The following is a 114,738-nucleotide window of genomic DNA, read 5'->3' as shown; positions in this document are numbered from 1 at the left end:
GCGCGGGTCGAACAGGTGCACGCGAACCCCGGCGGCGGTGAGCCTGGCCAGGTAGTCCGGGCTGAGCGAGGCGGTGCCGTAGCCGTCCACCGTGACCTGTACCTCGACACCGCGCTCGGCGGCGGCGCTGAGGGCTTCCTGCAACTGCCGGCCGACCTCGTCCTCGAAGATGATGAAGGTTTCCAGGAGGATCTCCCGGCGCGCCTCGGCGATGCACTGGAACAGGCGCGGAAAGTACTCTTCGCCGTTGATCAGCAGTTCTACGCGGTTGCCGTCGCGCCAGGGGAAGTTCATGGCTCCACCTCCACCGCCAGCGGCAGGTGGTCGGACAGGTGCGACCAGGGCCGCCGCGAGAGGATGCGCGGCTGGCGCCCGCGGGCATTGCGCAGGTAGATGCGGTCCAGCGGCAGCACCGGCCAGCGCGCCGGGAAGCTGCGCGCCGGCCGGCCCTGGGCGCCGACGAAGACTTCGCGCAGGCCGCAACCGGCGAGCAGGCGGTCGGCGCGCTGGCGCCAGTCGTTGAAGTCGCCGGCGACCACCACCGGCTCGCGCTCCGGCAGGCCCGCCACCAGCTCGCAGAGCAGTTGCAACTGGCGCTGGCGCTGCGCCTCGCGCAATCCCAGGTGCACGCAGACCGCGTGCAGCGGACGGCCGATGTCGATCACCGCATGCAACAGGCCGCGTTCCTCGTTGCCCGCCACCGAGACGTCGAGGTTGCGGTGGGCGAGGATCGGATGCTTGGAAAGCACGGCATTGCCATGGTGGCCTTCGGGATACACCGCGTTGCGCCCGTAGGCGAACTGCGGCCACATGCTGTCGGCCAGATACTCGTATTGCGGCGCCGGCGGCCAGGACGGCAGGCGCGCGGCGTGCAGGCTATGGGAGCCGAGGACCTCCTGGAGGAACACCAGGTCGGCACCGACGCTGCGCACCGCTTCGCGCAACTCCGGCAGGATGAAGCGCCGATTGAACGGGTTGAAACCCTTGTGGGTGTTCACCGTCAGCACGTGCAGGCGCGGCAGGATCATGCGGCAGTCTCCCGCAGGTCCTCGGGCAACTGTCCGGGCACCGTGCGCAGGCCGCCGTCGAGTTCCAGCAGGTGCAGGAGGCGCCGGGCGTCGTAGGGTGCGCGCACCTTGACGTCGTTGTCGAAGTAGCAGTACAGGTCGCGCGCCGTCGCCTTCGCCGGGGCGTCCTGGCTGGCCCGGCGCAGGTCGTCGGCCTGGCCGCCGCCGGCCCAGGCGCGGATCCGTGCCTGCCACTGGCCCAGGGCCGCTTCCGAATAGCCGCTGCGGTACAGCTCCTTGTCGCCGTGCAGGCGCAGGTAGAGGAAGTCGGCGCAGACGTCGCCGAGCAGCGGCCACTTGCCGGCGGTATCGGCCACCACCAGGGCCACCCGGTGTTCGCGCAGCAGCTCGATGAACGTCGGGTCGACGAAGCTCTCATGGCGGATTTCCACGGCATGCCGCAGGCGCTGCGCCGGATCGCCGTCGAGGTAACCCTCGCGGTGCAGGCGCGCGGCGCTGTGCCGGGCGAGCTTCTGCGCGGCGGCGCCGTCGTGCGGCAGGCGGGCGAGGAAATCGGCGAACAGCTCGCGGTCGAAGCGCATGCTCGGCGGGAACTGCCAGAGGAACGGGCCGAGGCGCTGGCGCAGGGCCAGGGGGCCGGAGGCGAAGAAGTTCGCCAGCGGCTCGTCGATCTCGCGCAGGCACCGCACGTGGGTGATGTAACGCGGGGCCTTGACGCTGAAAACGAAGTCCTCGGGGGTGTCCTCGGCCCAGCCGCGGAAGCGCTCGGGCGTCTGCAGGGCGTAGAAGGTGCCGTTGATCTCGATGCTGTTCACCGCCCGCGAGGCGAAGCGCAGTTCGTCCTTCTGGCGCAGCCCCTCGGGATAGAAGTCACCTCTCCAGGGGGCGTAGCGCCAGCCGGAAATGCCGATGCGCAGGCGTGCCGGTGCGTTCATGCGTCACCCCTGGGCGCCGCTGTCGATCCTCGCCATGCTGGCGGCCGCCTCGCGGATGCTCTGCCGCGGGTCGGTGACCTGGACGTTGCGGGTCATGCTGTCGCTGATCTTCATGCTGTCCTCCTGTGCAGGGTGGATGTGCAGGCGCCGCGTGCGGCACCTAAAGGTTCCGACTGGAGGTGCCGGGGGCGGTTCAGCTTTTTTCCCCGCCGTTCATCCTTCCGCTCCGGCGCCCGGCGGTTGTAGCTCGAACAGCAGGAAACTGCGGCCGCCGACCAGGAACTCGCTGGCGAACGGGTAGCGTTCGCCGAGCGGGTCCTCCGGCCGCTGGGTATCCAGCAGGCAGGACCAGCCGCTGCCTTCGGCCACCTCGGGAAGACGGAAGGACACCGCGTCGTGGTAGGCATTGAGGATCAGCAGCAGGGTGGCATCCTCACCGCTGCGCAGGATCCCGGTGGGTTGCGCGCGGCCATCGAGGAGCACGCCGAGACAGCGGGCGTGCTCGTCGTGCCAGTGTTCCTCGGTCATCTCCTCGCCGCCGGGCGCCAGCCAGGTGACGTCCTTGACCCCCAGCGCCTCGTTGTACTCGCCGACCAGGAAGCGCCCCCTGCGCAGGATCGGATAGCGTTGGCGCAGGGCCAGCAGGCGCTGGGTGAAGGCCAGCAGCGAACGGCCCTCGTCGTCCAGCCGCCAGTCGATCCAGCCCAGTTCGTTGTCCTGGCAATAGACATTGTTGTTGCCCTGCTGGGTGCGGCTGAACTCGTCGCCGGCGACCAGCATCGGGGTGCCCTGGGACAGCAGCAGGGTGGACAGCAGGTTGCGCATCTGGCGCAGGCGCAGGGCGCGGATCTGCGGGTCGTCGGTGGGGCCCTCGCAGCCGTGGTTCCAGGACAGGTTGTGGTCGCTGCCGTCGGCGTTGTTCTCGCCGTTGGCCTCGTTGTGCTTGTGATCGTAGGAAACCACGTCGCGCAGGGTGAAACCGTCGTGGGCGGTGACGAAGTTCACCGACGCGTAGGGCCGCCGTCCACGCTGGTCGTAGAGATCGCCGGAGGCGGTTAGGCGTCGCGCCAGTTCCGGCAGCATGCCGTCGTCGCCGCGCCAGTAGGCGCGCACGCAATCGCGGAAACGGTCGTTCCATTCCGCCCAGCCGGGCGGGAAGCCGCCTACCTGGTAGCCGCCGGGGCCGCAATCCCAGGGTTCGGCGATCAGCTTGCACTTGCTCAGCACCGGGTCCTGGCGGCAGGCAACGAGGAAGCCGTGGCGCTCGTCGAAACCGTCCGGATGGCGGCCGAGGATGGTCGCCAGGTCGAAGCGGAAGCCGTCCACGCGCATCTCCGTGGCCCAGTAGCGCAGCGAGTCGGTGACCATCTGCAACACGCAGGGGTGGCTGAGGTCGAGGGTGTTGCCGGTGCCGGAATCGTTGATGTAGTAGCGGCGCTGGTCGGGCATCAGGCGGTAGTACGAGGCGTTGTCGATGCCACGCATGCACAGGGTCGGACCCAGCTCGTTGCCTTCCGCGGTGTGGTTGTAGACCACGTCGAGGATCAGCTCCAGCCCGGCGTCGTGGAGGTGCGCGACCATCTCCTTGAACTCGTTGACCTGGCCGCTGGCGAGGTAGGCCGGGTGCGGGGCGAAGAAGGCGATGCTGTTGTAGCCCCAGTAGTTGCTCATGCCGTTTTCCAGCAGGTGCTTGTCGTCGACGAAGCCGTGGATCGGCAGCAGCTCGACGCTGGTCACCCCGAGCCGGCGGATGTGCGCCAGCAGGTCGGCGTTCATCAGTCCGGCGAAGGTCCCGCGAACCGCCTCCGGAACCTGCGGATGGCGCATGCTGAAGCCGCGCAGGTGGGCTTCGTAGATCACCGTGCGGTCCCAGGGGACGCGTACCGGCGGGCGCTCGGCCCAGGTGAAGGCCGGATCGATGACCTTCGACTTGGGCACGAAGGGCGCGCTGTCGCGCTCGTCGAAGCTGAGGTCGGCGTCGGCCGAGCCGATGGTGTAGCCGAACAGCGCCTCAGACCAGCGCAGGCGGCCGACCAACTGCTTGGCGTAGGGATCGAGGAGCAATTTGTTGGGATTGAAGCGGTGGCCGGCATCCGGCTCGTAGGGACCGTGCACCCGGTAGCCGTAGATCTGCCCCGGGTGGGCGTCGGGCAGGTAGCCGTGCCAGATCTCGTCGGTATACTCGGGCAATTCGATGCGTTCGATCTCCTTTTCCCCGCGCGCGTCGAACAGGCACAGCTCGACCTTGGTCGCGTGGGCCGAGAACAGCGCGAAATTGACGCCGAGGCCGTCCCAGGTGGCGCCAAGGGGGAAGGGGTGCCCTTCGCTGATCCGCGAAGGGGCGGGGCTACGCTTTCTGCTCATGCACTGGACTCCTCATTCGCCCGCTTCGGGCTTGCGGCGGCTGCGCGGCTTGGCCGCCGCCGGTTTTTCGCTGGCGGGCCGCGCCGGGGACGTGGCCCTCGGCTTGCGCGGCTTGGCGGCCGGCGCTTGCAGCAGGGCCGGGGTTTCCTTGGCGGCCTTGGCCCGACCGCGGGTCTTCTTCGGTGCCGCCGCGGCGGCTTCCGCTTCGGCCAGTTGCCGGGCCATGACCCAGTGGCGTTCGGCCTGGCCGTCGGGGCAGCCCTCGGATTCCCAGATCTGGTAGGCGAACTCTCGTATGCGTTTTTCGTCGGCGCTCATGGGGTGTCCTCCTGGGCGAGGCGGTAAAGCAGGTTGACGGGAAAGTCGGCGAGCACTTCGGACAGGCTCAGGTGCCCGTCGCTGGGCAGCGGCATGGTGGAAAACAGGCCGCTGTAGGTGCATTCGGAGAGACTCGGCGGCAGCAGCAGGCAGGTGTCGCCCCAGGCCTCGGCCGGCACCTGCGGCTGCGTGGCGTGGCCGAGCAGGGCGCAGGCCAGGCGCGGGACCACCACCAGCAGGCAACCGTGACGACTGCGCCGGGCGAAGGCCAGGACCCGCTCGGCATGCTCGCCGCTGACCTCCAGGGGCAGGTAGTCGCCGTCGCGGAACAGGCCCGGCTGCATCCGCCGCAGCCCCAGCACGCGGGCGATCAGGGTCTGCTTGATGCGACCGTCGCGCCAGTGCTCCAGCAGTTCCGGGAAGGGCGTCGGCGCGGCCAGGGCGGCGGCGTGCCGGGCGAAGTCCACCGGCCTCCGGTTGTCCGGGTCGACCAGGCTGAAGTCCCAGTCCTCGCGCCCCTGGTAGAGATCGGGGATACCCGGGCAGGTCAGGCGCAGCAGGCATTGGGCAAGGCCGTTCAGGGCCCCGGCCGGCATCAGCCGCGCCGCCGCGTTGCCCAGCGACTGGCGCAGGGCCTGGGCCAGTGGCGCGCGCAGGAGTTGTTCCAGATAGTCGGCGCAGGCGCGCTCGTAGTCTTCGTCGGGCGCGGTCCAGCGCGTGCGCAGCTTGGCTTCGCGCAAGGCCTTGCATTGCCATTCGCGCATCCGCACGAGGAACGCTTGGTCCAGGGCGGCGCCGTCGCAAGGCGCGTCGAGCGGCCAACTGCCGAGCAGGGCCTGGAACAGGATCAGCTCGTCGCCGGGACTCGGCGCCGGCCCCTCGGCGAGGTCGCGGCGTAACGGCGTGGCCAGGCTTTGCCAGTGCTCGACGTTACGCGCGAACCAGGGCGCCAGTTCACTGAGCGCCGCAAGACGGGCGCGGGCGTCCTCGCCGCGCTTGTGGTCATGGCTGGCGGTGGCCAGCAGGGCGCGCGGGCTGGCCAGGCGCCTGGCTTCGCAGGCGGCATGGAATTCCTCGGCGGAAGCGGCGAAGCGCTGCGGGTCGAAGCCGACGTCGTTGCGCGAGAGCAGGGCCGCCGAGCGATAGCAGGCGGTATCCTCCACGGCCTTGGCGGCGGTCGGCGAACTCAACTGCTGGAAGCGCGCCAGCAACTCGCCGCGCAGGCGCCGCAGCGGACCGGGCGGCAGCTCGCGCAGCGGCTGCCCGCCGAGCCAGCGTTCGAGATGGTCGAGGACCGCGCGGTCGGCTTCGTCGAGATCCTCGCGGGCCGCCTCTGCGGCACAGCGGAACACCTCGCGATCCTGGACCGAGCGACCGCAGGCCCCGGCGTAGGTACGGTAGACCGGAAAGCGCGCGAGCAACTGGAACAGCGCGCGGCGGATACCGCCCAGGGTCAGGTCGCGGCTGGCCAGGTCGGCCCGCGCCACCCGCAACAGCCCCTGGGCGAGGTTCTCCAGGTCGCCGGCGAGGCTTCCCGCCAGGACCAGTTGGCGAGCCTGGTAGACCTCGTCGAGAAACGCCTCCGGGCGTCCGCTGACCCGCTGCCAGAGTTCGCGCAACGGTCGTTCGCCGCGCGGATCGTGCTGCAACAGGCTGACCTGGTTCATGAAGTCGTAGCCGGTGGTGCCGTCGCACAGCCAATCCTCGGGCAGGCGCTCCTCGCCACCGAGGATCTTCTCCACGTACAGCAGCATCGGCGCGCCGCCGCGACGGGCGCGGATCCACTCGCTGCGACGGCGCAGGCGCCGGCAGTAGCCGCGCGGGTCGGCCAGGCCGTCGACGTGATCGATGCGCAGGCCATCGAGCAGACCGTCCTCGAGCAACTGGAAGACCTTGCCGTGCACGGCCTCGAACACCTCGCCGCGCTCGACCCGCAGGCCGACCAGTTCGCTGATGTCGAAGAAACGGCGCCAGTTGATGTCGTCCGCCGCGGTGCGCCAGCTGGCCAGGCGGTAGTGCTGGGCCTCGAGCAGGCGGTGCAGGCGTTGGCGAGCCTCCTCGTGGCGTTCCTGGAGTTCGCCCAGCGTGCGCTGGAGGGCTGCGCGCGGAGCGCTCTCGGCGAGCGCAGCCGCCAGTTGACGCTGCATCTCGCGCAAGGCCTCGCGGTCCTGCCGGCACTCGCGGAAACCGCCGGCCAGGGCTGACAGGCGCGGCTCGCCGCTGTCTTCCAGCAGCTCCGGGTAGCTGCCCGGCCAGAGCGGGAAGCGCTGCTCGCCGTGGCTCGCCAGCAGGCGGCCGGCCTCGCGGTCCAGGCTCAGGCCGATCTCCCCGGCAGCCAGGACCTCGCCGTAGTCGCTGCGCAGGAACGGCAGCAGCACCTGGCCGCGCAACGCGGCGTCGTGGGATTCCCACTGGATGTCGAAGAAACTCGCGTAGGGACTCTCGCGCCCCCATTCGAGCACGTCCTGCCACCAGGGATTGGCGCCGCCGCCGATGCCCATGTGGTTCGGCACTATGTCCATGAGCAGGCCCATGCCGCGTTGCCGTAGCCCCTGGACCAGGCGCAGCAGTGCCGGCTCGCCGCCCAGTTGCGGATTGATCCGGGTCGGATCGACCACGTCGTAGCCGTGGCTGGAGCCGGGCCGCGCGCGGAACAGCGGCGAGGCGTAGAGATGGCTGATGCCCAGGTCGGCGAAATAATCCAGCCAGGGCAGGGCATCGTCGAGGGTGAAGCCGGCGTGGAATTGCAGGCGCAGGGTAGCGCGGGGCTCAGTCATGGGCGTCCTCCCCGGCGTCCCGGCGGCTGCGTTCGAGCAGGCGCAGGCGCCGGTCGACCTGCGGCGTTTCGAGCATCTGCGCGGCGTTTTCCGGCCAGCGCCGCCGCCAGTTCGGGTGGGCGTCGCCGGGGCCGGGCAGGTTCGGCTGCTCCAGGCTGCCCAGGGCGTCCTCCAGGGGCAGTAGCACCAACGGCGCGGGGGTCGCTCCGACATAGCCGATGCAGGCGTCCAGCGGCACTTCGGCGGCGGGGTCGGGATCGACCGGCGGTTCGAGGCTGGCGGCCAGCGCCCGGCGCTCCTCGGCGCGCAGTTCCAGGTCGGCCGCGCATTCCTCGGCGCTACGGTGGCCGGCGCGGACGCGCCAGTGGATGTCCTGGCCCCGCCACCAGCCGGACAGGCTCGGCAGGTCGTGGGTGCTGGTGGTGGCCATGGCGTCCGCCGGCCATTGCGCCGGGGGCACGAAGCGTTCGCCGCGCCGCTCGAAGAGCAGCACGCGGGTACCCAGCACCTGGCGGCGTGCCAGTTCCTCGCGCAGGCCTTCGGGCACGGTGCCGAGGTCCTCGCCGATGACCAGCGCCGAGGCGCGACTGGCCTCCAGCGCCAGCAGGCGCAGCAGCTCGCGTTGCGGGTAGCGCAGGTAGGCGCCGGCGTGGGGCGGCTGGCCGCGCGGGATCAGCCAGAGACGTTGCAGGCCCATCACATGGTCGATGCGTAGCCCTCCGGGCCAGGCCAGGTTGGCCCGCAGCATCTCGCGGAATGCCCGGTAGCCGTGGCGGCGCAGGCCTTCGGGATTGAACGCGGAAACGCCCCAGTCCTGTCCGGACTGGTTGAGGATGTCCGGCGGCGCGCCGACATTCACTTCGGCGAGCAGCTCTTCCTGCCGCGACCAGGCCTGGCTGCCGCCGCCGTCGGCGCCCACCGCCAGGTCGGCGACCAGACCGATGGCCATACCGGCCTCGCGCGCCTGGCGCTGGGCATGTTGCAGGCAACGTTGGGTCAGCCACTGGCCGAAGGCACGGAAGTCCACTTCCTCGGCGTGATCGGCGCAGAACGCGGCCACCGCCGGCTCGCCGGGGCGGCGCAGCGGCTCCGGCCAGCGTCTCCAGTCGGGGCCGGCGCCCAGGTGCGCCTGCAGGGTCTCGAAGCGGCAGTGGTGCAGCAGGGCCTCGCCGGCTTCGCGGCGGAATTCGGCGAGGTCGTGGCGCAAGGGACTGGCGCGCTCGATGAAGTCGCGGTGGAGTTGGCGCAGCAGACGCATGCGCAGGTCCGCCGCGGCTGTCCAGTCGATCAGCTCCAGGCTCTCCAGGCGGGCCATCTCCGCGGTCAGGCCGGCGCGACGGATCGCCTGTTCCACCGCCGCCGCGCCGAGAATGGTCGCTGGCGCGGCGTGCAGGACATTGAAGAACAGCCGGCTGGACGGCGAGTAGGGGCTGTAGGCATGTCCGTTGGCCTCGGCGAGGGCGTGCAGCGGGCTGATCGCCAGCGCGTCGGCGCCATGCCGCGCGGCGCTGCGCAGCAGGTCCTCGAGGGCGGCGCTGTCGCCCAGGCCGCCGTCGCCGGGGCGGCGCAGGGCATAGACCTGGGCGGCCAGTCCCCAGCGACGCGAACGGCCCGGGGCGAGACTGGCCAGGGACGGACAGCTCGGCGGCGCCATCGCCACCGCCCATTCCCGCTGCTCCAGCGACAGCTGCGCATAGCCGCTGCGGGCCTGCGCCGGCAGGCGGCCTTCAGCGTCCAGGCGCAGGGCGATCCGCGTGCCGTCCTCGTAGACCAGCTCGCCCGGGGTGCCGGCGGGGCCGAGCGCCTGCTCCAGCGGCTGGCCGCATTCGCCGACCAGCAGTCCGAGGTTGGCGCTGTCCTCACGCAGCCGGGCCAGGGCGGCCAGGCTCTGTTCGATCTGTTGCGGACTCTGCGCCGGATAGCCGAGTGCTTCCAGCAGGCCGCGCTGGACCTCCGGGTCGACCCGCTGCGGCCGTCCGTTGGCGTCCTGCCAGTCGAGTTGCAGGCCCACGGCGGCGGCCAGTTCGGCCAGGCGTGCGTCACTCATGGGCGGGCTCCAGGCTGACCGCGATGCTGCGGGAACCCAGGCGGCCGCGGCGATATTCGGCACAGGCGAGGTTGTCGAGGAACAGCACCCGGGTGGCGGCCGCCGGCGGCTCGACTTCCGCTTCGAGCGGCGAAGGGTTGAAGTCGATTCGCCAGCCACTGCCGTCAGCGAGTCGCCAGCGCGCCGACAGCGCGGCGCCGGCGATGGTGGTCACGCCCAGCGAACGGGCGCCGTGCAGGCGCGGGATCAGGTGTTCGTGACGGATCTCCAGCAGTTGCCGGTAGAAGCCGCGCCAGGCCGGGTCGCAATCGGCCAGGCCGGGACGCGAGCGCTCGAAGGTCTCCACCGCGTTGGGGTCGGGGAGCGAGGCGAGGGCGGCGCCGTCGCCGAAGCGGCCGAACTCGCCGAACTCCTTGCGTCGTCCCTCGCGGACCGCGTCCGCCAGTTCGCCCTGGTGATCGGTGAAATACAGGAACGGTTCGCGCGCGGCGCATTCCTCGCCCATGAACAGCAGCGGGATCATCGGCGCGAGCAGTTGCAGCGCTATCGCCAGGCGCAACGCCTGGGGTTCGGCGAGAACGCTGAGACGCTCGCCGAAGGCGCGGTTGCCGACCTGGTCGTGGTTTTGCAGAAACAGCACGAAGGCGTCCGGCGCCAGGTCGGCACTCGGTTCGCCGCGCGGCCGGCCGTGGCGGTTGGCTTCGCCCTGGTAGACGAAGCCTTCGGCCAGGCAGCGCGCCAGGCAACCCAGCGGCTCGGGGTAGTCCTGGTAGTAGCCGTCGTTCTCGCCGGTGAGCAGGACGTGCAGCGCATGGTGGCCATCGTCGTTCCACTGTGCGTCGTAGCCCTGGCGCAGCAGGCTGGCGCGGTTGTCGTCGTTCTCCAGGACCAGGTGCAGATGGCGCTCGGGGCCAGCGGCGCCGCGCAGGCGGCGGGCCATCTCGACGAGGAAGGCGCTATCGGGAATCGCGTGCACGGCATCGAAGCGCAGGCCGTCGATGCGATAGTCGAGCAGCCACATCAGGGCGTTTTCATAGAAGAACTCGCGGACTTCGCCGCGACGGAAATCGATGGCCTGGCCCCAGGGCGTCTGCCGGTCGTCGCGAAAGAACGCGGCGGCGTACTGCGCGAGGTAGTTGCCGTCCGGGCCGAAGTGGTTGTAGATCACGTCGACGAAGACCATCAGGCCCATGCCGTGTGCGCTGTCGATCAGATGCTTGAGCTGCTCGGGCGTGCCGTAGGCCGACGCCGGGGCGAACGGCAGCACGCCGTCGTAGCCCCAGTTGCGGCGACCGGGAAACTCGCCCAGCGGCATCAGTTCCACGGCGGTCACGCCCAGCTCCACCAGGCGCGGAAGGAAGCGCTCGACCTCGGCGTAGGAGCCGAACAGGCCGACGTGCAGCTCGTAGATCACCGCTTCGTGCCAGGGCCGCCCGCGCCACTCGTCGACGCGCCAGGCGTAGGCGTCATGATCCAGCACCTGGCTGTCGCCATGTACGCCGTCGGGCTGGAACTGCGAGGCCGGGTCCGGCACGCCGGGGCGGCCATCGATGCGGTAGCGGTAGCGGGTGCCGGGCGGACAGGGCAGGGTCGCCTCGAACCAGCCGCTGTCGCTGCCTTCCAGCGGCCAGTCGCGGCCGTCGGCGGTCTCGACCCGGACCTCGCGGGCGTCCGGCGCCCAGAGGCCGAAGCAGGTTCGGCCGTTGCCTTGGAACTGGGCGCCGAAGCGGCGCCGGATCGCCATCATTGGCGTACCCCGCGCAGGGCCGGAGCGGTATTCCTCAACAGGCGCCGGTACAGGCGGTTGTAAGGCTCCACCGAGTCGTTCCAGAACATCGGCGCGGCCATCGCCTTGCAGCGCATGGCGTTGAGCAGCGACGGACAGTGGTAGACGTTGATCGCACGCATCACCGCGTCGAGGTAGCTCTGCGCGGTTTCCTCACGGAACAGGAAGCCGGTGACGCCATCGACGATGGTATCGGCGAGGCCGCCGGTGCAGCGTGCGATCGGCAGCGAGCCGTAGCATTGCGCATAGAGCTGGCTGAGCCCGCAGGGCTCGTAGCGCGAGGGCATGAGCAGGAAGTCGCTGCCGGCATAGATGCGCCGCGCCTCGGTCTCGTCGAAGCCGATATGCACGCCGACCTGGCCCGGATGGCGCCGGGCGAGATCGAGCATGGCCTTCTCCAGGCTCGGCTCGCCGCGGCCGATGCTGACCAGGCGGCCGCCGGCCTGGAGCAGGGCGTCGCTGATCTCCAGGGTCAGGTCGATGCCTTTCTGCTGCACCAGGCGCGAAACCACCGCGAACAACGGCCCCTTGCCCGGTTCCAGGCCGAAGCGCTCTTCCACATGCTGCGTGTTGGTGCGCTTGCCGGCCCATTGGCGAGCGGTGAAACCGGCCACCAGGTGCGGGTCGCAGTGCGGCTGCCAGCTATCGTCGATGCCGTTGACGATGCCGCTGAGCTGACGCTTCTCGACCTTGCACTTGAGGATGCCGTGCAGGCCGCAGCCGAATTCGGGGGTGGTGATTTCCTGGGCGTAGGTCTCGCTCACCGTGGTGATGTGGTGGGCATGGGCGATGCCGGCCTTGAGGAACGACAGGCGCCCGTGGAACTCCATGCTTTCGTGGCTCAGCGCTTCGTCGGGAAGACCCAGCTCGGCGCTGCATTGCAGGTCGCAGAGGCCCTGGTAGGCGAGGTTGTGGATGGTGAACAGGCTCGGCGTGCGCACGCCGTTCCAGGCCATGTAGGCGGGGGTCAGCGCCGACGGCCAATCGTTGGCGTGCACCAGGCCCGGCTGCCAGCCCTGGGCGCCGCGGCCGCCGGCGATCTCGGCGGCGGCCAGGCACAGGCGGGCGAAGCGCAGGTGGTTGTCCGGCCAGTCGTTGCCCTGGTCGTCCATGTACGGCGTACCCTCGCGCTCGTAGAGCAGCGGGCAGAGCACCAGCATGACTTCCAGGCCGTCGTCCAGGGTCACCAGGCCGATCTCGCAGGGCGGGATCGCCGCCCGGCCGGGCAGGCTGCCGATGATCCGCAGGTCGCGGCAGCGCTCCAGCACCTGGCGATAGCCGGGCAGCAGGACTCGCACCGAATGCTCGCGCTTGAGCACCCGCGGCAGCGCGGCGGAAAAGTCGCCGAGTCCGCCGACCTTGACGAAGTCGCTTAGCTCGGCGGTGACGAAGAGTATCCGATCCCTCTGTTGCGGCGGGTCCTGCGGGTGCAGCAGCGACGGAAAAGCGGTCAGTACCGCGGGTTCTTCCAGGCAAGCGCCTGCAACAGAATGTCCCATGTCATCCTCCGGTCGTACGTTGTCCTTGGCGTTGGTCGGTCGGACTCCGTCGCGCCGTGGCATGGGCGAAGTCCTTGCTAGGGGTGACCGGAGGGGAGCGGCGGAAGTTTAGTTTTTTTTACCGGCGGCTCGGCTTGCGAGAGGCCTCGCCAGGGGGTTGCAGGCGAGACGACGGGCGCGGCGGGTTGCCGAATGCAAGGTTTGCCGGGGGTTTTCTTGCAAAATGCAAATATCAATTCGCCGGCTTGTTTTACAAGCCATTGATTTATAAGAGTTTTATTTTCAAGAGGAATTGGTACGTCTTCTGCTCGGCAGAGATACGCCTGATTACCGGCGTCAAAGAATCTGATGAGACAGGAGGCCAGCAATGCTAGAGACCGATGAAAACCTGGTTGAGTACCTGGAAGAGCATTTCAAGGATGTGCGCGTCAGTTGCCAACCTCGGCCTGACGGCGCGTTGCTGGTGACCTTGCGTAACGACCAGGGCAAGCGCCTGGTGAGCCGGGCGATCTCCGGCCAGGAGCAAAGCAACCCGCTGTTGCTGAACCAGGTGCTGGAGCGCATCCGCCGGGACCTGATCATCGACCAGGGGCCGCTGCAGATCCGCGACAGCGACTATTTCCGCAAGCGTATCGACCTGCTCACGTTCCGCGACAGCGACAACCAGCATCTCACCCACCGCAAGGTCCTGGTCGCCGGCGGCAAGCTGCGTACCATGAGCCTGGCTCGCTGAGCCGGCTGTTTCAGCTTCAGCGCCGGGGCGGTCAGGCGCCGACCCGGCCTTCCGACGCATGGTCCGAACCAAATCCGCTCTCGTACCCTCCATCTAGAACTCATACCAACGATGGAGGCGGACATGCGTCTTTCCATTTCTGCATCATCGGCTGCGCCAGCGACGAGTCCACACAACCCATCCAGGGACCCGGACGAATACCCGGTTCCTGACCACGAAAGCCACGTCCCCCAGGAGTTCCCGGAAGAAATTCCGATGGAACGGCCCGACGAAGAGTCCCTCTCGCCCATACCGGAGCCCTGAATGCCCGGTTTCCATCCAGGAGGAGCGGAACATGAGCGCAGACCCTCGGCAGAGACTGGTGGTGGCCCATAGTGTCGATCCCGCGGCCGCCGAACACGAAGTGCAGGGCAACCTGGCCCTGGCGCGCTGGCTGGCGGAAGTCCAGAAGCTGGAGTTCGGCGGCCGCTACGAACCCGAATTGCACCAGCGAGGCCCCCTCTACCTGGTCCCGACCCGCACCCTGGTCGGCAGGGAGACCGCCGTGCGCCTGGGCGTGAACAGTGAGGAAGATCTGCTCGGCGGTTTCGTCGAGCACGCGTTCATCGCCGGCAAGGCCATCGTCCATCCGCTGCCGCGCGGCGGCGTGGCGCCGGAAGGCTGGAACCCGCTGTTCGCGGAGAAGGTCCGCGACGTCGTGCTCAACGGCGTCAGCGTCTTCAGCCTGGCCGACGCACACCGCGCCGGCGCCCGCCTGCTCGCCGAAGGACCGGTGCGGGCCAAGCTGGCGGAGGCCTGTGGCGGCCTCGGCCAGTACGTGGCGCACGACCTCGACGAACTGGACGGCTGGCTCGGCGGGCTGGAGGAACGCCAGTTGGCGCAGGGCCTGGTGCTGGAAGCCAACCTGGACGGGGTCGTTACCCATAGCGTCGGCCAGCTCCGGGTCAACGGCTTCCTGCTGAGCTACCACGGTCACCAGCACCAGACCCGCAACGCGCGCGGCGAACTGGTCTACGCCGGCTCCGACTTGCTGGTGGCGCGCGGCGGCTATGCCGAGCTGCTGACCCTGGACCTGGCCCGCGAGGTGCGCCAGGCCATCGAGTACGCGCGGATCTTCGACACCGCCGCGGCGATCTTCTTCCCCGGCTGCTTCGCCTCGCGGCGCAACTACGACATTGCCCAGGGCACGGACGGCAATGGCCGTGAACGCTTCGGCGTGCTCGAACAGTCCTGGCGGATCGGCGGCGCGAGCAGCGCCGAGATCGCCGCGCTGGAGGCCTTCCGCGCCGACCCGGGACTGCCCGCGGTGCGCGCCGCGTCGTTCGAGATCCACGAAGACAAGCGCCTGCCGGACAACAGCCGGGTGATCTACCGCGGTCCCGACGAACACGGCGACTTCCTGCTCAAGTACGCGATGACGGGGGAGGCATGACGGCGAACAGCGAACGCATCCGCATCGGGGTCGGCGATGACCGGATCGAAGGCACCTTCCTCAGCCCCCGGGCGAAGGTTCCCGGCGTGCTCTTCGTGCACGGCTGGGGCGGCAGCCAGCAGCGCGACCTGAAGCGCGCCCAGGGCATCGCCGGGCTCGGCTGCGTGTGCCTGACCTTCGACCTGCGCGGCCACGGCGCGGAAAGCGGGCGCCAGGCGCTGGTGACGCGCGAGGACAACCTGCAGGACCTGCTCGCCGCCTACGACCGGCTGGTGGCCCACCCGGCCATCGATAGCGAGGCGATCGCGGTGGTCGGCACCAGCTACGGCGGCTACCTGGCGGCGATCCTCAGCCAGTTGCGCGCGGTGCGCTGGCTGGCCTTGCGGGTGCCGGCGATCTACCGCGACGAGGATTGGCTGACGCCCAAGCTGCTGCTCGACCGCGAGGATCTCATCGAGTACCGCGGCAGCCTGATCCCGGCCGCCAGCAACCGAGCCCTGCAGGCCTGCGCGGGATTCCGCGGCGACGTGCTGCTGGTGGAGTCGGAGTTCGACAGCTACGTGCCGCACTCGACCATCATGAGCTTTCGCGCCGCCTTCCAGCAGACCCATTCGCTGACCCACCGGATCATCGACCACGCCGACCATGCCCTCAGCAGCGAGGCGGCGCAGGACGCCTACACCTCGATCCTGGTGGACTGGATCACCGAGATGGTGGTCGGCGAACGTCTCAGCATCACCCCGACCTACGCCACCATCCATCCGGCTTTCTGAACGCTCCGCGACGGCAGGCCTCCCACCTTCCGTGGGCGCTGGTTGCTGCCCACGTCCGTGCCGGCAGGCGCCGGCGTCGACAGACGCGAGAAATCCCGGACAGCTCCGGGCCAAGGAGAGCGAAATGAACCAGACCAACCTCGACGACACCCTCGACGTACTCAACGACCTGCTGCAAACCAGCAAGGATGGCGAGGCCGGCTTCCAGGCCTGCGCCGAAGACCTGCGCGACCCGCAGTTGAAGGCGACGATGCTGGAGCAGAGCCGCGATTGCGCCGCGGCCGCCGACGAGCTGGAGCGGATCGTCCTGGAACTGGGCGGCAAACCCAAGGACAGCACCAGTTTCGCCGGCGACCTGCACCGACGCTGGGTCGACCTGAAGTCACTGGTCACCGGCAAGGACGAAGCGGCGGTGCTCAACGAATGCGAGCGCGGCGAGGATGTCGCCAAGCAGCGTTACCAGGCGGCGCTGGAAAAACCGCTGCCGGCGGAGATCCACCAGGTGATCGAGCGCCAGTACCAGGGCGTGCTCCGTCACCACGACCGGGTCCGCGCCCTGCGCGACGCCCGCGCCTGAGGCCCGGTGCCGCGAGGGGAAGGCCATGAGGCGGTCCCGGGCCTCGCTGCGCGACGGCCAGGAACCGCGCTCATTGCGGATCGCCGCGTTTCCGCTGATCGAGGCGACCGCCGGTCCTCGTGACTGAACTCGGCGGAGGAGCGCGCGCTCAGCTAGAGAGAGTGCCGGAGCACTCGGATAACAAACCGATGAGGAGCGACCATGAACGCCATCGAATTGCTGGTCCATGACCACGAGACCGTGAAGAAACTGCTCAACGAACTCAGCGAGACCACCGAACGGGCGCTGAAGAAGCGCAGCGAGCTGCTGGGCAGGCTGGAACTGGAACTGGTGCTGCACACCGCCATCGAGGAAGACATCCTCTATCCGGCGATCAGGGACAGCGGCGGCAAGGAAGAGCTGAAGATGTACTACGAGGCCAAGGAGGAACACCGCACGGTGGACTCCCTGGTCCTTCCCGACCTCAAGCGCACCCGCCCGGACACCGTGCAGTTCGCCGGCCGGGTCAAGGTGCTCAAGGAACTCCTCGAGCACCACATCGAGGAGGAGGAGGGCGAGCTGTTCCCGCGCGCCCGGCAATTGCTCGACGCCGCCGCCCTCAAGCAACTCGGCCAGGCCATGCAGCAGCACAAGAAAGAGCTGAAGGCACGCCTGGAAAAACGGGCGGCCTGAGGCGAGCGCGCCGTGCTGCCGGCGCGTGACCCGGGCGGCAGGAAGACGAGCGGCGCCGATTAGGGCACCCGACCGCCCGCCGCGTGCCGCCGAAGTCCGCCAGTACCAGCCGCAGGCGGCACTGCTGGTGGACTTCGCCTCGGCCGCACAGGTCGGGCTGCATCGGCAGTCCGACCGAGAACACCGAGGGTTTCGAGATCGTCCTGGAAGAGCGCATCGAGGCCTGCCGGCGAACGCTGGCGGAATGGCTCGTGCAGCCGCCGGGGGGGCGAAGCCCGACCGTTAACCGACGCAAGGAGAATGCCATGAACGAATACCTGCCGACTCATACGGCCAATGGCCTGCCGCACAACCTGCAACGTGGCGAGCGACTCGCTTCCATCGGCGCCGGACTGGTCCTGGCCGGCTTCGGCCTGGCCCGCGGCGGCTTGCCCGGCGCCTGCAAGGCGGTCGCCAGCGGTCTGCTGGTCAGCCGCGGGCTGAGCGGGCATTGCCACGTCAAGGGCCTGCTCAATGAACCGCGGGAAGAGTTGCAGTTGCTGCGCGAAGAGGTGCAGCACCTGACCCGCCGCCTGCAACGCCTGCAGGAGCGCCAGCGCGACGATTCGCGGCCGGCCGCAGCGCTGGACGCCGATCTGCCATGACAGCCAGAGGCCCTGCGCCCCGGCGCAGGGCTGAACAATCAGAGGAGGGCGAGACGATGGCCAGCCAGCTGTTCCTGATCAGCTACATCCTCGACGATCAACCGATGACCTGCGAATTGCACAGCGAGGCGGATACCCTCAGCCGCGAGGAGGCGCGCCGCCACTTGCAGGCACTGCATCGACCGCACGACGCCGAGGCGATCAGCGATATCCAGGTCAGCAAGGTTAACCGGGCAGCACGCCGGGACACTACCAGCAGCCCTGACGGCGGGAGGGAAAAAGAAGGGGGGAGGGGCTCAGCCGGTGCCGGTCTGGAGTTCCGCCTCGAACTCGCCGAAGCGCCTGATTTCCTCGCGCAGGTTGAGGATGAAGGCGCTGAGGTCGCTGAAGCTGCTGCTCTTCAGGAAGTCGCTGTTGGGCACCATGTAGAGCGCGCCGTGGGGACCACCCACGCGGCAACTGATGGTCACCGTGAAGTCGGGGTTCAGTTGGCACTGGCAGTCGTGGTCGCGCAGTTCCTCCTCGAGGATCTTCTTCAGGTACAGGTAGGAAAGGTTCATCTGGCCAGCTCTCCCCGGTTTGCGCAGCGCAAGAAAAAGATCCACTCCGTCCCTGGAGCGGGATTAGCCTGAATCAGAGAGAAACCGTCGATACATGCCAACGGTACGGATAACTATAGGTGCCGCGAGGCCGAAATGCCGGCAACATCCAGAATCTGCGGGATAAGCTGCATCCCGCATGGCGCGCGGGATGCAGAATGCAAGAGAGCGTGCAGAACGCTGATGCCGGAATGCAATCAGCGCGGGTGAAAAGCCCGTTCGGCACTCCTTATAAGCATCTGGAAAATTCGCAACGCCATCGGGTTATATGTGTTTTCTCGATATCTCCGCTACGAACCTCGCCGATTCACCGGCGAAGAAGCCGATCTTTTTTCCCGGGTTTCCCGCAGCGCCCGCCGCAATCCCCAGGCCACCCCGTAGCCGAGCAGGCCGCCGAACAGGGTGGCGCCGACCTGCAAGGCCAGCCCCAGGGCATTGGCCAGGCTCGGCGAGCGTGCGAGTACGCCGGCTTCGGGCCAGAACGCCAGCCATACCGCGACGAAGGCGAGCACCAGGTCGTACCAGGTGCCGCTGACCCCGCCCGGGCGGTAGCCGCGAACGAAAACGATGAAGGCGCTGAAGGCCAGGGCCAGCAGCAGGGTGCCGAAAGCCTGGCTGAGGGTATCGGGGCCGGACATGGCGGGTTCTCCTCAGGGCGCCAGGCGCAGGCACTGGCGCTTGTGCAGGCCGAGGCGGACTTCGTCGAGCAGCGCCTCGGCGCAGGCGAACACCCTGGCGGCATCCGCTTCCGCGAGGTCGCCGGCGCGGCTGAAATCGTCGATGCGCAGGCCGGCGGGCAGGCTCGGAACCTCCACCAGCGTCCAGTCCAGGCCGCTGACCGTGAGGCTGCGCTCGAGCCCGGCACCCAGTTGCTCCTCGCCGGCGTCGCGCGGCGCCACCAGCCATTGCCAGTGGCCGAGCAGGAACAGGCGCGGTACCTCGGCGCGCAGGGCGCCATCGATCAGCGCGGCGCAGATCGGCGGCAGGGCCTCGGCGGCGTAGTCGGACAACGGCGCGAACAGCAGGTCAAGACCGGCCGCCGCCTGGCTGACCTCGATCGACGACGCCAGGCTGGCGGGCTTGCAGCGCAGCCCGGGGCGCGCCTGCAGGCTGTTGAGATCGGCTTGCAAGGCGCTGACTTCGATCTGTCGCTGCAAGGCGGCGGCGATCAGCGCCTGGCTCAGGCTGTCGTGGGGATGGAATATCCCCAGCTTCAGGGTTGCGGTTTCCAGATTGCGCATGGGAACTCCCGGGTCGCTGCGGTGGAACGGAGATGTCCCTACCTGCATATCGAAAGCCATACTCCGCACAAGGTTCCGGCGAATGGAATTCGCCGGCCGCGCCGGGGTCTTCCGAAAGGTCGGCCAAGTTCCTGGGGCGAGCCAGCGAGCGGCCGGAAGACGTTCTTCGTACTACCTTGCTGGGTGTGCCTTGCAGCCCGGGTCGAGCAGCCGACGAGTGAACACGTCCATGAAAACCACAAGAAAACCGAAAGTCCCCCTGAACCTGGCTACGCGCAACCGCCTGCTCGACGAAGCGGTCGACGACTACGCGATCCACACCCTGGACAGCGCCGGCCGGGTCGCCAGTTGGAACGGCGGCGCGGCACGCCTGTTCGGCCACGACGCGAGCGCGATACTTGGCCGCGACTACGCCTGCTTTCATACCCGCAAGGACCGCGACGCCGGCGTTCCGCAGCAGGCGCTACGCCAGGCGGATGCCGAGGGTCGCTTCGAGACCGAGGGCTGGCGGGTGCGCAGCAACGGCAAGCGCTTCTGGGCGCAGGTGGTGATCGACGCCATCCGCGACAGCCAGGACCAACTGCTCGGCTTCGCCCAACTGGTCCGCGATCTCAGCGAAGGGCGCGCGGCCAAGGAAGCCCTGCGCCACAACCAGGAGCAGTTCCGCCTGCTGGTGCAGAGCGTCACCGACTACGCCATCTACATGCTCGACCACCGCGGGCGGATCACCAACTGGAACCTCGGCGCCCAGCGGATCAAGGGCTACCTGCCGGAAGAGGTGATCGGCCGGCACTTCTCCTGCTTCTACACCCCCGAAGACCGCGAGGCCGGCGAGCCGGCCCGTGGCCTGGCCGCCGCCGAACGCGAGGGGCGTTTCGAGAAGGAAGGCTGGCGGGTGCGCAAGGACGGCAGTCGCTTCTGGGCCAACGTGGTGATCGACCCGATCCGCGACAGCGATGGCCGGCTGATCGGCTTCGCCAAGGTAACCCGTGACATCACCCACCGGATCGAAGCCGAACGCGAACTGGAACGGGCCCGCCAGGAGCTGTTCCAGGCCCAGAAGATGGAGTCCCTGGGGCACCTCACCGGCGGCGTGGCCCACGACTTCAACAACCTGCTGACGGTGATCATCGGCAGCCTCGGGCTGCTGAAGAAACGCCTGCCCGGCGACCAGCGCACCGCCGACCTCTTGCAAAACGCCCTGGAGGCCGCCCAGCGCGGCGCCAACCTGACCCAGCGGATGCTTTCCTTCGCCCGCAAGCAACGTCTCGATCCGCAACCCTGCGCGATCCCCGATCTGCTGCGCGGGATGACCGACCTGCTGATCCATTCCCTGGGACCGAGCGTATCGATCGAGACGCGCTTTCCCCTGGATCTCGACCTCGGCCTGACCGACGCCAACCAGCTCGAACTGTCCATCATCAACCTTGCCACCAACGCCCGCGACGCCATGCCCAACGGCGGGCGCATCGTCTTTTCCGCGAGCAACCAGCGGGTGCCGGCGGACAATCCCCATCGCCTCGCGCCGGGCAACTATATCTGCCTGAGCATCAGCGACACCGGCAGCGGCATGGACGAGGAAACCCTGCGCCGCGCGGTGGAGCCGTTCTACACCACCAAGGGAATTGGGCGTGGCACCGGGCTGGGCCTGTCGATCGTCGACGGCCTCGCCGAGCAGCTCGGCGGCCGGCTCACCCTGGAGAGCCAGCCGGGCGTCGGCGCCACCGCGAACGTCTGGATTCCCGCCGTTCCCCGTACCCCCGAAGGTGCCAGGGCGGGCAATGGCGCGCCGCAGCCGCCCAGCGAAAGCGAGCGGGTGCGCTTGTCCTGTCGAGTACTGGTGGTGGACGACGACCCGCTGGTGTTGAACAACACCGCGGCAATGCTGGAGGACCTCGGTTGCTCGGTACTCAAGGCCGACTCCGGCAGCCTGGCCCTGGAGATTCTCACGGCGACGCCGGAGCTGGACATCCTCCTGACCGACCAGGCGATGCCACGGATGAACGGCAGCCAGTTGGTGGAGCGGGTCATGGCCCAGGGCCGGCCGCTGAAGATGGCCCTGGCCACCGGCTTCGCGGAAAAGATCGAAGGTGCGGCGGCGCAGTTGCCCAAGCTGGCCAAGCCGTTCGGCCAGGAAGAGTTGTACCTGTTCCTGACCGCCACGCTGAAGGCCGGCTGAGCCTCAGCGCAGGTACTCGCCGCTGCCGGCCAGGCTCTGGCCCCAGAACTCGATGAAGAGGAAGGCGGTGGTCAGCAGGGTCAGGAAGCCGACGCCGAGGATGCAGAAGGCGTAGAACAGCGTCTGCCGCTCCTGCATGCGCATGAACAGCGGCAGGCCGGTGAACAGCAGGCGTACCGAGTAGGCGCAGGCCGCCGCCGCGGCCAGCAGCAGGAGGACCCGCCAGGGCACCAGGGCGACGATCCCGGCGAGCATCAAGGGCACGGCGATCGCCGTGGTGAAGGTCAGGCTGCCCGGTACGCTGGGGCGCGATGGCGTACGGAACAGCACCCAGCGTACGAAGAAGCCCATGATCACCACGCCGGCGACGAAGCCCAGGTAACACATCGTCGCCAGCAGCAGGGCGCTGCCGCTGGAGAGGTGTTGCACGCTGTCGTTGCCCGGCAGCGACCAGCCGACCTGGGTGGTGCCGATGAACAGGCAGGCCGCCGGCAGCAGCGGTAACAGCAACAGCGGAGCGAGGAAGGCGAAAGGATGATGGTCGTAGTCCTGGCGCAGACGAGGCCAGGCATTGGCGGGACTGATCAGTAGCCGAGCCATTTCGCGGGTCATGACGGGCACCTCTTTTCTGTGGCGTTCAGGAGTCTGGACCGGCCCGGCGCGAGGGGGTTCAGGTGGCGTGCCGGGCGGTCCGCGAGCGCCGGCAGCGCCTGAACGAGGATCGGGTGGAGAGCCTGGAAGGCCTGGAGCGCCTCAGGCGCGACGAGTGACCCGCAGGCCGATCACGGCGATCCGCTCGGCTTCTCGGTAGGCGGGGCTGTCCAGCTCTTCGGCGAACACGTCCGGGTCCAGTTCCTGGTAGTCCCAGTCCCACTCGCGAGACGCCAGGCGTTCGCGGATGCGGGCGAGGAACGGATCGCCGCCTTCGACCATCGCCACCCCGGTATACAGCAGCAGGCTGCCGCCGGCTTCCAGGCGCTCGAGGGCGGCATCGACGATTGCCAGCGAGAGCCCGGCGCCGAGCAACCCGCCACCATGCCGGTAGGCGCGCTCCGAGGCATCCAGGAGGTAGGGCGGGTTGGCCACGATCAGGTCGAAGCGACCGGGCGCCTGGCTCAGCAGGTCGCTGCGCGCCAGGGTCAGGTTGCCGACCCCGGCCAGCGCCGCGTTGACCCGCGCCAGGTCGAGCGCCGCCGGATTGATATCCAGCCCGTGTACTTCGGCGTCGGGGCAGGCCAGGGCGATGCGGATCGCGCCGGGCCCGGCGCCGCAGCCGATATCCGCCGCACGGCGGATGCGCGCCGGATCGGACGATGCCAGGTGGCTGCGGATCAGCCGGTCGAAGCGGTAAGTGTCGGGGCCGAAGAACACCGCGTCGGCGGCCAGGGTAGGGAAGGCCGAATGGACGAACAGTTGCTCGCCGAGGCTGGAGACGCGCACCTGGCTGCGCCAGCCGTCCGCCTCGCGGCGGATCAGGTCGGCGCCGGCGAGAAGGGTCAGCCAGTCGGCCGGCAGGCTTTCCCCGGCGAATGCCCGGCTCCAGCCGAAGATGCCGGCCAGGTCCCGGGTCATGCGGTTTTCCGGGCGGGCGTTGACGCGCTCATGGGTCGCCGGGGTGACGGTGACGAAACGGTAGTCCTGGCCTCGCAACCAGTTGCCGAGGCTGACCAGGACGTCCAGGCGCGGATCATTCAGGCTGGGCATGGGCGGCCCTCCAGCGCTGGCTGAACATCCGCGTGGCAAGGAGACCGGCGGGGCCGTGGTGGCGGTGCGGGGCCATCAGTTCGAGAAGGCGTGCGACGCCCTGCTCGGGGGATAGCCGCAGCAGCTCGCGCCGCAGCGCGACCTGCTCGGCGTCCACGTCGCTGCCCGCCGTCGCCGGCTCCGCCAGCGGCGCAAGCGGGTCCCTGTCCGCCGGAGCGGGGGCTTGCCAGTCGCCAGCGATCCAGTCGTACAGCAACTGCTGCTCGTAGGGAGTGAAGACTCCGAACATCGCCGCCCGGTCGCCCTCGATCAGGTTCCAGAAGCGGCTGCCGCGCGGATCGGCATGGCGCCGGATCCAGCCCTCTTCCTCGAGGCAGGCGAGGAACGCCGGGAACCGCCCGGGCACCGCCAGCCACTGGTTCACCGTGCGCCCGCCGATCCGGCAACGATCCGAATGCATGCCGGCGGCGTAGGGGCGCTTGCGCTCGAACATGGCCAGCAATTCTTCCTTGAGATCGAAGCCGTCGATCACCTGCTCGGTGCTCAGGCCGACCTCGTTCAGGCGGTAGCCGTTCCTCACCCGTTCGAGGAAGGCCGCGCGCCCGCCCAGCTGCGGCAGGTTGTCGTAGAGCGCGCGCAGGGCCTTGCGCGCATGCCCGCTGGCGGCGTTGTCGATGGTCACGTGCAACTGGAAGTAGTAGGGGTCGAAGCCCAGCTCGCGCAGTTCCTGAGTGGTGATCAACAGGTGCAGCGGCGGTTGCTCGTAGCCGAGGTTGTAGCCGATCACTTCAGGCAGGTAGTCCGCGACGAGGTGGCCGAGGGCGAGTTGCTGGGTGCCCTGCAGGTAGTGGAGGTCGCTGAGGCCTTCGACTTCCTCGCTGCCGATGCTGGCCAGCAGGCGCCGGTAGAGCAGGACATGGTTGCGTGCCGGGACGCCGTCGCCGAGTTCTTCGAGGAAGGTCTCCAGCAGCGGCCGCAGGCGTTCCTCGCCATGATGCGGCAACAGCCCGTAGAGCCAGGCGCCGTCGACCAGCTTGGTCGGGGCCACGCTGCGAATGAAGTGCATCGCCTGGGAGGGAACCTGGAAGTAGCGTCGCCCTTCGCCGCGCCGACGAGCCCGGAGGTATTCGGCATGCGCCTCGGCGGTGCGCCGGGCCCCGGCATCGAGCCAGGCCGGCCAATCGGCGGGGTCCTCCGGCAGGTCGTCGTCATGGGTGGCGGCCAGGCTCAATTGCTGGTCGAGGAACTCGCCGGCGGCTTCGAGGTGCTCGCGGGGCTCGTCGAGCAGGGCGTGGTACAGGTCGCGGACCCTGGGCGAAGGGCTTGCACTGGAGGCAGGGAGGGGCGAAGACAGGCTCATGTCGCGTTCCTTGTCGTGGGTTTGCGGAGGCGGCCGGGGCGACCGCACATAACGCTGCGAGTGGGGCGCGGGAAAAAAGGTTTCACTGGCGGGATCGGCGGCGCGCCGGGGAACCTCACGGCGGAAAAAACGAACCTCGACGGCACTCCGGCGTCTTCCCGAGACAATCCCCGGGAGCTGCACCGATGACCCACGACCTGGCCGCCAGCGGCCTTCGCTTCGGCATCGAGGAAGAATTCTTCCTGCTCGATGCCTCCGACCTGGACATCGTCCGCTCCGCGCCCGCCGGATTCGTCGCGGCCTGCCGCGACACGCTCGGCGAGCATTTCGCCGAGGAGATGTTCGAATGCCAGGTCGAGGTGGCCAGCCCGGTGTTCTCCACGCTGGCCGAGGCCGCGCGCTTCCACGGGCAGGCCCGGCAACGCCTGGCGCATCTGGCCATGGACTTCGGCCTGCGCTCGCTCTGTGTCGGCACCCACCCCTTCGCCGACTGGCGGCGGGCGCGAAGCAACCCGGCGGCGCACTTCGCCCGCCTGTTCGAGGACCAGGGGCGGGTGGCCCGGCGCAGCCTGGTCTGCGGCCTGCACGTGCATGTGGAGATACCGCCGAGCCACGACCGCATGGCCGTGCTCCAGCGCGTGCTGCCCTGGCTGCCGCTGCTGCTGGCATTGAGCGCGTCCTCGCCGTTCCGCGGCGGCCGGCGCAGCGGCCTGGCGAGCTATCGGCGGGCGCTGTGCGGCGAGTGGCCGAGGATGAACATTCCTCCCGCCTTGCCCGACGAGGACGCCTATCGCCGGCACCTGGCGCTGCTGCGCGAGGCCGGCTGCCTCCGCGAGGATGGCCAGGTCTGGTGGATGATCCGGCCGTCATCCCATGTGCCGACCCTGGAGCTGCGTATCTGCGACGCCTGCCCGCGCCTGGCCGACGCGCTGAGCCTGGCCGGGCTGTTCAGGGCGCTGGTGGGCGAAGCGCTGGGCGCGGACCCGCGTGCGTTGCCGGTCGCGCGCGACGCCTGCCTGGAGGAAAACTACTGGCAGGCGCTGCGTTACGGCTGCGCCGGCCGCTATCTCGTCGGCGGCCGCTGCGTAGGTGCCGGGGTCTGGCTGGAGATGGCCTGGCGGCAGTGCCGGCCGCAGGCCCGCCAGGGCAACGAGTGGGCCTACGAGCATGCCCGTGGATTGCTCGGAGAGACCTCCGCCAGTCGCCAGTTGCGGCGCTACCAGACATTGCGCGCAGCGGGCCAGGAACGGCATGTGGCGCTGCGCCGGCTGGTGGAAGAACTGCTGGAGGAGAATCTCCAGCCGGCCTTGGCCGGTCCGGCCGGCAAGCGCGCCCACAACGCGCTGCTCGGACTCGACGACCTGCGCGAACTGCGTGAGCGCTACCGGCCGATGGGTGAGCGGGATGGCGATACGCCGCCGGGCGTAGCCAGCGAAGAAGCCCGCGAATGCGCCTGCGAGGAACGACAGCGCGACGCCTGAAGCCTGCCTGCGCAAGACAGCCGCGCGCTCATCGCGTCTGCTTCCTGGCCGGCACTGCCATTCGTCGCGCCGATGGCTCGCGGCGCAGGCGCGGCAATCCTCTGTAGGGAAACCCATGCAGACCGTCGAGGAACCTATACGGAAAAGAGAGGCGAGCATGTCCAAGCAGCACATCATCCATTTCACCGGAGCGATCAATTCGTCCACCTGCGGCAACCTGATCAGCACCTGCGCCAAGGCCCTGCAACAGGAGGCCGAGGAATTGCGGATCAACATCGCCACCATGGGCGGGGAATGCGGCTACGGCTTTACCCTGTACAACTTCCTGCGCGCGCTGCCGGTGCCGGTACACACCCACAACCTGGGCACCGTCGAGTCGATGGGCAACATCCTGTTCCTCGCCGGCGAGCGACGCAGCGCCTGCACCCACAGCAAGTTCCTGTTCCATCCCTTCCACTGGACCCTGCATGGCGCGGTGGACCACGCACGGATGGCGGAATACGCGACGAGCCTCGACTACGACCTGGAGCTGTACGCGCGGATCGTCGCCGAGAACACCCGTGGGGCGCCGGAACGCCTGGACATCCCGCGCTACCTGATGGCCTACCCACGCTTCCTCGGCCCGGAGGACGCCCTGGCCTGCGGCCTGATCCACACGCTGGACGACTCGCCGATGCCCGCCGCCGCGTGCCAGTGGAGCGTCCACTCCTGATCCCGGGAGCCTTTCGAGTCGGCGCGCGAGGTGCTGGAAGAGGGTAGGCGAGGCGGGCGACCGCCCCCAGCGCGAACGCCTGCACCTCACCTACCAGAATTGGCAGGGGAAGGTACCCGCCTGTCATGGATCAATGTCCGCGCCCGGCCCGACTCCTAGTGTCGCCGGCTCCCGACTCTCTCTCTCACGGATGAAAGGGCAATGCACCTTCTTGAACGCCAACACGATATCCAGCCCCTCTCGCGGGCAGACATGACCATCCATCTCAATGGCCAGCCCGTCGCGGCGGCGGCCGGCGAGACCGTGCTCAACGTGCTCAATGCCGTGGGCCTGCGCCGGCTCGCGCGCAACGACCATGGCCAGGCCAGCGGCGCCTTCTGCGGCATGGGCGTATGCCACTGCTGCCTGGTCGCCATCGACGGCCGGCCCAAGCGCCGCGCCTGCCAGACCGTCGTCCGGCCGGGCATGCGGGTGGAAACCGAAAGCAACCGCTTCGACCAGGAGGAACGGCCATGAACCTGCGCCCGGTGATCGTCGGCGGCGGCTCGGCCGGCATGGCCGCAGCCATCGAACTGGCCAGGCGCGGGGTCCCCTGCGTCCTCTTCGACGAGGCCTCGCGTCCCGGCGGGGTGGTCTATCGCGGCCCCTTGCGGGCCGGCGTCGATCCGGCCTACCTCGGCGCGCGCTACACCCGGATGCTGGAAAAACTGCGGCGCGATTTCTCCGCCTGCGCCGGGCACATCGACCTGCGCCTGAACAGCCGCGTGGTCGGTGGCGACGGCCAGCGCCTGATGGTCCTCGACGAGGCGGAACGGCTGCACGAGGTGGAGTATTCGCACCTGCTCCTGGCCACCGGCTGCCATGAGCGCAGCGTGCCGTTCCCCGGCTGGACCCTGCCCGGGGTGATGCTCCTCGGCGGCCTGCAATTGCAGATCAAGAGCGGCGTGGTGAAGCCCCTGGGCGATACCCTGATCGCCGGCAGCGGCCCGCTGCTGCCACTGGTAGCCTGCCAACTGCACGCGGCCGGGGTTCGCGTCGCCGGGGTCTACGAGGCCTGCGCGTTCGGCCGCATGGCCAGGGAAAGCCTGGCGCTGCTGAACAAGCCGCAACTGTTCCTCGACGGCCTGAGCATGCTCGGCTATCTCAAGCTCAACGGCATTCCGCTGCACTATGGCTGGGGCGTGGTGGAGGCCAGCGGCGAGGGGGAACTGACGGAAGTGACGGTAGCGCCCTACGACGAAGAGTGGCGGCCCGACCTGGAAAACGCGCGACCGGTGAAGGCCAGCACCCTGGCGGTCGGCTATGGCTTCATCCCGCGCACCCAGCTCAGCCAGCAGTTGGGCCTGGAGCACGGCTTCAGCGACGACGGATACCTGCGCGCGGAGTGCAACGTCTGGCAGCAGAGCAGCCAACCGCACATCCACCTGGCCGGCGACATGGCGGGTATCCGCGGCGGCGAGGCGGCGATGATCGGCGGGCGCATCGCGGCCTTGTCGATCCTCCTGCAACGCGAGGCCATCGCGCCCGCTGAGGCCATCGAACGCCGAGAATCCCATCTCGCCCGGCTGGAGGCGATCAAGCGCTTCCGCGCCGGAGTCGAGCGCTACACCCAGCGCGGCGCCCGCCAGGTCGAACTGGCGCGGGCCGATACGGTGATCTGCCGCTGCGAACAGGTCACCCGTGGCGACATCGAGCGCGCGCTCGAACAGGGCGTGCAGGACATCGCCGGGCTGAAGATGCGCACCCGCGCCGGCATGGGTGACTGCCAGGGGCGAATGTGCATCGGCTACTGCAGCGATCGCCTGCGCCGCGCCACCGGACGCCACGACGTCGGCTGGCTGCGGCCGCGTTTCCCGATCGATCCGATCCCGTTTTCCGCATTCCAGAACCTCGGTACGGAAGCCTGAACATGAACAGAACCTATGACATCGTGATTGCCGGCGGCGGCGTGATCGGCGCGTCCTGCGCCTACCAACTGTCCAGGCGCGGCAACCTGCGCATCGCCGTGGTCGACGACAAGCGACCGGGCAACGCCACCCGCGCCTCGGCCGGCGGCCTCTGGGCCATCGGCGAATCGGTGGGGCTGGGCTGCGGGGTGATCTTCTTCCGCATGATGTCCTCCCGCAACCGGCGCGAGGCCCAGGGCGCGGCGGTGGCGGTGGACGCGAGCACGCCGCACATCCTGCCGCCGGCGTTCTTCGACCTCGCCCTGCAATCCAACGCGCTGTACCCGGAACTGCACCGAGAACTGATCGAACGCCACGGGATGGACTTCAAGTTCGAGCGCACCGGCCTGAAATACGTGATCCAGGACGACGAGGATCGCCAGTACGCCGAGCATATCGTGGCGCAGATCCCGCATCTGGCCGAGCAGGTACGCTGGCTGGACCGCGAGGAACTGCGTCGTGCCGAGCCGGCGGTCAGCCACGCGGCCCACGGCGCGCTGGAATTCCTCTGCGACCACCAGGTCAGCCCGTTCCGCCTGGCCGACGCCTACCTGGAGGCGGCGCGCCAGAACGGCGTCGAGCTGTTGCTGGGAAGCAACGTCACCGGCGTGCTGCGCCAGGGCCGGCGGATCAGCGGGGTGCGCACGGACAATGCCGGGGTGCTGCATTGCCGGACCCTGATCAACGCCGCCGGCGCCTGGGCCGCCGAACTCAGCGAGCTGGCCACCGGCCGGCGCATCCCGGTGAAGCCGGTGAAGGGCCAGATCGTCCTCACCGAGCGCATGCCACGACTGCTGAACGGTTGCCTGACCACCAGCGACTGCTACATGGCGCAGAAGGACAATGGCGAGATCCTGATCGGCAGCACCACCGAGGACAAGGGCTTCGACGTCAGCAACACCTTCCCGGAAATCGCCGGCCTGGTGCAGGGCGCGGTGCGTTGCGTGCCGGAGCTGCAACAGGTCAACCTCAAGCGCACCTGGGCCGGCCTGCGCCCGGGCTCGCCGGACGAACTGCCGATTCTCGGTCCGGTGGCGGAGGTGGAGGGCTACCTGAACGCCTGCGGGCATTTCCGCACCGGCATCCTCACCTCGGCGATCACCGGGGTGCTGCTCGACCGGCTGGTCCACGAAGAGACGCTGCCGCTGGACATCGCGCCGTTCCTCGCCGCGCGCTTCCAGCCGGAACGCGCCGCGGTAGCGGTCGCGGCCTGCTAGCTCAGGTTGGCGGAAACCCGCGGAGCGGGGCGGGCGCCGGACCGGCGTCCGTTCCGCCCGCTTGCCGAGGGCGGCGAGCCTGCCGTCGGCGCTATGCTCATGGCTCCGAGCCGCCTCTAGACGACTGGTCTAATTCAGGCTACCGTGCGCCCCATGAAAACCAGCTACGACGACACCCGCCAGCATCTGCTCGACACCGGATACCGGATCATGGCGGTCAAAGGCTTCTCCGGAGTCGGCCTCAACGAAATCCTGCAGACCGCGGGCGTTCCCAAGGGCTCGTTCTACCATTACTTCAAATCCAAGGAACAGTTCGGCCAGGCCCTGCTGGAGGACTACTTCCGCGTCTACCTGGCGGACATGGACCAACGCTTCTCCGCGCCAGGGCTGAATGCCCGCGAACGACTGATGAGCTACTGGCAGAAGTGGCTGGACAACGCCTGCCCGCCCTGCGACGAGCAGCGCTGCCTGGTGGTCAAGCTCAGCGCCGAGGTCGCGGACCTTTCGGAAAGCATGCGCATCACCCTGCGCGACGGCTCCGACGGGATCATCGAACGCCTGGTCGGCTGCCTCGGGCAGGGCCGCGACGACGGCTCCCTCGCGCCCTGCGATGCCCGGCACATGGCCAGCGCGCTGTACCAGTTGTGGCTCGGCGCGAGCCTGCTGAGCAAGCTGCACCGCAGCCCGGGACCGCTGGAGACAGCCATGCAGACCACCCGCAGCCTGTTGGAAATCTGAGGTACCGCCAGGAAATACCCGCCCCGCGAGAGGCGGGTATTTTTTCGGCCCGTCAGTAGTCGACTGGTCTAATTTATCCCGCGCACGGTATGAACCGTTCGTCACATGCGTCAGACAGAGGAGTCTGGAAATGTCCCAATCCACGCAGGTCAACCGCCGCATCGTCCTCGCCTCGCGCCCCCACGGCGCGCCGACCCGGGATAACTTCCGCATCGAGCAGGTCCCGCTCCCGCAGCCCGGCGCAGGGCAACTGCTGCTGCGCACCGTCTACCTGTCGCTCGATCCCTACATGCGCGGACGGATGAGCGACGCGCCGTCCTACGCGCCGCCGGTGGAACTCGGCGCGGTCATGGTCGGCGGCACGGTCAGCCGGGTGGAAGCCTCGAACCATCCCGGGTTCAAGGTCGGCGACTGGGTACTCTCGGCCAACGGCTGGCAGGACTACGCGCTTTCCGACGGCAGCGGCCTGGCGCGCCTGGGCGAGTCGCCGGAGCATCCGTCCTACGCCCTGGGCCTGCTCGGCATGCCCGGCTTCACCGCCTACATGGGCCTGCTCGACATCGGCAAGCCCCAGGCCGGCGAGACCCTGGTGGTGGGCGCCGCCACCGGGCCGGTCGGCGCCACCGTCGGACAGATCGGCAAGCTCAAGGGCTGCCGGGTGGTCGGCGTCGCCGGCGGTGCGGAAAAATGCCGCCACGCCGTGCAGGTGCTCGGCTTCGATGCCTGCCTCGACCACCATGCCGCGGACTTCGCCGAACGACTGGCCGAGGCCTGCCCGGACGGCATCGACATCTATTACGAGAACGTCGGCGGCAAGGTCTTCGACGCCGTCTTCCCGCTGCTCAACGCCAAGGCCCGGATCCCGGTCTGCGGCATCGTCGCCCACTACAACGACACCGAGCTGCCCCCCGGGCCGGACCGCTTGCCGGCGCTGATGGGCACGATCCTGCGCAAGCGCATCAAGGTGCAGGGCTTCATCATCTTCGACGACTACGGCCATCGCTACGATGAATTCCAGCGCGACATGTCGAAGTGGTTCGCCGACGGCCTCATCCAGTACCGCGAAGAGCGGGTCGACGGCCTGGAGAATGCCCCCGAGGCTTTCTTCGGCCTGCTCCAGGGACGCAATTTCGGCAAGCTGGTGGTGCGCGTCGGAGCCGACGCATGAACCAGGCGATCCGCGTGGTAGCGCTGTTGCAGGCGCGCGAGGGCAGGGCGGCGGAGGTCGAGCGGCTGCTGCTGGCCTGCGTGCAGCCGTCGCGGGCCGAGGACGGCTGCCTGTCCTACGTCCTGCACCGGAGCCTCGACGAGGCCGGGCGCTTCGTCTTCGTCGAACGCTGGGCCGACCGCGACGCCATCGAGCGGCACCGACGGATGCCGCACTACAGGGCGATGACCGAGGCCGTCGCCGATCTCCTGGCGGACCGCCAGGTGTTCCTTCTCGAGGAACTGCCAGCGGCCAGCCTGTCTCCGGTAGATCCGGAACCTACAAGACCCCACGAGGAGTGAAACGGATGAAAGTCGGATTTCTGGGCCTGGGCGGCATGGGCGCCGCCATGGCCACCCGCCTGGTGCAGGCGGGACTCGAAGTGACGGTGTGGAACCGTTCCGCGGCGGCCTGCGAGCCCCTGGTGGCGCTGGGCGCTGCCAGGGCGGAGGAGGTCGGCGAGCTGTTCGGCCTCGACGTGGTCATCAGCATGCTGGCGGACGACCAGGCGATTCGCGCCGTGCTGCTCGACAGCGGCGCGCTCGAACGGGCGAGGCCGGGTCTCATCCACCTGAGCATGTCGACCCTGTCGCTCGATTGCGTCGAGGCGCTCGACCAGGCGCACCAGCGCCAGGGCCTCGCGTTCGTCGCCGCGCCGGTGTTCGGCCGCACCGACGTGGCCGAGGCCGGCAAGCTGAACATCGTCGTCGGCGGTCCGGAGGAAGCCATCGAGCAAGTCAAGGCGCTGCTGGAAATTATGGGACAGAAGACATGGTTTTTCGGAAAAGACCCGCGCGGGGCAATGGCGGTGAAGATCTCTGGTAACTTCATGATCGCCAGCGCCATCGAAAGCATGGGCGAAAGCGTCGCCCTGGTGAAGCGCCTGGGCGTCGAGCCCGGCCGGTTCATGGAGCTCATGTCCTCGACGCTTTTCGATGCGCCTGTCTATCGCAACTACGGCCCGCAGATCGTCGAGCAGCGTTTCACCCCGGCCAGGTTCCGCCTGGTCCTCGGGTTGAAGGACGTCGACCTGGCGCTGTCCGCCGGCAAGCGCCACAACGTGCCGCTGCCGCTGGCCAGCCTGTTGCACGACGTGTTGCTCGAAGCCATCGCCCATGGCGACGGGGAATCGGACTGGACGGCGCTGGCGAAGGTAGCGTTGTCACGATCGGGACAAATCTGAAAAGGTTCTGCGCACGGCCCGGCAGGGCCCGTGAAGCTGTTCGGCAATCTGGCGTGCTTTCCATGAACTCTTTTGACGGGAAGAAGGTATGTCCGAGCGTGAAACGGCTGCCGCGGGCCGGATCAACTGGCGGCGGATCCTGCCGATACTGCTCACCACGTCGTTGGTGGGCGGTGTCTGCGGGATCTTCGTGATCAACGAACTGGATCGCCAGCACGACGGGGCGCACCTGGCGTCCTACACCGAAATGGCCCTGGAGCGGGCGCTGGAGATTTCCTCCGCGGCCGAGCAGATGCTCCACGAGATGAACGCCGGCGGCCCCGCGGCCTGCAGCGACCAGGACCTGGAGGCGCTGCGCTCCATCGTGCTCGAATCGCGCTTCATGAGCGACGTCGGCCGGGTCAGCGGCAATCGCATCGTCTGTACCGGCGTCCGCGGCCGGCTACGATCGCCGTGGGGGCTGGCTGCGCCCGACCGGATCGACGCCAGAGGCACCCGCTTCTGGTCGGAGGGCATGCCCTTGCCCCTGCAGATGCTGCCTTCCGGCCTGGTCGGGCGCGGCAACGCCATCCTCTTCATCGCCCCGCATGCCTACTTCGATGTCGACCACCCGGACCCGGGCATCTCGGCGGCGGCCGTCAGCCGCGGCGGCGACTACATCTACCACCGTTTCGCCTGGGACGACGACCAGCCCCTCGAGGCGCTCGGCCGGCCCGGCTGGCCGCGCTTCATCGGCGCCCGGCAGATAAGCCTGTGCGACCCGACGCAGGACATCTGCGTGGTCTCCCTTCTCCGTGAACGCGGCCTGCTTGGCACCGAGCCCGGACGCGCGGCCATGGCCGCGGCGATCGGCGGCGGGCTGTTGTTCGGCGTCATGCTGCTGCTCAGCTACCTGTTCGGCTTCCTCAACGACGAAAAACTGCCGGCCAGGCTGCTGCGCGCGTTGAAGCGCGAGGCCCTGGAGGTGCACTACCAGCCCATCGTGCGCCTGGCCAGCGGCCGCTGCGCCGGGGTCGAGGCCCTGGCGCGCTGGACCGATAGCAGCCTGGGGCGGGTTTCCCCGGATGTCTTCATCGGCGCCCTGGAGGAGAGCGGCGACATCGAACTGCTGACCCGTTTCGTCTTCCGCCGCGCCCTGAAGCAGCTCGGGCCGTTGCTGAGGGAGCAGCGGAGCTTCTACGTCAGTGTCAACGTCACCGGCAAGGACATCGCCGACCCCGGTTTCATCGATTTCGCCATGCGCCAGATGGCCAGGGAAAGCGTGCGCCCGGAACAGGTCGCGCTGGAACTGACCGAGCGCACCACCGAGGCCCAGGGCTGCCTGCTGGCCGGGATGAACCGCCTGCGCGAACTCGGCCTGCAGATCTACGTGGACGACTTCGGCACCGGCCATTCGAACCTGGTCTACCTGGCCAACCTGCCGGTCGACGCGATCAAGATCGACAAGGTCTTCACCCAGTCCATCGGCGACAGCAGCGCCGTCGAACTGATCTTCGACAAGCTCTGCTCGATGGCCGAGCACCTGGAGATCGGCGTGGTCGTCGAAGGGATCGAGACACAGGCCCAGGCCGACCACGTGCTGCGCCGCTCGCCCGAGGCCCTCGGCCAGGGCTGGCATTTCGGCAAGGCACTGCCGCTGGAGGCCTTCCTCGGCTACTACCGGAACCAGCCGACGGGCCGCTAGGGCGGGCCTTTCGCAGGGGCGTCGCGCTGCGCTAGCATCGGCCGTCCATACCGGACGCGGCCTGGACGGCCGCACTCCGGATCGCACGGATCGGCCGGAAACGGCCGCGATCACCACAGGCCGCCATGCACGCATTCCCCTTCACCCTGGACAACCGACTCGCCGAAGCCCTGCCGCTATGGCGCAACCTGGCCCGCACCGACCGGGCGCCGCGAAGGAACATCGACCTCGCCGACTGGAAAGCCGACTGGCGCGAACTGATCGCCGCGCTCGACAGGTTTTCCCGGAGCCACGGCTATCGCCAGCCATTCGCCGCGCAAGGGCACGCAGCCCTGGAAAACGCCTGGGCCTGGGGCCAGGCCGCGGAAAACGCCAGTACGCTGCTGCTCAAGGCCATCGACCGGGGCCTGGCCGGCGCCGAACTGCGTTCCATCTACCTGGAGACCGCCGCGCTGTGGCTGGACTACAGCCGGCTGCTCGGCGCCGCCCGCGACAGCCTGCGCGAGCAGGGCGAGGTCGACTTCGAGACGGCGCCGGCCCTGGCGCCGCGCACCGGCCAGTACCCGTTCGCGCTGCAACTGCTCGCCATGGGCGTGCTGCTCGACGCCCAGGAGCTAATCCCGGCGCTGGTCGAGGAGGTCCTGCAATTCGATACCGACCGCCTGCTCGACTATCTCGGCGCGGCCGCCCTCGGCCTGACTTCCGCCAGCGAGGAAACCTTCCATCCACGGCCGTTCGGGCAGTTGCAGGCGTTCTTCGAAGAGGCGGACGGCAGCGACGCCCAGGCGCTGGCGCCTTACCTGCAAAGCCAGTACCGGGAGTTCTTCCAGCTTTCCCCCAAGGCGCAGAAGAAGACCCGCCGCCTGACCGGCCCCTACGCCTGGGGCTGGTGGGCCATGGAGGTGTCGGCGCTGGGCGTGCTCTACGGCTGGGACGATGGCGTCCTGCGCGCCTCGCCGCATTACCTCGGCGACCTGGTCGACTACGCGCGGGCGCGCGGCGACGCCTGAGCCGCCCGCCGCCGCTCAAGCCCGCCGGCGGCGGGCGAGGAACGCGGCGGCCAGGTCGAGGCTGGTGCAGAGCAGGAAGTAGAGCAGGGCGACGAACAGGAAGATCTCCGTCGGGTGGACCATCACCCGGTTGCTCACCTGGGTGGCGACGAAGGACAGTTCGCCGACGCCGATCACGTAGGCCAGGGAAGTGTCCTTGATCAGCGACACCCACTGGTTGAGGAAGGACGGTAGCATCACCGGCAGCGCCTGCGGCAGGATCACCAGGCGCAACACCTGCCACGGCCGCAGTCCGAGCGCGCGGGCGGCCGCCCACTGTCCGGCGGGGAGGCTGTGGATGCCGGCGTACACCGAGTGGGCGAGGTAGGCGCCGCCGATCAGCGACAGCGCGCAGACCACGGTGGCCAGCGCCGGTACGTCGACATGGAAGACGATCGGCAGCAGGAAGTAGGTCCAGAAGATCAGCATCAGCACCGGGATCGCGCGGAAGAAGCCGAGCAACGTCACCAGCAGCAGGCGCGGCTTGCCGGGCAGCACCGCGAGGGCCACGCCGAGGACCAGGCCGAGCACCGCCGAAGCCAGTCCGGAGAGCGACGCCAGCAGCAGGGTCAGCGCCGCTCCGCCAAGCGGGCCGTCCGGGTAGGCGCCGAGCAGCAGGTAGGACAGGTTGTCCGAGATGACCGAGAAATCCATCTCAGGCACCTCCCTGGCGATAGCGGCGGGTCTGCTGCAACGCCTGGCCGAAGGCTTCGATCAGGGCGATGGCGCCGATGTAGAGGAGGGTGGCGATGCCGAAGGCCTGGAAGGTCTTGAAGGTCTCGGTTTCCACCTGGCGCGAAGCGTAGGACAGCTCGGCCAGGCCGATGGCCATCGCCAGCGAGGAGTTCTTCAGCGCATTCATGTACTGCCCGAGCAGCGGCGGCAGGGCCGTGCGCAGGGCCTGCGGCAGCACCACCACGCGCCATACCTGGCGCTGGGTCAGCCCCAGGGCGAGGCCGGCGGCGCGCTGCTCGGGGCGTACCGAGGCGATGCCGGCGCGGAACTCCTCGGCGACGAAAGCCGAGGTATAGAGGGTCAGTCCCCAGGCAGCGGCGAGGAACTCGAAGGACGGCCAGTCGAGCAAGGGCGTCTCGTGCGGCGTGTTCAGCCAGCTCACCAGCGCCTCCGGCAGCAGCGCGGGAACGCCGAAGTACCAGAAGAACAGCTGCACCAGCAGCGGGGTATTGCGGAACAGCGCCAGGTAGGCGCGCGCCGGCCAGGACAGCAGGCGCCGGCGCGACAGCCGGGCGATGGCCAGGGGGGCGCCGATCAGGGTGGCGAGCAGGCAACTGAGCAGGGCAAGGCCGAGGGTCAGCAGGAAGCCGTCGAGCAACCAGCGCAGGTACTGCGGGGCGAGAAGTTCGCCGAACATGTGCGGGATTCCGTCGGGTAGAACGAAAAACGCGCCTCAGCGAAGTGAGGCGCGCGGGTCGTGCGGGCGAAGCGGGCCGCTCAGCTCTTGTCGCCGATCTTGTACAGGCGCGCCAGCGGGGTCTTGGTCTGCGGACCGAACCAGGTGTCGTAGATCTTCTGCGCCTGGCCGTCCTGCTCCAGCTCGCGCAGGCTCTTGTCGACGAACTCGGTCAGGGCCTTCTCGCCCTTGGGAATACCGACGCCGATCAGGTCGTTGGAAATGGTGAAGGGCGGCACTTCGTACTTGTCGCGGTCGGGCACGTTGGCCAGCAGGCCGATCAGCTTCGGACCGTCCTGGGTGATGGCCTGGACCTGGCCGTTGCGCAGGGCGGTGAAGGCGAAGGGCGTGTCGTCGTAGGCGATGACCTTGGCCCCGGGGAACTTCTCGCGCAGCACGCCTTCGTTGACCGTGCCCTTGTCCACGCCGACCCGCCACTTGTTGAGGACTTCCGGCGAGGTCAGGGTGCCTTTCTTGACGATGAACTGCTGGCCGGAGGAGAAGTAGGGGATGCTGAAGTCCACCTGCTGCGCACGCTCCGGGGTGATGGTGAAGTTGGCCAGGACCAGGTCGACCTTGTTCGCCGTCAGCAGCGGGATGCGGTTGGCCGGGTTGGTCGGCAGCACTTGCAGCCGGACGCCCAGCTTGTCGGCCAGGGCCTTGGCATAGTCGACGTCGAGGCCTTCGATCTGCTTGCTCTTGGCGTCGACGAAACCGAACGGCGGGTTGCTGTCGAAGGACGCGACGCGCAATACGCCGGCCTTGCGGATGTCCTCCAGGCGGTCGGCCTGGGCCAGGCCGGAGATCAGGGCGAGAGCGAGGGCGGTGATGGCGGGGAGTTTCTTCATGAAAGTTCCAGCTCCTTGTCGGCCGCGATCGACGATCAGGGCCTTGCAATGTGGGGCGGACATTCCGGATGGGAATGCCGCCATGTCGGCGCGGGGGTATCCCGTGGCGAAGGGAGTTTGGCAGGGGCCAAGGGTCGGGAGAAAAGAATGAATCGATCTATCTTATTTCCATACGAAATAAGAGGCATGAAAACAAGGATTCAAGGAAATAAAAAACGATAGCGTAACGCCATGATCCGCAGGGCTTCCGCGTCGGGGTTTCGTCGTCGAGAAGCAAGGCCGGGGCCCGGCGGCCCCGTCAGCGGCTGTCCCGGCAGTCGATCACGCTGGCGTTGGTGATGATGTCCCGGCTGTCGGTGTACAGGGTGATGCTGCAGAAATAGTCGAGGATGGTCTCGTTCTCGTAGTAGCCGGTCTTGCGATAGACCGCCTCGCTACTCACCGGCGCCATCCCGGCGACCCCCTGGCCACCGACGCCGACCCAGGTCTCGCGCTGGCCGACGTACTCGGTGCCGGTCTGTATGAAGACCTTGTCCGGCCCCATGTGGGTCCGCACGCGGTTCCAGGCGTAGAAGCCGCCGCTACCGTAGGACGAAGGGCCGAGGCCCTGGTCGGGCTTGCCGAACAGTTCGAAGGCCTTGCCGGCGGGCTGGCCGATGAGCTTCTGCGCGGCGACCTTGACCTCGTTGTCGCGATTCCCCGACTGACCGAGGGAGGCGCAGGCGCTGAGGCCGAGGACGAGCAGGGCGAGACCGAAGGGCTTGATCGAGGGCATGGCATTCACTCCGTTGAAATGCCGCAGGATGTTAGAGGTCCAGCCGGCTCGCGGCTATTAGCCCATTTGTGCTAGTGCCGCTCACTTCGCCAGGTGCCGCGCCTGTTCGGCATGTACGCTGGCCACGAAGGTCTGCATGGCCGAGGAGTGGACCCGGTTGCGTCGGGTGATCAGGCCGTAGGGCGGCAGGCGCGGCTCCAGCTGGATCGGCAGGATCGCCAGCAGGTGCTTGCCCGGGTAGTCCTCGATCACCGAGCGTGGAGTGATGCCGATCATGTCGGTCTGTTGCAGCAGGGAGAGCAGGGTCATGATCGATGTGGTCTCGACGATACTGCTCGGCAGGTCGATGCGCGCATTGTGGAAGGCCTGGTTGACGATCCCGCGCATCGGGCTGGGGTGCTGCTGCAACACCCAGGTCAGCTCCTGCAACTCGCCCCAGTCCAGCTTGCGTGCCTGCGACAACGGGTTCTGCGCGCCGACCACCACGCAGAGTTCTTCCTCGCCGAGGCTGTCGAACACCAGGTCGTCGGTGCGCGCGCCGCTGGGGATGCGTCCGAGCACCACGTCCAGCTGGTCCTGTTGCAGGGCCTGGACCAGCACGTCGCTGGTGTCCACCTGGATGCTCATCGACAGCCGTGGATGACTCTGCTTCAGGGTGGCGATGGTGCGCGTCAGCAGGCTCGAGGCCAGCGCCGGGATCGCTCCGACGGTGACCCGGCCGAGGTTGCCGGATTCCAGGGCAACCAGTTCCTCGCGCATCCCGGACAGCTCGGCGAAGATCATCCGCGAGTAATAGATCAGCGTCTCGCCGAAAGGCGTCGCGCGCATGCCGCGCGGCAAGCGCTCGAACAACTCGACGCCGAGCAGGTCTTCGGCCTCGTGGAGCATCTTGGTCGCCGCCGGCTGGGTCATGCCGATCTCGTCGGCGGCGCGGCGCAGCGAGCCGAGTTCCTCCAGGGCCAGCATCAGGCGCAACTGGCGCAGGCGCAGGCGGCTGTGGATGATGCTGGCGTCGGGAATCCGGGACATGGCGTATCTCGCTGGCGGCGGGGAGACCCAGGGTGACAAGAAATCCACCCCGCCGCCAGACGCAGGCTCAGGCGGCATGCCGGAGACTCCGCCGGCCCCGCCGGAACAGCGCCCCGGCGCACCGCGCCAGCAACGGCCAGAGCAGCATCGCCAGCGCCGCGCCGGTCAGGCTGGCCACCAGCGGGTTGGACCAGAACACCGAGAGTTGCCCGTCGGAGAACAGCATCGACTGGCGGAACGCGTCCTCGGCCTTGTCGCCGAGCACCGCAGCGAGCACCAGCGGGGCGATGGGGTAGCCGAGTTTCTTGAACAGGTAGCCGAGCGCGCCGAACAGCAGCATCAGGACCACGTCGAGCATGGCATTGTGCACCGAGTAGGCGCCGATGGCGCAGACCATGACGATGATCGGCGCGACGATGGCGAACGGAATCCGCAGGATCGAGGCGAACAGCGGTACGGTCGCCAGTACCACGATCAGGCTGACCACGTTGCCCAGGTACATGCTGGCGATCAGGCCCCAGACGAAGTCGTGCTGTTCGACGAACAGCGTCGGCCCGGGATGCAGCCCCCAGATCATCAGGCCACCGAGCATCACCGCGGCGGTCGCCGAGCCGGGGATGCCGAGCGTCAGCATAGGCAGCAGGGCGCTGGTGCCGGCGCTGTGGTCGGCAGTCTCCGGAGCGATCACGCCTTCCACCTCGCCCTTGCCGAAGTTCTCGCGGTTCTTCGAGAAGCGCCGCGCCAGGCTGTAGCTCATGAACGAGGCGGCGGTGGGGCCGCCCGGAGTGACGCCCATCCAGCAGCCGACCAGCGCGCTGCGCAGCCAGGTCAGCCAGTAGCGCGGCAGCCTGGCCCAGGTACGCAGGATCACCATCGGCGTGATGCGTGCGCGCTCGCCGCGAAACACCAGGCCTTCCTCCACCGTGCAGAGGATCTCGCCGATGCCGAACAGGCCGATCACCGCCACCTCGAAACTCAGCCCGGAAAGCAGCCAGGGCTGGTCGAAGGTCAGGCGCAGGTCGCCGGACACGGTATCCATGCCCACGGCGGCCATGGCGAAGCCGATGGTCATCGCCACCAGGGTCTTCAATGGCGGGTTGCGGCTCATGCCGATGAAGGTGCAGAACGCCAGCAGGTAGACGGCGAAGAACTCGGGCGAGCTGAACGCCAGGGCGAAGCGAGCGATATGGGTGGACAGGAAGGTCAGCAGCAGCACGCCGACCAGCGCCCCGAGGAGCGCCGAGGTGAAGGCGGCGGTCAGCGCTTCGCCGGCCTGGCCGTTGCGCGCCATCGGGTAGCCGTCGAAGGTAGTGGCCACCGACGACGGCTCGCCGGGGATGTTGAACAGGATCGAGGTGATCGAGCCGCCGAACAACGCGCCCCAGTACATGCAGGAAAGCAGGATGATCGCCGACACCGGCGACATGCTGAAGGTCAGCGGCAGCAGCAGCGCCACCCCGTTCGGCGCACCGAGGCCCGGCAGCACGCCGACCAGGATGCCGAGCAGCACGCCGATCACCATCAGGCCGAGGTGATGGGCGCTGAGGACCAGGCTCATGCCCTGCATCAGGGAATCGAATTCGCTCATGGCCTGGCGCTCCCGACGAAGGCCGCGAGGTCGGCCAGTATTCCGGCATCCAGCGGCACCTTGAACCAGACGGCGAAGACCAGGTAGCTGGCCAGCGCCGCGCCGCAGGACAGCGTGACGATCAGCGGCACGCCGTAGGGTTTGTCGCGGCTACGGTCGCGCCACATGAACCAGGCGATGAACAACGCGGAGGCGAGGTAGATCCCGGCGAACGGCATGGCCGCCACGTAGGCGGCGATCGGCAGGAACACCGCAAGCACCCGGCGAAAGGCCGTGCGGGCGACGAACGAGGTACCCAGCGCCCGCCAGCGGCACAGGGCCAAGAGCAGGTTGCCGAGGCTGGCGGCGCTCAGCAGCAGGCCGATGTAGAAGGGGAAATAGCCGGCCTCGGGGCCGCTGTCGCCCCAGCCGATGCCGATATCCTGGCTGCCGTACATGACGATCGCGCCGAGCGCGGCGGTGAACAGCGCCAGGCCGATCTCCACCCAGCGGGTGGCGACCAGCGGCGCATCGGATGAGCTGGACATGTTCGTCTCCTGGTCGCGCTACGTGGGTTACTGGCGAAGCCAGCCGGCTTCCTGGAACAGCGGGATGACGCGCTGGCGGTCCTTCTCGATGTAGCTCACCAGGTCTTCGCCAGCGAGGAAGGTCGGCGCCAGCGCCGAGCGTTCGACATAGTCCCTGAACTCGGCGGTCTGGCTGACCTTGCGCATCAACTCGACGTAGAAGGCGCGCTGCTCGTCGCTGACTCCGCCGGGCAGGAACACGGTGCGCGGGAAGCGGTACTGGTCGATGCCCAGGCCCTGTTCGTGGCAGGTGGGGATGTCCGCCCAGGACTGCTCGGCAGCGACCTTGGCGGTGTAGATCATGCGCTCGTGGCTGAACACGCAGAGCGGCCGGACCTGGCCGCCGCGCCACTGGCTGAGGCTTTCCGCCGGGTTGTTGAGGTTGGCGGCGATGTGCCTGCCGGCCAACTGGATGGACGCCTCGCTGCCGCTCTTGAAGGGGATGTAGGTCAGCTTGCCGCCGACCTGCTTGCCGAGCAGCAGGCTTAGAGTCTGGTCGACGTCCTTCGACTGGCTGCCGCCGAAGCGCATGCCTGCCGCGTCCTTCTTCAGATCGGCGAGGAACGCCGCGGCGTCCGCCCACGGCGCCGCCTGGTAGGTCCAGAGGATGAAGTCGTCCTCGGCCACCGCCGCCACCGGCGTCAGGTCGGTCCATTGGTAGCCCAGCCGGGCCACCAGCGGCAGCAGGTAGACATTGTTGGTGCCGATCACCAGCTTGTGCGCGTTGCCCTTGGCCAGCTTCAGGTCGAGGAAGGCTTCGGCGCCGTTGCCGCCGCCCTTGTTCAGCACCACGGTGTTGACGTCGAGCAGGTTGTTCTGGCTGATCGCCGACTGGACCAGGCGGGCGAGCTGGTCGGTGCCGCCACCGGGACCGCCGGCGACGACGATCTCCAGGTTCTCTTCGGGTTTCCAGGCAGCCGCCAGGGCGGGCAGGGCGGTGCAGCAGAGCAGGGCGCAAGCGGCCAGGAAGGAGGGGACGGAGCGCGCATATGCGGTACGCATGGAGGACCTCTGGTTGTCATTGTTGTTATGGGTAGAGCGGAGTGTGCGAAGCGCACCGATAAGCGTCCACTCAAAATAAGGCATACACCGATAGCCTGGGGTTATGAGTGGAAGCGGATGTCGGATACCTGAAGCGATAACCGTAGGAAATGGCCGTATGAGCAGCTTTGATTAGACGGTTATCGATGGAAAGCCGGATAGTGGGCCTGCCGGACCTGCCAACCCAGTTCCGCAGCACAAGAACAACAATAAAAGAGGTACGACCCATGGCTCAGGCACAGACCGCCGTGCTCCAGGCTGATCCTGCCCAGGACAAGGCCACTGCCGCAAAACCCAGCAACGTCCGCTGGCGCATCTTCGCCATCGTCTTCGCCCTGACGGTGATCAACCTGGTCGACCGGGTCTCGCTGTCCATCGCCATGCCCACCATCGCCGGTGAATTCCAGCTCACGCCGAGCATGCAGGGGCTGATCCTCAGCAGCTTCTTCTGGGCCTACGCGCTGTTGCAGATTCCCGGCGGCTGGCTGATCGACCGCTACGGCCCGCGCCGGGTGATCGGCTGGTCCACCGGCCTCTGGGGAGCCTTCCAGACCCTCGCGGCCTTCGCCAGCGGCGGCCTGTCGCTGATGTTCGCCCGGGTCGCCCTGGGCGCGGCGGAAGCGCCGCTGTTTCCCTCCGGCGGCAAGCTCAACTCGCTGTGGCTGGGCTCCAGCGAACGCAGCCGCGGCGCCGTGCTGATGGACTGCGGAGGGCCGCTGGGCGTCGCTCTCGGCGGACTGGTCATCGCCTACCTGATCGCCGTGCTCGGCTCCTGGCGCAGCGCCTTCTTCATCGCCGGCATCGCCACCCTGGCCATGGCCTGGCTGGCCTGGCACTACCTGCGCGACGACCCGGCCGAGCATCCCGGGGTCAACGCCGCCGAGCTGGACCGGATCAACGCCGACCGCAACACCCCGCTCGCCGAAGCGGACTGCCAGGCCGGCGGAAGACTGGGCATCGTCGGCCGCTCCCTGGTCGGGATCGTCCTCGGCCGCGCCAGTTGGGCCATGGTGTTCTTCGGCCTGCTGACCTGGGGTCCTAGCTACCTGGCGCAGGCGCGCGGCTTCGATATCAAGGGTATCGGCGCCGCGACCTTCGTCATCTTCCTCTGCGGCGCCGTCGGTTCCCTGGTCGGCGGCTTCCTCTGCGACCTGCTGATCCGCAAGGGCGTGCGCCGCGGGCTGGCGGCCAAGGGCCTGCTGACGGTCTCGGGCCTGGCGGCGCTGGTAGCCTTCCTGCTGTTGCCGAGCCTGGAAGATGCCTATGCCGCCGTGACCCTGCTGGCGCTGACCGCCTTCTTCCTGATGTGGGGCAGCCTGTACTGGAGCTTTCCGGCCTTGCTCGCCGCTCCGGCCCGGGTCGGCCTGGTCGGCGGGGTGATGAACATGGCCGGCAGCCTCGGCGGCATCGCCGTGCCGATCCTGGTCGGGCTGCTGCTGCAACACCTGGGCGGATATGCCGCGGTGCTGGGCTTCTTCGCCCTCTGCTCGGCAGCCTTCATCGCCGGCACCCTGCTGATTTCCCTGGACAAGACCGAGGCAAAGCATGGCTGAGCTGTACGACGGGCCGATCGTCGACGCCCATCATCATTTCTGGGACCCGCAGGCGAACTACCACCCCTGGCTCGCGGAGGACGCCAAGATTCCGTTCCGCTACGGCGACTACAGCGCGATCAAGCGCCGCTACCTGCCGGCGGACTACTTCGGCGACGTCGGCGCACACCGGGTGGTCGAGACGGTCTACGTGGAAACCGAGTGGGACCCGCGCGATCCGCTCGGCGAAACCCGCTTCGTGCATCACCTCGCCGAACGCCATGGCGCGCCCCACGCGGTGGTGGCGCAGGCCTGGCTGGACGCGCCGGACGCCGCCGAGGTGCTGGCGGCGCAGGCGGGCTTCGCACGGGTCCGCAGCGTCCGCCACAAGCCCGGCGGTCCGCAACGCCCGCAACAGGTCGGCGAGCTGCGCAGCCTGATGAGCGACGAGCGCTGGCGTCGCGGCTATGCCGAACTGGCCCGGCACGGCCTGCACTTCGACCTGCAGACACCCTGGTGGAACCTCGCCGAGGCCGCATGCCTGGCGCGCGACTTCCCCGATACGCTGATCGTGCTCAACCACGCCGGCCTGCCGTCCGATCGCAGCGAGGAGGGGCTGGCCGCCTGGCAACGGGCCATGGCGCGCTTCGCCGAATGCCCCAACGTGGCGTTGAAGATCTCCGGCATCGGCCAGGCCGGCCGGCGCTGGAGCGTCGAGGACAACGCCTGGATCGTCCGCGAAAGCATCGCCCTGTTCGGCGTCGAGCGGGCGATGTTCGCCAGCAACTTCCCGGTGGACAGCCTGTGCGGCTCGTTCGACGACATCTATGGCGGTTTCAAACGCATCGTCGCCGACCTGCCGTACGCCGACCAGGAACGGCTTTTCCATAGCAACGCGCGGCGCATCTACCGCACCGTACCCGACACCGTGCGCCTGCAGCAGGCGTCGCCCGACCCGAGGACTTCCCCATGAACGCTCCATCCCTACCGCGACTGGCCATGGTCCTGGGCGATCCGGCCGGCATCGGCCCGGAACTGATCGCCCGCCTGCTGGCCGACACCGAGGTGCGCGAGAAGGCGCACATCGTGCTGATCGCCGACGAAGCGGAAATGCGCCGCGGCATGCGCATCGCCGGCTGCGAATTCCCCTACCGACGCATCGACGCGCTGGAGACCCTGGATTTCGCCGACGCCACGCCACTGCTGCATCCCTGGCTCGGCCAGGGCGGGGACGAGTTCCCACGCAGCGAAGCGAGCGCCGTCGGTGGCCGCTACAGCCTGGAAACCCTCGCGCTGGCCCTCGAACTGACCCGCAGCGGCAGGACCGACGCGATCCTCTTCGGCCCGCTGAACAAGACCTCGCTGCACATGGCCGGCATGGACCACAGCGACGAGTTGCACTGGTTCGCCGAGCGCCTGGGGTTCGGCGGCCCGTTCTGCGAGTTCAACGTCCTCGACGACCTCTGGACCTCGCGGGTGACCTCCCACGTAGCCCTGGCCGAGGTGCCGGGCCTGCTCAGCCAGGAGCGGGTAGGGGAGGCGATCCGCCTGATCGACGACGCGCTGCGCCGCAGCGGCCTGACGCGGCCGCGCATCGGCGTCTGCGGACTGAACCCGCACAACGGCGACAACGGCAGCTTCGGCCGCGAGGAGCTGGACATCATCGCTCCGGCGGTGCAGAAGGCGCGCGAACAGGGGATCGCCGCCGACGGCCCGTATCCCGCCGACACCATTTTCCTCAAAGTGCAGGGCGACGCCCGTGCCTTCGACGCGGTGGTGACCATGTACCACGACCAGGGGCAGATCGCGATCAAGCTGATGGGCTTCTCCCGCGGCGTGACCGTCCAGGGCGGCCTGCCGATCCCCATCGCTACGCCGGCCCACGGTACCGCCTTCGATATCGCCGGGCAGGGAAGGGCCGACGTCGGCGCCACCCGCCAGGCGTTCGAGATCGCCTGCCGGATGGGCAGGCGCAAAGCCTGATCGCCTGCATGCGACGCGACAACCAGAGCGCCGCACCTTCGTAACGCGCTCCCTGGCGCCTCCCTGTACCGTCGCGGCGGGGCAGGAGGCGTCGCACCTTCGACGAGAGACACATCGCCTGGAGCCGCAGCGCTCCACGGCTCGCTTCGGCCTGGGAAAAGGAAAAACAACAATGACCCGTTCCGCTCCGAACCTGCTGAAATCCGCCTCGCTCGCCCCGGTCCTGCTGGCCGGCCTGCCGTCGCTCGCCGGCGCCGAGGGCTTTATCGAAGACGCCAGCGTCAGCCTCGGCCTGCGCAATCTCTATTTCAATCGCGACTTCCGCCAGCCCGGCGCGGCGCAGTCGAAACAGGAGGAGTGGGCCCAAGGCTTTCTCCTACAGGCAAAATCCGGCTATACCCAGGGCACCCTGGGCCTGGGCGTCGAGCTGCTCGGCCAGCTCGGCCTGAAGCTCGACAGCAGCCCTGATCGTGCCGGCTCCGGGCTGCTGCCACGCCACGCCGACGGACGCGCAGCGGACGACTACGCGCGACTGGGCGTGGCGCCGAAGCTGAAGCTGTCGAATACCGAGCTGAAACTCGGCGAACTGCTGCCGGAACTGCCAATCCTCCTGCGCAACGACGGCCGCCTGCTGCCACAGACCTTCCAGGGCGGCATGCTGACCTCCAGGGAAATCGCCGGCCTGACCCTGCACGGCGGGCAGATGCGTTCGCTCAGCCAGCGCAACTCCAGCGACCACCAGGACCTCTCGGTGGATGGGCGCGGCGGGGTGTTCTCCGACCGTTTCGACTACCTGGGCGCGGAGTACCGCTTCAATGCCGAGCGCAGCCAGGTCGGGCTGTGGCAGGCGCGACTGCAAGACATCTACCGGCAGGACTACTACAGCTTGAGCCACAAGCAGAGCTTCGGCGGCTGGCGCCTGGGCGCCAGCGTCGGGCTCTTCGACACGCGTGACGAAGGTGCCACGAAGCTCGGTGATCTGGAGAATCGCGCGCTGACCGGTTTCTTCAGCGCGACCCGCGGCCGCCACAGCCTCGGCGCCGGCTACCAGCGCATGTACGGCGACGACGGGATGCTCTACATCGCCGGCACCAGCACGCCGTTGGTCAACGACATCCAGGTGCGCAACTTCACCAGCGCCGGCGAGCGCTCCTGGCAACTGCGCTACGACTACGACTTCGTCGCCCTGGGCATTCCCGGGCTGACCGCCATGGCCCGCTACGCCAGCGGCGCCCATGCCCGGACGAAGGCGATGGACGACGGCCGCGCCTGGGAACGCGACGTGGACGTCGCCTACGTGATCCAGAGCGGCCCGCTGAAGAACCTCGGCCTGCGTTGGCGCAACGCCATGCTGCGGTCCAACCATGCCGCCGATGTCGACGAGAACCGCCTGATCCTCTCGTATTCCCTGCCGCTGCTCTGAGCGCAGGGCCGTTCTCGCTGCTGCCCGATAACCGGCGATTGGCTGATTGGTGAAAAGGTATTGCCTGGGGTTATCGATGAATGCGCAGAAGTGATTATCCGCGCGGGAGCGGCCTGGCTACAGTCGGCCCAACGTAAGCGGCCATGCCGCCTCCGCGTCGAACAACAACAAGAAGGAAGCCCTCCATGAGCGCCATGAACGACCACGCCAGGCTGCTGTCCTCGGCGATCGCCACCAGCCGCCTGCGGCTCCTGCCTTTCCTGGTCCTGATGTATGTACTGGCTTTCATCGACCGGGCCAACGTCGGTTACGCGCGGGCCTTCCTGCAAGCCGACACCGGCCTTGGCGATGCCGCCTTCGCGTTCGGCGCGAGCATCTTCTTCATCGGCTATGCCTGCTTCGAGGTACCCAGCAACCTGATGCTGCACCGCCTCGGCGCCAGGGTCTGGCTGTGCAGGATCATGGTCACCTGGGGCCTGGTCTCGGCGGCGATGATGTTCGCCGACGACGCCATGACTTTCTATGTCCTGCGCTTCCTGCTGGGCGTCGCCGAGGCGGGTTTCTTCCCCGGCATCATCCTCTACCTCACCTACTGGTTCCCGCAGCGCAGCCGTGCCCAGGCGCTTGGCCTGTTCTATTTCGGCCTGCCGCTGGCGCTGGTACTGGGCGGTCCGCTGTCCGGTTGGCTGCTGGAGTTCCACGGCATCTTCGGCCTGGCCAACTGGCAGTGGCTGTTCGTCACCGAGGGCCTGCTGGCCTCGCTGGTCGGCATTGCCGCCTACTTCTACCTGGTCGACCGCCCGCGCGATGCCGGCTGGCTGAGCGACGAGCAGAAGCGGGCGCTGGAAGGCGAGTTGGCCGAAGAAGACACCCGCAAACAGGCACGCGGCCCGCACGGCTTCCTCAGCGCTCTGCGCAGCGGCCAGGTGCTGAAGTTCTGCCTGGTCTACTTCACCATCCAGATGAGCGTGTACGGCGTGGTGTTCTACCTGCCGACCCGCATCGCCAGCTTCCTCGACGGCCAGGTCGGCCTGAACGTCGGCCTGATCACCGCGATTCCCTGGGTCTGCGCCCTGGTGGTAACGCGCCTGGTGACCCGCCAGGCCGACCGCAGCGGCCAGCATCGCCAGCTCGCGGTGGCCATGCTGGGCATGGCCGCAGCCGGCATCGCCGCCTCGGCGCTGGCCGGCAACCTGGGCCTGGCGGTGATCGCCTTCTGCTTCGCCGCGTCCGGCTTCGTCTCGGTGCAGCCGCTGTTCTGGACCCTTCCCACCGGCTACCTGAGCGGTGCGGCCGCGGCCAGCGGCATCGCCCTGATCAACTCCCTGGGCAACCTCGGCGGCTTCGTCGCGCCGAACCTCAAGACCCTCATGGAAAGCCAGTTCGCCGACCCGCGCGCCGGCATGTTCGCCCTGGCCGCCGTCGGCCTGCTCGGCGCCTGCCTGCTGGCCCGGCTGAAGACCTCCGGATCGTCGTCCGTCCCGCTGCGAGCGCGGCAGGCCGGCTGACCCACACTACGCACCGATAGGAGCTGCGACATGAAAATCAAATCCGTCCGTACCCGCGTCTTCGAATGGAAGGGCAAGGTCGTCCCGCCGCAGGCGCACTTCTGCACCAATGCCAGCGACATCCTGTTCGAGAAGGGAGACGCCATGGGTTCGTTCCGCTTCCACGGCTGGCTGGTGGTGGAGATCGAGACCGACGACGGCCTCGTCGGCATCGGCAACTGCGCCCTGGCGCCGCGCGTGGCGAAGGAAATCGTCGACCTCTACCTGGCGCCGATCTGCATCGGCGAAGACCCGTTCGACAACGAGTACATCTGGCAGAAGATGTATCGCCGCACCCACGCCTGGGGCCGCAAGGGCATCGGCATGGCAGCCATCTCGGCGGTGGACCTGGCGATCTGGGACATCATGGGCAAGGCGGTGAACAAGCCGGTGTTCAAGCTGCTCGGCGGCCGCACCAAGGAGAAGATCTGGACCTACGCCTCGAAGCTCTACGCCAACGACAACCTCGACGCCTTCCTCGAAGAGGCCCAGGGCTACCTGAACCAGGGCTTCACCGCGCTGAAGATGCGCTTCGGCTATGGCCCCAAGGACGGCCCGGCGGGCATGCGCAGGAACATCGAGCAGGTCCGCGCGCTACGCGAACTGGCCGGGCCGGACATCGACATCATGCTCGAATGCTACATGGGCTGGACCCTGGAATACGCCCGACGGATGCTGCCGAGGCTCGCCGAGTTCGAACCGCGCTGGCTGGAGGAGCCGGTGATCGCCGATGACATCGAGGGCTACGTCGAGCTGAAGAAGATGGGGATCATGCCGATCTCCGGCGGCGAGCACGAATTCACCGGCCACGGCTTCAAGGACCTGCTGGAGCGCCGCGCGGTGGACGTCATCCAGTACGACACCAACCGCGTCGGCGGGATCACCGCCGCGCGCAAGATCAACGCCATGGCCGAGGCCTGGTCGGTGCCGGTGATCCCGCACGCCGGACAGTTGCACAACTATCACCTGACCATGGCCAGCACCGCCTCGCCGATGGCCGAGTTCTTCCCGGTGTTCGACGTCGAGGTCGGCAACGAGCTGTTCTACTACGTGTTCAAGGGCGAGCCGCAGCCGGTCGACGGCTATATCCAGCTGGACGACCACAAGCCCGGCCTGGGCCTGGAGATATCCGAAGAGCACCTCAAGGATTTCATCATCATCGAGTGATAGTCGGAGCCCACAGGAGGAGCCGAGATGCGGCTGATTCAATTCGAGGACCGGGCAGGGCAGCGCCGGGTCGGCGTCGTCGAAGGCGCCGGGATACAGGTGCTGCGCGGCGTGCGCAGCACGCGCGAACTGGGGCTGGCGGCGATTCGCGCGGGCAGCGGCCTGCACGACGAGGTGCTGCGCCGAGGCAGCGAGCCAGGCCCGGACTATGCCGGGTTGCTGGAGGAGGGAAGGGTGCTACCGCCGCTGGATCATGAAGACCCGGCCCATTGCCTGGTCAGTGGCACCGGCCTGACCCACCTGGGCAGCGCCGCGACGCGCGACCGCATGCACCAGCAGAACCAGGGCGACGAGGCCGCGCTGACCGACACCATGCGCATCTTCAGGTGGGGCCTGGAGGGCGGCAAGCCGCCGGCGGGCCAGGTCGGCGCGCAGCCCGAATGGTTCTACAAGGGCGACGGCGGCATCGTCGTGCGCCCCGGCGCGGACTTCCCGCTGCCGGCCTTCGCCGAGGATGCCGGCGAGGAGCCGGAGCTGGTCGGGCTCTACCTGATCGGCGATGACCGCCGGCCTTATCGGCTCGGCTACGCCCTGGGCAATGAGTTCTCCGACCACCTGATGGAGCGCCGCAACTACCTGTACCTGGCGCATTCCAAGCTGCGCGCCTGCTGCTACGGGCCGGAGCTGCGGGTTGGCGAACTGCCGCGCCACCTGCAGGGCGAGAGCCGGATCCTGCGCGACGGCGAAGTGCTCTGGCAGCAGGCGTTCCTTTCCGGCGAGGACAACATGTGCCACAGCCTGGAGAACCTCGAGTACCACCATTTCAAGTACGCGCAGTTCCTCCGTCCGGGCGACGTCCACGTGCATTACTTCGGTACCGCCACGCTGTCCTTCGCCGACGGGATCAAGGCCGCTCCGGGGGATGTCTTCGAGATCGCCATGACCGAGTTCGGCGCGCCGCTGCGCAATGGCATCGCCGCCGTCGAGACCGCACTGACGCCGGGGCGGGTGGTAGCGCTCTGAAGCCCCACCGCCGTGCATAGGCCGGAGCTCCACGAGAGACCCGCGGCACGGTTTCCTTCATTCCTGCGGAGCCTTGGCTCCAACCCCGCCGGCCATCCCCGGCGGGGCTTCCCCTGTATGAGGTCGACATGACAGCCATCCTCGGACACAACTTCATCGGCGGCGCCCGCAGCGCGGCCGGCACGCTCTTCCTGCAAAGCCTCGACGCCGCCAGCGGTGAGGCGCTGCCGTACCGCTTCGTGCAAGCCACCCCGGAAGAAGTGGACGCCGCCGCCGAAGCCGCCGCCAGCGCCTACCCGCACTACCGGCAACTGCCGGCCAGCCGCCGCGCGGAATTCCTCGATACCATCGCCGCCGAACTCGACGCGCTGGACGATGATTTCGTCGCCATCGTCTGCCGTGAAACCGCGCTACCGGCCACGCGCATCCAGGGCGAACGCAGCCGCACCAGCGGCCAGCTGCGCCTGTTCGCCGAAGTCCTGCGGCGCGGCGACTTCCATGGCGCGCGCATCGACCGCGCCCGGCCCGAACGCAAGCCGTTGCCACGCGTCGACCTGCGCCAGTGCCGGATCGGCCTCGGCCCGGTGGCGGTGTTCGGCGCAAGCAACTTCCCCCTGGCGTTCTCCACCGCCGGCGGCGATACCGCCGCGGCCCTGGCCGCCGGCTGCCCGGTGGTGTTCAAGGCGCACAGCGGACACATGGCCACCGCCGAACGGGTCGCCGCGGCGATCCTCCGCGCGGCCGAGCGCACCGGCATGCCGGCGGGCGTGTTCAACATGATCTACGGCGGCGGAGTAGGGGAGCGGCTGGTCCGCCACCCCGCGATCCAGGCGGTCGGCTTCACCGGTTCGCTGAAGGGCGGCCGCGCCCTCTGCGACATGGCGGCCGCCCGGGCGCAGCCGATCCCGGTGTTCGCCGAGATGAGCAGCATCAACCCGGTGGTGCTGCTGCCGGCGGCGCTGAAGAAGCGCGGCGAGGCCGTGGCCGACGAACTGAGCGCCTCGGTGGTGCTCGGCTGCGGCCAGTTCTGTACCAATCCCGGGCTGGTCATCGGCATCCGCTCTGCGCAATTCTCGGCGTTCCTCGAACGCTTCGCCGCCCGCATGGACGACCAGCCGGCGCAGACCATGCTCAACGCCGGCACGCTGGCCAGCTATGAAAAAGGCCTGGCGGCGCTGCACGCCCACCCGCGCGTCCGCCACCTCGCCGGGCAACCGCAGGAGGGCCGCCAGGCCCGGCCGCAACTGTTCCAGGCGGACGTCAGCCTGCTGCTGGAGGGCGACGAGTTGCTGCAGGAAGAAGTCTTCGGCCCGGCCAGCGTGGTCGTCGAGGTCGCCGACCACGCCGAACTGAAGCGCGCGCTGCATGGGCTACACGGGCAGCTCACCGCGACCCTGATTGCCGAAGCGGAAGACCTGGCGTCCTTCGCCGACCTGGTACCGCTACTGGAACAGAAGGCAGGGCGCCTGCTGCTCAACGGCTACCCGACCGGCGTGGAAGTCTGCGACGCGATGGTCCACGGCGGCCCGTACCCGGCCACTTCGGACGCCCGCGGCACCTCGGTGGGCACCCTGGCCATCGACCGTTTCCTGCGCCCGGTGTGCTACCAGAACTACCCGGACGCGTGGCTGCCGGAAGCGCTGAAGGATGGCAACCCATTGGGGATTGCGCGGTTGGTGGACGGGATCGTGACGCGGGCGGCGGTTGCTTGAAAGGGGTGCCAGGGAGGGGCGAGGTCCCGAGCGGAGCGGGACCTCGCTGGCGCGGAAAAAGCCGGAGAGGTGTGCGGCAGGACGCGGGGGAGCGGGCCGAATCAATCTCCCGGCGCTGTTGCCCTGGCGTGCACGACGCTACAGATGCTCGTCGAAGAACCCGGCAATCCGATCGAAAGGAATCCTGTCCAGCCGGTCGTACAGGTCGACATGACTGGCGCCCGGAACGATCAGCAGCTCCTTTGGCTCTGCGGCAGCGGCGTAGGCGGTCTCGCTGAAGTAGCGTGAATGGGCCTTTTCGCCGTGGATGAACAGGATCGGGCGTGGCGAGATCTCCTTGATGTAGGTGAGGATCGGCATGTTCATGAACGACAGCGGCGTGGTCATCGTCCAGGCGTTACCGGAGTTGACTGCCCGCGGGTGGTAGCCGCGGGGTGTCATATAGTAGTCGTGGTAGTCGACGAGGAACTGTGCCTCGCCACCCTTCAGTTCGTTGTAGGGCGGCTGATAGGCGGGGGTACCGCTTTCCGCGTCCTTCCAGCGCTGCTGGCCCAGTTGCTCCAGCGTTCGCGTGCGCTGTTCGAGGGTCACGCTGTCGTTGTAGCCCTTGGACATGACCCGCGTCATGTCGTACATGGTGCTGGTCACCACCGCCTTGACACGCTTGTCCACGGCCACCGCGTTCAGCGCCATGCCACCCCAGCCGCAGATGCCGATGACGCCGATGCGCTCGCGATTCACCTCCGGCAACAGGCCGATGAAATCCACTGCCGCGCTGAAGTCTTCGGTATTGATATCCGGCGAAGCGACGTTGCGTGGCTGACCGCCACTCTCACCGGTATACGATGGGTCGAACGCCAGCGTGACGAATCCGCGTTCGGCCATGGTTTGCGCATACAGGCCGGAGGACTGCTCCTTGACCGCGCCGAACGGACCGCCGATCACGATTGCCGGCAGCCGATCGCCGCCACGCTTCTTCGGCAGGTACAGGTCAGCTGCCAGGGTGATGCCGTAGCGATTGGCGAAGGTGACCTTGCGATGTTCGACCTTTGCGCTCTGGGGAAAGGTCTTGTCCCACTCCTGGGTCAATTGCAGCTGCATGTTGGTTCCTCCGGTGTTTGACGAAGTCGTTGCCGCCGGACTGGTCTGGCAGCCGACGAGAGCCATCAGCGCACCGGCAAGGACTGCGCCCCTCAGGGCACCCTTGCGAGAGCGGGCTCGATTGCTGTGCTTGGTTTCCATGGCGTTCTCCATCGATCAGATCGACGTGGTGGAATTCGGCTCGACGACCTGGCTTGCGGCGCGAGGCAAGTCGCGTCCGGGCGTTCCCGGGGTCTAGCCGGCCGGGGCTTTCGAGCGTGCGGTGAGGATGGTCAGGAAGGCTGCGATCAGCAGCATCGCGGCGCTGGCGAAGAAGGTCGCCTGATAGCCAGTGCGATCGAACAGCAGACCACCCAATGTGGAGCCCAGGGCAATGGAGAGTTGCACCACGGCGACGAACAGGCCGCCACCGGCTTCGGCGTCCTCTGGGAACACCCTGGCGATCCAGGCCCACCAACCGACGGGGGCCGAGGTACCGGTCAGTCCCCACAATCCGAGCAGGACGACAACGATGGCGGGCCAGCCGCCAAGGACCGTCAGTACCAGGGCGATCAGGGCCATCAGCAACGGGATGGCGACCAGTGTCTGGAAGAAGCGCCGTTGCAGAACCCGGTCGATCAGCAGGGTGCCGATAAAGCCCGCTGCACCGATCACCAGCAGTACCAGCGAAATATGCGCGCCATGTACGCCGGTGACCGTCTCCAGGAATGGTCGCACATAGGTGAACAGGGAAAACTGGCCCATGAAGAACAGGCTGCTGGCGAGCATGCCGAGCATCACACCGGGACGCTTGAGCAGAGCGAATACCGTGAACACATTGCCCGGGCCGGGAGCACGCGCGCCGGCCCGCATGGAGGGCAGGGTGGTCCATTGCCAGGCCAGTGCCACCAGGGCTACCGGCACAAGGCAGAGAAAAGCCCCTCGCCAGCCGATGAGGGTGCCTAGCCAGGCGCCCAGCGGCGCGGCCACCACTGTCGCCAGAGCGTTGCCGCCATTGACGAGGGCCAGGGCTCGCGGCACGTCGTTGGCAGGCACCAGGCGCATGGCCGTGGCTGCCGACATCGACCAGAAGCCGCCGATCACTATGCCGATCAGCGCCCGGCCCAGCATGTAGACGAAATAGTTTGGCGCGAGCGCGACGATTGCGCCGGATATGCCCATTGCCGCCGTCAGTCCCAGCAACAGCGTCTTGCGGTTCAGGCTGCCGGCAACGGATGAAATGAACAGGCTGGTTAAAACGGCGAAGGCGCCGGAGATGGCGATGCCCTGGCCTGCCATGCCCTCGGTAGTTCCCAGGTCGTTGGCGATGGGAGTCAGCAGGCTGACCGGCAGGAACTCCGACGCGACCAGTGCGAAGGCGCAAACCGCAATGGCCAGGACGCCACTCCAGGAGCCCGATTGTTCAGGGTTTTCGTTGGCGGTATCGAGTGCGCGGGTTGTCATGAAAAAACTGGCTTATCCAAAGAGTGAAAAGAAGAGATCGGCTCCGCTGGTGACAAACGCCTGGGCTGAGTCGGCAGGGAAGGGAAGTCAGGGTGCGGTAGGCGGAGATGATTGTTGCAAATGAATATTCGGGTATGCGGCGGCCTGTTACTAGCTAAACAATTCTTAATGGGTATATAAGCTCTACTAATTAATGGTCCGTGGAAGAATTGGCCATGATCAAACGTAACCTCAACGACCTCCTGTCCTTCGTTGCCGTCGCCCGCGAGGGCACCTTCACCCGTGCCGCCGCCCAACTGGGCGTGACGCAGTCGGCATTGAGCCAGTCGATAAGCGGCCTGGAGGCGCGCCTGCAGATCCGCTTGCTCACCCGCACCACCCGCAGCGTTTCGCCCACGGCGGCAGGGGAGCGCCTGTTGAATGCCATCGGCAATCGCTTCGACGAGATCGAGGCGGAACTGGACGAGTTGTCGGCGCTGCGCGACAAACCAAGTGGCACGGTTCGCATTACCTGTGGCGATCACATCCAGCGAACCCTGTTGCTACCCAGGCTCACCCCGTTGCTGCTGGAATATCCAGACATCAAGGTGGAGTTCGACATCAACTATGGCTTTCGGGACATCGTGGCCGACCGGTTCGATGCCGGCGTACGCCTGGGCGACACCATAGACAAGGACATGATCGCCGTGCCGATTGGGCCGCCAGTGCGCATGGCGGTCGTCGCGGCCCCGGCCTACTTTGCGGCACATCCGAAGCCCAGGAATCCTCGCGGTCTGGTCGACCACAACTGCATCAACATGCGCATGCAGTCCGGCGGCGGCCTGTATGCCTGGGATTTTCAGCGGAAAGATCGACACGTGAACGTCCGTGTCGATGGACAGCTCATTTTCAACACCTCGCCGAATATCGTGGATGCCGCGCTGGCGGGGCTGGGAATCGCCTGGCTCCCCGAAGAGGAATTCGCTCCGCATATCGAGGAGGGCCGGTTGCTGCGAGTGCTGGAAAACTGGTGCCCACCGTTCCCTGGCTACTACCTGTACTACCCGAACCGTCGGCAACCATCGCCGGCTTTCAGCCTGGTCGTGGATGCGCTGCGTTACACCAGGCCCAGGGGAACGGCACCATAGGCGGCGGGTAGCGGGCATGCAGGGACTCGGTCGCCGGCCACTCATCACGGAGTGGGTGGCCTGTGAAAGGATGCGAGTTCCATTCACACGGGCAGGCGGAGCATCCGCAAAAATCATCTGAGACAATATTGACTCACATGAATTAAAAAAGCATCATGCGCCTCCATCGCTTGGCCGGCGCCCAGAGGGCTACGGCTACCGAAGCCGGGCCAGCCTCTCCGGATCACAAGTCGAGTATTGACTCCGTGCAATAGCTGTCCCTTGCCTGGAAGACGGACCGACGCCGCGCTGAACGACGAGACAGCCACCGCCGCCCCCAGGCGGAGGGCAAGATCCTGGAGAACGACAATGCGTGCGATCGATGCCGGCATTCTGGTCTGCGACGAATGCCATCAGCTCAACCGTATCGGCGAGGAGCAGGTGCCACGTTGCGGTCGCTGCGGCGCGAAGCTGCATCCTCGGCGGCCGAACAGCATCGCCCGTACCTGGGCGTTGCTGATCTCGGCGATGATTCTCTACGTTCCCGCCAACCTGTTGCCGATCATGACCGTCAACATGCTCGGCAAGGGCTCCCCGGCGACCATCATGGGCGGGGTCGTGACCCTGATCCAGGCCGACATGTTTCCCATCGCCCTGGTGGTGTTCGTCGCCAGTATCGTCGTCCCCACCTTCAAGCTGGTCGGCATCGCCCTGTTGCTCTATTCGGTGCAGCGGCACCAGCCGATGTCGGCCCGCCAGCGAATCATGATGTACCGCTTCATCGAATGGGTCGGGCGCTGGTCGATGCTCGATATCTTCGTCATCGCCATCCTCGTGGCGCTGGTCAATTTCGGCAACCTGGCGAGCATCGAGGCCAATCTCGGCGCCGCCGCCTTCGCCAGCGTGGTGGTGCTCACCATGCTCGCCGCCGTGACGTTCGACCCCCGGCTTATCTGGGACAACACCAATCTGGACGACGAGAATGAGTGATTTGCCAAGCCCGAAGAAACACAAGACCTCGAACTGGTCGGCGATCTGGGTGCTGCCGCTGGTGGCCCTGGCTATCGGGGCCTGGCTGGGCTGGCGCGCCTACGACCAGGCAGGGGTGCTGATCCAGGTGCGCTTCGAGAGCAGCGATGGCATCCAGGCGAAGAAGACCGAGGTGCTGTACAAGGGCATCGCGGTCGGCAAGGTCGTCGCGCTGGATGTCAGCGAAGATATCAAGGGCGTGGTGGCCACCATCGAAATGGACAAGGAGGCGCGCCAGTACCTGAGCAAGGGTACCCGCTTCTGGCTGGTCAAGCCGCGGGTTTCCCTGGCTGGCGTCACTGGCCTGGAAACCCTGGTATCTGGCGTCTACATCGCGGTCGATCCGGTGAAGGGCGAGAAGGAAGAACGCAACTTCACCGCGCTGAAGCAGCCGCCCCCCCTTTCCGACAGGCTGCCCGGCCTGCACCTGACCCTCAAGGCCGATCGCCTGGGCTCCCTGGAGCAGGGCAGCCCGGTGTTCTACCGGCAGATCCAGGTCGGCCAGGTGAAGAGCTTCCAGTTGGGCGATGACCAGAGGACCATCGAGATCAAAGTGCACATCGAGCCGGCCTACGCCGACCTGGTGCGCAAGCACACGCGATTCTGGAACGCCAGCGGCATCTCCATTTCCGGTGGCCTGTCCGGCTTCAAGGTGCGTAGCGAATCGTTGCTGACCCTGGCGGCCGGCGGCATCGCTTTCGCTACTTCCGATAGTCGAGGCGACAGCCCGCCGACCGATCCGAGCAAGCCGTTCCGCCTGTACGACGACTACGACGCGGCCCAGGCCGGTCTGCGCGTGAAGCTGAAGATGAACGACGTCAGCGGCATCGATCCGGGCCGCACCCCGGTGATGTTCAACGGCGTGCAGGTCGGCCTGGTCAAGTCGATCGACATGGACAAGGACTACAGCAGTGCCACTGCCGACCTGGCGATGGATCCGCGGGTCGAGGACATGCTGCTGGAAGGCACCGAGTTCTGGACCGTCAAGCCAAGCATCTCCCTGGCCGGCATCACCGGCCTCGAGGCCCTGGTGAAAGGTAACTACATCGACGTGCGCTTCGCCAAGAGCGGCGCGCCGAGTCGCGAGTTCACCATCCGCCCGAAAGCGCCGCCGCTGAACACCGACGCGCCCGGCCTGCACCTGGTGCTGACCAGCGACAAGCTCGGCTCGATCGATATCGGCGCGCCGATCCTCTACCGCCAGGTCCGCGTCGGCAGCGTGCAGAGCTACCAGCTATCGCGCGACCGCCAGCGAGTGGTGGTGGGTGTGCACATCGAGCCGGAGTACGCGCACCTGGTGAATACCTCGACGCGCTTCTGGAACTCCAGCGGGATCACCCTGACCGGCAACCTCAGTGGCGTGCAGGTGAAGAGCGAGTCGCTACAGACCCTGATCACCGGCGGGATTTCCTTCGACACCCTCGATCCGAAGGCGCCGACCGTGACCAAGGTGCGGCGCTTCACCCTCTTCGACAGCGAGGAGGCGGCGATGGCCCGTGGCGTGGAAATCCAGCTGAGCATCGACAATGCCGACGGCCTGCGCGAAGGCACGCCGATCCGCTTCAAGGGCCTGGACATCGGCAAGATCGAAAGCGTCGAGCTGAACCCGGACCTCTCCGGGGTACAGATGAAGGCACGCCTGACTTCCGCCGGCGAGCGCGTCGCCCGCAGCGGAACCCGCTTCTGGGTGGTGCGTCCGGCGCTCGGCCTGCTGCGTACCGAGAACCTCGGAACCCTGGTCAGCGGCCCCTACATCGAGGCGCTGCCGTCGAGCACGCCGGGCGAGCGCCAGGCACGCTTCCAGACTCTCGCCGAAGCGCCCAACCTGCTGGGCCGGGAAAGCGGCCTGCGGCTGACCCTCAGTGCGCCGCGCAAGGGCTCGATCAAGCCGGGCAACCTGGTGACCTACCGGCAGATCCCGGTGGGCAAGGTCGTCGACCTGGCCTTGGGCGAACAGGCCGACCGGGTGCTGATCGGCATCCTCATCGAACCGCGCTATGTACCGCTGGTGCGTACCGGCAGCCGTTTCTGGAATGCCAGCGGCTTCGGCGTCGACGCCAGCCTGTTCAAGGGCCTGTCGCTACGCACCGAGTCGATGGAGGCGCTGATGGAGGGCGGCATTGCCTTTGCCACCCCGAACAATGCGCAGATGGGCGAGCCTGCCAAGCCGGGGCAGACCTTCGCCCTGTTCGATTCGGCCAATGACGAATGGCTGGAGTGGGCGCCCAGGATCGCCCTGAAGAGCGGGGCCCGTTGATGTCGCATCGCACCGCGGCAGCATGAATCCATTCGATCAACCCAGAAGGAGAACGCCGATGTCCAGGCGCTTGCTTTTCGTGGCCACCCTGGTCGCGACCCTTTCCCTTGCCGCTCATGCCGACGAACCCCTGCCATCGGTCGAGCAGGTGATGAACGAGCACAAGGAAAAGATCAGGAACCAGCTGGAAACCATCAACTACAAGCGCAAACGGATGGTCGAGGCAAACATGGCGCTGGACGGCACCGAAGCCGAGACGTTCTGGCCGATCTATTCACGCTACCGAGGCGAGACGGACAGCCTGCACAAGGAGACATTCCAGCTCCTGCTCGAATATGCCCGCGCCTATGGTTCCGGCAGCATTACCGACGCGGAAGCTTCGAGGATGGTCGACCTCTATCGGGGATTGCAGGAGAAACAGCTGGCCGTGCTGCACCGGTACGTGCAGGAAGTGGCCGAGAAGATGTCACCTCGGCGGGCCATGCGCTTCCTGCAGATCGAAGCGCAGCTGGACGCGCTGGAGGCGTTGCAGATCGGCAAGCAGGTTCCGCTGATCAATTGAGTTTCACGGCACCGGCCGCGTCCATGCCTGGGCGAGTTCCGCATCGCCCAGGCGCATCGTTTTGCTCAGCGTGCCGAACGAAGCCGCCGCCACAGCGTGGTCCGGCTGATCCCGAGCCGACGTGCAGCCTCGTCAAGGCTGCCCTGGCAGCTGTCCAGCGTCTCCTGTATGTAGCGCAACTGCGCGGTTTTGCCGATGGCGTGCAAATCCTTTGTGCGCGATGGCTCTTTCCGGGACCTGGGCTGAGGCTGGCCTTCGAATAGCTCGGGCAGCACGCGAGCCAGGTAATGCTCATCCACGCCGTGCTCATGGAAGATTTCGCTGGCGGAGAGCATCGCCCGTTCGATGACATTCTCCAGTTCCCTGACGTTTCCGGGCCAGCAATGGCGGACGAGGTAGGGTAGCAGGAGCGTCGTTATGCCTGCGGCACCCGGTGGCTGGCCCTGGACCTGCAGGCGCTGGCTGATTCCCTGGCAAATCAGAGGGATGTCCTCGGGCCGCTCGCGCAGGGGCGTGGTCTGCAAGCGCAGGATATTCAGCCGGTAATACAGGTCGGTGCGAAACTCGCGATCCTTCATGGCGGCCCCCAGGTCCTTGTGGGTGGCGGCGACGATGCGCACGTCGATGGAGATCGGCTCGGTGCCGCCCAGGCGCAAGACCTCTCGCTCCTGCAATACACGAAGGAGGCGAGTCTGCAGCGACACAGGCATGTCGCCGATCTCGTCGAGGAACAGCGTGCCACGGTGCGCCGCCTCGAACAGGCCGGGCTTGCCGCCTTTGCGCGAACCGCTGAAGGCGCCTTCCTCGTAGCCGAACAGTTCACTTTCCAGTAGCGACTCGGGAAACGCCGCACAGTTGATGGCGACGAAAGGCCCGTGCCGGCGAGGGCTCTCGTTATGGATCCCTTGGGCGAGCAGTTCCTTGCCGGTGCCGCTTTCGCCAGTGATCAGGATGGTCGAATGGCTGGCGGCAAAGCGCTTGGCCAGTTGCAACATCTCACGGTTGGCCTTGCTCGCGCCGTTGAGTTGTTCGAGCCGGTAGCGCGCGGTGAAGGCACCTGGACGGCGAGTGGAGCGGATGCGTTGATCCGCGCGCTGCACGGCGGTGATGTCCTGGCAGGTGAGCACCAGGCCGGTACGCTCGCCATTCTCCAGGATCGGCAGGAGATTGCTGACCACGGCGTGCGAGCCCAGCCGGATCACCCGGTTTTCCTCGCCACTGCCATCCTCTAGCGCCTGTTGCAGGTCAAGCTCCGGGCATAGCTGCTGTAACGGTCGACCCAGAGCCGAGCTGACCGGCAACTCCAGCAACTGGGCAAGGGCAGGGTTGAGCGATTGCACCACACCCTGGTTGTCGACCGCTGCCACACCGCTTGGAATGTGTTGCAGCACCGCGTCCAGATGCCGCCGCTTGGCGATCTCCAGACGCTGGCTGTCGAGGACTCCCATGGCTTCCTCGAGCGCCTTGCGCGCAGTGTCTTCGCTCAGCGACAGCACGCCGTGCAGGCCTGCCTGTTCCGCCAGCTCCACCACCGTCGACGAACCGATGATGCTGCGGCAACCCAGCCGGGCTACCTCCAGGACAGCCTGGCGAGCCTCTTCCAGGGTGGTGTAGGCAACCTGGTGAACCTGCACCGTGAACAGCGTTCGCATGGCTTGCAGGTCCCGGTCGATGCGGTTGTAGCTGAGCAGGGCGACATGGGAGGAGTGTTCGCGGGCTTGCTCCAGCGCACGCAACAGGTCTCCGCCGCCAACGCGCATCGTCAGAACCGGACGTGCCAGGTGTCTACGCAGGTAGGCGGCAGTGGCGCCAGCACAGACGAACACGTCGGCTTTGCCGCGCTGTTCGAGATCGCGGGCGGTTTGCAGGGCTTCGGATACCGAGGTGTCGAGCACCTCGATATGGACGTCCGGGTAGCCCGCCGCCAGGCCGGCCACCAGGCTGGCGAGGCGACTGCGCTGCCGAGGTCGTTGAAGGTGACTGACCAGCACGACGACCTGGGAAAGGGGAGGACGCATGTCGAAACCTGTTCAGGATTGAATTGTTTCGATACTGAATCAGTTCGTTGCAAAAGTGAAACCAGGATTGCTTCGTCGAGCGCCATGGAAAAGCCTGGCGCCAGAGAGCGCGCGGGTTACAGGCATATCCCGAAAATTGGCCCAGGCGTTGCTAAAGCTGTCTGACAACATGACTACAGGCAGGTCCTACAACCCCATGAGCACTCCTCCTACGACCGTACGGGACGGCGAGACATTCGTGGCCCCGGACGACCAGCCACTGGTCGAGTTCATTCGCGAGCACGCCGCAGCGAAGCGGGTGGTCATCCAGGCACGCCAGCGCCTGAGCGGCGGCGCCATCCAGGAAAACTGGCTGCTGGACCTGCTGATCGAAGGCGGCCCCTGGGCTGGCGCCCGGCGTTGGGTGCTGCGCAGCGATGCGCTTTCCGCGCTACCCGCCAGCCTTGACCGCGAACAGGAGTTCGCGGTGCTGCAAGTGGTTCATCAGGCCGGTGTGAAAGTACCGCGCCCGCTGTGGCTGTGCCGCGATATGCGCGTGCATGGGCGGGTGTTCTTCCTGATGGAGTACGTGCCGGGTGTCGCCGCCGGTCGCTTGCTCAGCGCCGGCGCCGGCACCCAGGGCCGGGCGCAGCTGGCGGCGCAGCTCGGCGCCAACCTGGCGCGCCTGCATCAGGTTCGCCCGCCGTGCGCCGCGCTGGATTTCCTGCCGATGCCAACCCGCTCACCGGCCTTGGCGACCATCGACGCCTATCGCCGCTACCTCGACACCCTCGCCGATGCCTACCCGGTGCTGGAGTGGGGCCTGCGCTGGTGCGAGCTGCACGCACCGCACAACGGCACCCTGTGTCTGTTGCACCGCGACTACCGCACCGGCAACTACCTGGCCAGCGAACAGGGACTCGAAGCCGTACTCGACTGGGAGTTCACCGGCTGGGGCGACCCGTGCGAAGACCTCGGCTGGTTCACCGCCCGCTGCTGGCGCTTCACCCGCCCAGACCTCGAAGCCGGCGGCATCGGCCAACTGGAGGACTTCCTGGGTGGCTACCACGAGGTGTCTCCGCTGCGTATCGAGCGCAGCCAACTGCACTACTGGCAGGTCATGGCCACCCTGCGCTGGGCGGTGATCGCCCTGCAGCAAGGCCAGCGCCACCTGTCCGGCGAAGAGCCTTCCATTGAGCTGGCACTGACCGCACGACTGCTGCCGGAGCTTGAGCTCGACATCCTGCACATGACCGGAGCCGAAGCGCCATGACCCAGCCCGATGCCCATGAACTGCTCGACATCGCTCGCTCGACGCTTCTGGAGCAACTGCTGCCAGCGCTGCCCGGCGAGCTGCGTTACCCGGCCCTGATGATCGCCAATGCCATGGCCATCGCAGCCCGCGAAAGCCGCCTGGGGGCTCTGGCCGAGGACCAGGAGCGGACACGTCTGGCCGCCTTGGTCGACGAGGCGCCCGCAGCCTTGCCCGACCTGCGCCGCCAACTGGCACGGGCCATTCGCCTGGGCAGCCATGACGCCCCGCAAAACCATAGAACCCTGGTCGAGACATTGCGCCAGGTCACCCTCGCCCGATTGGCCATCAGCAATCCCAAGGCCTTGCCCTGAACGGCGTCAGCCATCTCATTCCCGACAGACAAGCACCCAGAAGGACAACCATGAACTTCACCCTCCCGGACGAACTGCTCGCCTTGCAGGCCAAGACCCGAGACTTCATCGCCGAACAGGTCATCCCGCTCGAGAACGACCCCCGCCAGGACAGCCACGGCCCCAGCGACGCCCTGCGCCAGGACCTGGTGGCCCGCGCCCGCGCGGCCGGCTTGCTGACGCCCCACGCCAGCCGCGAAATGGGTGGCCTGGCGCTGAGCCACGTGGCCAAGGCGATCGTCTTCGAAGAGGCCGGCTACTCGCCGCTGGGCCCGGTGGCGCTGAACATCCATGCCCCGGACGAAGGCAACATCCACCTGATGGACGTGGTCGCCACCGAGGCGCAGAAAGACCGCTGGTTGCGCCCGCTGGTCCAGGGCCATGCCCGTTCCTGCTTCGCCATGACCGAGCCTGCGCCAGGCTCCGGCTCGGACCCCTCGATGCTGCGCACCACCGCCATCCGCGATGGCGACGACTACCTGATCAATGGCCGCAAGTGGCTGATCACCGGCGCAGAAGGCGCTGACTTCGGCATCATCATGGCGCGCATGGAGGATGGTACAGCGACCATGTTCCTGACCGACATGAAGCGTGACGGCATCACCCATGAGCGCCAGTTGGACTCGCTGGACAGCTGCTTCACCGGTGGCCACGGGCAACTGCGTTTCGACAACCTGCGTATCCCGGCGAGCGATGTGCTCGGCGAGATCGGCAAGGGGTTCCGGTATGCCCAGGTGCGCCTCGCGCCCGCGCGCTTGACCCACTGCATGCGCTGGCTCGGCGCCGCGCGCCGTGCCCACGACATCGCCTGCGACTATGCGCGCACCCGTGATGCCTTCGGCAAGCCGCTGGGCGAGCACCAGGGCGTGGGTTTCATGCTGGCCGACAACATGATGGACCTGCACCTGGTGCGACTGGCGGTGTGGCACTGTGCCTGGGTGCTCGACCAGGGCCGGCGCGCCAACGTCGATTCGAGCATGGCCAAGGTGATCAGCGCCGAGGCGTTGTGGCGGGTGGTCGATCGTTGCGTCCAGGTATTGGGCGGGCGCGGGGTGACCGGGGAGACTGTGGTGGAGCGGATCTTCCGCGACATTCGTCCGTTCCGCATCTATGACGGCCCGAGCGAAGTGCATCGCATGAGCCTGGCGAAGAAACTGCTCGACCAGCGCCTGGAGGCCCACTGATGCAGCCGAACCTGACCCGACTGTTCGGCCTCGACGGGCGCCGCGCCCTGGTGACCGGCGCCTCTAGCGGCCTGGGCCGCCACTTCGCCATGACCCTGGCCGCCGCAGGCGCCGAGGTGGTGGTGACTGCCAGGCGCCAGGCGCCGCTGCAGGCGCTGGTGGAGGCCATCGAGGTGGCGGGAGGGCGGGCGCAGGCCTTTGCCCTCGATGTGACCTGCCGTGAGGATATCTGCCGGGTGCTCGATGCCGCCGGCCCGCTGGATGTACTGGTCAACAATGCGGGGGTGAGCGACAGCCAGCCCTTGCTGGCCTGCGACGATCAAAGCTGGGACCGCGTGCTCGACACCAACCTCAAGGGCGCCTGGGCGGTGGCCCAGGAAAGCGCCCGGCGCATGGTCGCGGCGGGGAAGGGCGGCAGCCTGATCAATGTCACTTCGATTCTCGCCAGCCGTGTGGCCGGCGCCGTCGGCCCTTACCTGGCGGCCAAGGCCGGCCTGGCCCACCTGACCCGCGCCATGGCGCTGGAGTTGGCGCGTCATGGCATCCGGGTGAACGCCCTGGCGCCCGGCTACGTGATGACCGACCTGAACGAGGCGTTCCTGGCCAGCGAGGCCGGCGACAAGTTGCGCTCGCGTATCCCCAGCCGCCGTTTCAGCGTGCCGGCGGACCTGGACGGCGCCTTGCTGCTGCTCGCCGGCGACGCCGGGCGGGCCATGAGCGGCGCCGAGATCGTGGTCGATGGCGGCCACCTGTGCAGCAGCCTGTAACGCGCCCTGGCGCGATAACAACAAGAACAGGAGGTATGTATGAGCGTGCAAGACCCGAGCAATGTGTCGATGAGGTGCCTGCCATGATGGTTCCAACCCTCGAGCACGAGCTTGCTCCCAACGAAGCCAACCATGTGCCGCTGTCGCCGCTGTCGTTCCTCAAGCGTGCCGCGCAGGTGTACCCGCAGCGCGATGCGGTGGTCTATGGCGCAAGGCGCTACAGCTACCGCCAGTTGCACGAGCGCAGCCGCGCCCTGGCCAGTGCCCTGGAGCGGGTCGGCGTACAAGCGGGCGAGCGGGTGGCGATACTGGCGCCGAATATCCCGGAAATGCTCGAGGCCCACTATGGCGTACCCGGTGCCGGGGCGGTGCTGGTATGCATCAACATCCGCCTGGAGGCACGCAGCATCGCCTTCATCCTGCGCCACTGCGCGGCCAGGGTGCTGATCTGCGACCGTGAGTTCGGTGCCGTGGCCCAGCAGGCGCTGGCCATGCTCGATGCGCCGCCCTTGCTGGTGGGCATCGACGATGATCAGGCCGAGCGCGCCGACCTCGCCCACGACCTGGACTATGAGGCGTTTCTGGCCCAGGGCGACCCCGGGCGGCCGCTGAGTGCGCCGCAGAACGAATGGCAGTCGATCGCCATCAACTACACCTCCGGCACCACGGGGGATCCCAAGGGCGTGGTCCTGCATCACCGCGGCGCCTACCTCAACGCCTGCGCCGGCGCGCTGATCTTCCAGTTGGGGCCGCGCAGCGTCTACCTGTGGACCTTGCCGATGTTCCACTGCAACGGCTGGAGCCATACCTGGGCGGTGACGTTGTCCGGTGGCACCCATGTGTGCCTGCGCAAGGTCCAGCCTGATGCGATCAACGCTGCGATTGCCGAGCATGCCGTGACCCACCTGAGCGCCGCGCCGGTGGTGATGTCGATGCTGATCCATGCCGAGCATGCCAGCGTCCCTGCCGTGCCGGTATCGGTGATCACCGGCGGCGCCGCGCCGCCCAGCGCGGTCATCGCCGCCATGGAAGCACGCGGCTTCAGCATCACCCACGCCTACGGCATGACCGAAAGCTACGGCCCCAGCACCCTGTGCCTGTGGCAGCCGGGGGTCGACGAATTGCCGCTGGAGGCCCGGGCCCAGTTCATGAGCCGCCAGGGCGTCGCCCACCCGATGCTCGAGGAGGCCACGGTGCTGGATACCGACACCGGCCGTCCGGTCCCGGCCGACGGCCGCACCCTTGGCGAACTGGTAGTGCGGGGCAACACCGTGATGAAAGGCTACCTGCACAACCCCGAGGCCACCCGCGCCGCGTTGGCCGACGGCTGGCTGCACACCGGCGACCTGGCCGTGCTGCACCCGGACGGCTACGTGGAAATCAAGGACCGGGCCAAGGACATCATCATTTCCGGCGGCGAGAACATCAGCTCGCTGGAGATCGAGGAAGTGCTCTACCAGCACCCCGAGGTGGTCGAGGCCGCGGTGGTGGCGCGCCCGGATTCGCGCTGGGGCGAGACACCCCACGCGTTCGTCGCCTTGCGGGCGGATGCCTTACCCAGAACCACGGGTGACGATCTGGTCCGCTGGTGCCGCGAGCGCCTGGCGCACTTCAAGGCGCCGCGGCATGTGACGCTTACCGAACTGCCCAAGACCGCCACCGGCAAGATCCAGAAGTTCGTCCTGCGCGAGTGGGCCCGGCAGGAGGAGGAGGCCGGCGACGCCGGCCGCTGATGGCGCTGCCGCACCCGCACATTCCATAACAATAACTAGGTTGCCCGAGGTGTCCCATGTCCAGCCTGCTATACGCGCGTATCCGCGCCAGTGCCCGGTTCCAGCAACTGGTGGCGCGCCGAAACCGTTTCACCCTGAGCCTGCTCCTGCTGATCCTGGCTACGTTCCACGGCTACATCGCGCTGGTATCGTTCTGCCCCGAGCTGATTGCCAGGCGTCTGGCGCAGGGCTCGAACATGACCTTCGGGGTCGCGGCCGGCGTGTTCCTGTTCGTGTTCTTCTGTGCCTTGTCGGCGCTCTATGTGTACCGCGCCAACGGCGAATTCGATCGCCTGACCCAGGCTCTGGTCGCTGGGCTGGAAGAGGAGCAGGGCGCATGAAGAAGCTCCTTCCCCTGGCGTTGTCGCTGCACTCCGGCCTGCTGTTGGCCTCGCCCGCGTTGGACGCTGGCCAGCGCCAGCCGCTCAACCTGCATGCCATCGGCATGTTCATGGTGTTCGTGCTGTTCACCCTGTGCATCACCTGGTGGGCGGCGCGACGGACCCATTCGACGGCGGATTTCTATAGCGCCGGTGGCGGTATCCGGGGCTGGCAGAACGGCCTGGCGCTGGCCGGCGACTACATGTCCGCCTCCACGCTGCTGGGAATCACCGCGCTCATCTACAGCTCCGGGATGGATGGCTACATCTATCTCATCGCCTTCTTCGCGGGCTGGCCGGTACTGCTGCTATTGATGACCGAGCGGCTGCGCAACCTGGGCCGCTTCACCTTCGCCGACATCACCTCGTACCGTCTCGACCAGGGCAAGGTGCGCACCATGGCCGCCATCGGCTCGCTGACCGTGGTGTGTTTCTACCTGGTGGCGCAGATGGTCGGGGCCGGGCAGTTGATCAGGCTGCTGTTCGGCCTGGACTACCAGATCGCCCTGGTGATCGTCGGTGCGCTGATGATGCTGTATGTGACCTTCGGCGGTATGGTGGCAACCACCTGGGTGCAGATCGTCAAGGCATTCCTGCTGCTGGTCGGCGGCTCGCTGGTGCTGTTCCTGGCGATGCGCGAATTCGACTTCAGCTATGACAGGCTGGTCAGCCAGGCGATGGATAGCCATGCCCTGGGCGAACGCCTGCTGGCCCCTGGTGGCTTGCTGGCCGACCCGTTGACCGCGCTATCGCTGAGCCTGGGGCTGGTGTTCGGCACCGCCGGGCTGCCGCACATCCTGATGCGTTTCTTCACCGTCGGCGATGCCCGGGAGGCGCGCAAGTCGGTGCTCTACGCCACCGGGTTCATCGGCTACTTCTTCAATGTCATTTTCCTGCTGGGCCTGGCGTCGATCGTGATCGTCAGCCAGCAGCCCCGGTTCTTCGAGGGCGGGGAAGCGGGAGGCAAGCTGCTGGGCGGGGGCAACATGGTGGTCATGCACCTGGCCCAGGCAGTGGGAGGTAACCTGCTGCTGGGCTTCCTCTCCGCCGTGACCTTCGCCACCATCCTGGCCGTGGTGTCAGGACTGGCCCTGGCCGGGGCGTCCGCCATCGCCCATGACCTGTATGCGCGGGTGATCATGAAGGGCGCGGCCAGCGAGGCGCAGGAGCTGCGGGTAACCAAGCTGGCAACCCTGGGCCTTGGCTTGGTGGCGATAGCCCTGGGCATCGTGTTCGAGAACATCAACGTGGCCTTCATGGTCGCCCTGGCCTTTGGCATCGCCGCTTCGGCCAACTTCCCGGTGCTGTTCCTGTCGATGTTCTGGTCGGGGCTGACCACCCGTGGCGCGTTGGCCGGTGGCTACGTCGGGTTGTTCAGCGCCATGGGCTTCGTGGTTTTCTCCAGGCTGGTGTGGGTGGATGTGTTGCACTTCGCCGAGCCGCTGTTCCCCTATACCCAGCCTGCGCTGTTCTCCATGCCGTTGGCGTTCCTGGTGGCGTATGGCGTTTCCCGCCTGGACCGGACCACGCGGGCCATGGCGGAAAGGGAAGCCTTCGCCGACCAGTACGTACGAGGCCAGACCGGCCTTGGCGCCAGCGGAGCCATAGACCACTGAGGCGCACACGGTCGCTGTCGAACGGGTGGCAGGCTTTGAGGCTGTCTGTCGCCCGAGGCCTGGCTAGTGCCCCCGGAAGATATCTCCGATACCGACGGTGGGGTAGTGCTCCATGCGCTGAGCCGTCCCGCGGTTGACGACGGAAGGCTTCGAAAACAGTGCACTCAGGAAGATGACCAGTACAAGGACAGCCAGTAGAAAACCGAATCGGCGCATATGATTCTCCAGCGATTTTTTATAGTTGTTGTCTTCGGGCGCTATCCACGAGGACCTTAGAAGCGCAGCGCAGTCACTGTCCCGCCGCGCTTGCGGTGTCGCATTCGCGGGCGAACAGGCGGGTGACGGCTACGATGTCCTGATCGCCATAGCCCATGGCTGCCGCGCGTTGCACGGCCTGGCACAGCGCGTCGAAGACCGGCGTCCAGGCCCCTTGTGCGTGCAGGGCTCCGGCGATATGGGCGAAGGCCTGGGCATGCACATCGAGCCTCGCCTGATCGCCTGCGAAATCCTGCGCTTCCAGCCGACGGACCGCTTCCTCGAGTGCATCGGCGACGAAAAAGCGCGACGTGTCGAGCATGAGCCGAGCGGTCTTCGAAGGCGGCAGGCCGAAGTGGACACCAGCCCCCACGGCCTCGAAGAAAGCCACCATCGCGGCAAACGCATGCGCGTGGAGCACGGTGGCGAAGGCCAATGCTTCGTCCCAGGGGAGGAACGTCGTATGACCGGCAAGCCCCTCAAGCAGCGCCCGATGCCGTTCGAAGGCCTCAGGATCACCGGTATGAATGCTGTGGCTTTCGCGACGACCAACATTGCGCGGGTAGGCCACGATCATCCCTTTGACGTAATGGCCGCCCGCGCGGTTGACGAGACTCTGAAGCGCCAGGCCCTCGTCCCGGGCGTTGGTCGTGTAATCCACGATCGTACGGTTGGCCAGTGCCTGCATCACACCTGGCATCCCGAGCACCTCATGGGTCGCCTGGTTGTCCAGGAGCACGAAGATCGTGGCCGGGCTTGCAGCCAGCGCGGCTTCGGCGCTCTCGCACAGGTGAGCGCCAGCGGCGACGAGCGCCGCGGCCTTGCCGGGTGAGCGGTTCCAGATCGCCACGCGCCTGCCTTGCCTGAGCAACGCTTGGGCCATGATGGTTCCCATGGCTCCGAGCCCGATCACGGACACTTCGAACTCGACGCTTTCATCATTGTGTTCACGCACGCTCGAGGTCTCCTGATTATTGTTCTGGCTGATGTCCAACAGGTCTCCGGCCTGCGCTTCAACACAGGCCGAAGGGTGACCCTGGCAGCTATTCGCCCAGCGCTGCCGCGACCGATTCGCCGAAGGCCCTGAGGCCGTCTTCGAGTTGGTCGGTCGGAGTGTTCAGCGGTGGCATCAGCTTGATGATTTCGCCATTCGGGCCGCAGCGGTCGACCAGCACGCCCGCTTGCAGCACGCGCTGCTGGGCGTCCTTGGCGACCTCGACGTTGCCGCGGCCGAAATCGATGCCGGCGATCATGCCGCGACAACGCGCGAACGCGACGCCTGGAATTTCCGCAAAGCCGGCAACCGCGCGCTCCATGGCCGCGCAGTTGTCGGCCAGCAATTTCAGGAACTGCTCATCGTGCCAATAGCTGAGCGCGATGCGGGCGGTCAGGAACGCCAACTGGTTGCCGCGGAAGGTGCCGATGTGATCGCCCGGTTGCCATACATCCAGCCCGGCACGAAGCAACACGATCGCCATCGGCAGGCCGAAGCCGCCGATCGATTTGGCGCAGGTGATCAGGTCCGGCACCACCCCGGAGCGCTCGAAGCCGAAGAAGTCGCCGGTGCGGCCGCAACCGGCCTGGATCTCGTCGCAGATAAGCAGCACGCCGTGGTCGGTGGTCCACTTGCGCAAGCGTTGCAGCCATTGGTTGGAAGCCGGGTAGACGCCGGCCTGGATCTGCACCGACTCGACGATCACCGCCGCCGGCAGCTCCGAGCCGCTGCCCTGGTCGTTGGCCAGGCGCTCGAGGAAGCCAATGCTGTCGAATTCGCCATAGGGGCTGTCTTCGTAGGGCACGAACACCACGTCGGTGGAAAGCCCGGGGCCACGGCGAGTGCGGTTGCCGGTGACGGCCAGGGCGCCGGCGGTCATGCCGTGGTAAGCCCCGTAGAACGATACGACCTTGGTACGCCCGGTCGCCTTGCGCGCCAGCTTCAACGCCGCCTCGACGGCGTCGGCACCGGTCGGGCCGGTGAACTGGACCTTGTAGTCCCAGCCGCGTGGCTTGAACAGGTCGCGCTCGATCGCTTCCAGGAACTGGCGCTTGGTGGTGGTGTGCAGGTCGAGGGCGTGGGTCACGCCGTTGGCCGACAGATACGCGATCAGCGCATCGCGCATGCGCGGGTCGTTGTGGCCATAGTTCAGGGCGCCGGCGCCGGCGAAGAAGTCCAGGTATTCGCGGCCATCTTCGCCGCGGATCCTGCTGCCTTGGGCGGTATCGAACACCAGGGGCAAGTCGCGGCAGTACATCCGCACGTTGGACTCGAGCCTTTCGAACGTCTCGATGTTGTTCATGCAAACCTCTTGAAAAATGATCTGGGTAGTCCGGGGTGTGGGCGGTCAGTGCTTGAACATCACGTGGCGCACCACGGTGTAGTCTTCCAGGCCGTACATCGACAGGTCCTTGCCGTAGCCGGACAGCTTGACCCCGCCGTGGGGCATTTCGCTGACCAGCATGAAGTGGGTGTTGACCCAGGTGCAGCCGTATTGCAGGCGGGCGGCCAGGCGATGAGCGCGCCCCACATCGGCGGTCCATACCGAAGACGCCAGGCCGTAGTCGGAGTCGTTCGCCCAAGCCAGCGCCTGGGCTTCATCCTCGAACGACGAGACGGTCACCACCGGGCCGAAGATCTCGCGGCGCACCACCTCATCCTCCTGCGTAGCGCCGGCCAGGACCGTCGGCTCGAAGAAGAAGCCGGCACCCTCGGCGCGCTTGCCGCCGGTGACCACTTCGATGTGCGGCAACTCCCTGGCCCGGTTCACGAACCCCTCGACACGCTCCAGATGCTCCTTGGTGATCAGCGGTCCCATCTCGGTCGCCGGATCGTCCGGCAGCCCGCACCGGATGCTGGATACGGCCTCGCCGAGCTTGCGAACGAACTCCTGGTAGACCCCTTTCTGCACATAGAGGCGGCACGCGGCGGTACAGTCCTGGCCAGCGTTGTAGAAGCCGAAGGCGCGGATGCCTTCGACGGCGGCGTCGATGTCGGCATCGTCGAAGATCAGTACAGGAGCCTTGCCCCCCAACTCCATGTGCATGCGTTTCACGCTCTCGGCCGTACCTTCGATGATCCGGCTGCCGGTGCGCACGGAGCCGGTCAGCGACACCATGCGCACCTGGGCATGGCTGGTCAGCGGCTCACCCACCGAGGCACCTCGACCGTGGACGATGTTGACCACGCCGGCGGGGAAGATCTCGGCAAGCAGCTCGCCCAGTTTCAAGGTACTCAGCGGCGTGTGCTCCGACGGTTTCAGCACCACGGTGTTGCCGCCGGCCAATGCCGGGCCGAGTTTCCACGCTGCCATCAACAACGGATAGTTCCACGGCGCGATGGAGGCGACCACGCCCACCGCGTCGCGGCGGATCATCGAGGTATGCCCCGCGACGTACTCTCCCGCCGCCGAGCCCTGCAGGCAGCGCACGGCGCCGGCAAAGAAACGGAACACGTCCGACACGGCGGGCAGTTCGTCCAGCAGCACGGCGTTGAAAGGCTTGCCGCAGTTGTCCGCCTCCAGGCGAGCGAACACGTGCGCCTGGGCATCGATGCGCTCGGCGAGCTTGAGCAGCAGGGTCGCGCGATCCTTGGGCGGCGTTTGCGACCAGGCGTCGAAGGCCGCATCCGCGCTCTGCACCGCGGCATGGACCTGGGCGCCGCTGGCCTCGGTAATTCGCACCAGGACGTTGCCCTGGGACGGGTTGTACACCGCGTGGCTCTCGCCTTCGCCGGCCACCAGGGCACCATTGATCAGAAGTTTGGTTTGCATATCGATTCTCGCCATTGAAGGGCAGGCTCGAAGCCGGCCTTGTGGTTGTTGTCAGAGCGTTCGATAGAAGGGTGGTCGCTACGCCAGCGCGTCGGGCACCGGGTTGCGGAAGAAGCTGGTCCGGCAAGCGAGATAGACCGCCCCCAGGCCCAGCCAGCTACAGCCCATGATCAGCGCGTCTTTATCCAGGCTGACCAGCATCCACCCGGCCGTGACCAGGCCAACGAGCGGGCAGAGCACCCCGCGCAACAAGCCCGCCCCGTCTCCGAGGCGGGTATCGAAGGAGAGCCGCAACGCGCAAAGGTTGACTGCGCTGAAGGCGAGAAACGCGCCGAAATTGACCAGGGACGTCGCGGTGGCGATCGTCAGGGCAAAACCCGCGCAGCCGAAAATGCCGCAGAGCAGAATGTTGAAGGCTGGGGTCTTGTAGCGAGGATGCAGGGCACCGAACAGCTTGCGCGGCAGTTGGTTGTCCCGCCCCAGGGCGTACAGCAGCCGGCCCACGCTGGCCTGGAACGACATGCCTGCGGCGAAGTGGGCGATGATGATCCCCGCCAGGACCACGGCGAAGAACAGGTCGCCGCCGATCATGCGGGCGATCTCGAAGGCGGCGCCGTCCACATGCTCGAAGGCGGGGGAGGGGTGCGCCAGGTACATGAAGTACGACGAGCCGACGTAGACCGAGCCGCCGATCAATGCGACCAGCAGGATCGCGCGCGGCAGTGTCCGGCCCGGGTCGCGGGTCTCCTCGCTGAGCGTGGACAGCGCGTCGAAGCCCAGGAACGAGTACGCGGCAATGGCGGCGCCGGCCATGCTGGTGGCGAAGGACACGTCCGGGTTGAAGAACGGCTTGGCCGACAGCAGCCCGCCAGGGCCGTTGGCCGCGACGATGTAGTGCACGCACAGGCCGATGAACACGACGATGATGGCCAGTTGCGCGACCATCAACAGCACGTTGAAGCGGTTGGCGACCTGGATGCCCAGGATATTAAGCAGCGAGGTGGAGACGATGAAGCCGATGATCCACACCCATTGCGGCACCTCTGGAAAGGCCATGTTGAGGTAGCTGGCGCCGAGCAGCCAGATCAGCATCGGGATGAAGAAGTAATCGAGCAGGGCGGCCCAGCCCACCATGAAGCCGAGGTTCGCGCTCAGCATCTTGCGGGTATAGGTGTAGGCCGAACCGGCGACCGGGAACACCCTGACCAGCCGGCCATAGCTCAAGGCCGTGAACACCACGCCGATTGCCGCGATCAGGTAGGCCATCGCCGTGGTGTTGCCGCTGGCCTGCGTGATCACGCCATAGGTGCCGAACACGATCAACGGAGCGAGGAACGCCAGACCGAACAGCAGAACGGAAAACGGACCCAGCGTGCGCTTCAATGAAGCGCCGGCGATTGATTCGCTCATGACGGGCCTCCTTCACGCTACGTAGTGGTAAGCGGCGGCGACGATTTCACGGTAGGTTTCCACCGTCATTTGCTTGGCATTGCTGCCGTCGGAGAAATTCTTCTTCGACTTTTCGGCGATGCTCAGGAAGTCTTCCTCGCGCACGCCTTTCACCTCGGCGAAGCGGGGGATGCCCAGGTCCTTGCTCATCTGGAACAGGTAGCCAACGGCGGCCTCGGCGGCCTCGGCCGGCGAGAGGTTGGGGTCGATACCCAGTGCATAGGCGACCTGCGCGTGGCGGGTGATGTCGGCGTCGCGGTTATGGCCGAACACGAAGGGCAGGAAGATCGCGTTGCCCACGCCGTGTGGCGTGTCGTACATGCCACCGATGGCTTCGGAAATGCAGTGCACGCTGCCGACGTCCGCGTTACCGAAGGCCATGCCGGCGATCAGGCTGGCCACCAGCATTTGCTCGCGTGCATGCAGGTTGCCCGGCTCCAGTACGGCGGGCCTGAGGTATTGGCTGATCAGGCGGATGGCATGCAGCGCCAGCCCGTCGCTGATCGGGTTCGACACGCGGCAGGTGTAGGCTTCGATGGCGTGGGTGAGAGCATCCATGCCGGTTGCGGCGGCAATCGATGCAGGCAGCGTGTCGAGAATGCGGGAGTCGAGCAATGCCAGAACGGGGCCCACCCGGTAATCCTGGACGCTCATCTTGAAATGCCGGGCGGTATCGGTGATCACCGAGAAACAGGTCACTTCGCTGCCGGTTCCGGCGGTGGTCGGGATGGCGACGATAGGCGGGATGGCGTGCCTGAGGGTGAAAGAGCCCTCGTAGTCTTCGATCCGACCCTCGTGGGTCAGCAGCAGGCTGATCGCCTTGGCCGCGTCCATCGCGCTGCCGCCGCCGATGGCCAGCAGGCCTTGGATACCTTTGCCGCGATACAGCTGCGCCGCCTGGTTGATGTCTTCGCTGCGAGGGTTTGCCTTGACGTCCGATATCTCGTCGAACGCGATCTCCCACTCATTCAGGCTGGCATACACGCCATTCAACAGGCCTGCGGCCTTTACCCCGGCGTCCGTCACGATCAGCACATGCGCCATGCCGAGTTCCCGCAGGTATTCGCCGGTGCGCTCACGCAGGCCGGGTCCCATCACGACTTTGGCGGGGAGTAAGAACTTGAATTCCATACGTACCTCTTGCTCGATTTTTGTCGTTGTTGAACGGCAGTGGAGGAATTCACGCGCAGGGCGAACCAACGGCTCCGGCGTGTGATGCATGGCTCTGCGGTCGAGAATCAACCGGGAACCTTTTTGTCTTATGTGGGCCTGGATAAGCACGAACTTCGAAAAGCCCCATGCAAGTCCCGAGGTGTAAAAAGAGGGGCGGCACCCACCCGCCCCTGAAGGGATGTTCCGTCCTAATGCATTTGGCCTGCGAGCAGGGAGAGCAGCGTTCCTGTCAGGCAGGCGGGGAAGTCATGCCCCATTCCCGGCAACAGCACCAAGCGTGCCCTGGGAATGGCCGCCGCCGTGGCGAAGCCTCCGCTGGTGGCGACCATGAGGTCTTTCTCAGCATGGATGACCAGCGTGTTGCAGCGAATTCGCTGGAGTTCCTGCGTTCGGTCGCCCGAGTTGATGATGGCGCCGATCTGCCTCGCCATCCCGAGGTTGCTCGCTTCCCCGCCGCCTCGTTCCCAGGCTTGCATGGCGTAGTCGCGATGGGCCTGCTCGTCCCATTCCAGCGTCGTACCGACGGAACGCATGATCTCCACATAGTCGCGAACGCTCTCCTGCTGGTTCCGGGGAGGGCGCCGGAGAAGCTGCAAGATGGTCTTGAACGCTGGCTGGCCTACTCGCAGCGATCCTGTCGTCGAGAAGATGGACGCCAGGCTCATGACTCGCTGCGGATAACGAGCGGCAAGTGTCTGGGCGATCATGCCGCCCATCGACATCCCTACGACGTGCGCCGCACCCAGGCGCAGGCCATCCATGAGGCCGATCACATCGTCGGCCATGTCGCCCAGGTCATACCCCGCAGTCGGTTTACGGAAGAACTGTTGCAGGGTCGTGGGCGGGGTAACCTCGGTGAAGAAAGACCTGCCCGAGTCACGGTTGTCCAGCGTGATCACGCGCAGGCCCCGCTCGACCAGGCCGGCGATGAGCGCTTCAGGCCAGTAGATCAATTGCAGCCCCAGGCCGACGATGAGGATGACCGCAGGCACGGTTTCCGGACCGTGGCTGCGATAGCAGAGGCTACGCTTGCCCGGTAGCTCGCAGAACCGATCCGCAGTCATCGCCCGCCGCCCTGAGTCTGAAGCGCCACGCTTCTGTGCAGGTAGGCGTCAGGCACCGTGCTGAACCGGAGGCATTCGTCGGCGACCTTCCCTCGGCGCAAAAGCTTGATGTCACGGAAGTAATCCATCGACATCACCCAGGGCTCACGAGGCCCCTGGCGCGGCATGCTATCCAATGCCCGCTGGACATATCCGGCCCCGAAATCCAGCAGGGGACGGGTTTCGACACCATCCGGCGCCTTCGGCTCGCAGACGTTATGGCCCTGGCTGTCCATGAAGCCCAGCAAGCGACAGAAGTGGTCGCACAGCAGGCATACTTTCAGCGTCCAGGATGAGTTGGTATAGCCCACCGCAAAGGCAAAATTGGGTACGCCGGAAAGCATCGTGCCCTTGTACGCCAGCGTCTGGCTCAACACTACCGGCTCGCCATCCTTGTGCAGGGCGATACCGCCGAACAACTGCACGTTCAGACCGGTGGCCGTGATGATGATATCGGCCTTCAGTTCCGTGCCGGACTTGAGCAAGACACCGGACTCGGTAAAGCGCTCGATATGGTCGGTAACGACCGAGGCTTTACCTGCACTGATGGCCTTGAAAAGATCGCCTTCGGGAACCGAGCACAAGCGTTGGTCCCAGGGCTTGTAGGGCGGGTTGAAATGAACGTCGACCGGATAGCCCTTCGGTAATTCTCTACGGGTCAGCCATATGAGCAGCTTGCGGGCGAGCCCGGGGAAGCGCTGGCAGAATCGCCAGAAGACCAGGGTGATCTTGGCATTCTTGTAGCGCGTCAGTGAGTAGGCGGTTTGCGCCGGCAGAATCTTGCGAAGAAAAGCGGCAACGGAATCGTTGGCGGGCTGGTTGACGATATAGGAGGGCGTCCGCTGCAACATGGTGATGCTGGCGACCTCGTCGGCCATGGCGGGAATCAGGGTCACCGCCGTTGCGCCGCTGCCGATGACCACCACATGCTTGCCCCGATAGTCCAAGCGCTCGGGCCAGTGTTGCGGGTGGATGATTTGCCCCTTGAACTGCTCCGCGCCCTCGAAGCGTGGGCTGAAGCCTTGGTCATAACGGTAGTAACCGCCTGCGCTGAACAGCCAGCGGCATTCGATGGTGCGGGTTTCTGCCGTGTGGCCGTCCTCGACGCATACTGCCCACAGCCCTTTGTCGCTCTGCCAATTCGCCGAGACCACTTTCTGCCGGTACTGGATGAAGGGGTCCAACTGGTATTCAGCGACGGCTTCTCGCAGGTATTCGAGAATGTCGGCGGCATCCGCCAGAGATTTCGCCTTGGTCCAAGGCTTGAAGTCGAAGCCGAAGGTGTACAGGTCGGAGTCGGAGCGTATGCCGGGATAGCGGAACAGGTCCCAGGTGCCGCCCATTCGCTCCCGGGACTCGAGAATCGCAAACACCTTGTTCGGTTGGTGACGTCGAAGGTAAGCCGCAGCGCCGATGCCAGACACACCGGCTCCTATGATCAGAACGTCGAGCGGCTCAATTGGAAGAGCAGTGTGAGAGGACATGTCGCCTCCTATTGTTGTGTTATAGAGACTTGATCTTTTGACTTGATCGTTTGACCAGAATAGACGCGAGCGAGTTGCTGGTACAAGGTGCGAAATGCACCAGGTTTCCATCGGTTTGGGTTTATTTGCACCTAGGTGCCACACCAGGCCATGGCGGAAGGCCTGATCCATGGACGAGAAGCGCACAGTCAGCTTGCAGGATTACGAGGAGGAGACCGGGCGAGGTGGCCGCCCAGGATTCCGCTGGAGGCGGGGAGAGGAGAGCTAGAAGAGGCGTCGCACCTGCACTGGCAAGAGGCCCGAAGAGCAGGGGCACGGCGAACCGTGTCCCCATGCCCCTCTCTAGAGATGCGCCTTCGAAAAGATCAGAAGCTGGCCACCAACAGCTTCACAGCCTGGCAGGCGGCTTCGGTCTCGGCATTCAGCCGCTCCTGGTCACCATGGGCGGACCAGGCGAGAAGCAAGCCATCGAACAGGTTGATGAGCAAGCGACTGACAGTGGCCAGCGCTTCCTGGTCCAGCACCGAGCCAGCGACCTGTTCGATGGCCTGCTTCGTCGCTTCGATGGAGTCGGTGTAGATCTTGCTCGCCATCGCGGGGTTGTTACGCAGATTCCAGAAAAACAGCTCGAACTGCGTAGTCGCCAGTTGCGGATGCGTGGTGAACCACCCGACCAACTGGCGCAATATCTCTGCTACCGAGTCTGCCGCCGTGGCTCCCGCCGTAACGTGCAGCAAGGACTGCTGTGGCGTGTCTATCAGGGATTCATAGACCGCGTCGAACAATTCGTCCTTGGTGTGGAAGACATAGTGCAGGGAGGCCAATGGAGAATTCGCCGCGGCCGCGATGCGACGGGTAGTGGCATTCGCCACACCATATTCCGCGATCACCTTCACGGCGGCCTCAATAAAGTCTTGCCTGCGCACTTCGGCGCCCACTCGAGCCATTCAGCTTCTCCTTCTTCGGTGTTGCCGCCAGGCGACTGGTCCGCTGTCGACCGGGACGAATGCTAACGCATGGCCGTTCTCCAATCCATGAGTCGACACGCCTGAAGACCAAGGCAGCGACCCTTTGTCTCTCCAGATGTTTCGCTCCGACCGCAGGCGATGCGTAGCCGAAGCGGAACAGGATCGAGCCTGGGCAATCCGCTATCGCCAGCGCGAACCCGCGTAGAGCCGCATCTTGATTCGGCAGGCCTTTCCTGAGCGCCGAGATGCCACGCAGAATTATTAATCGTTTGACTTGATCACATGATCATGTCGTATGATCAAACCTCCTTTCCGCGCCAGGCGCAAGGAGAGGGCGGTCTGACCGCATGAGAGTGAACGCTCATGGGCTGAGGCTGATTGCGGAGGCCCTGCAGAACAATGACAACACGACACAGGTAGGCATCAGATGAGTACGCGAAGATTGACGACAGTCAGCTGCGACACCCCGATCGAGCAGGTAGTGGAAATCATCAGGCGTGATGGCGCTGTCGCTATTTCCAACTTCGTCTCGGAAGAAACCTTGAAGTCTCTTACCGAGGACCTGGACAGCTATCTGGGCGTTACCCCCTGCGGCATGGACCCTTACTTCGCCGGCACCCAGACTCGACGTACCGCGCGGATCCTGGCGAAAAGCGACTCCGCCGTGGAAGTGGCACTGACCCCCCTGTTCCTCGAGACGGCAAAGCAGGTATTGCAGACTCCCACCCATGTCTGGGTAGGGAACGATCGGGTCGAGATCACGCCCGATATCCAACTGAGCATGACCCAGGCCATACAGATCGGGCCTGGACAAGGTCTTCAACCCCTGCATCGCGACGATGCCACTTCGCTCTGGCGGCATCCGCAGTATGGTCGCGAGGCTCGCTTGCAGCTCATGCTGGCGATTACCGACTTCACCGAAGAGAACGGCGCGACGCGGGTCATTCCTGGCAGTCATCAATGGGATGACGAACGGATGCCCACCCAGGAAGAAACCATCGGCGCGGAAATGAAGGCAGGCACTGCGCTTCTCTGGTTGGGATCGGTATATCACGGCGGTGGCGCCAACAGATCCGACGCTCCTCGCACAGGCCTGACCATGGCCTACGACCTGGCCTTCCTGCGCCTGGAAGAAAACCACTTCCTTTCCATACCCGTCGAGCGCGTTCGGCAACTCCCCGCGCAAATGCAGCGTCTGCTGGGGTGGAGTGCCAGTTCCACGCTACTGGGATGGGTGGAGATCGATGGTCAGATGCGTGACCCGCAAGAGCTGCTGGGCATGCCCTCCTTTTCCGAGGCAGGGAAGGGGTTCTAGCGGCACTGCCATGGATCGGCCCATGAGAGGAACAACGTCCGGCAACCCGGGAGTGATGTGAATGAATGCCTTCAACGGAGCGGCACGCAACAATGCCGAACCCATGAGATTCCGCAGCCTTGGCGGATGGGTGGAGCAGCCAGACGACCTGCAGCCGGCGCTGACAGGCCACGAGCACGCAGACGTAGTCGTGGTCGGCGCCGGGTTCGCCGGCCTGTCAACGGCGCTGGAACTAAGGGCGCGTGGAGCGAACGTCATCGTTCTGGAACAGCAGTTCGCAGGCTTCGGGGCCAGCGGGCGCAATGCCGGGTATCTGCTCGGCAGCATGGGCATAGAATGCGAGGTCTTCGTCAAGCGAGTGGGGCTTGAGCAGGCACGTAAGTTCGTCGGTTTCTATGACGAGGCCGTCACTTACGTGGAAGAGCGTTTGGCTGCGCTGGACATCGATTGCGATTACACGCCCTCGGGAATCATCCGGGCCGCCGTCCATCCCAGCCAGGAAAAGCGACTGCGAGCGAACATGGAGCTTGGCCACGCGCTGGGCTCTGTCACTCGCTTCGTGGATAGCGCCGAGATGCGCGCGCGAGGCATACCGCCCGCATTCCTGTTTGGCAGCGAGCAGCGTGGCGGCACCTTGAATCCGGGAAAGTACGTCAACGGCCTGCGTCGTGCGGCAATCAAGGCTGGCGTGAAATTGTACGAACGCACGCCGGTGCTTTCCTACTGTGAAGGACAGGTGATTACCTGCAATACGGCCCAGGGTATCGCCACCGCCCCTGTAATGGTTCTGGCGACCAACGCCTACACGCCTCAGCTGGGAGTGCTACGCAACAAGGTTGCACCGATCCGGGTTTCGGCAATCGAAACCCAGCCGCTATCGGCGGAGCAACTGGCGTCCCTGGGTTGGCAAGAGCGTGAAGGCCTCATTACGCCGCACTACACCATGGAAAGTCATCGCCTGACGGCCCATGACACCCTGCTGCTGACCGTGAAGCAATTGGGTTATGCCTACGGCTCGAAGACACCCAATGTTCCGGACCACGCCGCCTACGCCGCGTTGTCGAGAGTGTTGCGCGAGCGTTTCCCTTCCTTGCAGGGCCTTGCCATTCGGCATTGCTGGAGCGGGTATATCAGCGGGGCCTACGACTTCCTCCCCGTGGTCGGGGTGACAGGGGCCAGGCAGAACATCTTCTATACGGCGGGATGTTCAGGGCATGGCCTTGCCACTCAATCGCTCATGGGCGCGCTTTTCGCCGAGCGAATCGGCGGTGGAGAGCCTCCGCTGCTAGCGGCGCTGGAACACAAGACGCCATCCATGCTACCCGAGCCACTTCAATGGTGCGCCATAAAGTCGGCCTTTGCGGCCGCCAGGCTACTGGATGCATGGACCGACAAGAAAGTGCGCAAAGACAAAGCCTTGAACGGCTGATAACGATGCGGGGAGTTAATGGGGATATGCCCGTGCTCCCTTGCACCGATTAGACACAAGGCATCGATACAACTCTATCTGAAGGGGCAGCTAACGTGGAACCGAGAGACTTGTTCGCTCTGCTCTCATGTATTCTCCTGGTGATTTCCGGATTGTTTTATGGCGCTGCATTCATCAGGCGGAAAAACTATTTGCTTGGTCTGGAGTTCTTGATCGTAGGTATCTCGGCATCGAACTTCACTACATTCATAGCCACCGGCTGGCAAGCCAACTACAACATCGCGATCTTTCTCGACGCCTTTTCGCGAGGGGTGGGAGTGCCAGTTATCGCTACGCTCGGGCTAATGGCAGTTACCCACGATTACAAACCGTCGCCCGCCAAGGACATCCTCATTTTTGTAGCTGGCTTTGCCGCTACCGGCGTCTATTTCCTGTCTGGAATCATCGAGGGATTCCTCCCTTATTTCTATGTATTCATGTGGTCAGCCTATACCTTGTATCTTTGCTACTTCACCTTGCAACTGGCCCGTGCAGGCGAAGCCCTCCATACTCTGGCCACCATCGTTGGCGGGCTGGCGGGCCTGGTAGTAGCGCTCAGGTATGACTTCTTCCCGATTCCGGGAGACGACACGAAGATGGTCTTCATGACCATGGCCTTCCTGGCTTGGTCCTATTCCATGGTGCAGTTGTACTATGCCTATGGTGCGCTGGAGCGTTCGAACAAGGTATACGGCCAAGCGTTTCCTCGTCCACGCTAAACAATACGGCGCGACAAGTTTTTCTTTCTGACCCGATAACTTGGCAGAACTGTTCTGCTGTAACTCCATGGCAGGCCCTGGCCCTGCCTTTTACCGCCCTTCGGGGCGGTTTTTTTGCAGGCATTACATCCGCTATAGTCCCGCTCCGCCGCGGAGCGTGCATTGTCGGATAAAGTTGCTCGATTCATGACCGGTCATATCCGATCGCTCCCTCTGACTCGAGGCGAAACGACAATTGAAAATGCCCGAGCCGATATCTACGAAAGTTCCCCTCAAGCTCTCTTGTGCCCTGTTACCAAGCATCTCCAGGTAACACATGTTTCTTTACTTCCCAAGGTGGTGCACAGGGCACTGGGCCTGGAACAGAACTTTTTCCATAACCGCCTGATTTATAACAATTAAAAAAACATGAAAGAGAACTGGCATATGGTTTGCCTCATGATCGTCCGACATGGTCAATTGATCAGGTCAAATGATCATTATCGACAGGAGCCGACTTCTTCCCCTTGGGAGGTCGAGCAACCGGTCCATGCCCTGTGTGAGGAGCCATCCAATGAAAGATGTAACTGAACGGCTGGAAGGTGAAGCGCCCACCCGTCGTGTTTTCCAACAGCAGTTGTTCATGACCCTCGCGGTATCGACCGTGCTCTGTTCGGTCCAGGCTGCGCCCCAGGGCCCCGAGGCGCTGGGGTCGAAACTGACCCCCTTGGGCGGGGAGATCGCAGCGAGTGCAAGCGGGGATATTCCTGCCTGGACGCAGCCTGGACAGCAGGACGAGGGATGGAGCTACGGCCAGGTGCGAGGAGAGCACTGGAAGTTCAAGGGCGACAAGCCGCTCTACAGCATCGACGCGAACAATCTCGCGCAACACTCGAGCAAGCTGTCCCCCGGACAGGTCGAGCTGTTCAAGAGGATTCCCGGCTATCGCATGGATGTGTATCCGACCCGTCGGACCTGTAGCGCTCCGGACTTCGTGGTCGAGAACACCCGGCAGAACGTTGGTTTCGCCAAGCTCGATGCTGCCGGCCTCGCTCTGGACGAGGCTCACGTTCCGGGCATCCCGTTCCCCATGCCGAGTACCGGTGCCGAGGTGATGTGGAACATGAAGATGCGCTACCGCGGCGTTGGCGTCGAAATTCCCCGGACCATTTCCGGAATTTCTCCACGCAAAGGGGGGGAATGGTTACGTCAGTCGACAGATACCTTCTTCTTCACGCCCTGGGGGAAAAAGGGGAGTGCGCTCTTCTCGTCAGTTGGCCGCCTGGAGAATGCGACCTTCTTCAACTACCTCGAGCCGGCTGCTCTGGCCGGCCAGTCCGCGGTACAGACTGCCGTGGCCGGCGAACAGGCCACGACCTTCTACTACTTCCCCGGCCAGCGCCGCGTGCGGCGAATGCCGTCGTACTCCTACGATGCGCCACAGATCGGCCTGGATAACCAGTACACCGTCGACGAGGCGAACGTCTTCTTCGGCACCATGGACCGTTTCGACTGGAAGCTGATCGGCAAGCAGGAGTTGCTGGTGCCTTACAACGATTTCGGTGCCTACGACACTGGCGCCAAGGTGGAGACGTTTGCCGGCAACGACTCGATCGCGCCGCAGTCGCGTCGCTATGAGCTGCATCGGGTCTGGGTCGTCGAGGCCAATGTCCGTCAAGGCATGCGCCATCAGGCGCCGAAGCGCATGTTCTACATCGACGAGGACAGCTGGAACCCGTTGCTGGCGGTGGACTACGACAAGCAAGGGCAGATCTGGAAAGTGCGCGAAGGGTTCTCGATTCCCGTGTACGAGACAGGCGCCTGCGACGTCCAGGCCCAGGTCCAGTACAACCTGGCGGATGGCCGCTACCTCTTCGACATGACCTCGATCGGGGCGGGCAAGAACGATATTCGCTGGCTCACCGAAGACAACGGCTCCCCCCGACTGAAGCGTGACTTCTTCACCTCCGACAATCTGCGAGCCATCAGCGAGCGCTAACCGACGTCAGATCGAGAGCCAGCATGAAAAAAATAATTACGAAAGCCTCAGGCCTTGTCATCGCGTGCACAACCCCACTGGCAATGGGATTCACGTTCGAAACCGAAACCCTCAATGGCTCCTTCGACTCCACGATCACCGCAGGCATGGGTCTGCGTACCGAGTCACGGGGCTGCAACCTGATCAACCAGGGACCGACCGGGCACAACGCGCCCTCCGGCTGCCTGGCGCAGAGCTCCGGCGTGGCCGACCAGGGCGACCTGAACTACGACCGCGGCGACATGTTCACCAACTACCTCAAGGGCACCCATGAGCTGTTGCTGAAGATGCCCGAGGACATCACCTTCATGGCGCGCGGCACCTGGATCCGCGACTTCGCTGCCACCGATACCACCGGCACGCTGTCGTTCAACACCCCGGAGAGCGTCGGCAGCAACGGGCTGAGCGACGACGCCCGCGACGACCTCGCGTTCAAGGCCCGCCTGCTGGACCTGTGGGTGAGCAAAGGCTTCGACGTGGGCGGGCAGCGGGTCCGCGCACGCCTGGGCAACCAGGTGATCAACTGGGGCGAAAGCCTGTTCGTGGCCGGTGGCATCAACAATACCAACGCCTACGATTACCAGGCCTTGGCGCGCCCCGGCGTGCAGCTCAAGGAGGCCGTGCTGCCGGCGCCGATGCTCAGTGTCGCGTCGGGCCTGGGCTCGGGTGTCAACGTCGAGGCCTACTATCAATTCCGCTGGAACAAGAGCGAATTGCCGCCGGTGGGCAGCTACTGGTCCACCACCAACGCGCTGGGTGAGGGCAGGGGGGACTACGGATTCTCCGAAAAGGACGCCCGTGACAGCGGCCAGTGGGGCCTTTCGCTGCGCTGGCAGCCGGAGGACAGCGACGTCGCCTATGGCTTCTACGTGATGCGTTATCACGACAAGTTGCCATCGTTGCGTGTCGCCATTCTCGACCCGAACACCTTCGCGGCGGCACCGACCTGGGAGTACCAGGAAGACCGGATGATGTACGGCATCAGTGCCAACATGCCGATCGGTGACTGGGCCGTCGGTACGGAGCTGTCGTACCGGCCGAAGGACTCGGTCATGCTCAACCCGGTCATCGACCTGTGTACCGGCAACGGCGGCAAATGCTGGAAGGACGAGAAGAAATTCCAGTGGCACCTGACCGGCCTGTACAGCTTCACGCCGTCCAATTCCCCGACGCTTCTGGATTTCAGCGGGGCCAGCACGGGCAGCTTGCTGACCGAACTGGTGGTCATCAAGTACCCGGGGCTGCATGACGAGGTCAATGGCGAACCGCTCGCCGCGGGGCTCAATGCCTGGCAGCTGGATCCTGCCAGAGCGCCGAAGTCCCGTGGCGACAAGACCTCTTCAGGGATCAACCTGGACTTCAGCCTGACCTATGACGGCACCTTGTTGCCGGGCTGGCAGGTCACGCCGGGCGTCTTCTATGCACGGTCGCTGGGAGGACGGACACCGAACCTCAGCGCAACCTTCACCAAGGACGCGAGCAGCATGAACCTGTACCTGAACTTCGTGCGGAACCCGGCCAGTTGGCAGATTTCCCTCAACTACGCGAAGTTCATGGGCGGTGAGACGCCCTACGACCAGCTTTATCGTGACCGCGATTATGTCGGCATCGCGATCTCCCGCACCTTGTGAGGCTTGCCTTGAACGGTTCTGTAAAGCTACCTGAGGCCCCGACACGTGGCCTGTTGTCATATGTCGAAGGTGTGTTGTTCAGGCATCGCCGGCTGGTGCTGGCGAGCCTGGCGGTATTCACGCTGATCATGGGCTGGTTCGCCGTACAGCTGCGCATGGATGCCGGCTTCGAAAAGCAATTGCCGGTAGGCCACGAATACATCGAGACATTCGAGGCCTACCGCAATGACCTGCTGGGGGCGAACCGACTGACCATCGTGGTCAAGGCCCGAGAGGGCGATATCTGGAGCGCCCCGGGCCTGAAGCGGCTGTATGACGTCACCCAGGCGGTGACCTTCCTCCCCGGAGTATCGCGCAGCAGCGTGCGCTCCCTGTGGACGCCCAACGCCTTCGTCAACGAAATCACCGAGGAAGGTTTTCGTGCTGATCCGCTGGTACCCGGAACGGTTTCTCCCGAGCACCTGGATGACCGGATCATCGCGAAGATCGCCAATTCCACTGCCCAGGGCGGCTTCATCGGTACGCTGGTTTCCCGGGACCAGAGCAGCGCGATGATCACGGTGGAACTCAACGAGTACGATAGCCAGGGCGCCCATCTGGACTACGTAACCTTCAACCATCGGCTGGAGAAAGAGATCCGCCAGCGCTTCGAAGACGGCGATTTCGAAATCCAGATCATCGGTTTCGCCAAGCAGATCGGCGACATCGCCGACGGAGCTTCAGCCGTGCTGGAGTTCTGTTTGTTGGCGTTGCTGCTGACGGCGGGGGCGGTGTACTGGTATTGCCACTCGCTGCGTTTCACCTTGCTGGCGTTGGTCTGTTCGCTGGCCTCGCTGGTCTGGCAGTTCGGCAGCTTGCGCCTGTTGGGCTACGGGCTCGATCCGCTGGCAGTGCTGGTGCCCTTCCTGGTGTTCGCCATCGGGGTTTCCCATGGGGTGCAGCAAATCAACTTCATCGTGCGCGAGATCGCCATCGGCAAGAGCGCCGAAGAGGCGGCACGCTCGAGCTTCACCGGGTTGCTGGTTCCCGGGACGCTGGCGCTGGTGACCGCGCTGGTTTCCTTCGTGACGCTGCTGTTGATCCCGATCCCGATGGTGCGGGAACTGGCGATCACGGCTTCGCTTGGCGTGGCCTACAAGATCGTCACCAACCTGGTGATGCTGCCGTTGATGGCGTCGTTGCTGCGCGTCGACGACAAGTACGCAGCCGCCCAGGAGGTTTCCCGGCAGCGTCGCAGCCGTTGGCTGCGGGGCCTGGCCCGGCTCGCCGAGCCACGCAAGGCGCAGTGGGTGCTCGGCGCGGCCTTGGCGGTGTTCCTGGCGGCGATCTGGCAAAGCCATGACCGCGTCGTCGGCACGCTGCAGGCGGGTGCGCCGGAGTTGCGCGAGGACTCGCGCTTCAATCGCGACGCGGTCTCCATCGCCAGCAACTACGACATTGGCCTGGACTGGCTCAGCGTGGTGTTCGAAGTCGACAAGGCTCCTTCCGAGGTGGCCTGCGAGGATGTCGCCCTGGGCCAGTACCAGGATCGTTTCGTGTGGGCCATGCAGGGGGTGCCCGGCGTCCTCTCGGTCGCGTCCTTCTCCACCACCATGCGTCAGTTCAACGAGGGCTACAACGAAGGCAACCCGAAGATGGCGACGGTGCCCATCGACCCGATGAACTACGCCGCGCTGGCCACCGAGGTTGCGCGAACCCCCGGGCTGATGCGCATCGATTGCAGCATGTCGGCCGTGCACCTGTACCTGGCCGATCACAAGGCCACGACCATCAACCGAGTGGTGGACGCCGCCAAGGCCTTCCGCAGCGAGTATCCGATGTCAGGCATTTCGATCCGCCTCGCCTCCGGCAACGCCGGCGTCCTGGCAGCGATCAACGAAGAGGTGGAGAAGAGCGAGACCCCCATGCTGCTTTACGTCTATGCCGCCATCGCGTTGCTGGTGTTCGTGGCCTATCGCGACTTGCGGGCGGTCCTGGTGTGTTGCCTGCCGCTGACCATCGGCACCTTCATTGGCTACTGGTTCATGAAGGAGCTGCAGATCGGCCTGACCATCGCCACCTTGCCGGTGATGGTGCTGGCAGTGGGCATTGGCGTCGATTACGCCTTCTACATCTACAACCGCCTGCAACTGCACCTGGCCCATGGCCAGACGATCACCAAGGCGGTGGAGTACGCGCTGCTCGAGGTGGGCGTCGCCACCATTTTCACCGCCATCACCCTGGCCGTTGGCGTGGCCACCTGGGCCTTCTCGGAGCTCAAGTTCCAGGCCGACATGGGCAAGCTGCTGGCCTTCATGTTCATCGTCAACATGGTCATGGCCATGACCGTGCTGCCGGCCTTCGCCGTGTGGCTGGAGCGGGCGTTCCCGCGCAAACGTCCCGTGCGCATGATCGGCGCGCTGGTGCACTGAGGAGAGAAGCATGAAGTTCAGGGTTTCACTCACCGCGGCCTTGCTCGCAGCAGGATTGCCGCTGATGTCTCTCCAGGCCGCGCCGTTGCAGGCCGTGCCGGCCGTGCAGGCGGGCAATGCCACGCAGGCCACCATGCTGGCCGCCGGCTGGGCCGGAGAGCGGGTGGTTGCCGTGGGCGACCACGGTGTCGTGTTGTTGTCCGACGACCAGGGCAGGCAGTGGCGCCAGGCACGCTCGGTCCCACTATCCACGCCATTGACGGGTGTGTCCTTCGTGGATGCCAGGCACGGCTGGGCGGTGGGTCACTGGGGCGCGATCCTGTCCACCGCCGACGGCGGGGAATCCTGGCAAGTCCAGCGCCTGTCGAGCGAAGAAGACCGGCCGCTGTTCGCCGTGCACTTTTTCGATGCCCGGCAGGGCGTTGCGGTAGGGCTCTGGTCGTTGGTGCTGACCACCGAAGATGGCGGCAAGACATGGACGGAGCAGCCGTTGCAAGCGCCTCCAGGAGCCAAGCGGGCCGACCTCAACCTGATGGGGCTGTTTGCCGACAACCACGGCAGCCTGTACGCCACGGCCGAGCATGGGCAGGTGCTGCGCTCCGACGACCAGGGGAAGAACTGGCGTTACCTGGATACCGGCTATGAGGGTACCCTGTGGTCTGGCGCGGTGCTGGCCGATGGGCGTCTGCTGCTGGGTGGTCAGCGTGGCACCCTGTTGCAGGGCTCTGCCGATGGCAAGGCTTTTCGCAGAGTGCCAACGCAAGGCAAGGGCTCAGTCACATCCATAGCAGTGGCTGGCGCTCGGGTATTGGCGGTCGGGCTTGACGGACTGAAGGTACGGAGCAGGGATGGTGGAAACAGTTTCCAGGAAGCACCGTCGGCTGACGGCCTTTCGCTGACGGCGGCGCTGTTCAACGCCGACGGCACGCCGCTGCTGTTTTCACGTCGCGGAGTAATGCCCCGCCAGGAATGAAAGTGTTCACCGGCCTCTTTGCTTGTCCGGGGACGCGGTTGGGCCTGGCGCCTTCGGGGCCAGGCCGGCCAGCGTGGAAGACTTCTAGAGCTGGAGATAGTCGGCCAGGTCTGCGTAGTTATGTTGCCACAGGCCTGGGCTGCCATTGGGGTACTGGGAGCGGAAGCCGAGGATCTTCTGAACGCGCGGAGCAAGCGTTCTGACCAGTTCGAGCGGCACGATCAACGGGTAGGCCTCTTCAGGCGTGATGATCGAAGCCTGCATCGGGATGGTCAGCCCGCGACGGTAGAAGTCAGCGGTCACGTTGGCCCCGCCGCCATGAACGACTTTCCCGCCGAACAGCACGGCATCTCCTGCTTTCAACAGGGCAGGGATCGTCATTTCTGGGGTTCCTACATCGTCGAAGTCATCCCAGTCCTGGCTCCCGGGGATCAAGCGCGTGGCACCGTTTTCCTCGGTGAAATCGGTCAGCGCCAGCATCAGGTTGGTGATGGTGCGCGGCGCATGTTTATTCATGGCCACGAACGGTTGGTACTGCGCCATGTCGCGGTGCAGCATTTGCGCTTTGTTGCCTGGGCCGATCTCGATCAACTGGGCCGTGGTCAGCCACCAGTCACCGCACTCCGCGGCGTAGAGCACGTTCCCCAGGTCGTGAAAGAGGTCGTCATCGAGGATCTCCTCGCGAAAGGTCTTGCTGTGGGTGACGAGGTTGGTGAGCCGTTTGGTCTGGCGGCCATGGAACTCGGCGATCAGCTCGTGCTGGTGCTTGGAGCCGGCCTCGAGCGCGGCCAGGGGAGCGTCCAGTTCGTTGTTGATCCGTGCGACTTGTTCGGGGGTCATGAAGTTGCGGATGATCACCGCACCTGCCTGGTCGCTCAGCAGTGCAATCTCTTGCGCTGGAGTCGAGCGGGTTACGACGGGCAGGCTGAAGGTATCGCGAGAGGCTGACATTGAAAGAACTCCGGATTGAAGGAACGGTTGGCGCAGGCGGGTCGCTGTCCGGGCAACGGGCACCGGCGAACAAGCCCGCTTGCCACTGCGCTAAACCCCAAAAAAAGAACATGGAGCGTCACGGCGCCTCCTTGTATTTTTTGTTCAGGCAGTGAGTTCATGCTAGGTTTCCCCCAACCTTGCGCCAAGGTACGAACTGCACCATTTCCTCTGTGATTTTTGAGTGATTTGCACCGCCCATGACCAGTACGCCATCCTCCTGGCCACGCCCATCGGAAGCCGTTCGTGAACTCATGCGCAAAGGCGCCGAGCTCGCTCAGGCGCTGCCGCCGGAGTGGGTCGAGCGCCTCAATCAGGCGCTGTTCTCTTCACCGGAAGATGCCAAGCTGCTGGAGGACCCGGTCATCCTCGCGGCGTGCCGGCGCGCCAACCGCGCAGAGTTGCTGCATTGGGCGAACGCCAATCTGCAGCGCCCCGGAGAACCGGTGCAACCCTACGTCTCGGCCGACATGGTGGACACGGCCAGGGAGCTCGCCCGCAGAGGGCTGTCCGAGCTGCTGATGAATGTCGCGAGGTCGACACAGAACACCGCCTGGGAGCTATGGATGAAGATGGCCTTCAACCTGACGCAGGATCCCAGGGTGCTCGAGGAGTTCCTGGAGGTCTCGTCGCGGTCCATCTCGGAATTCATCGACAGCAACATGCGTGTGGTGACCCAGATCATCCTGGAAGAAAAGAGCGCCCAGGCCCATGACGACCCGATCGACAAACGAAGCCTGGTCAGTCGGCTGCTCGACGGCAGGGATGTGGATACGGAGCAATTCGGCAGGCGGCTGGGCTACAGCCTTTTCCAGAAGCACTACGCCGGCCTGGTCTGGTGCGAAAGCCCGGACGCCGAGATCCGCCTTCTGGAGGATGTGGCGCGTACCCTGGCGCAACTCACGGGCACGGCGGCGCCGTTGATCGTATTCGCCGGCCCCGCGACCCTGTGGGTCTGGAGCCATGCGGCGAAACCGCTGGACCTGAACCTGCTGCAAGGCATCGCACTGCGGTTTTCAGGGATTCGCGCGGCAATCGGCTCGCCGGGCACGGGAGTCAATGGCTTCCGTCGCTCGCATCTGGAGGCCCTGACGACGCAAAGGCTGATGGGCCGCCTGGCGGGCGCACCCGCCGTTGCCACCATCGACCAGGTGAGGATGGTGTCGCTGATGACCCAGGACGACCGCGCGGCCAGGCAGTTCGTCTTGAGCACCCTGGGGCGGCTGGCGACGGAGCCTTCGGTGCTTCAGCGCTCGCTGCACGCCTTCCTGGCCAATGGCTGCAATGTCACCCAGACCGCAGAAGCGCTGGGCACGCATCGCAACACATTGCTGCGCCGGCTGGAGCGTGCCCAGGACCTGTTGCCCGTCCGGCTTGCCGATCATCGCATTCAGATCGCCGCGGCCCTTGAACTGGTGATCTGGAGTACTCCCCTGATCGATGATGATAAATAACCATAAAGACCGAACGCGCTCTTCACAGTAAAAAGGATGCCCCGGTCAGGAAAAGACCGCCAATAAGGAAGAGGGTGATCAGACGAGTGCTGAGCCTGAGAGGAGGCTGATGCTCGACAGTCTTGTCCAGGGCGAAATAAAGCTTTCTGAGTATTTGCCGCTCATCGATATCGTCTGCATCGAATATTGAATCGATCACCGAGTCCGCGCTTGGAAATGGGTTATGCAAGAGCGGAGCGACATCGAATGCACTTTTCTGGAGCGCCCGCGCGGAAAGCAGAGCCGAAGTGACCAGGGCCGCAAGCGCTGCGATAGCAAGAACCACCTCCAGGGGAGTAATCATGCTGATACTGGCCGAAGTGCCAAAGCGAAGCATGGTCCCATATAGAGTTATCACGCCGGCGAGGGCACCGAGTGACAACGTGAACATGAGGCGAAGGTAGACCGTCACCAGGTTCCTTGAGGAAGAAACCTGCTCAAGATAGATTTTCACCAGTGCTTCAATGGTCAGTCGGCGCGCTTCGAATACAAGCCGACGCTCGTCGGGGGAGGGGCTAGGTGACATCCGTCGTCCTTCTGCTATGGTTGCCTGCTCGTTTCATCTTCGAATAGAAAGATGAGTCCCGCCAGAGCACTTTTTGAATATTCAATGCAGGACGGCGCTTGCCGCAGCAGCGCCGTCATCGTCAATGGAACATACCTACAATTTCATCTTCATGTCATGTTCCGGTTTCGACCCAAGACAGCGGACGTCGTCCCAATGCATTCAACGTCGATCTATCCATTCGACTGTTGATTGCCAATCCATTGTCCAGACGGAGTGCCAGAGCAGCCGGCAGGCTGCGAATATGCGGCATAGATGGACCGTCATGGCTGCGGGACATTCAGCGTGAGGATGAGTATTTGCTCATGACGGGCCCGTATCGGCGATACAGCATTTCATGCAGTGGGCTCCGTGCAGAGGCGGTACCGAAGATCGGCAGCAGGCATCTTGTGCGGGTGCTGCCGGATCTGTCCGGGATTTGACCTGCACAGCGAGCCGTCGAGGGATGGGATTCGAGTTAAAGGCTTCAAACCATGCATGGAGGAGAACGGCGCGCAAAAGATCGAGGGCTTGATAAACGATGCATTCAATTTAACATAATATACATTATGCGAAGCCATGGATAAGAACCCCTGAGCCGAGAGGTGTCAGTTTAACTAAATGGCTGGACTTTTCACATTAACGATAGGAATTCCTTTGGTTCAGACACTTGGAGAGGCTTCCTCTTGTGAAGCCTACAGATATTCCTGCAATTAGATTGAACATACTCTTCGCCTCACAGGCAGGGCTGCCTGAGTCCCGTAATAGAGGTGATCGACACAGCGGTTGCGACAACACCCTCAAGGTCTCCTGGGCGACGTCCTCGACACCGAGCGCCTTCATCGCCACGCAAAGATGCGGAGCCTAGGCGCCGGCACTGGAGCTTAACCGGCGAACCTGGATAACATGGCCAACGCTCACCTTGCGGCGGGGCTTGGCGGTGCCGACGACAATTGCGGTGCCGTCGGCCTTGGACTCAATGAGGTAACTGCCACGGTATGCCCGGCTGCGAGCGCTCGCAGATAGGCCACGCGAGTCGCACCTGCAGCAACTGCTGGAATCTGGTCTTCAAGATTCCGAGTCTCCTGTTCGGTGAGGCGCTTTTTGTTTGGCATACCTTTCCCCTCAGAGGAAATGGATAAGGTTAGGCTCCCATAGGTAGTCAATGCTTCGTGCGCAGCACATCGATGGCTTGATCTACACCGGTGGGCACAGAGTTGACGATCTGGCGAATCAGCCTGCTAGACGGCCAATCGGCTCAAAATCAGTCCCATCTGCTGGGACTGCGTTCAAAAAACGATTGCGTCTTTCAGTACACTGGGCTAACGCAGCACGTGCCGCAGCCTGAAAACGAGCCATCATGATTGGCTTTGGCTCGTGTTTAGTCTTTTTCACAGATATCTCCACAATTTCATTTTGGTCCTCTTCCTTGTCAGCCTACCAAACAATGCTGACCGCCCTCCTCTTCCCTCTGCTTGCCGCAGCCTTCCGGCAATTCCAGACGCAGCGGACCGCTCCTCACCGTGTAGACAAACCTCTGGCCCGACGGTGGGCTAGCGGCTCATGGAGTCCACACCGGCAATGCAGAAGCGTCGGGGCTATCAAGGATGATGGCAACGCTCTGCTCTGCCCGAGTCACGGCGACATAGAACGCCGCTGCCGAGGTAGCGGCGAGATGAACACTTTTCTTGATGAAAGCCTCGATCTTGGCTGTGGCCGCGATGAGCATGTGTGTGAATTACCGTTGGCGCCGAGCGAGGATGACTGGAGGCGCGGCAGCATTATCGTAAGCGAACGGGCATCACACCTTGCCGGCGGGTACCCAGTTATGCGGCAGCAGCTCGATCAGGGCGCTGGCCTTCTGCGTCGGCAGGCGCATGAGCACGTCCTTCAGGTAGGCGTACGGATCGTGCCCGTTCAGGCGGGCTGACTGGATCAGCGTCATCAAAGCTGCGCCACGTTGGCCACTGCGCAGTGAGCCGGCAAACAGCCAGTTGGAGCGCCCCAAGGCCCAGGGACGGATCTGGTTCTCGATCCAGTTGTTGTCGATGGGCAGGTTGCCGTCATCCAGGTAACGCACCAACGCTGCCCAGCGTTTGAGGCTGTAGTCGAGTGCCTTGGCGATCGCGCTACCTTCCGGCACCTTCTGCCGCTGCCCAAGCATCCAGCCATGCAGGCCATCGATGATCGGCCTGGCTTTGTCCTGGCGTAGTTGCCGTCGATGTTCGGCGAGCAGCTCGCGCCCTTCGCGCTCCACCTCGTACAGCTGGCCGATATACTGGAGGGCCTGCTCGGCCAGTTGGCTCTGGTTGGCGGCATGCAGGTCGAAGAACTTGCGCCGTGCATGGGCCATGCAGCCGATCTCGGTCACGCCTTGCTCGAAGCTGGCCTTGTAGCCGGCGAAGTCGTCGCAGACTAGCTTGCCTTGCCAGTCGCCCAGGAAGCTGCGCACGTGCTCACCGGCCCGGCTCGGCCTGAAATCATAGACCACGGCCTTGAGGTCGGCGAAGGGGCTGGGTGCATAGGCCCAGACGTAAGGAGGATGGCGTCCTGCCGAAGCAGGCAGTCGCGCAGGGCATCGACCAGGGGTTGCAGCTGGACACCGCAAGCGCCGACCCATTGCGCCAGCGTGGAGCGCGCGATGGCCAGCCCGGCGCGGGCGAAGATCTTTTCCTGTCGATACAGCGGCAGGTGATCGGCGAACTTGGCCACCATGACCTGAGCCAGTAGCCCGGCAGTCGGGATGCCCTTGTCGATCACCTGCGCAGGCACTGGGGCCTGGATCAATATTTCACACTTGGCGCAGACCCACTTGCCACGGATATGCCGCTCGACGGTGAAGGAGCCTGGGGTGTAGTCGAGCTTCTCGCTGACGTCTTCGCCGATGCGCTTGAGTTGGCAGCCGCAGGCACATTGGGTGCTGTCCGGCTCGTGAAGTATCAGTGTGCGCGGCAGCTCGGCCGGCAGAGGCGCCCGCTTGGGCTGCTGCCGTAGCTCGCGCTTGGCAGGGACCGGGCGTGCCGCTTCAAGCTCTGCCTCGATGGCGGCGATGTCGGCATCGATCATCTCTTCCAGCAGGTTGAGCTGGTCGGCATTGAGCTGCTCGCTACGACGGGCGAAGCGGTGGCGTCGCAGCACGGCGAGTTCGTGGTTCAAGCGCTGGTTGAGCGTTTCCAGATGATCGACGCGCTGACTCAACTGCGCGGCCAGTTGGCGCAGTTGCTCAGGCGTCAGATGATCGAAAGCGGCAGAATCCATGGCGCCGAGTGTGAGGATTTCTGGCCCCCCTCGGCGATAGGCCATTGGCCTAATTGCACCCCGGCTACAGGAGCCTGATCTCGGCATCAGGCCCAAGACGCTGCCAAGGCAGGCCGACCACCAGGGCCTGCAACTGCTCGGGGCTGAGCTCCAACTGCTGTCCCTGCCAATTCCCCGACCAGACGAAGCGCCCCCTATTCAGCCTTCGAGCGGCCAGCCAGATGCCGAAGCCATCGTGCACCAGCACCTTTACCCGGTTGGCGCGCTTGTTGGTGAAGAGGTAGGCACAGTGCGGCTGCGCCGCACCGAACACCTGCACCACCCGGGCCAACGCTGTTTCGGTGCCGGCGCGCATGTCCAGCGGCTCGGTGGCGAGCCAGATGCGCTCGATGCGGATCACCTCAGCAGTTCGCGCAGGAAGCGGGCGCAGCCTTCAGGGTCGTTGCCCGGCCACTGCACCGACAGCTTGCCGGCCCGATGGGGGATGGCGATCTGGATGGCCATGTCGGCCGCATTCGGAGTAGCCGGCAGGCTCGGGACGAGAGGAATCGGAATAAAACTTGAAGATGCAGCGGGCAACTGCGCCTGCTGGCGAATCCACTTGTGCACGAGATTGGCGTTGAGGCCATGACTCAAGGCCACACCGGCAACCGAGGCGCCGGGCTGGATACACTCATCGACGACCTGGGCCTTGAAGGATTTTGGATAGGAGCGGCGTTGGCCTGGCACGGGAGATCCTCCACTAGGGGCTTGAAATGGTGTCCACCAAAAACAGGTGGACACCATGCCGCTAGCTGGAAGAATCGGGGAGGTGTGTTGGCCGGACGCTTACGCATTATCTTCTCCCACGTCGTAGACTCGCAGCCCGACTCCACCCAGCCCCGCCCCGACCGGAAGCCGGGTGCAGCCAAACTGGAGCAGGATCGCCAGGACAATCTTTATCGCGAATGGGAGCACCTGATGAGGTTGGCGCTCTGTTCGCTCAGAGACTTTTTCAGAGATGGAGGTAACGGAAACGCGATCCCGCCAACCTTCCAGGCGAAAGCCGATCCCCATAGCCGTCGGTTGAACAACTACAGCGCCCGGTTTTGGACTGAACAGTCTTCGCCGAGCGAAGTGAGAAGTGTGGAGTCGAAACGCAACTGAATTGTGTGAGGTTGCATTCCGAAGACCGCCCCCGGTATGGCCTTGCGTATCCGCGGACTCATGAAACGCTGACTCCAGCTACTAAATCAGGAGCTGCGCTCATACCTTACGCTTGCCGGCTTCCTGGAATCCAGCAGCCAGCAACGCCGGGCGTAGTGCCTTCAAGGCTTTGGACGGGACACCCAGCCAGAAGAGATTCCGCGCCCGAGTTACTGCTACATAGCCGATGCGCCCCAGCTCAGTCTGCACGCCATCCAACATAGCCTGAATATGTTGACGAGTGGCCACGTACAGTACGGCATCAATGCTTTCGCCCTTGGCCTGGTGAACCGTGTCTATGCGGATCCGTGGCCGTGCTTCCCCAGCCAGATCAACCCCACCATTGAGGGGGCCGTCTGGCAACTCCGTTCGCGCAAGCTTATTCCCCAGACGATCGATGGGAGCCAAACCGAAATCTTGCTGGATCCCATTGAGCAAGGTGCGAACATGCTCCAGCAAAAGACGGTGCCACTCAGTCGCAGCCGCCAGTTCAGAGGACGGTAGTCCGAGTTCGGGATCACGGGTGAAGGTCCAAAGACGCCGCCTGAGCTCGCGCAACGACGCGTCCTGCGAGGGGGATATCAGCTTTGTCAGAAGCTCCTTTGGTGGATTCTCCAGCAGGCTGATGACTGCACGTGACACCGCTTTGAAGGCATCCAAGAAGTGACTGTGCATGTCCCTATGCAGGGCGGCTTCGACAAAGAGTTTGACGGTGCCTCTACCGGAGGGGGCAATCACTCCGGCTAGTTGGTCCGCCAGGGAAGCTCCTCTGCAGAGAATGGCGGCGTCCTCTGTCCGCAACCCGAGACTGGCGACTTCGGCAAGGAAGGCATCGACTAGACGCGGTAACTCTGCCTCGGAATATCCAATGAAGTAGGCACCATTTGTCCCCACTTCGGCCTCGCGGTTAGGCTCGTCATGACGCCCAGATAGGTTGTTCGCCAAATTTAGTATAGGAGGGAGGGAGCGATAGTTTCGGGTCAAGGCATAGGCATCGACACCTCCCCTGTTCCCGTAGTTGCGCAGGAAGTTTCCATCGGCACCAGCGAATTCATAGATCCCCTGGTTTGGATCACCAATGAGGGACATCTGTACGCCTGTATCAGCCAGCAGCTCAAGAATGGCCTGATGCAGCGTCCCGATATCTTGCGATTCGTCAACCAACACATGTGGATAGCGTCGGACCAATGCCCGCAGCACTTCCGGCTGGTTGCGAAGGGTCTGATAGCACCAGTAGCGGCCAAGGTCATGAGTGTAGGCGCCTGTACGCCCGAGCCTGGTGACCACCTGCTTGGCCGCATTCTGGTCAAGCAGCTCCGGGTTACCGCGGTAGTCGTAGTAGAAGAACGGCTCTCCACCCTGAATACCGACCTTCACCTGATTGATGGGTATGGGAAAGTTCCCTGTCTTGCAGGTGAAACCAGCTAGGAAGGGTTCTGATCCGGTCACCAGAAAGGCTGCCTGAAACGCCCCCATCGTCCTGAATGCATGAGGGCGCAGGATGTGGCTCGTAATGAAACCATCCAGAGTGTCGATGTCCACCCGACCTCGGCCGGCACTGTCGGGCAACTTCTGTGCAAGCCCCTGATAGCCTCGACGGAAAGTGTTCACGGCCACATTGGAGAACGATAGTAAGGCCACCCGCCCACGGTCCTCGGCGAGGAGCCGACGCATTTCGACCAACCGACGGACCGCCGTGGCAGTCTTTCCGCTGCCAGCGCAGGCGATCACCGCGAGAGGAACCAAGGGGGCATCGACGATGGCCTGTTGCTCGGCGGATAAATCCATCAGCGCTCCTCCACCTGACAGACGTGCTCGATAGCCTTCCGGATGTAGTCCGGAACCTCACAATTTGCACCGTCACTAATCACCTGGGCCAGTGCTTGGCCGAAGCGCCCCTTCTGCACGTTGTTCTGCCGTCGCTCAAACATGCTACGGAACAGCACGCGGGCCTTGCTGGTGTTGTCCTCTTCGGCTTCAACCGCCTTGCGCAATGCCTTGGCAATCTTCGGATGCGGATCAGCCAAGGCGGTCAGCATTGCCTCGCGGTTGATTTCATGGAGGGCCAGATCGTATTCCAGCGTCTTCACGCCATGAAAGACCTTCACATAGCGATCTTCTTGGGCCTTCATTTTCGCTGTGTTACGGGACACCACCACCTCGTCGCCCAGCGCCGGATACAAGGCCTTGGTCTTTTGGCGCTTGGCCTCTTCGTCCCCTTCGTCCCCTTCGTCCTCTTCGTCCCCTTCGTCCCCTTCGTCCCCTTCGTCCCCTTCGTCCTCTTCGTCCCCTTCGTCCCCTTCGTCCTCTTCGTCCCCTTCGTCCCCTTCGTCCCCTTCGTCCTCAGCCTTCTCTGCCTGTGCCTGGGGATCAGCATCGGTTATTAGGGCGACGGGAATTCTCAGTGCGTTTTCACCGAAGAGAGGTAGGAAAGAGTCAAAATTCAGCCCCTCGACGCTGATCAGGCTCACTCCGTTGGCGCGAAGATCAAAGCCGGCTTTGGTCGCCAGTGCATCGACCAGCATTAGTTCGGCCGCTCCTTCTACAAAGATCACGCGGCGGGCAAAGAAAAGCTCGGCACGGGTCACGTCCAGGTAGCGCTCAAGCTTCTCGCGCTTGCCTTTCTTAAACTGAACTTTGCGGGGAAAGAACGTCTCTACGCGGTCCTCGGACTCAACAAGGCAGGCCAAGCAATCGAGCTTGGCGTTGCTGGCAAAGTTGGTCGAATGGCTGGTGACGAAGAGCTGCACAGGCTTTTCTCCCGCCACCACCGACAGGCTGGCCAGGTAGCGCAGCAGCACAGCCTGAAGTTGAGGGTGCAGATGTGCCTCCGGCTCCTCGACAATCAGCCCGCGGTACGTAGCATCGGTATTCTTGGCCAGCTCGCTAAGTACCACAGCCATGAAGATCAAGTTGTTAAAGCCCAGGCCGTTCTGTTCGATTTCGAATGCATCTACGGAAAGCGACAGGCGAGAGGACAGACGCTGGAAGTCGCTGGCGCTTAGCCCTACGGCAAGTGCTTGGGCGAGCTGGTCGCCGAGCATATCGCTATGGCGGGTGACAATGGCCGCCTGGGTATTGAGGATGGGGGCGTGCTGCTTAAGTTGCTCATCCAGATCCCGTAGGGCTTCATTGATTCCCTCGCGGCCGGCTCCGTCAGTGAACAGGTGTAACAGACGCGAAAGCTGGCTGTTCCTGCTAGGGCGCAAACTCTGCGATGCATCGCGCAGCGGCTGAAGGTACACCCCTCGCAAGTTCTCCATCATGTCGGAGGACAGAGGAACATCCTCGTGATCTCCACACCAGCGTTTGACCCGGAAGCGGCCGGTCATGTCCGCGTCCGAATAACGCACGTGGATGTGCGCTTCCATTTGGCCACCGAGCCCGGGTTTCAGCGCAGCGAGGAAATCCGCCTCGTCATCATGGCTAAGGTCTCGGAATACATAGTGAAAGTCGATGTCTCCCTCAGGCTCACCCTCCTGTGGGCGGTGGCGGTCTTCCACGTCGAAGCGCGGATACGGCTCCTCATGACCGGCTAGCAAGGCCCGTAGAGCGTCGACAACGGCGCTCTTGCCCACATTGTTGGCACCGACCAAAACGTTCAAACCGGCCTGAAAACAAAGCTTCGCCTCGCGGAGCTTGCGGAAATTGGAGATATTCAATTCGGCTAAATGCACTGGAAGCGCCTCCGTCCATGTTCGTTTTAGTGCCCCTGTGCGCCGCCAGTGAAACTGACGCATCCAGCGCGGGCGAGGTGAGTCAGTTTATGAGGGCCAGGCCCAGGTGGAAACATAGAGCGTTCCAGCTGGAAAACCTGTGCGGATGAGCCAGTTTTGGCGGCACGTCCGACCAGCGCTGCACCTACAGCTGAATGTGTTCGCTTCGGACCTGATCAATAACCCGTTGCCTGATTGCCTTGTACATGCGATCTGGAACGGGGCATGCCGAGATAACGCTAAAATCCCACATCCGGCGGGAAATGACCTGCCCATGACCACGTGCTCAAATCCTGAACGCTTCTTGGTCGACGAAGACATTCAGGGTCTGCAGCGCAGGGATCAAGCTGTTGTCTGCGTACTCGCACCCGGTGCTGCAGACCGGCGTCTGGCCACGCTTGTCAGCCTCTTCAGGGTGATGGCCATCCCCGCTTGTCAAACTGACCAACATCGGTTGGTAGCCCGGCTGCCAGGCGACGGTCCCAGGAAAGCTCAACCGGAGCGCCACCAGAATCGCCATACCGGCCCAATCCAGGTCTCCCCAGAATTGAGACTCCCCAGATTCTTGGCCATAGAGCCAGCGGCCAAAGCCTTCAGTATGAAGGGGCTCTTGGCTGCCCAGATTCGAAAAGAACAGCGATGACGTCGCCACCTGCCGCAAGCGAATGGCTGAACCTTTGAATCCGGAAGTGTGCACCATGGCCAACCGGTGGGTTTCAGCATTCACCGAGCGAATCGCACGCTCAAACGACACCTGGTTCTCGATAAACAGGACGCCATCCCAGCCGCCATGTGGCAGGAACACCTGCAGCTGTACGGGCGCCTCCGCAAACGGGCATTCAGGCAGGCCAAGGATCGCTGCCACCATCGCTTGACGATTATCCAGTACCTTGGACATGCCCCAGAACAACTGGGCGGATACCTCACGTAGAAACAAAGGCTCCTTCGCAAGTCCAGTCAATCTATTGAGCTGCTGTACGACGGCCGCCATGTCACGCCCTGGAAGGTCAATGCAGAAATTCCGCACGATCGCTTTGGCTGCCTCTGATACCTGCAGACCGGAGTCCACCGCCGCTCGCCACCGCTCGTTCGCCGTTTGCGGACGTTCGGCCCTACCCGTAGCGATCCTAAGCCATTCACTGTCCCGAATCTCAGCTTTGGGCGCCAGGGCATAGCCTGCACGAGAGATCGCCGCCTTCCCCGGCTTAATCTCGATCCAACCATTCTGGTGCAGTTGTTGGATTTGCGACCACAAGTGCTCCTTTTCCGACTCGTACAAAGCCCTATAGAGCGCAGGCCAGGTGATCTCCGTCAGCGCCATCGCATTAGGTTTGGTTCCACGTTTTTCGGCCGCATCAAGCCTGTTTACCAAGCTGTTCAAGACCTCCTGGATCGCCGGTTGCTGCACCCAAGTCGGTAGGCTCATGGGACAGCCTCTTGCGCTGGCTCCTCGTCCGGCTCCAGAGGATTCTCCATCTCGAACCTCATGCGGGCCTGCTCCCTTGCCACCCTGCGCTGCTGCTCCCACATCGATCGCATCTTGTCCGGTCGCAACTCGCGGGAATCACATTCCGAAATGAAGTCGAGCTCCCCATTCTCCACCGGAGACAGACGGGTAAAGGTGAATTCGCGGGTGAATTCATCACGAATGGCCCCGGCCTTCATGGTGGGAACAGCACAGATCACCTGCAAATTGAGATTGTCACGTAAGAATCCCAAGACCGCGCGCGCACGAGTTTCATCCATGCGCGCGAAGGACTCATCGTTCACCAGCAGCTTGAGGCTGGGGCCTTTGTCGAAGACCTTCAGCTTGTTGGTTACCACTGCGGCCCTGACGATGTACGCAGGCGTTTCGAGCTGACCACCCGACCCGGTGCCCCACTCCGACAACTTGATCGCTCCCCCACTGTCGGAGTGATTCGCTATGTCGTAGACGCGGTAGTTGCGATAATCCGCGATCCGCATCAGCTCCTTGGTTGCACGCTCATGATCGTCATCCAGTAGCAAATCGATCAGCCTGTCCCGGACGGCAATCTGGTTTTCGGTGAGCGATGCAGAACCAAACAGGTCATGGGCCTCATTGGAGGCGGCCATCTCGGCCACGGCACCAAAGAAGGTGTAGTACTCGTAGAATTCCGGCACCCATTTTGACCACTCGATCTCAAAACGATCGGATCCAAACTTCAGATTCCGTAGTTCGTTGTTGAGTATTCGCAACTCACGGACGCCCTCCTCCACCTTACCGCGGATCTCGACGCAAAACTGCTTGGTAAACACATCGCGGAAAGAGGCTTCAGCGTCGGCAAGATCTTGGGCATTGTTCAGGAGACCAATGTTCTTCAAGTCCGCAAGTGTGGCCAGGACTTCGCCCCGCAACAGGACCAAATGGCCATACACCGGATCGAAGCGATCCTGTTCCAGAACATCCGGTACGCCGCTGGTAAAGCGCTCATCTTGCCGGGCGACCCGATTGTGCTCGGCCAGGTCATGCCTGACATTGCCCGCCTTGAGGGATGTCTTCGCACGCATGCTAGGTATTGCAGATTCCAGGTTGTCCTCGCGCCCTTGCCATGTGGCAGCGAGTTCATAGGTAGAATCCAGGAATAGGTTCACCACGTGGGCCCGATTCACGTCGCAAAGGTTCTGTACCCGGTCGACTTCGTTGGTCAACGACTGCACCACTGCGGGTCTACGCTCCTCCAGCGAGGTAATCGTCCCGTTCCACTCCTCAATGCTGCTCATGGACACCGCCACCGCACCGACGAGTTTATTGCTAGCAACTTCGACCGCCTGCAAATCTGTGTTCAGCTTCGCGATCTCGGCCTCGAGATTCACGATTTCGGTGAGGTCAAGTCTGGCCAACGCCTGACGGATCTTTTCAAGGTCCGTTGCTGCGTCCTGAAGCGATTGGAACTCCAACACGGGCTTCTGCAAGCGCTGGACCACGGTGATGATTTCCTGCAGGTCAGTTTGATGGCCTCGTACTGTGCTGAGCTGCTGCTCAAGCTCGGCAATCTCGGCTGACAGCCTCTCGATGGCCACTGCTCGGGCCTTCTTGCCAAAGACCAACTCCACATCTTTCGCGCTGAACATCGTCCGGGATCCACTGCCCTTCCCATTCATGGTGAGGCCACGCGGCGTATGCCTCAGCTCCTTGCTGGAGGCCACTTTCACGACTCGACCGTATTGTTCGATGAGATAGGCCTTGGCTATGCGATGCTCGGTGGTCAGCTCGTGGATAATCGATTCTGCTGGCACTCGCGATGGGTCAGCATGCTGTTGGCAGTACTCGCCCTGGATGACCTTGGTTTTCAGTCCCAGCCGCTGGGCCGTGTCGATCGCTTCCCGTTCAAACTCGGCGGGCACAACGAAGTTGAAACGGGCGTCAGCCAGATAACCTTCGATTGCCGCTTGCCATTGGTCGGAGGCCGGTTCAATCAGGTCGCAAAGCACCTGCACGTTGGCGCTGGGCATGGCCTCCCGCATACGGTCCAGCGCAACACTGACCCATTTGGGGTAGTTTCCACCGCCGGTCACTATCCGCGCCCGGGCGCTTTCCTTGTCTCTCAGCTCGTTACCGAGTTGACGGATAGCTTCGGAGACCGGCGACTGAGCGGCGTAACACTGCAGAAGCAGGCTGGGTTCATCCGTCCCTGCCAGGGCTGAGTACAGCCGCCCCCAACCGGTTTGAATGCTGGTGCATTGGGCGGCCACGTCCCGGAGCATGCCGGTATCGAGGTCTGACTGAGCGGCCAGCATCAGCAACTGGCTGTTCATCCCCTGCAATTGAACACGCTCTAATCCGCGGTGTGCAGCGGTAACTGCCTCCATGGCCTGGGACATTCCCGCCATCTCAACGGGAATGTGCCGGCCTAGGACATTTTCTGCAGCCGTCGATAGATTCCGAGCCTGGTCAAGACCGTGCAGTAAAGCCGAAACACACTGAGCTGCTGCTGTTGCAGCCAGCTTGGCTTGTGCCTCGAGGCTCTGCTTTTCCTGATGGACTTGGAACCCCATTAGTTTGGTGTTTAGGGCGCCCACTTGGCGATTGAGTTCGATCTTCTGATCGTTCAGGCCCACAAGCTGCGTCTCGCTCTCCAGGATGGCTGCTCGTTGGTGCTCCACCTGGTTGCGGTATGACTCAAGGGCAGCATCGACGCGCAGCACGTTCAGGTGCCTCAGAGCTACTTCATGCTTGAGAACAGACTCGTGGCCAATGATCGTGTCGGTAATCTTTTCGGTCAGCAAGGCGAGTCGGTCATGCGTCGCCTGCAAGCGCTCACTCTCCTTCCGGAGGTTGGTGACTTGCTTCATCAAACCGCTGATGCGTTCGATGCCCTCCTGGAGAGCCTTGCCGTCAAAGGCGAGAATTTCGTCTTTGACCAGGTCATTCACCGAGCCAATCTTCTTGTATGCGATGGACTCTACCCAGGCCTTGGCAGCCGCTCTGGCGTCCTCCCACGTAATACCGCTTTTTCCGCGGAAGCGGCCATACAAAGCACAGAGATAGTCGCGTTTGCCTGGGAATTGGATGGGGTTGTAGCCCTTCCCTCTGAGCATGCGGACCACCTCCTCGACCGCCACCCATTCCTGCTGCGATCCGTCCTTGAACAACTCAGCCACGGAGAGACGGACGCCATCCAAAATGATCAACACCTCAGAACGCTCCAGCACGGGGATTCGGCTGCTCCCAACGGTGTCGACCCGTGCCGAGGCGGCGACAAGCGCCGTGAAGGGTTTGCCCCCCTCCTCCCCCTTGTCCGGCATGAACACTGCGCCTACATAGGTCTGAGCACCGTCCGGCCTCGAAAACTTGCTGTACTCGGCTCCAACCACGTAAGACTCCAGGTTCCTCTTAGTCTTCTGCCGCTGGTCCTGGGTTACTTCGCCCTGGGCTGGGTTGAAGTGAAGGATGCCCTTGTAGCCCGCTGTCATCAGCATCTGCAGAGCATCCAGGAAGGTGGATTTGCCGGCGCCACTCCCTCCGGTCAGCAAGGTCATGTCGCCGAGCTGGTAGTCCCCCGGTTCAATTTGCCCCCAGTTACCAAGAATCAGATGGTCAATCTTCACGGTCCTGCTCCTCGACGGTGGCCTGCACTTCGATCACCCCATCGGCGTCCAATGCTGATAAAAGGGCGTCATTCGTGACGACTCCCAGGATCATCGGCCGAATCGCAAGGAATGCATCCTCGTCAGTGATGCTGAAGCTGGCGTTGAAACGCAGGATCTTGTGCCGCCGCAGCTGCCCCAGCAGCTCCATTTTCTCCCCTGCTGTCGACGGCAGGTTTCGGCGCAGTTGCGTCTGCATCGTCGCAGCAAGGTCCTCAAGCGAGATCATCGCTTCGCCATTCAGCTCAATGCTCCCCGCATTGAGGTGCTCCTGGTAGATGAAACGCAGCGCCAGTGCCGCGGCGACAAAGTCCGGAGTGAGCTTCGCCTTCAATGCCGGCACCGGATCGACGTCGTCATCTGGCAGTCCGTCCACGCGCGCGCCTGGCGCATAGAGCCGAAAGAAGCAGGCGTGGCTGTCATGGTGGAGACGAAGGCCCGCAATGTCGAAATAGTCAAGGAGCAGCGGCTCCACTCTCCGGGCATCGTCGTAGAGGAACTGCTCGTTCCGATCGTCATCACGGACGATTACCCCCTGTGCCAGCAGGCGAGTGACGATCTGCCGAAAACGGTCGAGGCTCAGGTTGTGCAAATTCAATTGCGAGTTAACGGTGGAAATCAGGTTCATTCCCTCGCTCCCTGAAGTCGATGAGATAATCGCAGCCGCTGTAAAAGTCGGTGTCGAAGCGGAGTGCAAGTTTGGTGGCAACCAGATCATTGCACTTCGCGCTCCGTACTGCCTCGACCGCCTGGAACAAGCGAACGGCCTGCCTTGCGGTTTCACGGGGCAATGAGGACAGCCGTATTCCTCTGCCGACTAGGCGCAGCTCCTGGCGGAGCACTGCCACAATATCCTCGTTGGGAATTGAGAAGGTTTCGGCTTCGGCCCGCATCATTGCGGCCTCCAATCGGGCCTCCCGAGTGGGGCGCGGCCTGATGGTCACCGTGAGAGATTTGCGCCGCTGGGTAGCGGAGCGGAGCTTGAGTGCAGAGGGATCAAGTAGCCGAATCTCGACCGCCGCCATGTCGGCGGCAATTCTGGACAGGATTGAGTCCTGAATATCCTGTGGCGAATTTGCCAGGCGCTGGATCACCGCCATGAAGCTGTGGCGGTTGTGTCCGGTTCGCAGCATCATCGATTGCTGGATAAGGCCGGTAACCCGGCGGACGTAGGCCTCCATGGACTTCACAAACATGGGCTGCTTGGTGTCGCACGCAGCGTCCACCATTTCTCCGATACGCTCGAGCATCCATTCGAACACTGAGTCCCCGGTGTGCTCACTCACCGCCCAGTTGGCAATCTCCCGAAGGTCATTCTCGAATCGCCGGTACTGAGCGGCGGTGACTTCGGTTCGCAGCTTTTCCAGATTCTGCCGAATCGATTGGCGGTTCAGCGTGGCGCTGTCCGCCGTTAGCTGCTTGGAGTAGTCACGACGGAAACGCTGTAAGAACTCCACGAAGTCGTCCCAGCGGACTACCAACGACGCCTCGCGCATCAAGCTTCGTGCGAGATCCTTGAAAAGGTCGATACCCTCCGTCAGGTCCTCAATTACCTTTTCGGCGAATTCGTATGCGTCTACCAGGTCATGGGCATCGTTCCTGCTCAGCGCCGCTGCCAGTGCGTTGCGACAGCTCCGCATGTTGCGCTGTCGGCTCCGGCTTGGCCGGTGCAACGACCAGAAGGCTTCAGCGAACAGCTTGCCCGTCCTGGAGAACCTGAAGCTAGTGACCAGGCCTTCTCGCTCGATCCCCTTTTCGAGCCAGCCATCTTTCAGCAGAGCCCGGATGACCAATCCGGTCATCTGGAGGGGGTCGTTGGCATCGGCGGAAGAAAACTCATCCTGGTCCGCAGCCTCGACGGGCCTAGCCAGATGCTCCTTGACCACAGGCAGCACCAGCTCGGTCAAATCGTCCCGTCCGAGGTTGTGTGCATAATCCGCCGCAGGACCGTGCAATCGGTCATAGAGCAACCGAAGGCAGGTCGCGAAGAGCTCGCGGCGCGACGAGTTCAGTGGCCGGAAGAATCTTCCGCGGTCAGCTTCAAAGAATTTTGATTCGTTCACGTAGGCTACTCCCAGCCTATCCGCGCAACTGACGAAGCACCCCGATAACGTCCCAGTCGCACGACTCCATTTCTATTACGTAGGCGCCCTCCGCTCTAGACTGCGGTGCGGGGCCCGTTCCTGCTGCCAGGCCACGACAAGGCGTGCTCATCATCCGGCAATATTACCGTGACAGCATGGCGAATCGTTGTCTATGCGTCGACTGTTACGTGCCGCGCCAACGATCTGGCTAGGTCGTTGGGGAACGCGGGCATACTCCAAAGGGTTTTTCCTAGCCAAAACCGTAAGTCGAGAGCGCGTCGCGAGGAAAGGGACCATGGCAAGAAATACCCTTGCAGGCCAGGTACTCGCTGCATCCGACGCTCGACCTAAATAACCTGCTCGTGATCAAGGTACTGTCTCGGCTGAGTCGGATCTGAAGCGACGCTGAACAGCAGTCGAGGCTGGCCATCTCGACCGGAATTTCGTGAGCGCACCGTAGCAGCAGCTTTGCCTGCCCGACTTGGTGTATGCAGGCAAATCAGGTCACGGTATCAATCTGAGGTGTCCGCGGGAGGAGACGGTTGCCCATCAACAGGTCCCTCGGCCCATGCAGTCAATTCACATCAGAAATACCACGACGGGCAGATCTAGTCGGTTGGCTCACTGGGCGAGAGCTTGCGCTTCAAGGAGAGCACACCCTCGATATGCTCAAGGACCAACTCATCCCCCACGGCCCATCCCAGACCATCGAGCAACGCGGAAGGTAGCTCGATGATGGCGTCACCGCTGCCGTCTCCAGGGTCTTGGCAGGCCACTCGCCAGGTTTTGGGCTCAACCATGGTCATATCCTCATCACGTAATTACATCGCAGGCAATCGAGTAGACGGTCCCAGCCAGGCCACGTGAGTGCAACCTGGACCGGCCTGCTATGACTTGCTGGGATCGGTCGCTCATCAGTAGCGGTACTCTTGCGGCGAAAAGCGCCCCTTGGGGCCAAACAGCAACATGGCCGCAAGCCTTTCCAGGTAGGCCGCCGCTTCCGTCGGCGCGTACTGCGCGAAATACACCCGCTGCGCCGCAGACAGGGTGGCGCGGTGCGCAAGGCAAGCCTTCACCATCTCCGCCAGCACATAGCCGCGAACGTCATAACCTGCATCCATGGCGCGCAGGACGGTATGATAGCAGGCGTGGTAGGTCGATTGCAGACCGACCTGCCGTTGGGTAACGTGACTCATCCCTGACTCCCGGCCTGCCAAGAGGCCAGAAACTGCAACACCTGCTCGACCTGGCCCTGACTGACCAGTTGCTCCGCGGTCCGCTGCTCGAAGGTCGGTAAGGACTCGTGGCGAAACCAGGCGATCGCCCGCTCGACGGCCACCCCGCTCTCGACAACGGTCAGTACCACGCGCAAGGAATCTTCGATGAACTGTTGCGCGGCGGCCACTTCGGATGCGCTGACAGCACCCGGCTGGCGGTGACGATAAGCATTGAGCTGCGCGGCAAAAGCGGCCGGGCTAAGGCCGAAGACCTCGGCATAGCGCTCAGCCGAATAGGCCGCCCCCTTCGGGGGGCGCAGGTAGTCGTTCAGCTCGGCAGCCGACGACGCCGCTGGCTGGAATGCCTCCCGGGTCATGGCTCGTTCCTCCTGGCGCATTTCACTCACAGCATGCCCGCAAACCGGCGGCGGGCAAAGTCCCTTCGCTAGCTGGGACCTGCCGGTTTTCGTTGCCGTTTCGCCGGCGTGGCGCGGGTGCGCTTGGGCTGCACCGGCTGCTTGCTCACGGTCTTGGGTTGGACGGTCACCGCCCTACTCGCCTCCCGGGCACGATCGACTTCACGGTGGGCGCGATTTTCCAACCCACACACATAGGTGGCCGTGCCATCATATTCCTGCACCAGTTGCTGCTACACGGCCTGCAGCTCCTGCCTCAGCGCATTGGCCTCGAGGTCTCAGCCAATTGCTACCGTTGCTCATCGGCCGGCAGAGCGACTTCATCGGCACTATGTGGGCGCCGGACTTGCAGTGCCAGTCTCTGACCGTCCTTAGCTCTGATGGCGAGCGCCCCGTAAGATAGCTGCATCGGCTTGCTAGCGTGACTCGCGAGCAAGCCATATGCTTGGACTTCTGTGGCCACTCGTTGAGCAGTTGCGGGGCCATTCGCGAGCGTATTCGGCAAGGAGCAGCAATGCAGGAAATTCGTTTCTATCGGGCAAACGAAAAGCCCTATGGCGCCTTCAGCAATCTATACAAGCGTGAAGTCCTGTTTGAGGGGGTTGTTTACCCCACATCTGAACACGCCTACCAGGCTGGGAAGCCACGCAAGGAAGCCGTGCGTGATTGGATTCTAAGTGCGCCCTCTCCCGCTCTCGTTGCCATGGCGGCCCATGGGCTCTACTGGTGGGATATCCGACCTGGCTGGTCGAAGATTAAATTTGATCGGATGCGTGCAATCCTCCTGGCCAAGTTCACCCAGCATGAGGACTTGAAAGCATTGTTGCTGTCGACCGAGCAGGCGCGCTTGGTGGAGTCGGCCACAGTCGACAACGAAGTCAATCGCACGTGGGGCGAAGTCAACGGTAAGGGGAAAAACATGCTTGGGGTTTTGCTCATGGAAGTTCGGGAGGAACTCCTGCACGCGGTGTCAAAGCCGGCGAACAATCCAGCCAAAAAGTCCAGAAAGGTCGTCCCAGCGATTTAGCTTAACTCTTCGCCGAACAGCAAACCTGCGGCGCATCATGTCCTTCAAGGGTTAAGGTCTGCGCCTTTTGCTGGGTGAGCTTGCCAAATTGCTTGGCTCCCAGCAGGCCCTGCTGATTGGCCCTGTCTGCACACAGTTCCCATGCCAGCGAGAGAATTTCAGCTGGCGTGAGAATCTTCAGCAACCCCCTGGCTCCACGGGTGAGACAGTTGAGTGAGGACAAGGCCTGGCCAAATGCCAGCGCATGCTCCAGCTCCAACTCCCGCAAGTCGTGCCAAGTGCGCGAGCATCTCTGCAGTAAGGCATACACCAGTCCGGCGGTGCACCAGTCGCCAGCACCGGACGTGTCTTCAACTTGGGGGACGGCAAAGGCCGATAGTTGACGCCACGCGCGGCCGGTGGCGGCGCTGCGAAATCGCAAGCCGCTCGCGCCTAATGTCTGGATTTCCGCCAGAACGGAACTCGGCATGTCGCACGAAAGTGCCTTAAAGCGCTCATCTGCGTACTTAACAATATGCGCATGGTGCAAGATCGCCTCAAATAGCTCCGGGTCATCTCCCGCACTGGAAGGTTCAAAGACCACCAGTGCGCCCGATTCGTGGTAAGACTTGGCCAGTTCGTATCCCGCTCTGGTGGGCCGGTCCAAGTAAAAGACGTCGGTTTGGGCCTGCCCCTCGAGCGCCTTACTTACGATGCTGCCGTCGAACTCGACCACCGGATGATGTTTTTCCCCGCAGCACGGGCAAGCAAAGCTAAAGCGATGAGTCGCCGAACCATTACGGCTTGTCGGCAATTGATGCTGATAGATGACATTGGTCCGCTGAGCGCTGGAACGGTCCACAAAGCGTAAATCGGCGCCAATGGACTGCAGTTCGTTGCAGAGGCGTTCACCTGCAATGTCCTGGCCAAAGCTGGCAACTGGGGTTGCGGTCCAGCCGAGGGCCCCCAAAATTGACAGGACGTTCCCTGTCGAGCCACCTAGCGCAGAGCCTAATCGGCGCGAGTCCGCCCCAAGAATTACGTCTAGCGCAAACAGCCCGGTACCGACTATTCGATTCTGCTGCCACATACGCCCTCCTCCCTGTCCTGGGAGATGCTTACCGATTGCGCAACCAAGCATGCCACATGCGATCTGGCATCGCCGTAGAGACCAGTGGAACTGCGTGGTCGTCACATCGGTAGCCCATCGTCTCGCAGTATATCACCGGCAGATCTAGCGCAATGGCGGCAAACAGCATCCCCAGACTGCCCATCTTGCTGCCACTGGGCGATAAGATGGTTCGGGGCGGCGTCGCCTTGAAGTCTCCCAGGGCCATGCTGCGTCCACTGTGTATCCGCTTGATCGTCTCAAACACATCGGTTGGGTCCGACTCATGCGCGTAGATGATATCCAGGAGATTGACGTCCCAGTCCGACAAGATGAGGCGCCGAAACTCGCGCAGCAACCGGTCGCCACGGCGCGGGTCGAGCGCCGGGAATGGAAGGATAGGTGCGACTTCATCCGGCTGTTCCTTGCGGTAGATGCGCTCAAGCGAGTCATGGTTGTTCTCAGACAGCTGCGGGATCCACAGCTTGATGGCATTGGTCACTTCGTCGGTACCCATATCGGCCTGGAATCCGTGCATGTACTGCGGCGACTCCGTATACATTGCGGCGGCCTTCAAGGGGCTGGCAGGTCGGTCGGCAATCACCACGTGGGCGCGTGTGGGAGCGCTTTCATATGCCTGCCGTACCAAGGGGAAACAGACCCCGCGCGACATAGTGGTCGCGTCCACTATAACGTCGGAATAGCCCTTGGCTAGCCATTGGCTAAAGGCAGAAGCCGCGCTCCGACCGGCAATACTTGCAGTGTCGTCGGCAATGATCGAGACCGTTCCGAAGCTGACGCTCCGTCCGACCAGGCAGCGCTCTAACTCGTGCCGGTTTTGATCGGCAGATGCCTGGAGAATGGCCGAGACCTCGGGCCGCTGTTCAATCAGAAACAGAAAGTCGAAGCATTCCAACGCGGCAATCAAGCGTGGAAAGTACAGGCAGGCATCGTTGAAGCCCAAGGTGCCGACAAATAGTGCCTTCTTGTCGGCCGTAAAGTAGCCATTAAAGAAAGCTAGGCACTCTTCTTTATCTTTGTGAGTGATCAGTTGCAAGGTGCTCACTCCTTGAGTAGGGACTGCAGCCCCGACAGCGTGTCTTCGATGAATCCCCCCCGACGTAGCGTAAGGCCATAGGCAATGCTGGGAATGGCACCTAGCTCCAGCAGGCACCATACCCGCCCTTTACAGCGATACTGCGGCACGAAGACCAGCGCTTTATAAGCAAAGGCGTAGTGCAGGACGCGGGTCAGCCGCTCGGACCGTGCCAGCACCTGGTCCATTTCTTCCTGGGGTATGCCAATCGCGTTAGCGCCGTGATCGAGAGGCGCATTGGGCAGCAAGGTGCGCGAGGGTGTGCAGAATTTTGTGTAACCGGGGTTAGGGTTACTGCTGCGGCAGGCGGTCTTCGTAGCTGATCGTAAAGCGAGTCAGCGCCGCCTTCCAGTCACGGATCGGCATCGTCCATT

The 114,738-nt window shown here is 64.9% G+C and carries 95 protein-coding genes and 7 pseudogenes (1 of these 102 only partly in view); 49 read left to right on the top strand and 53 right to left on the bottom strand.

The features are described from left to right. The 10 genes and pseudogenes from clsB to glgA form a co-directional block, all read right to left on the bottom strand. Positions 1-294 carry the 5' end (the start) of a cardiolipin synthase ClsB gene (gene clsB / locus AC4OR5_RS10100; RefSeq protein ID WP_003132149.1) on the bottom strand. Its footprint begins 912 nt before the window's first position, so only the first 294 of its 1,206 coding nucleotides appear in the window; it begins with the start codon at positions 292-294; its stop codon lies beyond the left edge, outside the window. Continuing rightward, positions 291-1,028 carry an endonuclease/exonuclease/phosphatase family protein gene (locus AC4OR5_RS10095; RefSeq protein ID WP_058160434.1) on the bottom strand — a complete coding sequence of 246 codons (738 nt, stop codon included), beginning with the start codon at positions 1,026-1,028 and terminating at the stop codon, positions 291-293. The genes clsB and AC4OR5_RS10095 overlap by 4 nt, the downstream gene beginning before the upstream one ends. After that, positions 1,025-1,963 carry a DUF72 domain-containing protein gene (locus AC4OR5_RS10090; RefSeq protein WP_116271239.1) on the bottom strand — a complete coding sequence of 313 codons (939 nt, stop codon included), beginning with the start codon at positions 1,961-1,963 and terminating at the stop codon, positions 1,025-1,027. Before AC4OR5_RS10090 ends, AC4OR5_RS10095 begins: the two co-directional genes overlap by 4 nt. 12 nt (positions 1,964-1,975) lie before the next feature. After that, positions 1,976-2,077: pseudogene (locus AC4OR5_RS10085) on the bottom strand (CBS domain-containing protein); the annotation flags it as partial. 99 nt (positions 2,078-2,176) lie between these two features. Then, on the bottom strand, positions 2,177-4,327 hold the full coding sequence (gene glgX, locus AC4OR5_RS10080) for a glycogen debranching protein GlgX (protein ID WP_058160435.1): 2,151 nt from the start codon (positions 4,325-4,327) through the stop codon (positions 2,177-2,179). Between the two features lie 12 nt (positions 4,328-4,339). Continuing rightward, complete coding sequence (locus tag AC4OR5_RS10075; protein WP_058160436.1) at positions 4,340-4,645, bottom strand: DUF2934 domain-containing protein; 306 nt, start codon at positions 4,643-4,645, stop codon at positions 4,340-4,342. Then, positions 4,642-7,422, bottom strand: a complete 2,781-nt coding sequence (locus tag AC4OR5_RS10070) for a malto-oligosyltrehalose synthase (RefSeq protein WP_058160437.1) — start codon at positions 7,420-7,422, stop codon at positions 4,642-4,644. Before AC4OR5_RS10070 ends, AC4OR5_RS10075 begins: the two co-directional genes overlap by 4 nt. Further along, entirely contained in the window at positions 7,415-9,469 is a 2,055-nt protein-coding gene (gene malQ, locus AC4OR5_RS10065; protein ID WP_058160438.1) for a 4-alpha-glucanotransferase, read from the bottom strand. The genes AC4OR5_RS10070 and malQ overlap by 8 nt, the downstream gene beginning before the upstream one ends. Beyond that, positions 9,462-11,213 carry a malto-oligosyltrehalose trehalohydrolase gene (gene treZ, locus AC4OR5_RS10060; protein WP_058160439.1) on the bottom strand — a complete coding sequence of 584 codons (1,752 nt, stop codon included), beginning with the start codon at positions 11,211-11,213 and terminating at the stop codon, positions 9,462-9,464. The genes malQ and treZ overlap by 8 nt, the downstream gene beginning before the upstream one ends. Beyond that, positions 11,213-12,754 carry a glycogen synthase GlgA gene (glgA, locus tag AC4OR5_RS10055; RefSeq protein ID WP_058160440.1) on the bottom strand — a complete coding sequence of 514 codons (1,542 nt, stop codon included), beginning with the start codon at positions 12,752-12,754 and terminating at the stop codon, positions 11,213-11,215. Before glgA ends, treZ begins: the two co-directional genes overlap by 1 nt. Positions 12,755-13,121: 367 nt before the next feature. Between glgA and AC4OR5_RS10050 the strand changes: the two genes are divergently transcribed. The 8 genes and pseudogenes from AC4OR5_RS10050 (at position 13,122) to AC4OR5_RS10015 (ending at position 17,850) form a co-directional block, all read left to right on the top strand. Further along, positions 13,122-13,487 (top strand): DUF3509 domain-containing protein, encoded by a 366-nt coding sequence (locus tag AC4OR5_RS10050; protein WP_003110773.1) that lies wholly within the window; start codon positions 13,122-13,124, stop codon positions 13,485-13,487. Between the two features lie 334 nt (positions 13,488-13,821). Next, positions 13,822-14,919, top strand: a complete 1,098-nt coding sequence (locus tag AC4OR5_RS10045) for a DUF3182 family protein (RefSeq protein WP_058153063.1) — start codon at positions 13,822-13,824, stop codon at positions 14,917-14,919. Continuing rightward, complete coding sequence (locus tag AC4OR5_RS10040; protein WP_058155935.1) at positions 14,916-15,692, top strand: alpha/beta hydrolase family protein; 777 nt, start codon at positions 14,916-14,918, stop codon at positions 15,690-15,692. Before AC4OR5_RS10045 ends, AC4OR5_RS10040 begins: the two co-directional genes overlap by 4 nt. Before the next feature lie 124 nt (positions 15,693-15,816). Beyond that, positions 15,817-16,269 carry a ferritin-like domain-containing protein gene (locus tag AC4OR5_RS10035; protein WP_023435548.1) on the top strand — a complete coding sequence of 151 codons (453 nt, stop codon included), beginning with the start codon at positions 15,817-15,819 and terminating at the stop codon, positions 16,267-16,269. 201 nt (positions 16,270-16,470) lie between these two features. After that, positions 16,471-16,941, top strand: coding sequence for a PA2171 family ribosome-binding persister protein (locus AC4OR5_RS10030; protein ID WP_003088967.1), 471 nt, complete (start codon positions 16,471-16,473; stop codon positions 16,939-16,941). A gap of 70 nt (positions 16,942-17,011) precedes the next feature. Continuing rightward, positions 17,012-17,204 (top strand): annotated as a pseudogene (locus tag AC4OR5_RS10025) (M42 family peptidase); the annotation flags it as partial. Between the two features lie 42 nt (positions 17,205-17,246). Next, positions 17,247-17,585 carry a YgaP family membrane protein gene (locus tag AC4OR5_RS10020; RefSeq protein WP_058160441.1) on the top strand — a complete coding sequence of 113 codons (339 nt, stop codon included), beginning with the start codon at positions 17,247-17,249 and terminating at the stop codon, positions 17,583-17,585. 56 nt (positions 17,586-17,641) lie between these two features. After that, a pseudogene (locus AC4OR5_RS10015) lies at positions 17,642-17,850 on the top strand (hypothetical protein). A gap of 31 nt (positions 17,851-17,881) precedes the next feature. Here AC4OR5_RS10015 and AC4OR5_RS10010 read toward each other — a convergent pair. From AC4OR5_RS10010 to AC4OR5_RS10000, 3 genes are all read right to left on the bottom strand, one after another. Then, positions 17,882-18,190, bottom strand: coding sequence for a hypothetical protein (locus AC4OR5_RS10010; protein ID WP_073646942.1), 309 nt, complete (start codon positions 18,188-18,190; stop codon positions 17,882-17,884). A 284-nt stretch (positions 18,191-18,474) separates the two neighbouring features. Beyond that, entirely contained in the window at positions 18,475-18,822 is a 348-nt protein-coding gene (locus AC4OR5_RS10005; RefSeq protein ID WP_058160442.1) for a hypothetical protein, read from the bottom strand. Between the two features lie 12 nt (positions 18,823-18,834). Continuing rightward, positions 18,835-19,425 (bottom strand): NAD(P)-dependent oxidoreductase, encoded by a 591-nt coding sequence (locus tag AC4OR5_RS10000; protein WP_023107939.1) that lies wholly within the window; start codon positions 19,423-19,425, stop codon positions 18,835-18,837. A gap of 229 nt (positions 19,426-19,654) precedes the next feature. On the opposite strand from AC4OR5_RS10000, the gene AC4OR5_RS09995 reads away from it, so the two are divergent. Continuing rightward, positions 19,655-21,604: a hybrid sensor histidine kinase/response regulator gene (locus AC4OR5_RS09995; RefSeq protein WP_491952828.1), complete on the top strand. Its 1,950-nt coding sequence runs from the start codon at positions 19,655-19,657 to the stop codon at positions 21,602-21,604. 3 nt (positions 21,605-21,607) lie between these two features. Here AC4OR5_RS09995 and AC4OR5_RS09990 read toward each other — a convergent pair whose 3' ends face one another. The 3 genes from AC4OR5_RS09990 to AC4OR5_RS09980 all read right to left on the bottom strand — a co-directional run bounded on the left by AC4OR5_RS09990 (position 21,608) and on the right by AC4OR5_RS09980 (position 24,668). Then, positions 21,608-22,216, bottom strand: a complete 609-nt coding sequence (locus tag AC4OR5_RS09990; protein WP_023107937.1) for a Yip1 family protein — start codon at positions 22,214-22,216, stop codon at positions 21,608-21,610. A gap of 141 nt (positions 22,217-22,357) precedes the next feature. Continuing rightward, a complete protein-coding gene (locus AC4OR5_RS09985; RefSeq protein WP_058160443.1) occupies positions 22,358-23,308 on the bottom strand; it encodes a methyltransferase in 951 nt (316 codons plus the stop codon). After that, the gene (locus AC4OR5_RS09980) at positions 23,292-24,668 is read right to left on the bottom strand and encodes an iron-containing redox enzyme family protein (RefSeq protein ID WP_058160444.1); all 1,377 of its coding nucleotides are present in this window, start codon (positions 24,666-24,668) and stop codon (positions 23,292-23,294) included. The genes AC4OR5_RS09985 and AC4OR5_RS09980 overlap by 17 nt, the downstream gene beginning before the upstream one ends. 185 nt (positions 24,669-24,853) lie before the next feature. On the opposite strand from AC4OR5_RS09980, the pseudogene AC4OR5_RS09975 reads away from it, so the two are divergent. The 12 genes and pseudogenes from AC4OR5_RS09975 to AC4OR5_RS09920 all read left to right on the top strand — a co-directional run. Next, positions 24,854-25,984: pseudogene (locus AC4OR5_RS09975) on the top strand (carboxylate-amine ligase); the annotation flags it as partial. A 9-nt stretch (positions 25,985-25,993) separates the two neighbouring features. Beyond that, positions 25,994-26,149, top strand: a pseudogene (locus AC4OR5_RS09970) (low affinity iron permease family protein); the annotation flags it as partial. 157 nt (positions 26,150-26,306) lie between these two features. Next, positions 26,307-26,861, top strand: coding sequence for a ClpP family protease (locus AC4OR5_RS09965; protein ID WP_058160446.1), 555 nt, complete (start codon positions 26,307-26,309; stop codon positions 26,859-26,861). A 201-nt stretch (positions 26,862-27,062) separates the two neighbouring features. Continuing rightward, positions 27,063-27,377, top strand: a complete 315-nt coding sequence (gene hcnA / locus AC4OR5_RS09960) for a cyanide-forming glycine dehydrogenase subunit HcnA (protein WP_003113684.1) — start codon at positions 27,063-27,065, stop codon at positions 27,375-27,377. Then, positions 27,374-28,768 carry a cyanide-forming glycine dehydrogenase subunit HcnB gene (gene hcnB / locus AC4OR5_RS09955; protein ID WP_003089027.1) on the top strand — a complete coding sequence of 465 codons (1,395 nt, stop codon included), beginning with the start codon at positions 27,374-27,376 and terminating at the stop codon, positions 28,766-28,768. The genes hcnA and hcnB overlap by 4 nt, the downstream gene beginning before the upstream one ends. A gap of 2 nt (positions 28,769-28,770) precedes the next feature. Further along, on the top strand, positions 28,771-30,024 hold the full coding sequence (gene hcnC / locus AC4OR5_RS09950; protein ID WP_058160447.1) for a cyanide-forming glycine dehydrogenase subunit HcnC: 1,254 nt from the start codon (positions 28,771-28,773) through the stop codon (positions 30,022-30,024). Between the two features lie 153 nt (positions 30,025-30,177). Continuing rightward, complete coding sequence (curR, locus tag AC4OR5_RS09945; protein WP_003124682.1) at positions 30,178-30,762, top strand: TetR family transcriptional repressor CurR; 585 nt, start codon at positions 30,178-30,180, stop codon at positions 30,760-30,762. Between the two features lie 130 nt (positions 30,763-30,892). Beyond that, entirely contained in the window at positions 30,893-31,930 is a 1,038-nt protein-coding gene (curA, locus tag AC4OR5_RS09940) for an NADPH-dependent curcumin/dihydrocurcumin reductase (protein WP_023107929.1), read from the top strand. Further along, a complete protein-coding gene (locus tag AC4OR5_RS09935) occupies positions 31,927-32,271 on the top strand; it encodes a putative quinol monooxygenase (RefSeq protein WP_031640608.1) in 345 nt (114 codons plus the stop codon). Before curA ends, AC4OR5_RS09935 begins: the two co-directional genes overlap by 4 nt. 5 nt (positions 32,272-32,276) lie before the next feature. Continuing rightward, on the top strand, positions 32,277-33,152 hold the full coding sequence (locus AC4OR5_RS09930) for an NAD(P)-dependent oxidoreductase (protein WP_058160448.1): 876 nt from the start codon (positions 32,277-32,279) through the stop codon (positions 33,150-33,152). Between the two features lie 88 nt (positions 33,153-33,240). After that, positions 33,241-34,836: an EAL domain-containing protein gene (locus tag AC4OR5_RS09925; RefSeq protein WP_025324923.1), complete on the top strand. Its 1,596-nt coding sequence runs from the start codon at positions 33,241-33,243 to the stop codon at positions 34,834-34,836. A gap of 125 nt (positions 34,837-34,961) precedes the next feature. Continuing rightward, positions 34,962-35,846: a DUF1911 domain-containing protein gene (locus tag AC4OR5_RS09920; RefSeq protein WP_058160449.1), complete on the top strand. Its 885-nt coding sequence runs from the start codon at positions 34,962-34,964 to the stop codon at positions 35,844-35,846. A gap of 15 nt (positions 35,847-35,861) precedes the next feature. Here the strand turns inward: AC4OR5_RS09920 and AC4OR5_RS09915 are convergent, their stop codons facing one another. The 8 genes from AC4OR5_RS09915 to AC4OR5_RS09880 form a co-directional block, all read right to left on the bottom strand. Further along, on the bottom strand, positions 35,862-36,539 hold the full coding sequence (locus AC4OR5_RS09915) for an amino acid ABC transporter permease (RefSeq protein WP_003089043.1): 678 nt from the start codon (positions 36,537-36,539) through the stop codon (positions 35,862-35,864). Between the two features lies 1 nt (position 36,540). Beyond that, positions 36,541-37,257 carry an amino acid ABC transporter permease gene (locus AC4OR5_RS09910; protein ID WP_003110997.1) on the bottom strand — a complete coding sequence of 239 codons (717 nt, stop codon included), beginning with the start codon at positions 37,255-37,257 and terminating at the stop codon, positions 36,541-36,543. Between the two features lie 80 nt (positions 37,258-37,337). Continuing rightward, the gene (locus AC4OR5_RS09905; protein WP_003089047.1) at positions 37,338-38,144 is read right to left on the bottom strand and encodes an ABC transporter substrate-binding protein; all 807 of its coding nucleotides are present in this window, start codon (positions 38,142-38,144) and stop codon (positions 37,338-37,340) included. A 298-nt stretch (positions 38,145-38,442) separates the two neighbouring features. Continuing rightward, positions 38,443-38,919 (bottom strand): hypothetical protein, encoded by a 477-nt coding sequence (locus AC4OR5_RS09900; RefSeq protein WP_003089049.1) that lies wholly within the window; start codon positions 38,917-38,919, stop codon positions 38,443-38,445. Between the two features lie 81 nt (positions 38,920-39,000). Beyond that, positions 39,001-39,948 (bottom strand): LysR family transcriptional regulator, encoded by a 948-nt coding sequence (locus tag AC4OR5_RS09895; protein WP_003110998.1) that lies wholly within the window; start codon positions 39,946-39,948, stop codon positions 39,001-39,003. Positions 39,949-40,015: 67 nt separating this feature from the next. Continuing rightward, positions 40,016-41,536, bottom strand: coding sequence for a tripartite tricarboxylate transporter permease (locus AC4OR5_RS09890; RefSeq protein WP_003089051.1), 1,521 nt, complete (start codon positions 41,534-41,536; stop codon positions 40,016-40,018). Then, positions 41,533-42,063: a tripartite tricarboxylate transporter TctB family protein gene (locus AC4OR5_RS09885; protein WP_004349699.1), complete on the bottom strand. Its 531-nt coding sequence runs from the start codon at positions 42,061-42,063 to the stop codon at positions 41,533-41,535. The genes AC4OR5_RS09890 and AC4OR5_RS09885 overlap by 4 nt, the downstream gene beginning before the upstream one ends. A 27-nt stretch (positions 42,064-42,090) precedes the next feature. Further along, the gene (locus AC4OR5_RS09880) at positions 42,091-43,104 is read right to left on the bottom strand and encodes a Bug family tripartite tricarboxylate transporter substrate binding protein (RefSeq protein WP_043103171.1); all 1,014 of its coding nucleotides are present in this window, start codon (positions 43,102-43,104) and stop codon (positions 42,091-42,093) included. 266 nt (positions 43,105-43,370) lie between these two features. On the opposite strand from AC4OR5_RS09880, the gene AC4OR5_RS09875 reads away from it, so the two are divergent. From AC4OR5_RS09875 to AC4OR5_RS09840, 8 genes are all read left to right on the top strand, one after another. Then, on the top strand, positions 43,371-44,696 hold the full coding sequence (locus tag AC4OR5_RS09875; protein ID WP_023126002.1) for an MFS transporter: 1,326 nt from the start codon (positions 43,371-43,373) through the stop codon (positions 44,694-44,696). Then, on the top strand, positions 44,689-45,648 hold the full coding sequence (locus tag AC4OR5_RS09870) for an amidohydrolase family protein (protein ID WP_003113699.1): 960 nt from the start codon (positions 44,689-44,691) through the stop codon (positions 45,646-45,648). The genes AC4OR5_RS09875 and AC4OR5_RS09870 overlap by 8 nt, the downstream gene beginning before the upstream one ends. Beyond that, on the top strand, positions 45,645-46,658 hold the full coding sequence (locus tag AC4OR5_RS09865) for a 4-hydroxythreonine-4-phosphate dehydrogenase PdxA (RefSeq protein ID WP_058160450.1): 1,014 nt from the start codon (positions 45,645-45,647) through the stop codon (positions 46,656-46,658). Before AC4OR5_RS09870 ends, AC4OR5_RS09865 begins: the two co-directional genes overlap by 4 nt. Before the next feature lie 172 nt (positions 46,659-46,830). Then, a complete protein-coding gene (locus tag AC4OR5_RS09860) occupies positions 46,831-48,081 on the top strand; it encodes an OprD family porin (protein WP_058160451.1) in 1,251 nt (416 codons plus the stop codon). A 185-nt stretch (positions 48,082-48,266) separates the two neighbouring features. After that, complete coding sequence (locus AC4OR5_RS09855; RefSeq protein ID WP_003113702.1) at positions 48,267-49,589, top strand: MFS transporter; 1,323 nt, start codon at positions 48,267-48,269, stop codon at positions 49,587-49,589. A gap of 30 nt (positions 49,590-49,619) precedes the next feature. After that, entirely contained in the window at positions 49,620-50,795 is a 1,176-nt protein-coding gene (locus tag AC4OR5_RS09850; protein ID WP_015502949.1) for an L-lyxonate dehydratase, read from the top strand. Between the two features lie 27 nt (positions 50,796-50,822). Then, positions 50,823-51,818, top strand: a complete 996-nt coding sequence (gene araD1, locus AC4OR5_RS09845) for an AraD1 family protein (RefSeq protein ID WP_058160452.1) — start codon at positions 50,823-50,825, stop codon at positions 51,816-51,818. Positions 51,819-51,946: 128 nt separating this feature from the next. Then, a complete protein-coding gene (locus AC4OR5_RS09840; RefSeq protein ID WP_017149021.1) occupies positions 51,947-53,530 on the top strand; it encodes an aldehyde dehydrogenase (NADP(+)) in 1,584 nt (527 codons plus the stop codon). Between the two features lie 138 nt (positions 53,531-53,668). Here the strand turns inward: AC4OR5_RS09840 and AC4OR5_RS09835 are convergent, their stop codons facing one another. Beyond that, positions 53,669-54,772 carry an alpha/beta hydrolase gene (locus tag AC4OR5_RS09835; protein ID WP_073646287.1) on the bottom strand — a complete coding sequence of 368 codons (1,104 nt, stop codon included), beginning with the start codon at positions 54,770-54,772 and terminating at the stop codon, positions 53,669-53,671. Between the two features lie 93 nt (positions 54,773-54,865). Then, positions 54,866-56,074 (bottom strand): MFS transporter, encoded by a 1,209-nt coding sequence (locus tag AC4OR5_RS09830; protein ID WP_016263494.1) that lies wholly within the window; start codon positions 56,072-56,074, stop codon positions 54,866-54,868. Between the two features lie 215 nt (positions 56,075-56,289). Between AC4OR5_RS09830 and AC4OR5_RS09825 the strand changes: the two are divergent. The 4 genes and pseudogenes from AC4OR5_RS09825 (at position 56,290) to AC4OR5_RS09810 (ending at position 61,028) form a co-directional block, all read left to right on the top strand. Continuing rightward, positions 56,290-57,212 (top strand): annotated as a pseudogene (locus tag AC4OR5_RS09825) (LysR family transcriptional regulator). A gap of 337 nt (positions 57,213-57,549) precedes the next feature. Continuing rightward, a complete protein-coding gene (locus tag AC4OR5_RS09820; RefSeq protein ID WP_058134780.1) occupies positions 57,550-58,170 on the top strand; it encodes a paraquat-inducible protein A in 621 nt (206 codons plus the stop codon). Continuing rightward, entirely contained in the window at positions 58,163-60,466 is a 2,304-nt protein-coding gene (locus AC4OR5_RS09815; RefSeq protein WP_122379253.1) for a PqiB family protein, read from the top strand. Before AC4OR5_RS09820 ends, AC4OR5_RS09815 begins: the two co-directional genes overlap by 8 nt. 79 nt (positions 60,467-60,545) lie before the next feature. Beyond that, positions 60,546-61,028, top strand: coding sequence for a transcriptional regulator (locus tag AC4OR5_RS09810; RefSeq protein ID WP_223309047.1), 483 nt, complete (start codon positions 60,546-60,548; stop codon positions 61,026-61,028). A gap of 65 nt (positions 61,029-61,093) precedes the next feature. Here AC4OR5_RS09810 and AC4OR5_RS09805 read toward each other — a convergent pair whose 3' ends face one another. Next, positions 61,094-63,046: a sigma-54-dependent Fis family transcriptional regulator gene (locus tag AC4OR5_RS09805; RefSeq protein ID WP_058134180.1), complete on the bottom strand. Its 1,953-nt coding sequence runs from the start codon at positions 63,044-63,046 to the stop codon at positions 61,094-61,096. 196 nt (positions 63,047-63,242) lie between these two features. On the opposite strand from AC4OR5_RS09805, the gene AC4OR5_RS09800 reads away from it, so the two are divergent. The 7 genes from AC4OR5_RS09800 (at position 63,243) to AC4OR5_RS09770 (ending at position 70,409) form a co-directional block, all read left to right on the top strand. Then, positions 63,243-64,298 (top strand): phosphotransferase family protein, encoded by a 1,056-nt coding sequence (locus tag AC4OR5_RS09800; protein WP_023114370.1) that lies wholly within the window; start codon positions 63,243-63,245, stop codon positions 64,296-64,298. Beyond that, positions 64,295-64,651 carry a DUF6285 domain-containing protein gene (locus AC4OR5_RS09795; protein WP_003089151.1) on the top strand — a complete coding sequence of 119 codons (357 nt, stop codon included), beginning with the start codon at positions 64,295-64,297 and terminating at the stop codon, positions 64,649-64,651. The genes AC4OR5_RS09800 and AC4OR5_RS09795 overlap by 4 nt, the downstream gene beginning before the upstream one ends. Before the next feature lie 50 nt (positions 64,652-64,701). Continuing rightward, the gene (locus AC4OR5_RS09790; protein WP_058160456.1) at positions 64,702-65,874 is read left to right on the top strand and encodes an acyl-CoA dehydrogenase family protein; all 1,173 of its coding nucleotides are present in this window, start codon (positions 64,702-64,704) and stop codon (positions 65,872-65,874) included. Next, a complete protein-coding gene (locus AC4OR5_RS09785) occupies positions 65,874-66,641 on the top strand; it encodes an SDR family NAD(P)-dependent oxidoreductase (protein WP_058134179.1) in 768 nt (255 codons plus the stop codon). Before AC4OR5_RS09790 ends, AC4OR5_RS09785 begins: the two co-directional genes overlap by 1 nt. An 86-nt stretch (positions 66,642-66,727) precedes the next feature. Next, on the top strand, positions 66,728-68,374 hold the full coding sequence (locus tag AC4OR5_RS09780) for an acyl-CoA synthetase (protein WP_371320342.1): 1,647 nt from the start codon (positions 66,728-66,730) through the stop codon (positions 68,372-68,374). A gap of 56 nt (positions 68,375-68,430) precedes the next feature. Beyond that, positions 68,431-68,754 carry a DUF485 domain-containing protein gene (locus AC4OR5_RS09775; protein WP_003089157.1) on the top strand — a complete coding sequence of 108 codons (324 nt, stop codon included), beginning with the start codon at positions 68,431-68,433 and terminating at the stop codon, positions 68,752-68,754. Beyond that, positions 68,751-70,409: a cation acetate symporter gene (locus AC4OR5_RS09770; RefSeq protein WP_033938847.1), complete on the top strand. Its 1,659-nt coding sequence runs from the start codon at positions 68,751-68,753 to the stop codon at positions 70,407-70,409. The genes AC4OR5_RS09775 and AC4OR5_RS09770 overlap by 4 nt, the downstream gene beginning before the upstream one ends. A gap of 289 nt (positions 70,410-70,698) precedes the next feature. Here AC4OR5_RS09770 and AC4OR5_RS09765 read toward each other — a convergent pair whose 3' ends face one another. From AC4OR5_RS09765 to AC4OR5_RS09730, 8 genes are all read right to left on the bottom strand, one after another. Beyond that, the gene (locus AC4OR5_RS09765; RefSeq protein ID WP_044727201.1) at positions 70,699-71,619 is read right to left on the bottom strand and encodes an NAD(P)-dependent oxidoreductase; all 921 of its coding nucleotides are present in this window, start codon (positions 71,617-71,619) and stop codon (positions 70,699-70,701) included. Positions 71,620-71,707: 88 nt separating this feature from the next. Beyond that, complete coding sequence (locus tag AC4OR5_RS09760; RefSeq protein ID WP_021264767.1) at positions 71,708-72,961, bottom strand: aspartate aminotransferase family protein; 1,254 nt, start codon at positions 72,959-72,961, stop codon at positions 71,708-71,710. A gap of 45 nt (positions 72,962-73,006) precedes the next feature. Next, positions 73,007-74,431: a gamma-aminobutyraldehyde dehydrogenase gene (locus AC4OR5_RS09755; RefSeq protein WP_003089167.1), complete on the bottom strand. Its 1,425-nt coding sequence runs from the start codon at positions 74,429-74,431 to the stop codon at positions 73,007-73,009. Between the two features lie 78 nt (positions 74,432-74,509). Then, positions 74,510-75,841 carry an APC family permease gene (locus AC4OR5_RS09750; RefSeq protein ID WP_004349742.1) on the bottom strand — a complete coding sequence of 444 codons (1,332 nt, stop codon included), beginning with the start codon at positions 75,839-75,841 and terminating at the stop codon, positions 74,510-74,512. A 12-nt stretch (positions 75,842-75,853) separates the two neighbouring features. After that, entirely contained in the window at positions 75,854-77,011 is a 1,158-nt protein-coding gene (locus AC4OR5_RS09745; RefSeq protein ID WP_003089170.1) for an iron-containing alcohol dehydrogenase, read from the bottom strand. Between the two features lie 230 nt (positions 77,012-77,241). Then, complete coding sequence (locus AC4OR5_RS09740; RefSeq protein ID WP_058160458.1) at positions 77,242-78,117, bottom strand: alpha/beta fold hydrolase; 876 nt, start codon at positions 78,115-78,117, stop codon at positions 77,242-77,244. Beyond that, positions 78,114-79,640: a flavin-containing monooxygenase gene (locus tag AC4OR5_RS09735; protein ID WP_016253449.1), complete on the bottom strand. Its 1,527-nt coding sequence runs from the start codon at positions 79,638-79,640 to the stop codon at positions 78,114-78,116. Before AC4OR5_RS09735 ends, AC4OR5_RS09740 begins: the two co-directional genes overlap by 4 nt. 365 nt (positions 79,641-80,005) lie before the next feature. Beyond that, the gene (locus tag AC4OR5_RS09730; RefSeq protein ID WP_031636170.1) at positions 80,006-80,587 is read right to left on the bottom strand and encodes a TetR/AcrR family transcriptional regulator; all 582 of its coding nucleotides are present in this window, start codon (positions 80,585-80,587) and stop codon (positions 80,006-80,008) included. 448 nt (positions 80,588-81,035) lie between these two features. On the opposite strand from AC4OR5_RS09730, the gene AC4OR5_RS09725 reads away from it, so the two are divergent. The 7 genes from AC4OR5_RS09725 to AC4OR5_RS09695 all read left to right on the top strand — a co-directional run bounded on the left by AC4OR5_RS09725 (position 81,036) and on the right by AC4OR5_RS09695 (position 91,142). Continuing rightward, positions 81,036-81,923, top strand: a complete 888-nt coding sequence (locus AC4OR5_RS09725) for a phytanoyl-CoA dioxygenase family protein (RefSeq protein ID WP_058160459.1) — start codon at positions 81,036-81,038, stop codon at positions 81,921-81,923. Between the two features lie 61 nt (positions 81,924-81,984). Then, positions 81,985-83,352 (top strand): NAD(P)/FAD-dependent oxidoreductase, encoded by a 1,368-nt coding sequence (locus tag AC4OR5_RS09720; RefSeq protein WP_023110050.1) that lies wholly within the window; start codon positions 81,985-81,987, stop codon positions 83,350-83,352. Between the two features lie 110 nt (positions 83,353-83,462). Beyond that, positions 83,463-84,110 (top strand): hypothetical protein, encoded by a 648-nt coding sequence (locus AC4OR5_RS09715; RefSeq protein WP_015648784.1) that lies wholly within the window; start codon positions 83,463-83,465, stop codon positions 84,108-84,110. Between the two features lie 553 nt (positions 84,111-84,663). After that, the gene (locus tag AC4OR5_RS09710) at positions 84,664-86,088 is read left to right on the top strand and encodes a DUF1329 domain-containing protein (protein WP_003089182.1); all 1,425 of its coding nucleotides are present in this window, start codon (positions 84,664-84,666) and stop codon (positions 86,086-86,088) included. A 23-nt stretch (positions 86,089-86,111) separates the two neighbouring features. Then, positions 86,112-87,758: a DUF1302 domain-containing protein gene (locus tag AC4OR5_RS09705; protein WP_023094036.1), complete on the top strand. Its 1,647-nt coding sequence runs from the start codon at positions 86,112-86,114 to the stop codon at positions 87,756-87,758. Between the two features lie 8 nt (positions 87,759-87,766). Next, entirely contained in the window at positions 87,767-90,169 is a 2,403-nt protein-coding gene (locus AC4OR5_RS09700; protein WP_058160460.1) for an efflux RND transporter permease subunit, read from the top strand. A gap of 10 nt (positions 90,170-90,179) precedes the next feature. Further along, complete coding sequence (locus AC4OR5_RS09695; protein ID WP_058160461.1) at positions 90,180-91,142, top strand: WD40/YVTN/BNR-like repeat-containing protein; 963 nt, start codon at positions 90,180-90,182, stop codon at positions 91,140-91,142. 84 nt (positions 91,143-91,226) lie between these two features. On the opposite strand, the gene AC4OR5_RS09690 is transcribed toward AC4OR5_RS09695, so the two are convergent. Beyond that, the gene (locus AC4OR5_RS09690) at positions 91,227-92,093 is read right to left on the bottom strand and encodes a phytanoyl-CoA dioxygenase family protein (RefSeq protein ID WP_003089190.1); all 867 of its coding nucleotides are present in this window, start codon (positions 92,091-92,093) and stop codon (positions 91,227-91,229) included. A gap of 293 nt (positions 92,094-92,386) precedes the next feature. Here AC4OR5_RS09690 and AC4OR5_RS09685 point away from each other — a divergent pair, with 293 nt between their 5' ends. Continuing rightward, on the top strand, positions 92,387-93,586 hold the full coding sequence (locus AC4OR5_RS09685; RefSeq protein WP_009876420.1) for a PucR family transcriptional regulator: 1,200 nt from the start codon (positions 92,387-92,389) through the stop codon (positions 93,584-93,586). A gap of 22 nt (positions 93,587-93,608) precedes the next feature. Here the strand turns inward: AC4OR5_RS09685 and AC4OR5_RS09680 are convergent, their stop codons facing one another. From AC4OR5_RS09680 to AC4OR5_RS09615, 14 genes and pseudogenes are all read right to left on the bottom strand, one after another. Further along, complete coding sequence (locus AC4OR5_RS09680) at positions 93,609-94,151, bottom strand: hypothetical protein (protein ID WP_003122765.1); 543 nt, start codon at positions 94,149-94,151, stop codon at positions 93,609-93,611. 1,579 nt (positions 94,152-95,730) lie between these two features. Then, entirely contained in the window at positions 95,731-95,898 is a 168-nt protein-coding gene (locus tag AC4OR5_RS09675; protein ID WP_233270698.1) for a hypothetical protein, read from the bottom strand. Positions 95,899-95,970: 72 nt separating this feature from the next. Then, positions 95,971-97,427: pseudogene (tnpC, locus tag AC4OR5_RS09670) on the bottom strand (IS66 family transposase). A 64-nt stretch (positions 97,428-97,491) separates the two neighbouring features. Continuing rightward, positions 97,492-97,827, bottom strand: coding sequence for an IS66 family insertion sequence element accessory protein TnpB (gene tnpB / locus AC4OR5_RS09665; RefSeq protein ID WP_033986756.1), 336 nt, complete (start codon positions 97,825-97,827; stop codon positions 97,492-97,494). Then, positions 97,824-98,156: an IS66-like element accessory protein TnpA gene (tnpA, locus tag AC4OR5_RS09660; protein ID WP_033986757.1), complete on the bottom strand. Its 333-nt coding sequence runs from the start codon at positions 98,154-98,156 to the stop codon at positions 97,824-97,826. The genes tnpB and tnpA overlap by 4 nt, the downstream gene beginning before the upstream one ends. Before the next feature lie 516 nt (positions 98,157-98,672). Further along, positions 98,673-100,400, bottom strand: coding sequence for a UvrD-helicase domain-containing protein (locus tag AC4OR5_RS09655; protein ID WP_033986759.1), 1,728 nt, complete (start codon positions 100,398-100,400; stop codon positions 98,673-98,675). Further along, a complete protein-coding gene (locus AC4OR5_RS09650; protein WP_141995281.1) occupies positions 100,400-102,289 on the bottom strand; it encodes an ATP-dependent nuclease in 1,890 nt (629 codons plus the stop codon). The genes AC4OR5_RS09655 and AC4OR5_RS09650 overlap by 1 nt, the downstream gene beginning before the upstream one ends. Positions 102,290-102,614: 325 nt before the next feature. Next, positions 102,615-103,754: a hypothetical protein gene (locus AC4OR5_RS09645; protein ID WP_196740696.1), complete on the bottom strand. Its 1,140-nt coding sequence runs from the start codon at positions 103,752-103,754 to the stop codon at positions 102,615-102,617. After that, complete coding sequence (locus tag AC4OR5_RS09640) at positions 103,751-107,398, bottom strand: SbcC/MukB-like Walker B domain-containing protein (RefSeq protein WP_052156576.1); 3,648 nt, start codon at positions 107,396-107,398, stop codon at positions 103,751-103,753. The genes AC4OR5_RS09645 and AC4OR5_RS09640 overlap by 4 nt, the downstream gene beginning before the upstream one ends. Then, the gene (locus AC4OR5_RS09635; protein WP_033986766.1) at positions 107,388-108,065 is read right to left on the bottom strand and encodes a DUF4194 domain-containing protein; all 678 of its coding nucleotides are present in this window, start codon (positions 108,063-108,065) and stop codon (positions 107,388-107,390) included. Before AC4OR5_RS09635 ends, AC4OR5_RS09640 begins: the two co-directional genes overlap by 11 nt. Further along, positions 108,043-109,500, bottom strand: a complete 1,458-nt coding sequence (locus tag AC4OR5_RS09630) for a Wadjet anti-phage system protein JetA family protein (RefSeq protein WP_033986769.1) — start codon at positions 109,498-109,500, stop codon at positions 108,043-108,045. Before AC4OR5_RS09630 ends, AC4OR5_RS09635 begins: the two co-directional genes overlap by 23 nt. A 629-nt stretch (positions 109,501-110,129) precedes the next feature. Continuing rightward, entirely contained in the window at positions 110,130-110,321 is a 192-nt protein-coding gene (locus tag AC4OR5_RS09625; protein ID WP_033986771.1) for a DUF192 domain-containing protein, read from the bottom strand. 114 nt (positions 110,322-110,435) lie between these two features. Beyond that, entirely contained in the window at positions 110,436-110,717 is a 282-nt protein-coding gene (locus AC4OR5_RS09620) for a hypothetical protein (RefSeq protein ID WP_033986774.1), read from the bottom strand. Continuing rightward, positions 110,714-111,115, bottom strand: a complete 402-nt coding sequence (locus tag AC4OR5_RS09615) for a hypothetical protein (protein ID WP_033986777.1) — start codon at positions 111,113-111,115, stop codon at positions 110,714-110,716. The genes AC4OR5_RS09620 and AC4OR5_RS09615 overlap by 4 nt, the downstream gene beginning before the upstream one ends. A 553-nt stretch (positions 111,116-111,668) precedes the next feature. On the opposite strand from AC4OR5_RS09615, the gene ybiA reads away from it, so the two are divergent. Next, positions 111,669-112,181: a riboflavin biosynthesis intermediates N-glycosidase gene (gene ybiA / locus AC4OR5_RS09610; protein WP_012075817.1), complete on the top strand. Its 513-nt coding sequence runs from the start codon at positions 111,669-111,671 to the stop codon at positions 112,179-112,181. Between the two features lies 1 nt (position 112,182). Here ybiA and AC4OR5_RS09605 read toward each other — a convergent pair whose 3' ends face one another. From AC4OR5_RS09605 to AC4OR5_RS09595, 3 genes are read right to left on the bottom strand one after another with little or no spacing between them, the layout of a single operon-like run. Then, complete coding sequence (locus AC4OR5_RS09605; RefSeq protein ID WP_071535374.1) at positions 112,183-113,250, bottom strand: PfkB family carbohydrate kinase; 1,068 nt, start codon at positions 113,248-113,250, stop codon at positions 112,183-112,185. Positions 113,251-113,278: 28 nt separating this feature from the next. Continuing rightward, the gene (locus AC4OR5_RS09600; protein ID WP_033986780.1) at positions 113,279-114,325 is read right to left on the bottom strand and encodes a hypothetical protein; all 1,047 of its coding nucleotides are present in this window, start codon (positions 114,323-114,325) and stop codon (positions 113,279-113,281) included. A 5-nt stretch (positions 114,326-114,330) separates the two neighbouring features. Next, positions 114,331-114,552, bottom strand: coding sequence for a hypothetical protein (locus AC4OR5_RS09595; protein WP_491952827.1), 222 nt, complete (start codon positions 114,550-114,552; stop codon positions 114,331-114,333). Between the last annotated feature and the right edge of the window lie 186 nt (positions 114,553-114,738).

The sequence above is a fragment of the Pseudomonas sp. YA1 genome (assembly GCF_058680555.1).
Note: the sequence above shows the minus strand (reverse complement) of the source record. Positions and strands in the feature narration are given on the sequence as shown.

Coding starts and splice junctions, on each gene's coding strand:
- AC4OR5_RS09605 (WP_071535374.1), bottom strand. CDS start 113,250: ATGTGGCAGCAGAATCGAATAGTCGGTACCGGGCTGTTTGCGCTAGAC.
- AC4OR5_RS09635 (WP_033986766.1), bottom strand. CDS start 108,065: ATGAACCTGATTTCCACCGTTAACTCGCAATTGAATTTGCACAACCTG.
- AC4OR5_RS09905 (WP_003089047.1), bottom strand. CDS start 38,144: ATGAAGAAACTCCCCGCCATCACCGCCCTCGCTCTCGCCCTGATCTCC.
- AC4OR5_RS09815 (WP_122379253.1), top strand. CDS start 58,163: ATGAGTGATTTGCCAAGCCCGAAGAAACACAAGACCTCGAACTGGTCG.
- AC4OR5_RS10005 (WP_058160442.1), bottom strand. CDS start 18,822: ATGTCCGGCCCCGATACCCTCAGCCAGGCTTTCGGCACCCTGCTGCTG.
- AC4OR5_RS09760 (WP_021264767.1), bottom strand. CDS start 72,961: ATGAACAACATCGAGACGTTCGAAAGGCTCGAGTCCAACGTGCGGATG.
- hcnC (WP_058160447.1), top strand. CDS start 28,771: ATGAACAGAACCTATGACATCGTGATTGCCGGCGGCGGCGTGATCGGC.
- AC4OR5_RS09990 (WP_023107937.1), bottom strand. CDS start 22,216: ATGACCCGCGAAATGGCTCGGCTACTGATCAGTCCCGCCAATGCCTGG.
- AC4OR5_RS09710 (WP_003089182.1), top strand. CDS start 84,664: ATGAAAGATGTAACTGAACGGCTGGAAGGTGAAGCGCCCACCCGTCGT.
- AC4OR5_RS09895 (WP_003110998.1), bottom strand. CDS start 39,948: ATGTCCCGGATTCCCGACGCCAGCATCATCCACAGCCGCCTGCGCCTG.
- AC4OR5_RS09900 (WP_003089049.1), bottom strand. CDS start 38,919: ATGCCCTCGATCAAGCCCTTCGGTCTCGCCCTGCTCGTCCTCGGCCTC.
- AC4OR5_RS09690 (WP_003089190.1), bottom strand. CDS start 92,093: ATGTCAGCCTCTCGCGATACCTTCAGCCTGCCCGTCGTAACCCGCTCG.
- AC4OR5_RS09995 (WP_491952828.1), top strand. CDS start 19,655: ATGAAAACCACAAGAAAACCGAAAGTCCCCCTGAACCTGGCTACGCGC.
- glgA (WP_058160440.1), bottom strand. CDS start 12,754: ATGGGACATTCTGTTGCAGGCGCTTGCCTGGAAGAACCCGCGGTACTG.
- AC4OR5_RS09625 (WP_033986771.1), bottom strand. CDS start 110,321: ATGGTTGAGCCCAAAACCTGGCGAGTGGCCTGCCAAGACCCTGGAGAC.
- AC4OR5_RS10075 (WP_058160436.1), bottom strand. CDS start 4,645: ATGAGCGCCGACGAAAAACGCATACGAGAGTTCGCCTACCAGATCTGG.
- AC4OR5_RS09745 (WP_003089170.1), bottom strand. CDS start 77,011: ATGGAATTCAAGTTCTTACTCCCCGCCAAAGTCGTGATGGGACCCGGC.
- AC4OR5_RS10090 (WP_116271239.1), bottom strand. CDS start 1,963: ATGAACGCACCGGCACGCCTGCGCATCGGCATTTCCGGCTGGCGCTAC.
- AC4OR5_RS10035 (WP_023435548.1), top strand. CDS start 15,817: ATGAACCAGACCAACCTCGACGACACCCTCGACGTACTCAACGACCTG.
- AC4OR5_RS09935 (WP_031640608.1), top strand. CDS start 31,927: ATGAACCAGGCGATCCGCGTGGTAGCGCTGTTGCAGGCGCGCGAGGGC.
- AC4OR5_RS09680 (WP_003122765.1), bottom strand. CDS start 94,151: ATGTCACCTAGCCCCTCCCCCGACGAGCGTCGGCTTGTATTCGAAGCG.
- AC4OR5_RS09620 (WP_033986774.1), bottom strand. CDS start 110,717: ATGAGTCACGTTACCCAACGGCAGGTCGGTCTGCAATCGACCTACCAC.
- AC4OR5_RS09735 (WP_016253449.1), bottom strand. CDS start 79,640: ATGTCCTCTCACACTGCTCTTCCAATTGAGCCGCTCGACGTTCTGATC.
- AC4OR5_RS09855 (WP_003113702.1), top strand. CDS start 48,267: ATGAGCGCCATGAACGACCACGCCAGGCTGCTGTCCTCGGCGATCGCC.
- AC4OR5_RS09705 (WP_023094036.1), top strand. CDS start 86,112: ATGAAAAAAATAATTACGAAAGCCTCAGGCCTTGTCATCGCGTGCACA.
- treZ (WP_058160439.1), bottom strand. CDS start 11,213: ATGGCGATCCGGCGCCGCTTCGGCGCCCAGTTCCAAGGCAACGGCCGA.
- AC4OR5_RS09865 (WP_058160450.1), top strand. CDS start 45,645: ATGAACGCTCCATCCCTACCGCGACTGGCCATGGTCCTGGGCGATCCG.
- hcnA (WP_003113684.1), top strand. CDS start 27,063: ATGCACCTTCTTGAACGCCAACACGATATCCAGCCCCTCTCGCGGGCA.
- AC4OR5_RS09965 (WP_058160446.1), top strand. CDS start 26,307: ATGTCCAAGCAGCACATCATCCATTTCACCGGAGCGATCAATTCGTCC.
- AC4OR5_RS09985 (WP_058160443.1), bottom strand. CDS start 23,308: ATGCCCAGCCTGAATGATCCGCGCCTGGACGTCCTGGTCAGCCTCGGC.
- AC4OR5_RS09725 (WP_058160459.1), top strand. CDS start 81,036: ATGAGTACGCGAAGATTGACGACAGTCAGCTGCGACACCCCGATCGAG.
- AC4OR5_RS09925 (WP_025324923.1), top strand. CDS start 33,241: ATGTCCGAGCGTGAAACGGCTGCCGCGGGCCGGATCAACTGGCGGCGG.
- AC4OR5_RS09685 (WP_009876420.1), top strand. CDS start 92,387: ATGCGCAAAGGCGCCGAGCTCGCTCAGGCGCTGCCGCCGGAGTGGGTC.
- AC4OR5_RS09775 (WP_003089157.1), top strand. CDS start 68,431: ATGTCCAGCCTGCTATACGCGCGTATCCGCGCCAGTGCCCGGTTCCAG.
- AC4OR5_RS09695 (WP_058160461.1), top strand. CDS start 90,180: ATGAAGTTCAGGGTTTCACTCACCGCGGCCTTGCTCGCAGCAGGATTG.
- AC4OR5_RS09720 (WP_023110050.1), top strand. CDS start 81,985: ATGAATGCCTTCAACGGAGCGGCACGCAACAATGCCGAACCCATGAGA.
- AC4OR5_RS10070 (WP_058160437.1), bottom strand. CDS start 7,422: ATGACTGAGCCCCGCGCTACCCTGCGCCTGCAATTCCACGCCGGCTTC.
- AC4OR5_RS09830 (WP_016263494.1), bottom strand. CDS start 56,074: ATGACAACCCGCGCACTCGATACCGCCAACGAAAACCCTGAACAATCG.
- AC4OR5_RS10030 (WP_003088967.1), top strand. CDS start 16,471: ATGAACGCCATCGAATTGCTGGTCCATGACCACGAGACCGTGAAGAAA.
- AC4OR5_RS09850 (WP_015502949.1), top strand. CDS start 49,620: ATGAAAATCAAATCCGTCCGTACCCGCGTCTTCGAATGGAAGGGCAAG.
- AC4OR5_RS09750 (WP_004349742.1), bottom strand. CDS start 75,841: ATGAGCGAATCAATCGCCGGCGCTTCATTGAAGCGCACGCTGGGTCCG.
- AC4OR5_RS09920 (WP_058160449.1), top strand. CDS start 34,962: ATGCACGCATTCCCCTTCACCCTGGACAACCGACTCGCCGAAGCCCTG.
- AC4OR5_RS09740 (WP_058160458.1), bottom strand. CDS start 78,117: ATGACTGCGGATCGGTTCTGCGAGCTACCGGGCAAGCGTAGCCTCTGC.
- AC4OR5_RS10045 (WP_058153063.1), top strand. CDS start 13,822: ATGAGCGCAGACCCTCGGCAGAGACTGGTGGTGGCCCATAGTGTCGAT.
- ybiA (WP_012075817.1), top strand. CDS start 111,669: ATGCAGGAAATTCGTTTCTATCGGGCAAACGAAAAGCCCTATGGCGCC.
- hcnB (WP_003089027.1), top strand. CDS start 27,374: ATGAACCTGCGCCCGGTGATCGTCGGCGGCGGCTCGGCCGGCATGGCC.
- AC4OR5_RS09840 (WP_017149021.1), top strand. CDS start 51,947: ATGACAGCCATCCTCGGACACAACTTCATCGGCGGCGCCCGCAGCGCG.
- AC4OR5_RS09655 (WP_033986759.1), bottom strand. CDS start 100,400: ATGGATTTATCCGCCGAGCAACAGGCCATCGTCGATGCCCCCTTGGTT.
- AC4OR5_RS09860 (WP_058160451.1), top strand. CDS start 46,831: ATGACCCGTTCCGCTCCGAACCTGCTGAAATCCGCCTCGCTCGCCCCG.
- AC4OR5_RS09835 (WP_073646287.1), bottom strand. CDS start 54,772: ATGGAAACCAAGCACAGCAATCGAGCCCGCTCTCGCAAGGGTGCCCTG.
- AC4OR5_RS09780 (WP_371320342.1), top strand. CDS start 66,728: ATGGTTCCAACCCTCGAGCACGAGCTTGCTCCCAACGAAGCCAACCAT.
- AC4OR5_RS09755 (WP_003089167.1), bottom strand. CDS start 74,431: ATGCAAACCAAACTTCTGATCAATGGTGCCCTGGTGGCCGGCGAAGGC.
- AC4OR5_RS09675 (WP_233270698.1), bottom strand. CDS start 95,898: ATGCTCATCGCGGCCACAGCCAAGATCGAGGCTTTCATCAAGAAAAGT.
- AC4OR5_RS10020 (WP_058160441.1), top strand. CDS start 17,247: ATGAACGAATACCTGCCGACTCATACGGCCAATGGCCTGCCGCACAAC.
- curA (WP_023107929.1), top strand. CDS start 30,893: ATGTCCCAATCCACGCAGGTCAACCGCCGCATCGTCCTCGCCTCGCGC.
- AC4OR5_RS09930 (WP_058160448.1), top strand. CDS start 32,277: ATGAAAGTCGGATTTCTGGGCCTGGGCGGCATGGGCGCCGCCATGGCC.
- AC4OR5_RS09875 (WP_023126002.1), top strand. CDS start 43,371: ATGGCTCAGGCACAGACCGCCGTGCTCCAGGCTGATCCTGCCCAGGAC.
- AC4OR5_RS09880 (WP_043103171.1), bottom strand. CDS start 43,104: ATGCGTACCGCATATGCGCGCTCCGTCCCCTCCTTCCTGGCCGCTTGC.
- AC4OR5_RS09885 (WP_004349699.1), bottom strand. CDS start 42,063: ATGTCCAGCTCATCCGATGCGCCGCTGGTCGCCACCCGCTGGGTGGAG.
- araD1 (WP_058160452.1), top strand. CDS start 50,823: ATGCGGCTGATTCAATTCGAGGACCGGGCAGGGCAGCGCCGGGTCGGC.
- AC4OR5_RS09795 (WP_003089151.1), top strand. CDS start 64,295: ATGACCCAGCCCGATGCCCATGAACTGCTCGACATCGCTCGCTCGACG.
- AC4OR5_RS10095 (WP_058160434.1), bottom strand. CDS start 1,028: ATGATCCTGCCGCGCCTGCACGTGCTGACGGTGAACACCCACAAGGGT.
- AC4OR5_RS09615 (WP_033986777.1), bottom strand. CDS start 111,115: ATGACCCGGGAGGCATTCCAGCCAGCGGCGTCGTCGGCTGCCGAGCTG.
- AC4OR5_RS09915 (WP_003089043.1), bottom strand. CDS start 36,539: ATGGATTTCTCGGTCATCTCGGACAACCTGTCCTACCTGCTGCTCGGC.
- AC4OR5_RS09910 (WP_003110997.1), bottom strand. CDS start 37,257: ATGTTCGGCGAACTTCTCGCCCCGCAGTACCTGCGCTGGTTGCTCGAC.
- AC4OR5_RS10000 (WP_023107939.1), bottom strand. CDS start 19,425: ATGCGCAATCTGGAAACCGCAACCCTGAAGCTGGGGATATTCCATCCC.
- AC4OR5_RS09785 (WP_058134179.1), top strand. CDS start 65,874: ATGCAGCCGAACCTGACCCGACTGTTCGGCCTCGACGGGCGCCGCGCC.
- AC4OR5_RS09820 (WP_058134780.1), top strand. CDS start 57,550: ATGCGTGCGATCGATGCCGGCATTCTGGTCTGCGACGAATGCCATCAG.
- malQ (WP_058160438.1), bottom strand. CDS start 9,469: ATGAGTGACGCACGCCTGGCCGAACTGGCCGCCGCCGTGGGCCTGCAA.
- AC4OR5_RS09800 (WP_023114370.1), top strand. CDS start 63,243: ATGAGCACTCCTCCTACGACCGTACGGGACGGCGAGACATTCGTGGCC.
- AC4OR5_RS09870 (WP_003113699.1), top strand. CDS start 44,689: ATGGCTGAGCTGTACGACGGGCCGATCGTCGACGCCCATCATCATTTC.
- AC4OR5_RS09645 (WP_196740696.1), bottom strand. CDS start 103,754: ATGAGCCTACCGACTTGGGTGCAGCAACCGGCGATCCAGGAGGTCTTG.
- AC4OR5_RS09595 (WP_491952827.1), bottom strand. CDS start 114,552: ATGGACCAGGTGCTGGCACGGTCCGAGCGGCTGACCCGCGTCCTGCAC.
- AC4OR5_RS10040 (WP_058155935.1), top strand. CDS start 14,916: ATGACGGCGAACAGCGAACGCATCCGCATCGGGGTCGGCGATGACCGG.
- AC4OR5_RS09890 (WP_003089051.1), bottom strand. CDS start 41,536: ATGAGCGAATTCGATTCCCTGATGCAGGGCATGAGCCTGGTCCTCAGC.
- AC4OR5_RS09790 (WP_058160456.1), top strand. CDS start 64,702: ATGAACTTCACCCTCCCGGACGAACTGCTCGCCTTGCAGGCCAAGACC.
- glgX (WP_058160435.1), bottom strand. CDS start 4,327: ATGAGCAGAAAGCGTAGCCCCGCCCCTTCGCGGATCAGCGAAGGGCAC.
- curR (WP_003124682.1), top strand. CDS start 30,178: ATGAAAACCAGCTACGACGACACCCGCCAGCATCTGCTCGACACCGGA.
- AC4OR5_RS09805 (WP_058134180.1), bottom strand. CDS start 63,046: ATGCGTCCTCCCCTTTCCCAGGTCGTCGTGCTGGTCAGTCACCTTCAA.
- AC4OR5_RS09980 (WP_058160444.1), bottom strand. CDS start 24,668: ATGAGCCTGTCTTCGCCCCTCCCTGCCTCCAGTGCAAGCCCTTCGCCC.
- AC4OR5_RS09770 (WP_033938847.1), top strand. CDS start 68,751: ATGAAGAAGCTCCTTCCCCTGGCGTTGTCGCTGCACTCCGGCCTGCTG.
- AC4OR5_RS10050 (WP_003110773.1), top strand. CDS start 13,122: ATGCTAGAGACCGATGAAAACCTGGTTGAGTACCTGGAAGAGCATTTC.
- AC4OR5_RS09730 (WP_031636170.1), bottom strand. CDS start 80,587: ATGGCTCGAGTGGGCGCCGAAGTGCGCAGGCAAGACTTTATTGAGGCC.